The 114016-nt window shown below is 42.1% G+C and carries 128 protein-coding genes, 1 pseudogene and 3 riboswitches (2 of these 132 cut by a window edge); of the genes and pseudogenes, 45 read left to right on the top strand and 84 right to left on the bottom strand.

Annotated features, from left to right (window positions below):
* The 3 genes from QUF73_21365 to QUF73_21355 all read right to left on the bottom strand — a co-directional run.
* A protein-coding gene (locus QUF73_21365; protein ID MDM5228676.1) for a superoxide dismutase family protein crosses the window boundary here: on the bottom strand, positions 1 to 525 show its 5' portion. The gene continues 45 nt to the left of window position 1, outside the view; only the first 525 of its 570 coding nucleotides appear in the window; it begins with the start codon at positions 523 to 525; the stop codon falls past the left edge of the window.
* Between the two features lie 81 nt (positions 526 to 606).
* Complete coding sequence (locus tag QUF73_21360; protein ID MDM5228675.1) at positions 607 to 816, bottom strand: hypothetical protein; 210 nt, start codon at positions 814 to 816, stop codon at positions 607 to 609.
* Positions 817 to 898: 82 nt separating this feature from the next.
* Positions 899 to 1630 carry a peptidylprolyl isomerase gene (locus tag QUF73_21355; protein ID MDM5228674.1) on the bottom strand — a complete coding sequence of 244 codons (732 nt, stop codon included), beginning with the start codon at positions 1628 to 1630 and terminating at the stop codon, positions 899 to 901.
* Positions 1631 to 1751: 121 nt separating this feature from the next.
* On the opposite strand from QUF73_21355, the gene QUF73_21350 reads away from it, so the two are divergent.
* Complete coding sequence (locus tag QUF73_21350; GenBank protein ID MDM5228673.1) at positions 1752 to 2132, top strand: kinase-associated lipoprotein B; 381 nt, start codon at positions 1752 to 1754, stop codon at positions 2130 to 2132.
* A gap of 39 nt (positions 2133 to 2171) precedes the next feature.
* Here the strand turns inward: QUF73_21350 and kapD are convergent, their stop codons facing one another.
* The gene (gene kapD / locus QUF73_21345; GenBank protein MDM5228672.1) at positions 2172 to 2792 is read right to left on the bottom strand and encodes a 3'-5' exonuclease KapD; all 621 of its coding nucleotides are present in this window, start codon (positions 2790 to 2792) and stop codon (positions 2172 to 2174) included.
* Between the two features lie 197 nt (positions 2793 to 2989).
* Between kapD and QUF73_21340 the strand changes: the two genes are divergently transcribed.
* Positions 2990 to 4846, top strand: a complete 1857-nt coding sequence (locus tag QUF73_21340; GenBank protein MDM5228671.1) for a transglycosylase domain-containing protein — start codon at positions 2990 to 2992, stop codon at positions 4844 to 4846.
* Positions 4847 to 4895: 49 nt separating this feature from the next.
* On the opposite strand, the gene QUF73_21335 is transcribed toward QUF73_21340, so the two are convergent.
* Complete coding sequence (locus tag QUF73_21335) at positions 4896 to 5453, bottom strand: DUF5366 family protein (GenBank protein MDM5228670.1); 558 nt, start codon at positions 5451 to 5453, stop codon at positions 4896 to 4898.
* Between the two features lie 165 nt (positions 5454 to 5618).
* Here QUF73_21335 and QUF73_21330 point away from each other — a divergent pair, with 165 nt between their 5' ends.
* On the top strand, positions 5619 to 6161 hold the full coding sequence (locus QUF73_21330; GenBank protein ID MDM5228669.1) for a hypothetical protein: 543 nt from the start codon (positions 5619 to 5621) through the stop codon (positions 6159 to 6161).
* Between the two features lie 164 nt (positions 6162 to 6325).
* Here QUF73_21330 and QUF73_21325 read toward each other — a convergent pair whose 3' ends face one another.
* Positions 6326 to 6547 (bottom strand): hypothetical protein, encoded by a 222-nt coding sequence (locus tag QUF73_21325; protein ID MDM5228668.1) that lies wholly within the window; start codon positions 6545 to 6547, stop codon positions 6326 to 6328.
* 450 nt (positions 6548 to 6997) lie between these two features.
* Here QUF73_21325 and QUF73_21320 point away from each other — a divergent pair, with 450 nt between their 5' ends.
* The 7 genes from QUF73_21320 to mnhG are packed head-to-tail and all read left to right on the top strand — an operon-like array spanning position 6998 to position 12748.
* The gene (locus QUF73_21320) at positions 6998 to 9400 is read left to right on the top strand and encodes a Na+/H+ antiporter subunit A (GenBank protein ID MDM5228667.1); all 2403 of its coding nucleotides are present in this window, start codon (positions 6998 to 7000) and stop codon (positions 9398 to 9400) included.
* Positions 9387 to 9809 carry a Na(+)/H(+) antiporter subunit B gene (locus QUF73_21315; protein ID MDM5228666.1) on the top strand — a complete coding sequence of 141 codons (423 nt, stop codon included), beginning with the start codon at positions 9387 to 9389 and terminating at the stop codon, positions 9807 to 9809. Before QUF73_21320 ends, QUF73_21315 begins: the two co-directional genes overlap by 14 nt.
* Positions 9809 to 10147, top strand: a complete 339-nt coding sequence (locus QUF73_21310; protein ID MDM5228665.1) for a Na(+)/H(+) antiporter subunit C — start codon at positions 9809 to 9811, stop codon at positions 10145 to 10147. The genes QUF73_21315 and QUF73_21310 overlap by 1 nt, the downstream gene beginning before the upstream one ends.
* Complete coding sequence (locus tag QUF73_21305; protein ID MDM5228664.1) at positions 10140 to 11633, top strand: Na+/H+ antiporter subunit D; 1494 nt, start codon at positions 10140 to 10142, stop codon at positions 11631 to 11633. Before QUF73_21310 ends, QUF73_21305 begins: the two co-directional genes overlap by 8 nt.
* 2 nt (positions 11634 to 11635) lie before the next feature.
* A complete protein-coding gene (locus tag QUF73_21300) occupies positions 11636 to 12112 on the top strand; it encodes a Na+/H+ antiporter subunit E (GenBank protein MDM5228663.1) in 477 nt (158 codons plus the stop codon).
* Positions 12112 to 12396, top strand: coding sequence for a Na(+)/H(+) antiporter subunit F1 (locus tag QUF73_21295; GenBank protein MDM5228662.1), 285 nt, complete (start codon positions 12112 to 12114; stop codon positions 12394 to 12396). The genes QUF73_21300 and QUF73_21295 overlap by 1 nt, the downstream gene beginning before the upstream one ends.
* On the top strand, positions 12380 to 12748 hold the full coding sequence (gene mnhG / locus QUF73_21290) for a monovalent cation/H(+) antiporter subunit G (protein ID MDM5228661.1): 369 nt from the start codon (positions 12380 to 12382) through the stop codon (positions 12746 to 12748). Before QUF73_21295 ends, mnhG begins: the two co-directional genes overlap by 17 nt.
* 61 nt (positions 12749 to 12809) lie before the next feature.
* Here the strand turns inward: mnhG and QUF73_21285 are convergent, their stop codons facing one another.
* A complete protein-coding gene (locus tag QUF73_21285; GenBank protein ID MDM5228660.1) occupies positions 12810 to 13193 on the bottom strand; it encodes a hotdog fold thioesterase in 384 nt (127 codons plus the stop codon).
* A 106-nt stretch (positions 13194 to 13299) separates the two neighbouring features.
* On the opposite strand from QUF73_21285, the gene QUF73_21280 reads away from it, so the two are divergent.
* The gene (locus QUF73_21280; protein ID MDM5228659.1) at positions 13300 to 13482 is read left to right on the top strand and encodes an asparagine synthase; all 183 of its coding nucleotides are present in this window, start codon (positions 13300 to 13302) and stop codon (positions 13480 to 13482) included.
* 34 nt (positions 13483 to 13516) lie between these two features.
* Here QUF73_21280 and QUF73_21275 read toward each other — a convergent pair whose 3' ends face one another.
* Complete coding sequence (locus QUF73_21275; protein ID MDM5228658.1) at positions 13517 to 14140, bottom strand: DedA family protein; 624 nt, start codon at positions 14138 to 14140, stop codon at positions 13517 to 13519.
* Positions 14141 to 14412: 272 nt separating this feature from the next.
* Between QUF73_21275 and QUF73_21270 the strand changes: the two genes are divergently transcribed.
* Complete coding sequence (locus tag QUF73_21270) at positions 14413 to 14829, top strand: hypothetical protein (GenBank protein MDM5228657.1); 417 nt, start codon at positions 14413 to 14415, stop codon at positions 14827 to 14829.
* 46 nt (positions 14830 to 14875) lie between these two features.
* On the opposite strand, the gene QUF73_21265 is transcribed toward QUF73_21270, so the two are convergent.
* The 3 genes from QUF73_21265 to QUF73_21255 all read right to left on the bottom strand — a co-directional run bounded on the left by QUF73_21265 (position 14876) and on the right by QUF73_21255 (position 17832).
* Positions 14876 to 15118, bottom strand: coding sequence for a hypothetical protein (locus tag QUF73_21265; GenBank protein ID MDM5228656.1), 243 nt, complete (start codon positions 15116 to 15118; stop codon positions 14876 to 14878).
* Between the two features lie 209 nt (positions 15119 to 15327).
* Positions 15328 to 16458: an alanine dehydrogenase gene (gene ald, locus QUF73_21260; GenBank protein ID MDM5228655.1), complete on the bottom strand. Its 1131-nt coding sequence runs from the start codon at positions 16456 to 16458 to the stop codon at positions 15328 to 15330.
* A 117-nt stretch (positions 16459 to 16575) separates the two neighbouring features.
* On the bottom strand, positions 16576 to 17832 hold the full coding sequence (locus QUF73_21255; GenBank protein ID MDM5228654.1) for a PucR family transcriptional regulator: 1257 nt from the start codon (positions 17830 to 17832) through the stop codon (positions 16576 to 16578).
* A gap of 263 nt (positions 17833 to 18095) precedes the next feature.
* On the opposite strand from QUF73_21255, the gene QUF73_21250 reads away from it, so the two are divergent.
* Positions 18096 to 19514, top strand: coding sequence for a sodium:alanine symporter family protein (locus QUF73_21250; GenBank protein MDM5228653.1), 1419 nt, complete (start codon positions 18096 to 18098; stop codon positions 19512 to 19514).
* A gap of 128 nt (positions 19515 to 19642) precedes the next feature.
* On the opposite strand, the gene QUF73_21245 is transcribed toward QUF73_21250, so the two are convergent.
* Positions 19643 to 19894: a hypothetical protein gene (locus QUF73_21245; protein MDM5228652.1), complete on the bottom strand. Its 252-nt coding sequence runs from the start codon at positions 19892 to 19894 to the stop codon at positions 19643 to 19645.
* Between the two features lie 179 nt (positions 19895 to 20073).
* Between QUF73_21245 and QUF73_21240 the strand changes: the two genes are divergently transcribed.
* From QUF73_21240 to QUF73_21220, 5 genes are all read left to right on the top strand, one after another.
* Positions 20074 to 20847, top strand: coding sequence for an SDR family oxidoreductase (locus tag QUF73_21240; protein MDM5228651.1), 774 nt, complete (start codon positions 20074 to 20076; stop codon positions 20845 to 20847).
* Positions 20848 to 20890: 43 nt separating this feature from the next.
* On the top strand, positions 20891 to 21340 hold the full coding sequence (locus QUF73_21235) for a hypothetical protein (GenBank protein ID MDM5228650.1): 450 nt from the start codon (positions 20891 to 20893) through the stop codon (positions 21338 to 21340).
* On the top strand, positions 21341 to 22369 hold the full coding sequence (locus QUF73_21230) for an alpha/beta fold hydrolase (protein ID MDM5228649.1): 1029 nt from the start codon (positions 21341 to 21343) through the stop codon (positions 22367 to 22369).
* Between the two features lie 331 nt (positions 22370 to 22700).
* Positions 22701 to 23231: a phosphatase PAP2 family protein gene (locus QUF73_21225; GenBank protein MDM5228648.1), complete on the top strand. Its 531-nt coding sequence runs from the start codon at positions 22701 to 22703 to the stop codon at positions 23229 to 23231.
* 100 nt (positions 23232 to 23331) lie between these two features.
* Positions 23332 to 23853, top strand: coding sequence for a MerR family transcriptional regulator (locus QUF73_21220; protein MDM5228647.1), 522 nt, complete (start codon positions 23332 to 23334; stop codon positions 23851 to 23853).
* 41 nt (positions 23854 to 23894) lie between these two features.
* On the opposite strand, the gene QUF73_21215 is transcribed toward QUF73_21220, so the two are convergent.
* The 4 genes from QUF73_21215 to QUF73_21200 all read right to left on the bottom strand — a co-directional run bounded on the left by QUF73_21215 (position 23895) and on the right by QUF73_21200 (position 28141).
* Positions 23895 to 24491 (bottom strand): sulfite oxidase-like oxidoreductase, encoded by a 597-nt coding sequence (locus tag QUF73_21215; GenBank protein ID MDM5228646.1) that lies wholly within the window; start codon positions 24489 to 24491, stop codon positions 23895 to 23897.
* 96 nt (positions 24492 to 24587) lie between these two features.
* On the bottom strand, positions 24588 to 25898 hold the full coding sequence (locus tag QUF73_21210) for a Na+/H+ antiporter family protein (protein MDM5228645.1): 1311 nt from the start codon (positions 25896 to 25898) through the stop codon (positions 24588 to 24590).
* Positions 25899 to 26171: 273 nt separating this feature from the next.
* The gene (locus QUF73_21205) at positions 26172 to 27674 is read right to left on the bottom strand and encodes a leucyl aminopeptidase (protein ID MDM5228644.1); all 1503 of its coding nucleotides are present in this window, start codon (positions 27672 to 27674) and stop codon (positions 26172 to 26174) included.
* An 89-nt stretch (positions 27675 to 27763) separates the two neighbouring features.
* Complete coding sequence (locus QUF73_21200) at positions 27764 to 28141, bottom strand: DUF309 domain-containing protein (protein MDM5228643.1); 378 nt, start codon at positions 28139 to 28141, stop codon at positions 27764 to 27766.
* Between the two features lie 134 nt (positions 28142 to 28275).
* Here QUF73_21200 and QUF73_21195 point away from each other — a divergent pair, with 134 nt between their 5' ends.
* The 3 genes from QUF73_21195 to QUF73_21185 all read left to right on the top strand — a co-directional run bounded on the left by QUF73_21195 (position 28276) and on the right by QUF73_21185 (position 30345).
* Positions 28276 to 28941, top strand: coding sequence for a hypothetical protein (locus QUF73_21195; protein MDM5228642.1), 666 nt, complete (start codon positions 28276 to 28278; stop codon positions 28939 to 28941).
* A 127-nt stretch (positions 28942 to 29068) separates the two neighbouring features.
* Positions 29069 to 29545: a divergent PAP2 family protein gene (locus QUF73_21190; protein MDM5228641.1), complete on the top strand. Its 477-nt coding sequence runs from the start codon at positions 29069 to 29071 to the stop codon at positions 29543 to 29545.
* A 14-nt stretch (positions 29546 to 29559) separates the two neighbouring features.
* Entirely contained in the window at positions 29560 to 30345 is a 786-nt protein-coding gene (locus tag QUF73_21185; protein ID MDM5228640.1) for a cobalamin-binding protein, read from the top strand.
* Positions 30346 to 30395: 50 nt separating this feature from the next.
* Here QUF73_21185 and QUF73_21180 read toward each other — a convergent pair whose 3' ends face one another.
* From QUF73_21180 to QUF73_21160, 5 genes are all read right to left on the bottom strand, one after another.
* Positions 30396 to 31112: a 3D domain-containing protein gene (locus QUF73_21180; protein ID MDM5228639.1), complete on the bottom strand. Its 717-nt coding sequence runs from the start codon at positions 31110 to 31112 to the stop codon at positions 30396 to 30398.
* 190 nt (positions 31113 to 31302) lie between these two features.
* A complete protein-coding gene (locus QUF73_21175) occupies positions 31303 to 31626 on the bottom strand; it encodes a YuiB family protein (GenBank protein ID MDM5228638.1) in 324 nt (107 codons plus the stop codon).
* A 133-nt stretch (positions 31627 to 31759) separates the two neighbouring features.
* Entirely contained in the window at positions 31760 to 31885 is a 126-nt protein-coding gene (locus QUF73_21170; GenBank protein ID MDM5228637.1) for a YuiA family protein, read from the bottom strand.
* A 159-nt stretch (positions 31886 to 32044) separates the two neighbouring features.
* Entirely contained in the window at positions 32045 to 32536 is a 492-nt protein-coding gene (locus QUF73_21165; GenBank protein MDM5228636.1) for an NUDIX domain-containing protein, read from the bottom strand.
* A gap of 88 nt (positions 32537 to 32624) precedes the next feature.
* The gene (locus QUF73_21160) at positions 32625 to 33842 is read right to left on the bottom strand and encodes an NAD(P)/FAD-dependent oxidoreductase (GenBank protein MDM5228635.1); all 1218 of its coding nucleotides are present in this window, start codon (positions 33840 to 33842) and stop codon (positions 32625 to 32627) included.
* Positions 33843 to 34226: 384 nt separating this feature from the next.
* Here QUF73_21160 and QUF73_21155 point away from each other — a divergent pair, with 384 nt between their 5' ends.
* A complete protein-coding gene (locus tag QUF73_21155) occupies positions 34227 to 35225 on the top strand; it encodes an NAD(P)/FAD-dependent oxidoreductase (GenBank protein ID MDM5228634.1) in 999 nt (332 codons plus the stop codon).
* A gap of 88 nt (positions 35226 to 35313) precedes the next feature.
* Here the strand turns inward: QUF73_21155 and QUF73_21150 are convergent, their stop codons facing one another.
* Positions 35314 to 35676, bottom strand: a complete 363-nt coding sequence (locus tag QUF73_21150; GenBank protein ID MDM5228633.1) for an iron-sulfur cluster assembly accessory protein — start codon at positions 35674 to 35676, stop codon at positions 35314 to 35316.
* A 194-nt stretch (positions 35677 to 35870) separates the two neighbouring features.
* Here QUF73_21150 and QUF73_21145 point away from each other — a divergent pair, with 194 nt between their 5' ends.
* The gene (locus QUF73_21145) at positions 35871 to 36566 is read left to right on the top strand and encodes a DUF2225 domain-containing protein (GenBank protein MDM5228632.1); all 696 of its coding nucleotides are present in this window, start codon (positions 35871 to 35873) and stop codon (positions 36564 to 36566) included.
* A gap of 42 nt (positions 36567 to 36608) precedes the next feature.
* Here QUF73_21145 and QUF73_21140 read toward each other — a convergent pair whose 3' ends face one another.
* Complete coding sequence (locus QUF73_21140; GenBank protein ID MDM5228631.1) at positions 36609 to 36848, bottom strand: YuzB family protein; 240 nt, start codon at positions 36846 to 36848, stop codon at positions 36609 to 36611.
* A 282-nt stretch (positions 36849 to 37130) separates the two neighbouring features.
* Here QUF73_21140 and QUF73_21135 point away from each other — a divergent pair, with 282 nt between their 5' ends.
* On the top strand, positions 37131 to 38198 hold the full coding sequence (locus tag QUF73_21135; protein ID MDM5228630.1) for an NAD(P)/FAD-dependent oxidoreductase: 1068 nt from the start codon (positions 37131 to 37133) through the stop codon (positions 38196 to 38198).
* A 39-nt stretch (positions 38199 to 38237) separates the two neighbouring features.
* On the opposite strand, the gene QUF73_21130 is transcribed toward QUF73_21135, so the two are convergent.
* Positions 38238 to 38561: a YuzD family protein gene (locus QUF73_21130; protein MDM5228629.1), complete on the bottom strand. Its 324-nt coding sequence runs from the start codon at positions 38559 to 38561 to the stop codon at positions 38238 to 38240.
* Between the two features lie 188 nt (positions 38562 to 38749).
* Between QUF73_21130 and QUF73_21125 the strand changes: the two are divergent.
* Positions 38750 to 38965, top strand: a pseudogene (locus QUF73_21125) (NifU family protein).
* A 46-nt stretch (positions 38966 to 39011) separates the two neighbouring features.
* Here QUF73_21125 and thrB read toward each other — a convergent pair.
* The 5 genes from thrB to yutH all read right to left on the bottom strand — a co-directional run bounded on the left by thrB (position 39012) and on the right by yutH (position 44550).
* Positions 39012 to 39947, bottom strand: a complete 936-nt coding sequence (gene thrB, locus QUF73_21120) for a homoserine kinase (protein ID MDM5228628.1) — start codon at positions 39945 to 39947, stop codon at positions 39012 to 39014.
* Entirely contained in the window at positions 39944 to 41005 is a 1062-nt protein-coding gene (thrC, locus tag QUF73_21115) for a threonine synthase (GenBank protein MDM5228627.1), read from the bottom strand. The genes thrB and thrC overlap by 4 nt, the downstream gene beginning before the upstream one ends.
* Positions 41002 to 42300: a homoserine dehydrogenase gene (locus tag QUF73_21110; GenBank protein MDM5228626.1), complete on the bottom strand. Its 1299-nt coding sequence runs from the start codon at positions 42298 to 42300 to the stop codon at positions 41002 to 41004. Before QUF73_21110 ends, thrC begins: the two co-directional genes overlap by 4 nt.
* Positions 42301 to 42507: 207 nt before the next feature.
* Positions 42508 to 43470: a D-glycerate dehydrogenase gene (locus QUF73_21105; protein MDM5228625.1), complete on the bottom strand. Its 963-nt coding sequence runs from the start codon at positions 43468 to 43470 to the stop codon at positions 42508 to 42510.
* A gap of 72 nt (positions 43471 to 43542) precedes the next feature.
* Positions 43543 to 44550, bottom strand: a complete 1008-nt coding sequence (gene yutH / locus QUF73_21100; GenBank protein ID MDM5228624.1) for a spore coat protein YutH — start codon at positions 44548 to 44550, stop codon at positions 43543 to 43545.
* Positions 44551 to 44805: 255 nt separating this feature from the next.
* Here yutH and QUF73_21095 point away from each other — a divergent pair, with 255 nt between their 5' ends.
* The gene (locus QUF73_21095; protein MDM5228623.1) at positions 44806 to 45309 is read left to right on the top strand and encodes a phosphatidylglycerophosphatase A; all 504 of its coding nucleotides are present in this window, start codon (positions 44806 to 44808) and stop codon (positions 45307 to 45309) included.
* A 32-nt stretch (positions 45310 to 45341) separates the two neighbouring features.
* Here the strand turns inward: QUF73_21095 and QUF73_21090 are convergent, their stop codons facing one another.
* The 4 genes from QUF73_21090 to QUF73_21075 form a co-directional block, all read right to left on the bottom strand.
* Positions 45342 to 46109 carry a TIGR01457 family HAD-type hydrolase gene (locus QUF73_21090; GenBank protein ID MDM5228622.1) on the bottom strand — a complete coding sequence of 256 codons (768 nt, stop codon included), beginning with the start codon at positions 46107 to 46109 and terminating at the stop codon, positions 45342 to 45344.
* 183 nt (positions 46110 to 46292) lie between these two features.
* Positions 46293 to 46919, bottom strand: coding sequence for a winged helix-turn-helix transcriptional regulator (locus QUF73_21085; GenBank protein MDM5228621.1), 627 nt, complete (start codon positions 46917 to 46919; stop codon positions 46293 to 46295).
* 72 nt (positions 46920 to 46991) lie between these two features.
* Positions 46992 to 47432 carry a DUF86 domain-containing protein gene (locus QUF73_21080; protein MDM5228620.1) on the bottom strand — a complete coding sequence of 147 codons (441 nt, stop codon included), beginning with the start codon at positions 47430 to 47432 and terminating at the stop codon, positions 46992 to 46994.
* Positions 47433 to 47447: 15 nt separating this feature from the next.
* The gene (locus QUF73_21075) at positions 47448 to 48701 is read right to left on the bottom strand and encodes an EAL domain-containing protein (protein MDM5228619.1); all 1254 of its coding nucleotides are present in this window, start codon (positions 48699 to 48701) and stop codon (positions 47448 to 47450) included.
* A 295-nt stretch (positions 48702 to 48996) separates the two neighbouring features.
* On the opposite strand from QUF73_21075, the gene QUF73_21070 reads away from it, so the two are divergent.
* Both QUF73_21070 and QUF73_21065 read left to right on the top strand, forming a co-directional pair.
* A complete protein-coding gene (locus QUF73_21070; GenBank protein MDM5228618.1) occupies positions 48997 to 49263 on the top strand; it encodes a DUF3055 domain-containing protein in 267 nt (88 codons plus the stop codon).
* Between the two features lie 102 nt (positions 49264 to 49365).
* Positions 49366 to 49653, top strand: a complete 288-nt coding sequence (locus QUF73_21065) for a cytosolic protein (protein MDM5228617.1) — start codon at positions 49366 to 49368, stop codon at positions 49651 to 49653.
* Positions 49654 to 49733: 80 nt separating this feature from the next.
* Here QUF73_21065 and QUF73_21060 read toward each other — a convergent pair whose 3' ends face one another.
* On the bottom strand, positions 49734 to 50009 hold the full coding sequence (locus QUF73_21060) for a YutD family protein (protein MDM5228616.1): 276 nt from the start codon (positions 50007 to 50009) through the stop codon (positions 49734 to 49736).
* A 166-nt stretch (positions 50010 to 50175) separates the two neighbouring features.
* Between QUF73_21060 and QUF73_21055 the strand changes: the two genes are divergently transcribed.
* The gene (locus tag QUF73_21055) at positions 50176 to 50862 is read left to right on the top strand and encodes a YhcN/YlaJ family sporulation lipoprotein (protein ID MDM5228615.1); all 687 of its coding nucleotides are present in this window, start codon (positions 50176 to 50178) and stop codon (positions 50860 to 50862) included.
* A 136-nt stretch (positions 50863 to 50998) separates the two neighbouring features.
* On the opposite strand, the gene lipA is transcribed toward QUF73_21055, so the two are convergent.
* Entirely contained in the window at positions 50999 to 51916 is a 918-nt protein-coding gene (gene lipA / locus QUF73_21050) for a lipoyl synthase (GenBank protein MDM5228614.1), read from the bottom strand.
* 258 nt (positions 51917 to 52174) lie between these two features.
* On the opposite strand from lipA, the gene QUF73_21045 reads away from it, so the two are divergent.
* A complete protein-coding gene (locus tag QUF73_21045) occupies positions 52175 to 53125 on the top strand; it encodes a M23 family metallopeptidase (protein MDM5228613.1) in 951 nt (316 codons plus the stop codon).
* 46 nt (positions 53126 to 53171) lie between these two features.
* Here QUF73_21045 and QUF73_21040 read toward each other — a convergent pair whose 3' ends face one another.
* Positions 53172 to 53279 carry a methionine/alanine import family NSS transporter small subunit gene (locus QUF73_21040; protein ID MDM5228612.1) on the bottom strand — a complete coding sequence of 36 codons (108 nt, stop codon included), beginning with the start codon at positions 53277 to 53279 and terminating at the stop codon, positions 53172 to 53174.
* Positions 53279 to 54796, bottom strand: coding sequence for a sodium-dependent transporter (locus QUF73_21035; protein ID MDM5228611.1), 1518 nt, complete (start codon positions 54794 to 54796; stop codon positions 53279 to 53281). Before QUF73_21035 ends, QUF73_21040 begins: the two co-directional genes overlap by 1 nt.
* Positions 54797 to 55257: 461 nt before the next feature.
* On the opposite strand from QUF73_21035, the gene QUF73_21030 reads away from it, so the two are divergent.
* Positions 55258 to 56139 (top strand): YsnF/AvaK domain-containing protein, encoded by an 882-nt coding sequence (locus tag QUF73_21030; protein MDM5228610.1) that lies wholly within the window; start codon positions 55258 to 55260, stop codon positions 56137 to 56139.
* Between the two features lie 86 nt (positions 56140 to 56225).
* On the opposite strand, the gene QUF73_21025 is transcribed toward QUF73_21030, so the two are convergent.
* The 26 genes from QUF73_21025 to QUF73_20900 form a co-directional block, all read right to left on the bottom strand.
* On the bottom strand, positions 56226 to 57803 hold the full coding sequence (locus tag QUF73_21025) for a Na+/H+ antiporter NhaC family protein (protein MDM5228609.1): 1578 nt from the start codon (positions 57801 to 57803) through the stop codon (positions 56226 to 56228).
* Positions 57804 to 57960: 157 nt separating this feature from the next.
* Positions 57961 to 58167, bottom strand: a riboswitch (Lysine riboswitch).
* A 65-nt stretch (positions 58168 to 58232) separates the two neighbouring features.
* On the bottom strand, positions 58233 to 58979 hold the full coding sequence (gene yunB / locus QUF73_21020; GenBank protein MDM5228608.1) for a sporulation protein YunB: 747 nt from the start codon (positions 58977 to 58979) through the stop codon (positions 58233 to 58235).
* A 71-nt stretch (positions 58980 to 59050) separates the two neighbouring features.
* Positions 59051 to 60145 (bottom strand): HD-GYP domain-containing protein, encoded by a 1095-nt coding sequence (locus QUF73_21015; protein MDM5228607.1) that lies wholly within the window; start codon positions 60143 to 60145, stop codon positions 59051 to 59053.
* A 358-nt stretch (positions 60146 to 60503) separates the two neighbouring features.
* Positions 60504 to 60806 (bottom strand): DUF1805 domain-containing protein, encoded by a 303-nt coding sequence (locus tag QUF73_21010; GenBank protein ID MDM5228606.1) that lies wholly within the window; start codon positions 60804 to 60806, stop codon positions 60504 to 60506.
* A 114-nt stretch (positions 60807 to 60920) separates the two neighbouring features.
* A complete protein-coding gene (locus QUF73_21005) occupies positions 60921 to 61766 on the bottom strand; it encodes a DUF72 domain-containing protein (protein ID MDM5228605.1) in 846 nt (281 codons plus the stop codon).
* Between the two features lie 202 nt (positions 61767 to 61968).
* The gene (gene sufB / locus QUF73_21000; protein MDM5228604.1) at positions 61969 to 63366 is read right to left on the bottom strand and encodes a Fe-S cluster assembly protein SufB; all 1398 of its coding nucleotides are present in this window, start codon (positions 63364 to 63366) and stop codon (positions 61969 to 61971) included.
* 107 nt (positions 63367 to 63473) lie between these two features.
* A complete protein-coding gene (locus QUF73_20995; protein MDM5228603.1) occupies positions 63474 to 63923 on the bottom strand; it encodes an SUF system NifU family Fe-S cluster assembly protein in 450 nt (149 codons plus the stop codon).
* Positions 63913 to 65142: a cysteine desulfurase gene (locus QUF73_20990; protein ID MDM5228602.1), complete on the bottom strand. Its 1230-nt coding sequence runs from the start codon at positions 65140 to 65142 to the stop codon at positions 63913 to 63915. The genes QUF73_20995 and QUF73_20990 overlap by 11 nt, the downstream gene beginning before the upstream one ends.
* Positions 65142 to 66452, bottom strand: a complete 1311-nt coding sequence (sufD, locus tag QUF73_20985) for a Fe-S cluster assembly protein SufD (protein MDM5228601.1) — start codon at positions 66450 to 66452, stop codon at positions 65142 to 65144. Before sufD ends, QUF73_20990 begins: the two co-directional genes overlap by 1 nt.
* A 17-nt stretch (positions 66453 to 66469) precedes the next feature.
* Positions 66470 to 67255 (bottom strand): Fe-S cluster assembly ATPase SufC, encoded by a 786-nt coding sequence (gene sufC, locus QUF73_20980; protein MDM5228600.1) that lies wholly within the window; start codon positions 67253 to 67255, stop codon positions 66470 to 66472.
* A 337-nt stretch (positions 67256 to 67592) separates the two neighbouring features.
* On the bottom strand, positions 67593 to 67745 hold the full coding sequence (locus QUF73_20975; protein ID MDM5228599.1) for a hypothetical protein: 153 nt from the start codon (positions 67743 to 67745) through the stop codon (positions 67593 to 67595).
* Positions 67746 to 68036: 291 nt separating this feature from the next.
* Positions 68037 to 68408: a carboxymuconolactone decarboxylase family protein gene (locus QUF73_20970; protein MDM5228598.1), complete on the bottom strand. Its 372-nt coding sequence runs from the start codon at positions 68406 to 68408 to the stop codon at positions 68037 to 68039.
* A 133-nt stretch (positions 68409 to 68541) separates the two neighbouring features.
* Positions 68542 to 69387, bottom strand: a complete 846-nt coding sequence (locus tag QUF73_20965; GenBank protein ID MDM5228597.1) for a MetQ/NlpA family ABC transporter substrate-binding protein — start codon at positions 69385 to 69387, stop codon at positions 68542 to 68544.
* A gap of 12 nt (positions 69388 to 69399) precedes the next feature.
* Positions 69400 to 70068 (bottom strand): methionine ABC transporter permease, encoded by a 669-nt coding sequence (locus QUF73_20960; GenBank protein MDM5228596.1) that lies wholly within the window; start codon positions 70066 to 70068, stop codon positions 69400 to 69402.
* Entirely contained in the window at positions 70061 to 71086 is a 1026-nt protein-coding gene (locus QUF73_20955) for a methionine ABC transporter ATP-binding protein (protein ID MDM5228595.1), read from the bottom strand. Before QUF73_20955 ends, QUF73_20960 begins: the two co-directional genes overlap by 8 nt.
* A 154-nt stretch (positions 71087 to 71240) precedes the next feature.
* A riboswitch (SAM riboswitch) is annotated at positions 71241 to 71344 on the bottom strand.
* Between the two features lie 140 nt (positions 71345 to 71484).
* Positions 71485 to 72801, bottom strand: coding sequence for an O-acetylhomoserine aminocarboxypropyltransferase/cysteine synthase (locus tag QUF73_20950; protein MDM5228594.1), 1317 nt, complete (start codon positions 72799 to 72801; stop codon positions 71485 to 71487).
* Positions 72802 to 72953: 152 nt separating this feature from the next.
* Positions 72954 to 73055, bottom strand: a riboswitch (SAM riboswitch).
* Between the two features lie 51 nt (positions 73056 to 73106).
* A complete protein-coding gene (locus QUF73_20945) occupies positions 73107 to 73445 on the bottom strand; it encodes a hypothetical protein (protein MDM5228593.1) in 339 nt (112 codons plus the stop codon).
* 222 nt (positions 73446 to 73667) lie between these two features.
* Positions 73668 to 74939 carry an MFS transporter gene (locus tag QUF73_20940; protein MDM5228592.1) on the bottom strand — a complete coding sequence of 424 codons (1272 nt, stop codon included), beginning with the start codon at positions 74937 to 74939 and terminating at the stop codon, positions 73668 to 73670.
* Positions 74940 to 75092: 153 nt separating this feature from the next.
* Complete coding sequence (locus tag QUF73_20935; GenBank protein ID MDM5228591.1) at positions 75093 to 75401, bottom strand: thioredoxin family protein; 309 nt, start codon at positions 75399 to 75401, stop codon at positions 75093 to 75095.
* Between the two features lie 16 nt (positions 75402 to 75417).
* Positions 75418 to 75771: a toprim domain-containing protein gene (locus QUF73_20930; protein ID MDM5228590.1), complete on the bottom strand. Its 354-nt coding sequence runs from the start codon at positions 75769 to 75771 to the stop codon at positions 75418 to 75420.
* 295 nt (positions 75772 to 76066) lie between these two features.
* Entirely contained in the window at positions 76067 to 76306 is a 240-nt protein-coding gene (locus QUF73_20925; GenBank protein MDM5228589.1) for a YusG family protein, read from the bottom strand.
* Between the two features lie 166 nt (positions 76307 to 76472).
* A complete protein-coding gene (gcvH, locus tag QUF73_20920) occupies positions 76473 to 76856 on the bottom strand; it encodes a glycine cleavage system protein GcvH (protein MDM5228588.1) in 384 nt (127 codons plus the stop codon).
* 88 nt (positions 76857 to 76944) lie between these two features.
* Positions 76945 to 77304 (bottom strand): arsenate reductase family protein, encoded by a 360-nt coding sequence (locus QUF73_20915; protein ID MDM5228587.1) that lies wholly within the window; start codon positions 77302 to 77304, stop codon positions 76945 to 76947.
* 212 nt (positions 77305 to 77516) lie between these two features.
* On the bottom strand, positions 77517 to 79301 hold the full coding sequence (locus QUF73_20910) for an acyl-CoA dehydrogenase family protein (GenBank protein MDM5228586.1): 1785 nt from the start codon (positions 79299 to 79301) through the stop codon (positions 77517 to 77519).
* A gap of 68 nt (positions 79302 to 79369) precedes the next feature.
* Entirely contained in the window at positions 79370 to 80545 is a 1176-nt protein-coding gene (locus QUF73_20905) for an acetyl-CoA C-acetyltransferase (GenBank protein ID MDM5228585.1), read from the bottom strand.
* Between the two features lie 40 nt (positions 80546 to 80585).
* The gene (locus QUF73_20900; protein ID MDM5228584.1) at positions 80586 to 82967 is read right to left on the bottom strand and encodes a 3-hydroxyacyl-CoA dehydrogenase NAD-binding domain-containing protein; all 2382 of its coding nucleotides are present in this window, start codon (positions 82965 to 82967) and stop codon (positions 80586 to 80588) included.
* A gap of 267 nt (positions 82968 to 83234) precedes the next feature.
* Here QUF73_20900 and QUF73_20895 point away from each other — a divergent pair, with 267 nt between their 5' ends.
* From QUF73_20895 to QUF73_20885, 3 genes are all read left to right on the top strand, one after another.
* Positions 83235 to 83366 carry a YuzL family protein gene (locus QUF73_20895; GenBank protein ID MDM5228583.1) on the top strand — a complete coding sequence of 44 codons (132 nt, stop codon included), beginning with the start codon at positions 83235 to 83237 and terminating at the stop codon, positions 83364 to 83366.
* Positions 83367 to 83524: 158 nt separating this feature from the next.
* Positions 83525 to 83797, top strand: coding sequence for a hypothetical protein (locus QUF73_20890; protein MDM5228582.1), 273 nt, complete (start codon positions 83525 to 83527; stop codon positions 83795 to 83797).
* A 15-nt stretch (positions 83798 to 83812) separates the two neighbouring features.
* Complete coding sequence (locus QUF73_20885; GenBank protein MDM5228581.1) at positions 83813 to 84160, top strand: spore coat protein; 348 nt, start codon at positions 83813 to 83815, stop codon at positions 84158 to 84160.
* Between the two features lie 141 nt (positions 84161 to 84301).
* On the opposite strand, the gene QUF73_20880 is transcribed toward QUF73_20885, so the two are convergent.
* The 5 genes from QUF73_20880 to QUF73_20860 all read right to left on the bottom strand — a co-directional run bounded on the left by QUF73_20880 (position 84302) and on the right by QUF73_20860 (position 88268).
* Positions 84302 to 84547, bottom strand: a complete 246-nt coding sequence (locus QUF73_20880; GenBank protein ID MDM5228580.1) for a YusU family protein — start codon at positions 84545 to 84547, stop codon at positions 84302 to 84304.
* Positions 84544 to 85308 (bottom strand): IucA/IucC family C-terminal-domain containing protein, encoded by a 765-nt coding sequence (locus QUF73_20875; protein ID MDM5228579.1) that lies wholly within the window; start codon positions 85306 to 85308, stop codon positions 84544 to 84546. Before QUF73_20875 ends, QUF73_20880 begins: the two co-directional genes overlap by 4 nt.
* Complete coding sequence (locus QUF73_20870; protein ID MDM5228578.1) at positions 85305 to 86129, bottom strand: ABC transporter ATP-binding protein; 825 nt, start codon at positions 86127 to 86129, stop codon at positions 85305 to 85307. Before QUF73_20870 ends, QUF73_20875 begins: the two co-directional genes overlap by 4 nt.
* 82 nt (positions 86130 to 86211) lie before the next feature.
* The gene (locus tag QUF73_20865) at positions 86212 to 87267 is read right to left on the bottom strand and encodes an iron ABC transporter permease (GenBank protein ID MDM5228577.1); all 1056 of its coding nucleotides are present in this window, start codon (positions 87265 to 87267) and stop codon (positions 86212 to 86214) included.
* Positions 87267 to 88268, bottom strand: a complete 1002-nt coding sequence (locus QUF73_20860) for an iron ABC transporter permease (protein MDM5228576.1) — start codon at positions 88266 to 88268, stop codon at positions 87267 to 87269. Before QUF73_20860 ends, QUF73_20865 begins: the two co-directional genes overlap by 1 nt.
* Before the next feature lie 225 nt (positions 88269 to 88493).
* Between QUF73_20860 and QUF73_20855 the strand changes: the two genes are divergently transcribed.
* From QUF73_20855 to QUF73_20840, 4 genes are all read left to right on the top strand, one after another.
* Entirely contained in the window at positions 88494 to 89462 is a 969-nt protein-coding gene (locus QUF73_20855) for an iron-siderophore ABC transporter substrate-binding protein (GenBank protein ID MDM5228575.1), read from the top strand.
* A gap of 218 nt (positions 89463 to 89680) precedes the next feature.
* The gene (locus tag QUF73_20850) at positions 89681 to 91174 is read left to right on the top strand and encodes a spore germination protein (GenBank protein MDM5228574.1); all 1494 of its coding nucleotides are present in this window, start codon (positions 89681 to 89683) and stop codon (positions 91172 to 91174) included.
* Positions 91175 to 91209: 35 nt separating this feature from the next.
* Positions 91210 to 92310 (top strand): GerAB/ArcD/ProY family transporter, encoded by a 1101-nt coding sequence (locus QUF73_20845; GenBank protein MDM5228573.1) that lies wholly within the window; start codon positions 91210 to 91212, stop codon positions 92308 to 92310.
* Entirely contained in the window at positions 92307 to 93365 is a 1059-nt protein-coding gene (locus tag QUF73_20840) for a Ger(x)C family spore germination protein (protein MDM5228572.1), read from the top strand. The genes QUF73_20845 and QUF73_20840 overlap by 4 nt, the downstream gene beginning before the upstream one ends.
* A gap of 94 nt (positions 93366 to 93459) precedes the next feature.
* Here QUF73_20840 and rodA read toward each other — a convergent pair whose 3' ends face one another.
* The 4 genes from rodA to QUF73_20820 all read right to left on the bottom strand — a co-directional run bounded on the left by rodA (position 93460) and on the right by QUF73_20820 (position 97511).
* A complete protein-coding gene (gene rodA / locus QUF73_20835; protein MDM5228571.1) occupies positions 93460 to 94632 on the bottom strand; it encodes a rod shape-determining protein RodA in 1173 nt (390 codons plus the stop codon).
* Positions 94633 to 95104: 472 nt separating this feature from the next.
* On the bottom strand, positions 95105 to 95887 hold the full coding sequence (locus QUF73_20830) for a DUF4931 domain-containing protein (protein MDM5228570.1): 783 nt from the start codon (positions 95885 to 95887) through the stop codon (positions 95105 to 95107).
* 352 nt (positions 95888 to 96239) lie between these two features.
* The gene (locus QUF73_20825) at positions 96240 to 96608 is read right to left on the bottom strand and encodes a hypothetical protein (GenBank protein MDM5228569.1); all 369 of its coding nucleotides are present in this window, start codon (positions 96606 to 96608) and stop codon (positions 96240 to 96242) included.
* A 138-nt stretch (positions 96609 to 96746) separates the two neighbouring features.
* Complete coding sequence (locus QUF73_20820; GenBank protein MDM5228568.1) at positions 96747 to 97511, bottom strand: FixH family protein; 765 nt, start codon at positions 97509 to 97511, stop codon at positions 96747 to 96749.
* Positions 97512 to 97808: 297 nt separating this feature from the next.
* Between QUF73_20820 and QUF73_20815 the strand changes: the two genes are divergently transcribed.
* The 3 genes from QUF73_20815 to QUF73_20805 all read left to right on the top strand — a co-directional run bounded on the left by QUF73_20815 (position 97809) and on the right by QUF73_20805 (position 99925).
* Positions 97809 to 98942: a stage II sporulation protein P gene (locus QUF73_20815; protein MDM5228567.1), complete on the top strand. Its 1134-nt coding sequence runs from the start codon at positions 97809 to 97811 to the stop codon at positions 98940 to 98942.
* Positions 98929 to 99111: a hypothetical protein gene (locus QUF73_20810; GenBank protein MDM5228566.1), complete on the top strand. Its 183-nt coding sequence runs from the start codon at positions 98929 to 98931 to the stop codon at positions 99109 to 99111. The genes QUF73_20815 and QUF73_20810 overlap by 14 nt, the downstream gene beginning before the upstream one ends.
* 67 nt (positions 99112 to 99178) lie before the next feature.
* Positions 99179 to 99925 (top strand): (S)-benzoin forming benzil reductase, encoded by a 747-nt coding sequence (locus QUF73_20805; protein MDM5228565.1) that lies wholly within the window; start codon positions 99179 to 99181, stop codon positions 99923 to 99925.
* 31 nt (positions 99926 to 99956) lie between these two features.
* Here QUF73_20805 and QUF73_20800 read toward each other — a convergent pair whose 3' ends face one another.
* The 5 genes from QUF73_20800 to QUF73_20780 all read right to left on the bottom strand — a co-directional run bounded on the left by QUF73_20800 (position 99957) and on the right by QUF73_20780 (position 104039).
* The gene (locus QUF73_20800; GenBank protein ID MDM5228564.1) at positions 99957 to 100592 is read right to left on the bottom strand and encodes a histidine kinase; all 636 of its coding nucleotides are present in this window, start codon (positions 100590 to 100592) and stop codon (positions 99957 to 99959) included.
* Positions 100593 to 100839: 247 nt separating this feature from the next.
* A complete protein-coding gene (locus QUF73_20795) occupies positions 100840 to 101574 on the bottom strand; it encodes an amino acid ABC transporter ATP-binding protein (protein ID MDM5228563.1) in 735 nt (244 codons plus the stop codon).
* An 18-nt stretch (positions 101575 to 101592) separates the two neighbouring features.
* Positions 101593 to 102294 carry an amino acid ABC transporter permease gene (locus QUF73_20790; protein MDM5228562.1) on the bottom strand — a complete coding sequence of 234 codons (702 nt, stop codon included), beginning with the start codon at positions 102292 to 102294 and terminating at the stop codon, positions 101593 to 101595.
* The gene (locus tag QUF73_20785) at positions 102281 to 103102 is read right to left on the bottom strand and encodes an amino acid ABC transporter substrate-binding protein (GenBank protein ID MDM5228561.1); all 822 of its coding nucleotides are present in this window, start codon (positions 103100 to 103102) and stop codon (positions 102281 to 102283) included. The genes QUF73_20790 and QUF73_20785 overlap by 14 nt, the downstream gene beginning before the upstream one ends.
* Before the next feature lie 109 nt (positions 103103 to 103211).
* Positions 103212 to 104039 (bottom strand): DUF2935 domain-containing protein, encoded by an 828-nt coding sequence (locus QUF73_20780; GenBank protein ID MDM5228560.1) that lies wholly within the window; start codon positions 104037 to 104039, stop codon positions 103212 to 103214.
* 129 nt (positions 104040 to 104168) lie between these two features.
* Here QUF73_20780 and QUF73_20775 point away from each other — a divergent pair, with 129 nt between their 5' ends.
* On the top strand, positions 104169 to 104300 hold the full coding sequence (locus tag QUF73_20775) for a hypothetical protein (protein ID MDM5228559.1): 132 nt from the start codon (positions 104169 to 104171) through the stop codon (positions 104298 to 104300).
* 191 nt (positions 104301 to 104491) lie between these two features.
* Here the strand turns inward: QUF73_20775 and QUF73_20770 are convergent, their stop codons facing one another.
* The 5 genes from QUF73_20770 to QUF73_20750 form a co-directional block, all read right to left on the bottom strand.
* Positions 104492 to 104704, bottom strand: coding sequence for a hypothetical protein (locus tag QUF73_20770; protein MDM5228558.1), 213 nt, complete (start codon positions 104702 to 104704; stop codon positions 104492 to 104494).
* Between the two features lie 103 nt (positions 104705 to 104807).
* Complete coding sequence (gene def, locus QUF73_20765; protein ID MDM5228557.1) at positions 104808 to 105386, bottom strand: peptide deformylase; 579 nt, start codon at positions 105384 to 105386, stop codon at positions 104808 to 104810.
* Positions 105379 to 105570, bottom strand: coding sequence for a helix-turn-helix transcriptional regulator (locus tag QUF73_20760; GenBank protein MDM5228556.1), 192 nt, complete (start codon positions 105568 to 105570; stop codon positions 105379 to 105381). The genes def and QUF73_20760 overlap by 8 nt, the downstream gene beginning before the upstream one ends.
* A gap of 213 nt (positions 105571 to 105783) precedes the next feature.
* Entirely contained in the window at positions 105784 to 107274 is a 1491-nt protein-coding gene (locus QUF73_20755; protein MDM5228555.1) for a potassium/proton antiporter, read from the bottom strand.
* Between the two features lie 495 nt (positions 107275 to 107769).
* Positions 107770 to 108312 carry a GNAT family N-acetyltransferase gene (locus QUF73_20750; GenBank protein MDM5228554.1) on the bottom strand — a complete coding sequence of 181 codons (543 nt, stop codon included), beginning with the start codon at positions 108310 to 108312 and terminating at the stop codon, positions 107770 to 107772.
* A 270-nt stretch (positions 108313 to 108582) separates the two neighbouring features.
* On the opposite strand from QUF73_20750, the gene QUF73_20745 reads away from it, so the two are divergent.
* Together QUF73_20745 and QUF73_20740 are read left to right on the top strand one after the other, a co-directional pair.
* Positions 108583 to 109437: a DUF4097 family beta strand repeat-containing protein gene (locus tag QUF73_20745; protein MDM5228553.1), complete on the top strand. Its 855-nt coding sequence runs from the start codon at positions 108583 to 108585 to the stop codon at positions 109435 to 109437.
* Between the two features lie 126 nt (positions 109438 to 109563).
* A complete protein-coding gene (locus QUF73_20740) occupies positions 109564 to 110256 on the top strand; it encodes a C39 family peptidase (GenBank protein ID MDM5228552.1) in 693 nt (230 codons plus the stop codon).
* A gap of 160 nt (positions 110257 to 110416) precedes the next feature.
* On the opposite strand, the gene QUF73_20735 is transcribed toward QUF73_20740, so the two are convergent.
* Positions 110417 to 110659: a hypothetical protein gene (locus QUF73_20735; protein MDM5228551.1), complete on the bottom strand. Its 243-nt coding sequence runs from the start codon at positions 110657 to 110659 to the stop codon at positions 110417 to 110419.
* A 140-nt stretch (positions 110660 to 110799) separates the two neighbouring features.
* Between QUF73_20735 and QUF73_20730 the strand changes: the two genes are divergently transcribed.
* Complete coding sequence (locus tag QUF73_20730) at positions 110800 to 111516, top strand: 3-ketoacyl-ACP reductase (protein ID MDM5228550.1); 717 nt, start codon at positions 110800 to 110802, stop codon at positions 111514 to 111516.
* 111 nt (positions 111517 to 111627) lie between these two features.
* On the opposite strand, the gene QUF73_20725 is transcribed toward QUF73_20730, so the two are convergent.
* On the bottom strand, positions 111628 to 114016 hold the 3' portion of the coding sequence (locus tag QUF73_20725) for an MMPL family transporter (protein MDM5228549.1). It continues 740 nt past the right edge of the window; the window shows 2389 of its 3129 coding nt (coding positions 741-3129); its start codon lies off the right edge, out of view; it ends in the stop codon at positions 111628 to 111630.

Below are 114016 nucleotides of genomic sequence, written 5' to 3'. Positions count from 1 at the left end.
TTCTTCTTTATCTTTTGAAATACGGCCGCAGGCAATGCGTTCTCCTGAATCTCCAGCCGGCTGAGTCATGCCATCATCTGGCCCGTCATGGATGACAATGGAGGTCCCTTCCTTTGTCAGCAAAGAATTTTTGTCTTCTTTTAATGTAACCTGGGGCGCCATAAAGTCAATCTTAACCTTGCCGTCATCCTCAACAATCAGGTTGGGGAGATCACCGGCATGTGAGCCTTTCGGGTGAAGCAGCCCATGCTCTTTATTGTCCGGGTTAAAATGGTTTCCGGCTGATTTAAATTCAGGGGGGGCGCATTCAGCCTTTTCATGTATATGGATGGCAAGTTCCCCCGGCGGCAGTCCGCTCAGATCCCCGCTCAATTTTACTCCGCTCGCCTGTTCCTGCACCTTAATTGTGCCTAATGAATCACCTGCAGCATTAAACATTTCAACTTCCGTATTCGTAATGTTCTCTTCCCCGCAGCCGGACAGAAGAAGAAGAAGAACAAAACCAAGCATCAGCGCTTTTCTCATGATTGAATCCTCCATCAAGACATTTTGTCTTTAGTGTTGCCCAATCATATAATCAATAAACAAAAAAAGAAGAACAGCCGCTCAGCTGTTCCCCCCTTGTCTATTTTGCCTATCGATGCGCTCTTCAAGCTCTTTCGCCTTGGCTGCTTCGCGCTTTGATACACGGATAATTAATCTCATAGTAAGAATGGCCGCAACTAAAAAGATGGCAAACGTTACAGCTGCAGGGCCATATTCTGACTTATCTTCCGGAAAATATAGAAACAGCGACAGTACATACCATTGCAACATCCTAATCAATCCTTTCTGCTAAAAGCAGTGTCCACCCGAATTATTATATCAGCAATGGTTACACAGTCCAATGTTTATACTCTTATTTTAATACCTCGATCTTTTCAATGACCACATCTTCCGCAGGCTTGTCCTGTTCGGCTGTTTCAACTGCTGCGATGCTGTCAACTACATCCATTCCCTCAACAACTTGTCCAAAAACGGTGTGCTTATTGTCAAGCCAGGGTGTACCGCCTTTTTCATAAGCTTTGATCATTTCTTCCGGATAACCGGCCTTTTCCATTTGCTCTTTCAAGCTTGGATCAAGTGTTGTGTTCTGGACAATAAAGAATTGGCTTCCGTTAGTATTGGGACCAGAATTCGCCATGGATAATGCTCCGCGGATATTATAAAGCTCATTGGAGAATTCATCCTCAAAAGCTTCACCGTAAATGCTTTCTCCGCCCATGCCGGTTCCCTCAGGGTCACCGCCCTGGATCATAAAGTCCTTAATGACACGGTGGAAAATCAAGCCGTCGTAATAGCCATCTTCACTATGCTTAATGAAATTTTCAACTGCTTTGGGAGCCTGATCCGGGAAAAGTTTAATTTTAATATTCCCTTTTGATGTCTGCATTTCCACCAGTCTTTCATTTCCCTGGACTTCTTCGGTTAATTGCGGAAAGCTGTCCGGTGTTTCGCTTGCCTGGTTATCTGCCTGGCTTTCTTCTGCATCAGAGCCATTTGCCTTGTCCGCTTCTTTTTCAGTGCTTGTCCCGCATGCTGACAGGATCAGCATTAGAAAAAGAATCGGAGTTAAAAAACGCCACTTCATTTTCTCATCCTCCTATGAAAAAACTAATCATTTTTTAGCTTACCTGATTTATTGAAAATTTGCACTTTGTTTTTTCAAGCTTCATAATAGGGCTAAAGAAAAACGAAAAGGAGAGGTTAGGTTGGCAGAAGTAATGATCGGCGACAAAGTAACAGCCATCTATAAAACAGGCAAATATATCGGGGAAGTTACAGATATCCGGCCACAGCATTACCTGGTCAGAGTGCTGGCGGTCTTAAAGCATCCAATGCAGGGCGATTTGCATAATCCAAAAGAGGCGGACGTGATGCTTTTCCATGAGCGCCGTGCGCTTGCATACAGAGAGCAGACCAATGTGCCTAAGCAGATGGTAAAGCCCTTTAAAGATGAAATGCCAGATTATAAGGATTCGCTGCAAATAGCTTTGGATAAAATGAAAACGGAGCTGGAAGGAGATTCTTCTCCCTGGGCAGAACAAAGCATAAGGAATCTTGACTCATTGGAAAAGGATTATTTTAAGTAAAATGAAAACAAGCCAAATCGTTCTGATGGGTTTGGCTTGTCAGGCAAATTTATTAAACAGTTTCGAGAAGTCCACCCGATCGCCAATTGTAGTAGGTTCCGGCTTCTGCAGATACTTCTTATCTTTTTCTACCAATCTGAAAATATTGTAAGTCGTTAAGGCATCATCTAAAGCTCGGTGATGTTTTCCTGTTCCTTCCTTACCATATTCTTGAACGGCTTTCCATAATCCTGTCTGGTTTTGGTCCCCAAAAAAACGCTTATATTCCATCGAAAGATCCACTTCCCTGCCTCTGAACGGAAAATCAACTCCAGCCTGGCTGCAATTATTCCTAAGCACCTTCATATCCATATTTCCCCACGTAACGATCGTGCATGGACGGTTCCTGTTCATATCCATCATTTTTTTCACCAGTTCAAGAAAATCGATGCCCTGGTCTACCTGTTCCTGTGTTATATGCAGAAAGGATTTGCAGCGCTCGGACAATATCGGAAACCGGACAGGAGTTACATATGAAGAGAACTCTTCACAAACTTGATTGCTGATGACTGATACAATTCCCGCTTCGATAATTTCCGGAAAAAACCCTCTGAAAGCACTGCCTTTCTCAGGCATGGTAAACTCAAAATCAATAAATAGGTATTGGTGTTCCTCCCCCATGTTTTCACCTGCTTTCCATTAGAAAATTTACGCACACAATTTCTTATATTATAGCATGAAATATTTCAATTTTCTGAGTAAATTGCATTTAAGCCGGAATTTTTCAGCAGCGTCTGCCTTCTTTTAAAAAAGCTTAACTCCGCAGAAAAAAAGCCGAAAAATAGGATAGAAGTTTAAAATAACGGAGGCGGATTCCTTTGCGTTCTTGGTCTGGATTTATGATCATCATTCTTTTGCTTCCTATTTTTTCTTTACTGGTATTTGCTGTCTCTGCTGAATCGCAAAAGGTCCAGGGATTCCATGAGCTGCTGGATGAAAAGCTTGAAATAAAAGAAGTCAGCCTGCCCCAGACAAGTTATATTAAAGCAGGAAACGGCAAGGTAATCTCTGAAATATATCATCCGGTAAACAGAATCAGCCTATCGTCAGGTGACATTTCCCCATTTCTTAAGGATGTATTTATCACAGCAGAGGACCAGCATTTTTATGATCATGCCGGATTCGATGTTACTGCCATTGGACGTGCCCTGGCCGTCAACATCCGGTCGGATGATATCGAACAGGGGGCCAGCACCATTACCCAGCAGCTGGCTCGAAATATTTTTCTGAATCATGAACAAACCTATAACCGCAAACTCAGTGAACTCCTATATGCATATGAACTGGAGCGGAAATTATCCAAAGAAAAAATTCTGGAATTGTATATTAATGCAATTTATTTCCATAATGGAGCTTACGGAATTGAGGCTGCATCCCAGCTCTATTTTAAAAAAAGCGCCAAAGACCTGACCAAAGCTCAAGAAGCTTTTTTGGCTGCCATCCCAAACAATCCATCCTTATATGATCCAATGAAACACTTTGACCATACAAAAGAAAGACAGGAGCGGCTGATTGATCAATTAAAGGAAGAACAGCTGATTTCCTCTAAGGAAGCAGAGAAGATGAAAAGTGAACGGATCCAGCTTCAGGTCAAACAAAGAATAGATTTATATCCTGATTATGTTTCATATGTAGAAGCGGAGCTGCGGGAATTAATTTCTGTTAAAGAAGGCTATCAGGATAAGCTCCTTAAAGCAGGTGATCATGAAAAAGCATCATTGAGCGCCAAGCTTGATAAGAGAATATCCCAAATAATGGAGCAAGGCATAATCATCGAAACTGCCCTGAACCCTGCCCTTCAGGAAAAGGCTGTAAATTCCCTTAATAAGCGCCTCCCCTACAAGGATGTGGAAGGTGCAGCAGCCGTGATCGATAATGGAACATATGAGATTACAGCGCTTGCAGGTGGAAAGAATTATAAGAAATACGACTTTAATAGAGCTTTTCAGGCATACAGGCAGCCCGGTTCCGCTATTAAGCCGCTGCTAGTTTATGCACCATACATTGAGCACACCAGCGCAGCTATTCATGATCAAGTGGATGCTGGCCCTTTCTGCAAAAATGGGTATTGCCCCCAGAATTATGGCGGTGGCAAATATGGAGAGACAACACTCGAAAAAGCCTTTATTTATTCGTATAATACACCCGCAGTAAGACTGCTGGACGAAATAGGAATTGAAAATGGTTTTCGTGATTTAGATAAGTTTGGTTTTAAACAGGTTTCAGAGAAGGATCATGCCCTTTCAGCAGCTATAGGCGGTTTCACATACGGAATGACACCGCTTGAGCTCACATCAGCATATACTGTGTTTGCAAATGATGGTTTTTACCGGCCGGCAAGAGCGATCCGTAAAATCACTGATCTGAAAGGAAATTTGCTTTATAGCTGGGCGGATTTACAAACGCAAATTTGGAGCGAAAAAACGGTAGAAAAAGTGAGGAATTTAATGGCCAGGAGCGTTCAATCCGGCACAGCCCGGAAAGCACGTCTGCCAGATGGTTATGCCGGCGGTAAAACAGGAACCACTAATGGCTATCATGATTTCTGGTTCGTGGGCTTAACCGGCCAGTACACAGCAGGTGTCTGGGTTGGAAAAGATCGGCCCGGCAGTCTGGCTGCTATCGAATCGGCTTCCCCCCAGCTGCTGGTTTGGAAGGATATAATGTCTGATTAAAATAATATGTTTACCTTAAAAGGAGGCCCTTTACAGCGGTCTCCTTTTACTATATCGGCAGACTGGCCATAATGCTGTTGTATATTTTCAAAGAAAGATAGAGTATACCTGTTAAAAGAGAAGACCAGGCAATAACCTGAAAAAAAATTACACCAGTGATGCCGGCTGCAGTCAATGATGAACTGGCTTTATAAACAAAATAAGTGAAATAAATAAAGGTAGCGGCCGCAAAAAGGAGGCCAATCCCGATATAACTGAACAAACTCAAAAGCGATAAAGCGCCTCCTATAAAATAGATAGCCGAACCTTGCCTTGACTTTGTCAGGCTTTCCCCTTTCAGATCTTTAGAAAAGAACAGTAGTGACAGTCCATTGATCGTATCCGCAACCAATTTCAAAGCTGCAAACACCATAAAAAAAATGACCAGGAGGAGGACCGTCAGTGACAGTTTTATTCCGCCTTCTGAAAAGAACTCTAGCATCCCCTGGTAAATTCCTGATTTTTTCAGGAAATAGACTAATTCCATCTGGGTTTTTAATGCCAGAGAAGTACTAAACAAGATAATTGCCAAGAGCGGAAAATAACTCGTCAGATATGTATTTTTCATTTTTCCCCATCCAAATATGCCTTTCTTTACTCTAGCTATCTATTATCAGTGATTTTCATAATTTTTACAACAGCTTATCCATCTGTATATTTCAGTGTTCCCCGGCATAGACATAAACCATATTCTAGTAAATCCTGTGTTAAATAGAGAAAAAGGGGGAAGGAAATGAAAAAAGGAATATGCTGTTTTCTGTTTGCCGTCTTGCTGTCAGTTCAGTACCTTATGCCTGCAAAAGCTGCTGATGCCGAAAAAGAGTTTGAGGACATACTTGAAGAACAGCTTCGCAGCACGGTTCATTATTACAGCGAAGACTCCTTTTCGGTTATTGATGCATACGGTATGCAGGGGCAAGTAACAAAAGTTGTTGCACCTGATGACCCGCAAACATCACAAAATGAAGAGGAAATTGAAGAATATTCATCTCATATCGGAATTGTTTTTTTGGAATTAGAACAAAAAAGGGATGACTTATTTATATTTAAGAAGAAAGATTTCTTTTACTATGATTTTGATAAAAATGAATTCCTGACAGCATCCAATGTGCTCGGCAATGAATCAATCAGGGATTTTTTTGAATTGTATGCGGACGATATTGAGAAAAATATTACGCCCTTCTCCAAATTTCTCTTTTTATTCTTCCTTTCCTTCATCATTACGGTCCCGCTATTCATCATGATTTTTCATAACCGCGGCCGAAGCAAATTTTAATACAGCAGTAAGAGAGGATGAGCCGTATCTCATCCTCTTCTTGTTGTCTAGCTCCACAAGGAACGCTTCGCCAGCTTTATCACCGCACGACTAAAAGCGCCAGCTTTTTGGAGGAGCGCCTGCCTCCTCGAGGTGTCGGGGCTGGCAATGTGCTTCCGCTTTTCTTATGACGCTGTCTGTATCCTCACATATTCTCTTGGTTCAAATACCTTCATCTTTTGTTTATTTTCAGCTTCCATTTTGTAATTTGCCGGTAATAATTCGACCACTTCTTCTTCGTCTGCCGGAATATAGAATTCCCTTTTGGTTTGGTGGTTCAATATCCAGGCGCCTGCAAACAGCAGGGCAAAGATTGTAATGGCTGCTGAAATTTTATGCTTAATCATGCACAACACCACCTAAGAGTAGTGTGCGTTGATTAATGATTTTTTATACAAAAAAGCTGCTTTTGAAGAAATTTTTTCAAAAAAATTTTTCCTGATTAATTCGTGTTTCTACCTATTTAATAAGAATGGATAAATCCTTTACTGATAAGGGTTTGAAGAATGCACAGACTTTATTTTTAGGTTATAATTTGTTCAGAGGTGCATGAGCGGATAGTAATGATGAATATGGCACGCCTGTCATGCCTGCCCTGGCTGGATAATATGGGAGAAGGCGGAAAAACTTTTATTAAGCGCTTTACATAAAGCAGAAAAAGTTTTATACATGCTGTGGAAGAAAAATACAGTTTTCCAAATATACTGAACTGTTAGATGCCATATAGCCGCTTCATCAAGCTGCATAATAGGATCCTTTGTTGAGTAACACACAATTAATTTAAAGGGGGTAATGTTTTGTCTTTGCTTCACCTGGCAATAATTTCACCATTTTTGCTTGCCATCCTTGTACCTATTGCGTACAAGCTGTTTAGGCAGATACATACGGGTTGGTTCGTACTACCTCTGCCAATCCTTTTATTCAGTTATTTTATCTCTTATTTATCCATCACCTCTGATCAGCAATCCGTCACAAAATCTTTTTCATGGATTCCCACTCTTGGAATCGATTTCACGGCTAAAGTAGACGGTCTTGGTTTGCTTTTTGCTTTGCTGATTACCGGAATAGGGGCATTGGTTGTTCTGTATTCCATCTATTACTTGGATAAAAACAAAGAAAAACTAAACACCTTCTATGTTTACTTGCTTCTATTTATGGGAGCTATGCTTGGAGTTGTCCTTTCAGATAACTTGATTGTGCTTTATACTTTCTGGGAATTTACGAGTTTTTCTTCATTCCTGTTAATCGGGTACTGGTACCACAGAGAGAAATCAAGATATGGTGCACAGAAATCTATGATCATCACGGTTTTCGGCGGTCTTTCTATGCTTGGAGGCATCATACTTCTTTATTTGATGACAGGTACTTTCAGCATTTCTGAAATTATTGCTCAATCAGATGAGATATTTTCACACTCATTATTTGTTCCTGCTTTGCTTTGCATTTTGCTTGGGGCTTTTACCAAGTCCGCACAATTTCCATTTCACATCTGGCTGCCGGATGCCATGGAAGCTCCAACACCCGTCAGTGCATATCTGCATTCGGCAACAATGGTTAAAGCAGGTATTTATTTAGTAGCACGTATGAGTCCGATATTTGCGGAGCACTCGCTCTGGCTCTGGCTCATTGCAGGATTTGGCATTACAACATTATTCTGGGGTTCCTTCTCAGCTGTCAAACAGACTGACCTTAAAGCCATTCTGGCTTTCTCAACAGTCAGCCAGCTGGGGATGATCATGTCCCTTCTCGGCATCGGTGCTGCAGCACTTCACTTCGAAACAGTAGATGACAGTTATTTCACAATTGCCACTACAGCTGCAGTCTTTCATTTGATCAATCATGCCACCTTTAAAGGAAGTCTATTCATGGTAGCTGGAATCGTAGACCATGAAACCGGAACTCGTGATATCCGCAAGCTTGGCGGTTTGATGAACTTTATGCCGATTACCTTTACTTTAGCAATCATCGGCACATTTTCCATGGCCGGGCTCCCGCCTTTTAATGGATTCTTAAGTAAGGAAATGTTCTTCACAGGAATGGTCCGTGTTCTGGAAATGGATATTTTCAATTTGGATACTTGGGGATTCTTGTTCCCTGTTCTTGCCTGGGTGGCAAGTGTATTCACTTTCATTTACAGCATGATTCTTGTATTCAAAACGTTCACAGGAAAGTTCCAGCCTGAACAATTAGAAAAGAAACCGCACGAAGCTCCAATCGGGATGCTAATATCACCAATTATCCTGGCTTCACTCGTAATTATTATCGGTTTCTTCCCTAATATTATTTCAAACACGCTCATCTCTCCTGCGCAGGCCGCCATCATGCCTGTTGAAGGGTATGTGTATGATACTCATATTTACTTCTGGCATGGATTTACGCCTGAGCTATTCATGACTTTGGGTGTTATTACATTGGGAATTCTGCTTTTTGTCACTCTGCCGAAGTGGAGAAGTGTGTATAATTTGTTCCCTGAAAAATTGGCATTAAATCGTTTTTACGATAGCGGCCTCTCAGGGATTCAACAGGGCGCACACGGATTTACCAGGTGGTATATGAATGGTTCAATCAGGAACTATTTGGTTTATATTTTTACATTCTTTATTGTTCTTTTGCTTTCAACGTTATTCACTAAGAATGCATTCAAATTTGATGTGAGTAATGTGTCAGCCATCAGATTCTCAGAAATTGTGCTTGCTCTTGTAATCGCAGTTGGATCTATTACGATTCTGTTTGTGAAATCAAGATTAACATCCATTATTCTATTAGGTGCAGTCGGCTATACAGTGGCACTATTCTTTGTTATTTTCCGTGCGCCGGATCTTGCTTTGACACAGCTTGTCATTGAAACGATTTCAGTTGCTTTATTTCTGCTGTGTTTCTACCATTTGCCAAAGATTAAAGATGAAGAAAGGATGCCGTTTAAAGCAACCAATGCGGTGATCTCCATTGGAGTAGGGCTGGTCGTTACGCTTATTGCTTTTTCGGCTCACAGCAATAAACTATTTGATTCTATTTCTCAGTATTATATAGAGAATACGTATGAAAAAGCAGCAGGAAAGAATATGGTAAACGTTATCCTAGTGGATTTCCGCGGATTTGATACGATGTTTGAAATAGCGGTTCTTGCCATTGCTGCATTAGGAATATTTGGAATGATCAAACTTCGGCTGGGAGGAGGAAAGAAAAATGAAAACAAATGACATTATTCTTCAGACAGCCACTAAGATTGTTTTGTTTATCATTGTTCTTTTCTCCGTATACATTTTCTTTGCGGGGCATTACACGCCAGGCGGGGGCTTCGTTGGGGGATTGCTAACATCGGGAGCCATAATCCTATTGCTGCTGGCTTTTGATATGAAAACAGTTGAGAAAATCCTGCCTGTTAATTTTATGTATATGATTGCAACTGGTCTGCTCTTTGCAATCGGAACCGGAGCCGGCGGCTTGCTATTCAATGTTCCTTTTCTCACACATGCATTTACTGATGTAGACATACCAATCCTGGGACACCTGTCACTTCACACCGCAGCACTTTTCGATCTGGGAGTCTTTCTGGTTGTTGTCGGTGTAACTATGATCATAATTAAAACGATAGGGGAGGATGACTAATGGAAATATTAATGTCAGTTGTTGTTGGCATCTTATTCATGTCAGCCACCTATTTAATGCTTTCAAAAAGCTTGCTGAGGATAATTGTTGGGACAGCAATACTAAGCCATGGGGCCCATTTGCTGATTTTAACTATGGGTGGCCTTAAGAAAGGGGCCGCACCTCTGCTTGGTGAGAGCGGGCCATATACAGATCCCCTTCCGCAAGCATTAATCTTAACTGCAATTGTAATCGCCTTTGGTGTTACTGCCTTTTTCTTAGTGCTGGCTTATCGGGCTTACCAGGAACTGGGTACTGACAATATGGACAAATTGAGAGGAACTGAAGGAAATGATTAACTTTTTAATACTGCCGATACTAATCCCCTTAATTACGGGAGTCCTTCTAATCTTCGCTGCTAAGCATGTTATGCTACAAAGATGGGTTGCAGGCCTTTCTGCTGTGTTAACTGTTATAGTTTCAGTGTCATTAGTGCAAAAAGTTAAAACCGATGGAATTCAAACTTTAAATTTATCTAATTGGGATGCCCCTTTTGGAATTACACTAGTTTCAGACATGGTCTCTGCCCTGCTTGTATTAACCACCAGTGTCATTGTGCTGGCTTGTGTCATTTATTCATTTCGCGGAATTGATGAAAACAGGGAAAAATTTTACTATTACTCTGCTGTGAACTTTTTGATGGTTGGAGTAAATGGAGCGTTTACCACAGGAGATATTTTCAACCTATTCGTTTTTTTCGAAGTAATGCTCATGTCGTCATATGTTTTAATTGTTATTGGCGGCACAAAGATTCAGTTAAGGGAATCAATTAAATATCTGCTCGTAAATGTTATTTCTTCAGCTTTGTTTGTAATTGCTGTAGCGTACTTATATTCAGTGGTCGGGACGCTCAACATGGCTCATATCTCTGCTCGGCTCAGCGAGATTAGTGAAATGGGACAGCCTGGCATCATTACTGTTATTGCTGTTCTATTTCTAATCGTTTTTGGTTTAAAAGGGGCAATTTTCCCTCTATTCTTCTGGCTTCCTGGATCATACTATGCACCGCCAGCTCCTGTTCTTGCACTATTTGGAGCCCTGCTCACAAAAGTTGGTGTCTATTCAATAGCCAGAACGTATACATTGTTCTTTTATGAGGATGGCGGCTTTATCCAGCAGCTTTTAACCATATTGGCGGTAACCACCATTATTATTGGCGTTATTGGAGCAATTGCTTATTGGGATATTAAGAAAATTGTCATTTACAATATTATTGTAGCGGTTGGAGCCATTCTCTTCGGCATATCAGTTATGACGCCTGATTCACTTACAGGATCAATTTTTTACTTGATCCATGATATGAATATTAAAGCATCGCTGTTTTTGCTTGTTGGAATTGTGGCAGCTATCACAGGAACCAGTAATTTAAGGAAGATCAGCGGGTTAATAAAACGCTATCCCGGCTTGGGCTGGACTTTTTTCATTGCAGCTCTTGCTCTATCCGGCATTCCCCCGCTGAGCGGCTTTGTCGGTAAGCTTCTAATTATTAAAGGCGGGTTTGAGTCTGAGCATTACTGGGGAGCCGGAATTGTTTTAATGTCCAGTCTGCTTGTCTTATTCTCCATCATGAAGATTTTTATAAATGGTTTTTGGGGAACACCTCGTGCATATGAAGGTGCAGATAAAATACCTGTTAAAAGCATGATGACTGCTCCTGTGATCCTTGTTGCTATTGCCGTCTTTTACGGAGTCGGCTCTGAATTCGTATATCCGTATATCTCTCAGGCTGCTGAAACGCTTGCAAATCCAAGTATTTATATAGAAGCAGTCTTAAAGGAGTACTGAGTATGGCATTTCAAATATTATTAAATATGTTCCTTGGGTTTATGTGGATGTTTTTAACAACAACTTACGATGGTGTAGCTTTCCTAAAGGGGTATCTTTTCGGCCTGCTCATTATTTTTGTATTCAGGAGGTTCTTTAATTCTCGTTTTTATCTGCAGCGAGTAATCGCAGTGCTCAACTTATTGTATATCTTTATTAGAGAACTGATTCTTGCAAACATAGCTGTGTTAAAAGTTGTTCTTAAACCGAAGCTTGATATGAAGCCTGGCATTTTCGCATTTCCGACAGTTTTAGAGAAAGATTGGGAAATAACGGTTTTAGCTAACCTGATTACGTTAACTCCAGGCACATTAACAATTTCTGTTTCAGATGACAACAAAACATTGTATGTGCATGCAATGGATATGGGCGAAGTACAGGACGAAATTGATTCTATAAAAAACTCATTCGAAAAAGCTATCATGGAGGTGAGCCGATAATGATCCAGACAATTGTAATGATTGCTATTCTGTGTATATCGGTTGCCACACTGGCTTTAATTTACAGAGTAATCAAGGGCCCAACCACTCCTGACAGGGTAGTGGCACTGGATGCAATTGGAATTAACTTAATTGCCATCGTAGCACTTATTTCCATTGCGCTTAATACGAACGCCTTTTTGGAGGTCATCCTTCTGCTTGGGATACTCGCTTTCATCGGGACTGTGGCCTTCTCTAAATATTTGGAGAAGGGGGTTATCATTGAACATGACCGAGATCGCTAATTTCTTTATTATCCTGTTTATTCTGTTAGGTGCATTTTTCAGCCTTGTTGCAGCTTTCGGTGTTATCAGGCTTCCTGATGTTTATACCAGAAACCATGCTGCATCAAAATCTGCAACACTTGGTGTTTTATGCGTCCTTTTGGGAACACTGCTTTTCTTTTACTTTAAGGATGGTTACTTTAATTCAAGAGTAGTTTTGGGAATTATCTTCATCTTCTTGACTTCCCCTATTGCTGGTCATTTAATTGGACGTGCAGCATATAACTCAGGTGTTAAGCTATGGGACCAAAGTGTCCGGGATGACTTGAAAGATGTTTCCAATATAAAAGATCCTGCTGGTAAAGGGCACTAAAAGGAAAACCCACAAGAGTATAAAGACGCTCTCGTGGGTTTTTGTTATTTGGCATGCAGATTTATTTTCTTTTCATTACGGCCATTGTGCATCTGGATGTGCAAATCAGCTTGTCATTTTCATCTGTTATTTTGATATCCCATACCATTGTAGTTCTGCCCTGATGCAGAACTGTTGCGACAGCCGTCACAATTCCATCCTTTTTAGCACGTATATGGTTGGCATTGATTTCAAGCCCTGCAACAGATTCCGTTTCTTTGTCGCAAAGTTCAAATGCTCCTATGCTTGCAACAGTTTCCGCAAGGGCGACAGATGCTCCTCCGTGCAGCAGTCCAAACGGCTGGCGGGTGCGTTCATCAACAGGCATAGTAGCAACTACACGGCCTTTTTCAAGTGATACGATTTCCATTCCGAGTGTTTCGATTAAAGTACCCTTCAACTCCATTCCCCTATCCCCTTTCTATATGTAAAATGTTGTCATACTATACTTCATTATATAAGATCAAACTATGTATGTCCTGTAGGACAATCACAAAAAAGAGGTGACCGTCATGAATCGCGTTCGCGAAGGATTAATTCCAACTGTTCTCGGCACCGCTGTTACTGCGGCTGGATATGCAATGAAACAAAACCGCAGAACCAATAACATGTTATCAGATACCATCGTTGGTTTCGGGCTTGCCCATATTGTACTTGGAGCCATCGACCTGGTAGAGCACCGCAATCAGTATTAAGTAAAAAAGGCAGCTTCCAGGCTGCCTTTTTATTTTAAAGTCCCAACCCCTGATCATGCAGCTTTTCTTGCTCCTTCCCGCGCTTTCTTCTGGTGAAGCGAAAAATGAGGACGAGCAATGCAAAGCCTGCCAGGCCAAGCAGTAATTCTTTTTCATGTTTGATGATGGCATCAATATGATCTCCAAATACATAGCCGATCGAAAAAGTCACAGACAGCCATATCAGTGCACCGCTGTACGCAAACAAAGCGAATTTTTTAAATGGTAATTTACTGAAGCCGTATAAAAAAGGGAGGAAATTTCTGATACCCGGAACAAAATAACTGAAGGTGAGGGAAAAGGCATGATACTTTTCCATTAGTTTTAAAGAACCATCAATCGTTTTAGACATCCTTTTACTTTTATGGAAGTATTTAAGCAAAGGCCTGCCGATCAAACGCCCGATTGTATAACAGGTTGACAATGCAGTCAAGATGCCAAGATAAATGACGATGAAAGCAAGCACAGGGTGAAGTGTTTTTAAAGAGGAAGAAAGTCCAACAGTCATCACGATCAATTCATTTGGCACAGGAAAAATAAAGACCCCTACCCAAAGCCATAGAAACAGCCCCAAATATCCGTTATTCTCAATGATTTCCAAAATCAGTTCGAGTTCCATCCGGGGCCTCCCATCTATGCAAGCATTGCTCACTTCTATATATTCATTACACTAATATATTCTTCATGCGGTTCTTTTACCCCTTTTCTAATTATATCAATCCTTATAAAAATTGCCTTTCTAATGCACCTTATGCAAACCCTTTTTATCTATGCAGGGTGCAAGCCATATTTTTGCGCGAAAGTATTCCATTTGTTTTCTCATAGGAATAGCCTTCGTTTCATATATTGGGAATGCGTGCATTAATTATTAATCGAAAGGGGCAGAACCGGATGTACCCCTATTATTATTTTCGCTACCCAAAGCCTGGATACAGCCCTCAGCTTCAAAACTGCTGGAATTATCCGCAAGCCTGCCAGTCTTATTATCATCCTATCCATCTCTACAGAACCTTCCCAGCTGTCGATCCTCAAATGTTCATGAGCTCCGCTAAAAAAATGGAAGTCCTCATGAGGGACGCCAGCACATTGCTTGTAAATATGGCAGAGTCAAAAAAGTTCTCTTATGAACTGATGTCAGCCGCTCAGCAGTCAAAAAAGGATGCAGTAGAAAAAATGATAAAATCAACAGGAATTTCCCGAATTCCTGCGGTGTCCTATACACCTGACGGGCTCAGCCTCCATTTCGAATCTGATAAAGAGGATCCCCAGAAATGCTGTGATCTTACACTAAAGCTGAGATGGATGTAAGTAAACATTAATAAAAAAGCTCTCAATCAAGAGAGCTTTTACCTGTTTAGCGATAATAAGGGTTTCCATATGGTCCATAGCCAGGGTATCCGCCACCGCCATAAGGAGCATATAGTGCAGCTGGCGGGCCATAGAATGGCGGCGGGGGGCCGTAAAATGGACGGGGAGCAAATAATGCTGCTCCTAGCCCGCCTCCCAGGAAACCGCCGAGCAGTCCGCCGACAAAAGGAGCTCCTAAAAAGAAGAACCTTTCGTCCCCGTTTCTATATGGGCCTCTATAATAATACATGCAGGGTAACCTCCTTAATTTTCAATGCCTTCTCTATTTAATATGCAGATGTCCGCATATTGAGTGGGCTACTAGAAAAGCGGAAGGCGCCTTGCCCACCCCCGACACCTCGTGGGGTAGGCGCTGAAGCTGGACAGCACCAGAAAAGCAAAAACGCCTATGCACATAACAAATCCCCTTAGCCTCTGGCCAAGGGGATTTATGGTCTATTAGTTAGCAGCTTTTACTTTAGCAAATGCATCTTCGACAGAAACATACTCATAGCCAAGATCTTTCGCAACCGCCGGGTATGTGATGCTGCCGTTTACAACGTTTACGCCAAGCTTAAGTGCTGCATTGTCTTCAATAGCTTTAACAACGCCTTTGTTTGCAATCTGCAGCGCGTAGTTGATTGTAACGTTTGTAAGAGCAATTGTAGATGTTCTTGGAACGGCACCAGGCATGTTCGCAACAGCATAGTGAACAACGCCATGCTTATCGTAAGTTGGGTTGTCATGAGTTGTAATGTGATCAACTGTTTCGAAAATACCGCCCTGGTCAATCGCCACGTCAACAACTACTGAACCAGGTTTCATTGTTTTAATCATTTCTTCCGTTACAAGCTTAGGCGCTTTAGCTCCTGGGATGAGAACCGCACCAATTACCAGGTCAGCATCTTTAACAGCCTGTGCAATGTTGAAAGGATTAGACATTAAAGTTTGGATGCTGTTTCCGAAGATATCGTCAAGCTGGCGCAGACGTTCTGGGCTTAAGTCGATGATCGTAACTTGTGCGCCAAGTCCGATTGCCATTTTCGCAGCGTTGATTCCAACTACCCCGCCGCCAATGATGGTAACTTTTCCGCGTGATACACCTGGAACACCTGCCAGAAGAATACCCATTCCGCCATTTGTCTTTTGCAGGAATTGAGCTCCAATTTGTGCAGACATGCGTCCTGCAACCTCACTCATTGGAGTAAGAAGAGGCAATGTGCGGTTTACTTCTACTGTTTCATATGCGATAGCTGTAACACCTTTTTCAGTTAATGCTTTTGCAAGCTCAGGCTCTGCTGCAAGATGAAGATATGTGAAAAGAACCAAACCTTCACGGAAATAGCCATATTCAGAAGCTAGAGGCTCTTTAACCTTCATAACCATTTCAGCAGCCCATGCTTCTGCAGCTGTATCTACGATAACAGCTCCTACTTCTGTATAATCCTCGTTGGTGAAACCGCTTCCATTTCCTGCGTCGATTTCTACAAGTACTTTATGTCCGGCTTTTACTAATGCATCAACGCTTGCTGGTGTCGCAGCAACACGATTTTCGTTATTTTTAATCTCTTTAGGTACTCCAATAATCATGGAAAAATCCCCTTTCAATCTATCAAATATGATATTTACTATTGTCAGTATAATAATTTTAGTAAAGCGCTGTCATTGTTAAATCAGTAAAATTAAAGAGCCTCCATTTGTGAAAATCTACAAATGGGGGCTCTTCTTTTCGATTCTCCGGATTTTAAGTTCAAGATATAAAGAAAGTTTTGTATTCGTATTCTTCAGATCAACTTCCCCGATATCGGTTATCCTCTTTAATCGATAATTCAATGTATTCATATGAATATGCAGCTTTTTAGCTGTTTCATTCACATTGCTGTCATGATCAATGAAGGCTTCCAGAGTAGTGAGCAGATTGGTCCGATGCTCTATATCATATTTGTTAAGCTTTTCGATAGCCGGATGCTCATATGGTTCCAGCCTTTTCTTTTCAAGTATGGCATCAAGATAACGGAAAATGCCAAGCTGCTGATAGCTATAGACATGATGGATCTCTTCGGGAAATTGTTCTTTAAGGCGCAGGACCTGCAGTGCCTCCTGATAGCTTTTTTCAACTTTCTCATAGTGCTGATAAGTTGTTCCTGTTGCCCCGTTAATATGATCAATGCTAAATCGAGTCTTCATTTGATCGATGAAAAAATGGATGAATTCTATAAAAGCATTTTCGGAAAGAGCAGGTTCCGGCGGCGCAGCCAGAATAATAAATTCATTCCCCATCGCTGCATGAAAGGTAATATGAACCTTTTGGCTCGTCGAGATCAGATAAATGATATTTTGTTCTATTTTAGAGGTAACTTCATCTTTAAACCTAAAGACAAGTACTGCAAACGGCGATGGCGGTTTAATGCTTAAATCCTCGAACCTTTCTGCGATTTCATCATGGCTAAGGAAATGGCCGGTTAACAGTTCCCAGAAAAAATCCCGGTAACCCTCAGCTCTTTTTTTCTTTTGGGCGTTTAATCTTAGCATCTCCGTCCTTGCAGACTGTGCAGCAAGCTTTAGCAGGTTCAGCTTGCTTTCTGTTAAGAGGGCTTCTTCTTCGACTGCCCATATGTAGCCTAATACTTCATTATGATTACGTATGGAAATGGCTACCCGATTTCCCAGCCCGATTTCCTTTATTTCAGGGATTCTAAGAGGTTCTCCGCTTTGCATCAGCTGCGGAATCACACGTTCCTTCCATAAACGATTGATCACCTTTTCAGGAACCTTTCTGCTGATAATCGTTGCGATTCTCGCGGTATCTGTCTGGTCATCATGTGTACTGTAGGCCAGCAGGCGATGGTTAACATCTTCTATTGTAACAGGGCATTCCAGGACATCGCGGATCTTATCTACCAATTCTTCTAGATCACTAAATGCCCTCTTAAACGGATCTTTTTCCATTTTATCATCACCCAATCGTAAAACTCCTTTAAACGCCAATTCACTTTTTCTATCCTATTATATTATACCTCAATCCAACCCTGCGCTCTACCAAAGTCATCAAGCCATTCGACATAATTCGCACGGTATCTCCTTTTTTATAAAATTGCTAATAGTTTTACTTCTATTATTTGACTTGAAGTTATATTCAGATAATTTTACAATAGGACATGTTCACAAAAAAATCATATAATAATAGTTTGTTCACAGCAATTGAAAGCGTTAACATATGGGAGGCGATGGAATTTATGCTTGAGACGCTTAATAAAATTAACGGGGTGCTCTGGGGCACACCAAGTTTGATTTTGCTTTTTGGTACTGGTGTTCTTTTAACATTCATGCTGAAAGGCCTTCAATTCAGAAGGCTTATATATGCGTTTAAATTAGGGTTTACCAAAGAAGGACAGGCTGCATCTAATGATGAGGGCGATGTCAGTAACTTTAAAGCGCTTATGACAGCTCTCGCAGCAACAATTGGCAATGGTAATATCGCCGGTGTTGCCACTGCGATTACACTTGGCGGACCAGGGGCCATCTTCTGGATGTGGATTGTTGGTCTGCTGGGAATGGCAACCAAATATGCTGAAGCCTTGCTGGCAATGAAATACCGAGTGAAAAACGCAAATGGCGAGTACTCCAGCGGACCGATGTATTATGTAGAACGCGGTCTTGGCAAGAAATTCAAATGGCTTGCAGTTGCATTTGCAATCTTCGGAGCATTTGCAGCACTTGGAATCGGCAACAGTGTTCAATCGAATACCATTGCAGCTGTTATGGACACTTCATTTGGGATTAATAATTGGATTACAGGCGTTATTCTTGCTGTACTGGCTGCTCTAATCATCTTTGGCGGCATTCAGCGTATTAGTACTGTTGCTGGATTCTTTGTACCAGTCATGGCGGTTCTTTATATTGGCGGGTCACTAATTATTCTTGCAGTTAACTACGATCAGATCATCCCTGGATTCCAGACAATCTTCTACTATGCCTTCAATCCGGTTGCAGCAACTGGCGGATTTGTCGGTGTTGTAGTATCTGAAGCGATCAAGAATGGTGTTTCACGGGGTATTTTCTCTAATGAAGCCGGTCTTGGTACAGCAGCGCTTATCGCAGGCAACGCAAAGACAGACCACCCTGTAAAACAGGCTCTTGTTGCGATGACTGGTACATTTATTGTTACAATCGTTGTTTGTACGATGACTGGACTGGTGCTTATCATGACTGGTTTCTGGGACACAACAGGCGGATTGATCTCTGGTGTGGCGCATGACGGCAGCCTTGACGGCGGGGCATTAACAAGTGCAGCCTTTGCCCATGTTCTTGGAACAGCGGGTGAATATATCGTTGCATTCTCTGTTATCTTCTTCGGTTTCTCAACAATCGTCGGCTGGTATGTATACGGTGAAAAATGCTTTGAGTACCTGGTTGGCACAAAAGGAATTATGGGATACCGTGCCATTTACATCTTTGCGACTGGCATTGGTGCGGTTGCCAACTTAACTACCGTTTGGGCTTTCGCAGATATGGCAAATGCATTAATGATGATTCCTAACTTAATTGCATTAGTTCTTTTAAGCAAAGTGGTTGTTAAAGATACTAATGAATTTTTTGAAAACCACTATAAGGCAGCCAATAAGCAGCTTAAGAAAGCTGGCTGATAAGAAAAGCGGAAGGCGCCTGGAGCTAGACAATTATCGAAGCTCAAAGTTTTATACTTTCTTATTTTGTATATGTAAAACAAACACAGGTCCTGGATCTGTGTTTGTTTTTGCTTTAAGCTGTGTTCCTAAGATCTCTGCCGCTGGAATAACGGACATTCATTTTTCTCGTGAATATAGGCAAATATTCGATAGTGATAAAGAAAATCGTCAGTTAATATTCTTTCTCCTTCAAAAGAATAAGCATCTAAAAAAGCTTCTATTCTGTCTTCATCCTCTTCATCCCATACCCCTCTCATCCAGACTTTATAGGCAAGTCTGCTGTTTAATCCGTGATATCCGCTTTCTTCAAAAAGCTCCTCTATTCGCTCCCTTTCCACCTTTCTTCATCCCTCCTCGTATGTTTTCCATCCTTATCTGTTTTTATCTTCCTTATACATTTTGGGACAAGGCAAATATACAATTTTAGCACCACATGGGGATAACTTGTCTATACTATATCGAAGTCTATTTTAAGTCAGCGGGATTGATTTTTAATAACACTAAGGGAGGGATAACGATGGAATTGAACGAGTTATTTCATTTAGGCAATAAAACAGCAATTGTAACAGGAGGAGGACGCGGACTCGGCGAGCAAATGGCAAATGCACTTGGGGAAGCAGGAGCAAATGTTGTCGTCTGCTCACGCAGCATTGAAGCATGTGAGCATGTCAGAAAAAATCTTGAAGCAAAGGGAGTTAAATCTCTGGCAATTGAATGTGACATAACCAGTGAAGAAGACATTCAAATGGTCATCAGCAAGACCTTAGAGACATTTGGGAGCATCGATATTCTCATTAATAATAGCGGAACATCCTGGGTTGCGCCTTTCCTTGAACTGCCTGCTGATAAATGGGACAAAGTCATGAATGTGAATTTAAAGGGGCTGTTTTTATTTTCACAGGCTGCGGCAAAAGTGATGGCGAAGCAGGGCAGCGGCAAAATCATCAATATTTCTTCAGTAAATGGAATGAGAGGTGCTCCTTCCGCATTTCTTGATGCAGTTGCCTACAGTACAAGTAAAGGAGCCGTTATCGCACTTACAAAGGATTTAGCTGTAAAATTGGCACCCTCCGGCATTCAAGTGAACGCTATTGCTCCAGGCTTCTTTCCTACCAGAATAACAAAGATCCTGGAAAAATCGAGTTCAGTTATTCTCAGAAAGATTCCTGCCGGAAGATTTGGAAGTGAACATGACTTAAAAGGAGCAGCTGTCTTTTTATCATCCAAAGCGTCTGATTATGTGACAGGACAGGTTTTAGTCGTAGATGGAGGAATGACAGTTTCCCTCTAAGTCCATTGATTTCCTGGTTGACTTCATAGAAAGGAGAATGTTTATGTCTATTAACCATACCGAAGCCCTATTACAGGCAATAAAAAAGTTAGGGACAAAAGTGGAAAGAGAACTGAATAATTCCATTCAGAACTCAATTAACAAAGAAGAAATATTTAAAAATCTAATCACCCGTTCCGAGGTGACTGCAGCAAGCATGAAAAAACTCCAGGAAGCCATTGAGACACTATCCATCCCTCTTAATTTCCCTACCAAGACTGACGTGGCAAACGCAGCAAAATTAACTGTGCAGGCTGAAGAAAAAATGGACCTGATTGACGAAAAAGTCATGGCTTTGGCTCAATCAGTGGAGGAAATAAAAAAGGCACTTGGCAGCACTGCCGCGAATTCTCAAGCAGACCCAGATAATATTCTTCAAGTCTTATCTGATTTAAAGCAGTCGCTGGATCAGGAATTGGAATCTTCCAGCAGCAGTGAAGGCGCGGGAAAATAAATGGAACAAAATACCACTTCCAAAAAACTGCATGGTTTCTTTAAAACCATTCTCCTGCCTGATCCGGAGACCAATTCAACTCCAAGGACTGCAGTTTGGAAAAGAAATAAAGCTACACTCTGGCACTATGCCCCTTCCAGTAAAAAATACAAAATTCCGGTTTTCCTTGTATATTCGCTCGTCAATCAGCCCTTTATTTTAGATCTTGGTCCTCAGAACAGTTTAATTGAGGCTATGGCCAACAGTGGATACGATGTCTACTTGCTGGATTTCGGAATTCCGGGCTATGAGGACAAAGAGATTACCATGGACGATTATATTACTAAATACATCCAGAAAGGGGTAAAACGAGCTTTATATCACGCCAAAGCAGAAGAAATAACCGTCATGGGCTTTTGCCTGGGCGGCACTTTTGCTGCGATTTATGCGGCCATTGCGGATGAGCCGGTCAAAAACTTAGTATTGTCTGTCGCACCGGTTGACTTTAGCATCGTCCCTGTCTTTGATAAATGGGCAGAAGAATTGCGGAATGGAGAAGGCAGTCTGGACTCCATTTTTGAAGCATGGGGACTTATACCCGCCTTTGCCATCAAATCAGGAATGCGGCTATTTACTTCACCCATTTATTACTCCCATTATTTGTCGCTTCTGGCCAGGGCTGACGATGAAGCATACGCCTCCCGGTGGAAACGTTTCAGCCACTGGACCGATGGCCATATTCCATTTGCCGGGGCAGCACTAAAGCAAATCAATCATGACCTTTTGGAAGAGAATAAGCTTGTGAATGGCACATTAACCGTCCGTGAAAGGAAGGCGGTGCTAAGCAATATCAAAGCCAATTTACTCGCTGTCGCTTCGGATAATGACCGCCTTGTACCAAAAGAACAGATTTTTCCTGTCATGAGCCTGACTTCAAGTACTGACAAAACTTTCCACCTTCTTCAGGGAGGTCATGCCAATCTTACTTCAAAAGGAAAAGTTCCTGACTATTTGAACAAATGGCTGTCATCGCGCTCAGGACAAATATAATATTCAATTTCCTCTGCCTCTGCAGGGGATTCACTTTTAAAGGAGGTATCTTAATGATTTTCTGGAATTATCCAAATTATATTATAAGCGACCACACTATCAGTGCCTATATGGGTTTCGCTTCATTTGTGTTTAAAGACTTATTCTATGTATAGCTTTTAAAACCATGCAATTGCTGCATGGTTTTATTTTTTTAATGTCTATACTCAAATTGTGTTTTTAAGTGCAGAGTTGCAAATAATAAGAAAATGAACAAAAGGCAGAAGCCCCTCCAAAAAGAGAGCCTGACAGCAGGAATCTGCCCAATGACAAGAGCAGAAGGAGACTAATAATGGACATGAAGATTTTCAAGGCAATCAACCGATTGTCCGGACGTATTGCTTTCATGGACTTTTTAATGATTCTTATATCAAATAGGGCAAGGTATTTATTTTTATTCGTACTGGCATGCATGTGGCTGGCAAAAGGCCCCTCCAAAACAGCCGCGAAAAAGGCTGCTGCAGCTTCCCTGATCGCTATCCTTGTAAATAAGATCATTAAAATTTGTTATTTTAAGCCCCGCCCCTTCATAAAAAACAAGGTTGGCATATTGATCCCAGCCAAAAGAGATTCTAGTTTTCCAAGCAAACATACAGTGGTGTCGTTTGCTGCCTCTATCGTCATTTTTTACGCCAATCGATTTATAGGCCGTATTTTGCTGTGGGTTTCAGCCCTTACAGGCTTCGCGCGTGTCTGGGCTGGCCACCATTACCCTTCTGATGTAATAGGCGGTGCCCTAATTGGCGGAACAATAGGCTGGATGACAGAAAAATGTTTATATATGAATTCAAAATCCGGAAATCAGGATGATAAAAAAATGTAAAATCCGCACTATCTTTGCCGAAAGAAAACTTGTTTTGTCAGCCGGGAAGGACTTCCCGTTATCCGGATAGAATCCATTGTGAAAACGGGAGGGGATCAGAATGAATACAAGTGCTGCTGCTAAATTGTTAGGAGTTTCGCCAAGCACTATTCAGCGATGGGTTAAACAACTGGGACTCCGGGCGGAACGGAATGAACTAGGCCATTACTTATTTACGGAAGAAGACATTAACCTGCTTAAGCAGGTGCAGGATCAGCTTAACCAGGGGATTATATTGCAGGACGTTACGGTAAATGGCAAAAAGGCCAGAAAAGGTACGGTCCAGGGAGAAACAGCTGAACCAGCCATGGAGAAAATTTATTTGAAGATCAGTGAGCTTGAGCAGCGGCTGAACGGAAAGGCGGATGATGTTGTCTCCTATCAGCTGCTGCAGCACCGCAGCGAAATAGAAGAGCTGCAGAAAGAGAATGCACGCCTGCTTAAACGGATTGAGGTTCTTGAAGCCAGGACAGCTGTAAAAAGCCGAAGCATCCCCGCTGACACCCTTTTGGTTTTTGATCAGGAGAAGCCCAGGAAGAAATTAAAAAAGAAAAATATTTTTACTATGCTATTTGGATTTTAATAGGCATAAAAGCGTTACGGCATGTAACGCTTTTATGTTTATTAATCATCCCAGCTGAATCGCTGCTCACGAAAGGGGTCACCATAGTTATGATAGCCGTTTTTCTCCCAAAAACCAGGCTTGTCAATTTCAGAAAACTCGATGCCTCTAATCCACTTTGCGCTTTTCCAGAAATAAAGATGCGGAATCACGGCTCTTAGAGGAAACCCATGCTCAGGAGTCAGGAGCTCACCGTTATGAGTATGGGCAAGAAGGCTAGTGCCTTTTAGAAAATCTTTAATGGGAAGGTTGGTGGTCCATCCTTCTTCCGCATGGAGGATTACAAATTGCGCGGTTTCTTTTACACCTGCCCGCCTGGCAATCTCAGCGGCGGAGACTCCCTCCCAAATATTATCAAGCTTTGACCAGCCCGTAACACAGTGGATATCATTTTTATACTGTGTCTGAGGAAGGTTCATTACCTCCTCATGCGAAAGGGATAATTCCTTTTCTACTTCCCCAAATATCTGCAGGTTCCATTCTTGAATATCCTTATAGTGCGGGACATTTCCATAATGCAGTACAGGAAAAGCCGTCGTCATATTTTGATTTGGCGGTACCCGGCTTGAGGCCGGTTTTCTTATTTTCCCAAAATACACTGAAGCCACCTCAGTTCTTTTTCCTTTATCGTACCCTACTTTACGGACTGATAAAAGCAATGAGAAAGCAGCCCCCTTAATGGAAGCTGCTTAAATTTATAAGATAATTGCCGCCAGCCATCCAAACAGGATGAGCGGAATATTGTAGTGAAGGAATGTTGGCACACAAGTATCCCAGATGTGATTGTGCTGTCCATCTGCATTCAAGCCTGCTGTTGGCCCCAATGTGCTGTCTGATGCAGGCGAACCGGCATCTCCAAGAGCAGCGGCTGTCCCTACTAGAGCAATAGTTGCCATCGGGCTGAAGCCAACCTCTAGTGCAAGCGGCACAAATATGGTTGCAATAATCGGGATGGTTGAGAATGAAGATCCAATCCCCATCGTAACAAGTAAGCCGACAAGAAGCATAAGCAATGCTGCAAGTGATTTATTATTGCCGATGATTCCTGCCGCTTGTTCAACAAGGCTTTCAACATCGCCTGTTTCTTTTAATACATCTGCAAACCCAAATGCAGCCAGCATAACAAATCCAATAAACGCCATCATCTTCATACCCTCTGTTAAAAGCTGATCTGCCTCGTTCCATTTAATTGAACCGCTGATATAAATAACCAAAATACCTGTCAGCGCCCCAAAGATCATCGAATCCAGCTGCAGCTGTACAATGAGAGCTGCTGCAATCGCAATGAGAGAAAAAATAATGCCCTTTTTGGAATAATTGCCTTTCTCCGTCTCCATTAATTCTGATGGACGATAATCCCTTTTTTTTCGGTAAACAAATAATGCAACTAAAAGACCAGCTATCATACCGGCTACAGGAATAAGCATTGCCTTCGGGATGTCAGCCATGTCCACTGCCAATCCGCTGTTCTCCATATTTTCTGCGAGTATTCCGTGGAATATTTGGCCAAATCCTGCAGGCAGCAAAATATACGGAGCTGTCAAACCAAATGTCAACACAGATGCTATCAGACGGCGGTCCATTTGCAGCTCATTCATAACCTTCAATAAAGGCGGAATTAAAATCGGAATAAACGCGATATGAATCGGAATCAGATTTTGAGAAAAAATAGACATTAATAAAATGGAAAATATGATGAGTGCCTTTGATAATGTTTTCCCTCTCGATTCCCCGTCTTTCCCGACCTTTTCCAGAACCCAATCCACCAATAGATTCGGAAGTCCTGTTGCGGAAATGGCTAGGGCAAATCCGCCCAATAACGCATAACTTAATGCAACCTCAGCACTGCCGCCAAGCCCATTTGAAAAAACTTCTATTGTTTTATCTATGCTTAATCCGCCTGCCAGCCCGCCTGCCAATGCGCCCGCCACAAGGGCTAAGACCACATTGACACGCAGAAGGCTGAGAACAAGCATGATCAAAACTGCAAGTATAACTGCATTCATGATGCAACCCTCTTTCTGTACTTATGTTTCATTATACTTTATTATGCTAAATTGGTAGAGAACTAAAACACAAGTATTAAACTATCATACTTCTACTTTTCATGTCAATGATTTCGGGCAGATTCAGAAATGGGAGTTTGCGCCAGACGCTGTGTTGGCCGGTATTTCGGGTTAACCTGCCGGTAAAGTTCATTTCTTACAGTTCCATTGCGAATTTAAGCTAAAAAACTGCATAAAAAAACTCCGGATCTCTCCAGAGTTCTGAATTCATCTTTATTTTGCTTCAAATCTTTCAACCAGCAGTGCCAATGTACGCACCATAACGCCTGTCGCGCCGTCTGGTCCAAGATCATGGCTTTTTGCTGTTGTGGCTGTACCTGCAATATCAAGATGCACCCATGGTGTGTCTTCGGCAAATTCACCGACAAATCCTCCGCCCATAATGGCATGGCCGGCACGTCCAGGCGAATTGTTCAGATCTGCAACCTTGCTGCTTCTGATTCTTTCTTTATCTTTTTCAAAAAGAGGCAGACGCCAGATTGGTTCGCCAGCTTCATAGGATGCTTCCAGCACCTGCTCAAACCACTCTTCATTATTGGTTAATGCACCTGTTGTTTCTTCCCCCAGTGCAACAATGACACCGCCAGTCAGAGTTGCAACATCCACCAGGTAATCTGCTCCATGATGCTTCGCATATGTTACCGCGTCAGCAAGAACCAGACGCCCTTCTGCATCAGTGTTAAGGACTTCAATGGTTTTCCCGCTCATGGATGTGATGACATCATCCGGCTTAAACGCTGTTCCGCTCACCATGTTATCTGTGGAAGGAATAACAGCGACAACATTTTGTTCAGGCTTCAGTTCGCCGATGACTTCCATTGCGCCAAGCACAGCCGCTGCACCGCCCATATCTGTTTTCATCCCGACAATGCCATCCTTCGGTTTAAGGGAATAGCCCCCTGTATCAAAGGTAATTCCTTTGCCCACCAGGCCGATGACATCCTTCCATTCTTCCTTGCCCTGATATTTTATGACAATCATTTTAGGAGGCTCTGCTGATCCCTGATTAACTGCCAAAAGAGCACCCATGCCAAGTTTAAGCATGTCCTCTTTTTCAAGGATTTCCACTTCAAATCCGTATCTCCAAGCCAATTCAGAAGAGTAATTTGCCAGATCAGTGGCCGTCAGCATATTGCCTGGCAGATTGACTAATGTACGGGCTGAGTTCGTTCCTTTTCCGTGGGCATATCCTACTGTAAGGGAGGCCTTTACATCTTCCTCATCTGCGGCTTCGCAGTAAACGGCTATACTTTCAATATCTTTTTCCGGTTCATTCGATTTCTGTTTGTAATCTTCAAACTTATAGGTGGAAAGGGCAAATGCCTCGCTGGCTGCATGGGCTGCATCAAGCGCATCTACATTTCCACCAATAAATGTATCAAGATGGACACCTGCATTTTGTAGCTTGGACGACTTCACTTCCTTAAATGCCCGGCCCAATGCTTCACGCAATTCTTCAAAGCTGAATTCTTTTTCTTTTCCAAGACCAACTGTTATTAATCGTTTGGCCCCGATTTTTCCAAAAGTATGTATTTTTGCAATAGCTTTTTTCTTGGCAGAAATATCCCCGCTTTTCACCAGCTCTGTCAGTTGGCCATCAAATTGTTCATCTGCACGGGCCAGTACACCTTCAAACCTGGCTGGTTTATCGAAGACACCAACGATCAGGCATTCCTGTTCGGCTGAGAAGTCAATTTCTTTCTTTACTGAAAACATTCTCGCACCCCCATAATATATTTTCATCTTATTATATCGAAAATATTGAATTATTTCGACTATCTAATTTTATGATGTTTTTACTTTTGCTAATCTTCCAAATATAGCACCAGCTGCGGCAGTTTAGGAAGAGTTTCTATCATTTCAAATGGGAGCCGATCGATATCTTTCGGAAAAATAGAGAGGCATTCTTCAATAAACTCATACACATGCTCAAGATTAATCCCCCAGTGTTTAGGCCGGTAAGACTGCAAGTATTCCTGTGCCGCCTGCATCATCAGCCTTGCTCCTTTGACATTGCCGTATTCATAATGATAGATGCTGACACTCATTTGCAGCAGGCCTTTCAAAAATAGATTGCCTTTGTCAGTCATCCACATTTCCTCAAGAAGATCATGGCATGTATAATAGTCACCTTCATTGAAACTAATAAAGAATTCGTAGTATTCAAGAGGATAATCTTCCATGAAATCACCCCATGTTCAGGACTTCCTATCACTTTCATTTTAACAAAAAGGATAGAGATTATCCTATATGTATAATCCTTAAGTATATTCTTTAATTATTGGGTAAAGAAAATAAAGACTGAAAGGAGAATGTTATGGATCCTCTATTGTTTGCCGCCTTTGCAGCAGGATATATCCTGCTGTTCTTCTGGGCGCTAAGCACTGTTAAGGACAGCGGCCTCATTAGTGCTGTCTTCCTGCTTCCTGTACTTCTAGGGTTAATTTACGATAACGGAATTCTGGCTGCTGGCCGTTTTATCGGGGAGGGCAATACTTTAAAGCATCTGAATTATGCCCGGTTTTGGATTCACGCCTTTTTCACGCCATTGCTTGTCCTATACTCCTGGAATACTTTAAAACAAGCAGATCTGGAATGGGCCAAAACAGGCACATTTAAATGGATTGCCTATTTGCTTACTGCAGGATTAATTATTCTGGAACTTACTGCTGAGGTATTTGGTCTTAAACTGGAAGCAAAGTGGGAATATGGTGTTCTTAGCTATTCAGATACAGAGGCACCAGGCGGCCCTCCCATTATGGTGCTGATCGTATCTGCTGTGCTGCTGGCGGCATCTGCTGTTATTTGGCGCAAACAGGGCTGGTTTTGGTTTTTTGCCGGAGCTGTATTGATGATTATCGGAAGCGCCATTGATATTCCAATTGAAAGTGCAGCTGCCCTGAATGCCTTTGAGTGGCTTCTTTTGTTTTCCCTGACTGCAACGTCGTATTTTCAAAAAAAGCATCGTTTAACAAAAACTTAAAATAGATCAGCTTGCAGGAAGGAACAATCTGTTGGAGAATATTAGTTAGTATAGCTTTCGGCAGTTCCCGAACCTGCATATTTGAAGCTGCAAGGGGAGTATCATACAACTTAGGAGGTGGTCTCATATGGAATTATTGACAAATTTTCCTTTATGGTCTGCTTTGGCAGCCATCTTCTTTGCCCAATTTGTAAAAGTGCCCATTCAATTTATTGCCACCCGAAAAGTGGATTGGTCCCTTTTGACAAGTACTGGCGGAATGCCAAGCTCACACTCAGCAGCAGTAACTGCCCTTTCAACGGGAGTGGCACTAGAGACTGGAATAGACTCGGCTGTATTCGCTGTCTCAGCCGTATTTGCCATTATCACGATGTTTGATGCTACAGGAGTGCGACGTCAGGCTGGGGAACAGGCAATTGTTTTAAACCAGCTTGTTGCCGACTTCAATAAATTTGTTGAAGAAGCAAAGACATGGCAGAAGAAAGAAGGCCAAGAAAAACAGAAAGAATTGAAGGAGCTGCTTGGCCATAAGCCGATAGAAGTTCTATTTGGCGGCCTGACTGGAATCCTATTGACTTTAGCACTTCATTATTTATTTTCCTGAGGGTGTGATTTAATGTGAAAATCCTTTCCTTATGCCCAAGCAACACGGAATTAGTGGAATACTTGGGATTTACTGATATGCTCGCGGGGGTGGACGATTATTCGGATTGGCCGGACAAAATATCCAGGCTGCCCCGGCTGGGCCCTGACTTGTCTATTAATATGGACAAAGTAGAAGAATTGAAGCCTGATCTTGTGCTGGCATCCCTTAGTGTACCCGGCATGGAAAAGAATGTAGCGGAGCTTGAAAAAAGGCAGATTCCCCACATTGTTTTAAATCCTCAAAGCCTGGCAGATATTGAACAGGACCTGATTCTTGCTGCAGAAAAAATCGGTAAGCCTGAAAGAGGTGTTTTGGCTGCTAAAGAGTTTGCGGAAAAAATAGAGGCACTTAAGCTCATCTCAAGCAGGATTGAAAAAAAACCAAGCCTCTATTGGGAATGGTGGCCAAAGCCCGTATTTACACCCGGCAAAGTCAATTGGCTGACAGAAATCAGTGAGATTGCCGGCGGAATGAATTTATTCAGGGATGTTGAGCTTGCAAGTGTCCAGACTGATTGGGATGATGTCCTGAATCGGCAGCCGGATTATATCTGTCTCGCCTGGGTCGGTGTCAGAAGAGAAAAGGTAAATCCGGAAATTGTCCTGAAACGTCCAGGCTGGAGTGAAATGGAAGCAGTTAAGCAGAACAGAATCCTGGTTCTGGAAGAAGAACTTTTTTGCAGGCCTTCACCACGGCTAATTGAAGGAGCCATAAAACTAGCTAAAAAGATCCACCCGCAGGCATTTTCTATGTTATAAAAATAAAAAGGCAAATCCGATTATTTTCGCGGATTTGCCTGCATTCCGAATTATTTTTTCTCAGATTTAATATATTGCTGTCTAAAAACCTGCATGGATTCATTTTCATTCAGTAATTTTAATTCTTCTTCCGTCAGGGTTCCATCGCCCATTTCAACGATGTAAACATCGAGCGTTTTCTTTCCCCAGTTATTATAAACATCATCCACTGTTTCATAATAAAGGTCCAATTTATTCCCTTTAATAGCGCCGCCTTTATCTGCTACAACACCATATCCATAATCAGGGATAAACAAAATCGTTCCAATCGGAAAAACATTCAAATCTGCTGCGACTGTAGAGTATAAATCTCTTTTTACTTTAACGCCTGAGTATGTAATGCCAAAGGACGGATGATCCGGATTTTTGCCTGTCGACTCGTAAAATGCCGTATATCCAGTAGCTATTACTTGTTGCTTCTGATACTGCGACCAGTCAATCGATTCTTCCAGTGTCGGCGGCTGTTCACTTGCCACAGCTTCACTCGCAGAAATCTTAGGCTCCAGACTCACTGCCTGCTTTAAAAACTTAAATGCTACGCCAACCGATTTTAATGTATGGTCAAACTTTGAATTTCCATCCTCGTCAGCTTGTTCACCATCACTTTGATGCAGCTGAATAATTGATCGTGCTTCCACTCCGGAAATCGAATGGAGAGTTGTCAATAACGCGCCTATAAATAAGGCTGACATTACCGAACGTTTCATCCATATTTTAAATTTGCTCATCTATTACACTCCTCCCAAAGTTATTCATTTCCCATCTTCGAGAGAAATATTCATAACTTATGGGAGCGGAAGCCTCCAAGCATCCGTTTTCAGACAGGCTAAAACCAGTAATACCATAGGCTTGGGCGATTTGATTACACTAATCAAAAAAATAAAAAATCCCTGCCGCAGCCGAGATTATATAACCAATTTAAAACATCCGATATCCTTTTTTACGAAGCAGCCTAATCGTAATTCCGGCAACGATGGCGCCTGCCATTCCGCTGCTTAATATGAGGATGTCAGCCAGAGCGAGGCTGGACAATTCAACGCCAAGGCTGGAAAAGGATTCCCCCGGTTTTTGAAAATACTCAATAAAACGAACTTTATCGATGATAAAGATGGCGATAATAGGATAAATAATGGCCATGATCCAAGACATTCTTAACAGCATATTTAATATAAAACCTATTCCAAAAAACAGCACAAAAAATAGAAGCATCGAAATAGGCAAAACGAAAATCGTCATTTGCATGAACTTGTTTCCTCCCTTAGCACATCAATATTTAGTGTACTTTAATGTGGATTGGGGAGTCAACAAGAAAAGCGGGAGCGCCAGCACACCCGCTAATGAAAAGAAAAACTTCGCATTCCGCGAAGTTTTTGGTTTATTCCTTTTTCTTTCCTGTACCACCGCAGCAGCTGCAGGTTTCAGATCCACCTAACAATAATTGAAAATACCCTTTCCCTGAACAATACATACACTCTTTATTTTCATGATTCTTAGCTGTCATTTCATTCATCTCCTTTGAATTTCGTAACTGAATTTTCTGATAATATATCAAGGATATGATTAAATGAAAAGCTCCATATTTCATGAAAAACTATCGTTGGAAACGCATACAAGCATTGTTTGCTTCTAATTCCTCGTTCTATCTCTAAATTTCAGAAAATTATAAAAATAGTTTATATGCTGTGTATCCGAAAGTATCTCCGGGATTAATGCCATTAATCAAAGGCTTTATAGAGGAATCAGAAGAATCTAATATGTATTTTAAAAGAACTGATCCATCCGGGTCATTAGCGAGCTCTTTCGGATCACGATATTGCACGTCAAAAAGTTCACTTTCCTGAACTTTTAATGATTGTCCAGGCTCTGCTTCAAGCAAAAACAAAACCATATTATCGCTGACTTCTCCTTTGATGACACCTGTTCGCAATCCAAGCAAGCCTTTCACTGAACATTTGATTCCAGTCTCTTCTTCTACTTCACGCACTGCAGCTTCATCAGCAGTTTCGCCTGGTTCCACAAACCCTGCAGGCAGAGACCATTTGCCTTTAAGGCCTCCGTATTTCTTTTTAACGACAAGCCAGTTGCCTTCTGGGGAAATAACAAGCCCAGAAACCGCAAGCCAGACCTTTCCCCTTTTATGTTCGACTCCCATCCGAAAACCCCCTTTTACATAAATTCTACCACGAAAAAAAAGGGACAGACTATAGAGTCCATCCCCTTATATAAATGATAGCTATTTATTAAAGAACGTTGAATTTACCTTTTTTCAATACAAGTGATGGTCCGCCAACCATGTAAAGAGCACGGTTATCGATCATCTTCTTCATGAATGAAGCTTTAGTACCAACCATTTTCTTGCCGAATGCAACACCGATCGCATCGTGTTCACCAAGAGAACATACAGTACCTTTAATATCTGGAGTAAATGTTTCAAGTTCAGTTTTATTGCGGATTAAAGCAGTAATGTTTCTTGCACATACTTCACCCTGCTGCATAGCAATTTGTGCAGTAGGAGGGTATGGACGGTTAATTTCTTCATTGATGATTAATGAGCAGTCTCCGATGATAAACAGATTATCATGGCCAGGAGCACGCAAATCAGGCTGAACTTTTACACGGCCGCGCATTGCTTCGATGCCAGAATTTTCAATAATAGAATTTCCGCGTACACCTGCAGCCCAGACAACAGTTGCAGCTTTGATTTCTTCTACTTCATCTTCGCCCTTGCCAACGATGATGCCTTCAGGCGTAGCTTCCTTAATAGCTGTTCCAATCATGAATTGTACGCCTTTTTTCTCCAGGTGAGATACAGCGTAATTAACAAGCTCAGGATCGAAGCCAGGAAGAACCATTGGCGCTGCTTCCACGCAAATGATTTTCACTTTGTGGTAGTCTACATCGTACTCTTTGCAAAGCTCAGGAACACGGTTTGCCAATTCTCCAAGGAATTCAATGCCCGTGAAGCCTGCACCGCCGACAACTATTGTAAGGCGCTCGTCTTTTTTCTGGGCGTCTGTATTGTAAGTAGCAAATTGATATTCAATATGCTCACGGATATGACGCGCAGCATTTACATTGACAATAGAAAATGCATGTTCCTTAAGTCCTTTAATACCGAATGTTTCCGGCTCGGCTCCAAGAGAAACAACTAGATAATCATAGTCAATTTCGCCATTTTCCAAAATGACTTTCTTTTCTTCTGTTTTAATTTCAAGAGCAGTTCCCTGAACGAATTCAACTTTGTTGCGGTCAATAACATCTTTTATATCATAGCGTACACGATCGTGATGAAGTGTTCCGGCTGATGCCTCATGCAGCCATGTTGTTTCATAATGGTAGTCATTCTTGTTCACTAAAACGATTTCCGCTTCGTTAGTTCCTACAGATTTCTGCAAACGGGTTGCAACCATCAAACCGCCGTAGCCTGCACCGAGGATAACAATCTTTGGCTTTCTCAAGTGTATCACTTCCACCTTTTTTAAGTATTTTCTAATGTTTTCTTATCTTCCACTGCTTTATATTTTTTATAGCAAAAAACATAAAAAAACTTTGTGATGTTATTCACGAATTAGTTCAAAAAAACTCAACAAAATTGTCATAAAATATTAACATTATTCCTCCATTACATCTTATTCTACTTCATATAGTTTTTCAAGCCTAAAAAAATAGACGAAAAACTTAAAAATCTCAGGATAACTTAAAAGAATATACGTGTTTTAAATGCAGGGTTTTCATTTGAAATCTTCCAATTATTCATAATATTTACCTCGATTGATGAGGTTTTAAACGATTTATGTTAGAATAAAGAGTGGAATTTCAATACATACGTGGGGGGATATTGCATGAAAGAAGATCAAAAAGTGTATGACATAACCATTATTGGCGGGGGGCCAACTGGTTTATTCACTGCTTTCTACGGTGGCATGAGACAAGCATCAGTTAAGATTATTGAAAGCTTGCCTCAGCTTGGGGGACAGTTATCTGCTCTTTATCCTGAAAAATACATATATGATGTTGCCGGCTTCCCGAAAGTCCGCGCCCAGGAATTAATTGATAACCTTAAAGAACAAATGGCTAAATTCGAGCCCACTGTATCACTTGAACAATCTGTTGAAAAATTAGAGAAACAAGCTGATGGAACATTTAAGCTTACAACCAATAAAGAGGTACATTACTCAAAAACCATCATTATCACTGCCGGCAATGGCGCGTTCCAGCCTCGCCGTCTTGAACTTGACAGCGCAGCTCAATACGAAGGCAAGAACCTTCATTACTTCATTGATGATTTAAATCAATTCGCCGGCAAGAAAGCAGTTGTTTTCGGAGGCGGGGATTCTGCAGTAGACTGGGCATTAATGCTTGAGCCTATCGCTGAACAAGTAACGATTGTTCACCGCCGCGATAAATTCCGTGCGCATGAGCACAGTGTAGAGAATCTGCAGAGCTCTAAAGTCGAAATCAAAACGCCTTATGTGCCTGCTGAGCTTATCGGTGACAGCGAAGGAATCAAACAAGTCGTCCTGGAAGGTGTTACTTCAAAGGAAAAAGAGGTATTTGATGTTGATGCTGTAATCGTAAACTACGGTTTCGTTTCCTCCCTCGGTCCTATTAAGGAATGGGGTCTTGAAATTGAAAAGAACTCCATTGTTGTTAACTCAAGAATGGAAACAAATATCGAAGGCATCTATGCTGCCGGTGATATCTGCACATACGATGGAAAAGTGAAGCTTATTGCCTGCGGTTTCGGTGAAGCGCCAACTGCAGTGAATCACGCAAAATCCTACATCGATCCCAAAGCGAAAGTCCAGCCAATGCACAGTTCATCCATGTTTGGCAAATAAGATATGAAAAGGACGGCCCTTCGGGGACCGTCCTTTTTTGAGGCAGCTATTCGAAATTAGTTAAGTAACTGTCTAGAAGCAATAGTATTTAGCACTCTTCCGGAGTACCTGTATTTGAAGCGGTACGGAAAGAGGATCCACAGCCGCAGGATGCAATGGCATTGGGATTGTCGATTGTGAATCCGCCGCCCATCATAGATTGTTTGTAATCAATTTTTGTGCCTTTTAAGATAGGGGCATCTTCCTTGCTGACAAGAACCTGGATACCATAGTGATCTGACTGGATATCATCTTCCTCGACTTCATGGGCAAACCCCATTCCATAGGAAAGTCCGCTGCACCCGCCTCCTTTAACGGCTACACGTAAGAATGCATCTTCTTCCTCATTTTGTTTCATCATTTCTTTTATATGCAAAGCTGCTGCTTCTGTTATATCCACAACTTGTTCCATGTTATTCCCTCCTGTCCATGTAAGGATACTTCTATATTCATAGTATATACAGTAAAGTGTATGTGCTCAACTTAAGAGACTTTTTCTTATTATTGTTTTTTCTGAACACTGCATAATAAATAGTTCTTTACACCCTTAAACTAGGCGGAATATGGTACAATAGTCATGATAATTATCTTCGGAGGTGGCATTCTATGCAGCAATTAAAGCCTACTTATGATAAAAAATGCGAATGCAGAGTCTGCAAAAAGAGTTTCACCACAAAAAAACTCCGCTCCCGATTTGTAAAAGCATCTAATTATGACAGTGATTTTTGCCCAAATTATTCTGGTGAAAGCATGAATCCTCTTTTATATTATATTAATACTTGCCCGCATTGCGGCTACTCAGAATCAGAGGACTTTTCCCCTTATTTTCCGCCCGGAGCCCTGGACATGATCAATTCTAAAGTTGCGGATGCCTGGATACCGCAGGATTATTGCCAGGACCGCACCATCACTGCTGCAATCAACACCTATAAGCTTGCTATTTATTGCGGAACTTTAAAAAGGGAGAAGCATATTATTATGGCTGGTTTATATATCAGACTGGCCTGGCTCTGCCGAAGTATAAAGAATGATAATCAAGAACAGCGATTTTTAAAGCTTGCTCTAAAAGAATATTCGGAGTCTTATATGTCAGATGATTTTAAAGGATCATCCATTTCTGAAACGAGGATTTTCTATCTGATCGGAGAGCTATCCAGAAGGACATATCAGTCCGAACAGGCTGTTAAATACTTTTCGAAAGTAATTGAACTGCAAAGCCGCTCCACTGAACCTAAATTAATTGAAATGGCAAGAGAACGATGGTATGAAATGAGATATGAACAAAAAGCTGCTGCTAAATAAGGAAAAAAGAAAAGGAGCGAATTATATCGCTCCTTTTCAATATTAAAACATCGGATTTTCATCCAGATATTGATATATATTTTCAACCAGTTCATCTGGTGTTTCTCCAGTAACCACTTCTCCGTTCACAAGCGCAAAAAGAGTGCTTGCACATTTGCCGCAATACCCGAGACAGCCATATTCGATGACATCCAGGTCATAATCCTTTTCCAGCTTTTCTAGCGCTTTTTGAGAGCCGCTGGCCAAATTGCTGATGCAAAATTCGATGATTGGCTTAATCACATCTTTCACCTCTCTACCCTGTTAATGCTACCTTTTTTACTTGAATTCTGCAAGAAATGGATTCCGTTCTCTCCTTTAAAAGTGCACATATTTACCACTTCATGTCGTTTATTGTCAAGTTTCCTGCTGATATGTGTTGTGATTTTGACACAATTTCGTTATACTTTTTATGGGTTTGAGGTTATTAATATCATTTATTTATTTATTTTTTTAAGATAACTAATTAACGTTTATTTGATTTCGGATAAAGTAAACAGTACGGACATAAAGGGGAAATATACTATGAAAAATCTTGTGATACTTGGCGGTGGTTATGGCGGTATGAGGGCGCTTGCACGACTTTTGCCTAATCAGCTTCCTGATGATGTCTCCATTACACTAATAGATCGTGTGCCTTATCATTGTTTAAAAACTGAATATTACGCTCTTGCTGCAGGTACCATCTCTGATCAGCATGTGCGTGTATCCTTCCCTGAACATCAAAGATTGACCATAAAATACGGTGAAGTGACAAAAATCAGCATCGAGGAAAACAAGGTATATCTTCAGGGTGAAGAGCCTGTTTTATATGATGATATAATAATAGGGCTTGGATGCGAAGATAAGTACCACAATGTTCCAGGAGCCGACATTCACACATATAGCATTCAAACAATTGAAAAATCCCGCAGAACGTATGAAGCTTTAAATAATTTATCACCAGGCTCTGTTGTTGGAATTGTCGGTGCAGGACTAAGCGGAGTGGAACTGGCTTCTGAATTAAATGAAAGCCGTCCAGATTTGAAAGTCAAACTGTTCGATAGAGGGAAGCATATATTGTCTGCATTCTCTGAAAGATTAAGCACATATGTAGAAAATTGGTTTTTAGAACATAATGTAGAAATTATTAACCAATCAAATATTACTAAAGTAGAAGAAAAAACCCTTTATAATCATGACGAAGCCATCCACTGTGATGCCATCGTATGGACTGCCGGCATCCAGCCGAACAAAGTGGTTCGTGAAATGAACGCGGAAAAGGATCAGCAAGGACGCGTAGTTTTAACCAAGCATCACAATATCCCTGGAAATGAACATGTCTATGTGGTAGGGGATTGTGCAAGCCTTCCACATGCACCAAGTGCCCAGCTAGCTGAAGGGCAGGCTGAGCAAATCGTTCAAATCCTATTGAAACGCTGGAAAGGTGAGGAACTCCCTGAAACATTGCCAGTAATCAAGCTAAAAGGTGTTCTTGGATCACTGGGCAAAAAGCATGGATTTGGTCTAGTCGCAGAACGCCCTATCACAGGACGCGTTGCCCGCTTGCTAAAATCAGGGATTTTATGGATGTATAAATATCATAATGGTTAAGAAATAAAAATGAGCATCCCTTTCGATGCTCATTTTTTATTAAACTGCCTGGTATCCGTACCTTTCCATTTCCGCATAGATCGTTTTTAATTTCGGATTGCCTTCACCGACAATTTCATCCTCAATCAGGACAACCGGGTAAAACATATCCTCCTCTATCACTCGCAAGGCGAACTCCTTTTTGTCCTCTTCTTCGGGCGGATTATGAATGTCAACATATACGATTTTAAAAGGCTGATTGGCGAATTTGCGGGATACAGCCGCCTCCAGCCATTCGTATGTCTCCTTGGATGATGGCAGATTCACACAGCTTGGACAAAGCTGCTCCGCACCATACACAGTGATTTCAATTTCTTTTTTCAATCTTCTCTCCCCCTATGCAAAACTTGTTCTTACCTTCATTTTACAACATTAACAAAGAGCAAACCTAATAAAATATTCTCCTAATGAGTGGAAATTACGCTCTTTGAATAGATTTTTAAGACTGATTTGATTATAATAAATGTATGGAAAGGAGTCGATTTCACATGGCAGAACAAACGACTATGACTGAACAAGTTCAGGAAGTATTAGATAAATTGCGCCCATTCCTTCTTCGCGATGGCGGGGACTGTGAATTGGTGGATGTAGAAGATGGCATCGTTAAATTGCGCCTTCTTGGTGCATGCGGCAGCTGCCCAAGTTCAACGATTACGTTAAAAGCCGGTATTGAGCGCGCTCTTTTAGAAGAAGTACCTGGTGTAGTCGAAGTAGAACAAGTATTTTAATTTTACCTTACAAAAAGCGATGTCGTCATGACATCGCTTTTTTTATTTATACTATATGGCCGACTTTCAGCTCAGCTGGGCTTTTTTTTAAAACAGTGCTGCCTTCCTGATCAATTTTAAGGCAAAGGATTTCCATTTCCGGGAGAACCCGCTGAAGCCCTTCAGCCACAGCTGGAGCACATTCTGGCTCAGCAAGGCAGAGAACCGCCGGTCCAGCACCGCTTAACGCAACTCCAAATACTCCGAGTCCAGGTGCTGCTTTTTCTATGACTTCCAAATGCGGAACCATTTTCTTTCGGTAAGGATGGTGGAATAAGTCTTCACTCATCATCTTGCCTGCAAGGGAATAATTCCCGCTAAGCAGAGCTGCTACCATGACATTGCCGACTGCCCCAGCCTGTACGGCTTCTTTAAAAGACCATTCTTCAGGCAGGACGCCTCTGGATTCCTTTGTAAGGAGCTCTTCTTTTGGCACCACTGCTATAACATCAAATTTTATATTTTTAATGCTTTGAACAGATACCTCTTCCTCTGACATGCAGCCAATGACAAGGCCTCCGAGAAGGGAAGCTCCAGCATTATCAGGATGCCCCTCCATTCGTGATGACAGTTCAAGCTTTTCATACTGACTCAAGCGAAGATCACAAAGCGCGTCAGCCAGTTCAATTCCTGCTACAATGGCAGCAGCGCTTGATCCAAGTCCCCTTGTGAGGGGGATATCACTTGAAATGCGGGCTTTGCATCCTGGAAGCTCTCTTCCGTACTTCTTTGCGGTATCCATTGCAACTTGAAAAATAAAATTCGTTTCATCTGAAGGGTAAATGCTTAGCGGCTCTGATAAAGGAACCATTTCAAACGTATCTGCCCTCTCGGCTTCAAGCGTCAAATATAAATTTAAGGCGAGGCCGATTGAGTCGAAGCCAGGTCCGAGATTTGCCGTGCTGCCCGGTACTTTGATGACAACCATTTCACCTTCGCTCATATGTGAACGGCTCCCTTGATATGATCTGCTACTGCTTTTTCATCGTTAGGCAGCGAAACTGGTTTAACAGGGCTGCAATCAATGGCTGTATTAGGATCCTTCAGTCCGTTCCCAGTCAGGATGGCCACAACCTTTGTTTTAAGCGGAATCTCTCCATTGCGCAGCTGTTTATATATCCCCGCAAGCGAAGCACATGAAGCTGGCTCAGCAAAAATCCCTTCAGATGAAGCAAGTTTACGATACATGCATAGAATCTCTTCGTCGCTGACTTCATCAATTTTTCCATTTGATTCAGACAGTGCTGCATTGGCTAAGTGCCAGCTCGCAGGATTTCCGATTCGGATGGCTGTGGCAATCGTTTCGGGATTTTCAAACACACGGTTATGAACGATGGCCGCAGCACCTTCAGCCTGTACTCCATGCATTTTCGGAAGTCCTGTACCCCTTGCTTCATTGTATTCTTTAAACCCTTTCCAATAGGCAGAAATATTGCCTGCATTACCCACAGGCAGAGCAAGGATGTCCGGAGCGCCTCCAAGCTGGTCGCAGATTTCAAAGGCCGCTGTCTTCTGGCCCTCAAGACGATACGGATTAACCGAGTTTACGAGAGTAATAGGTTCTGTTTCGCTTATTTTCCGCACCATTGCCAGTGCCTGGTCAAAATTACCTTCAATAGATACGACTTCTGCTCCATACATAACAGCCTGTGCCAGCTTCCCCATGGCGATTTTTCCTTCTGGGATGACAACCACACATCTCATGCCGGCTCTGGCTGCATATGCAGCCGCAGCTGCAGAGGTATTGCCGGTGGAGGCACAGATGATGGCGTCACTTCCTTCTTCTTTTGCCTTTGCAACAGCCATAACCATGCCTCTGTCTTTAAATGAACCTGTTGGATTTGCGCCTTCCGTTTTCACATAGAGGTCAATGCCCCAGTCCCTCGAGAGTTTATCCAGCCTGATCAGGGGAGTGTTGCCTTCATTTAAAGTAAGCATTGGTGTATTTTCATTAACAGGCAAATAATCTTTATATGTTTTTATAAGGCCTTCCCATCTCATACTCTGGCGCTCCCTTCCACACGATACGAACTTTTGATTATTTGGACTGCCGGCAAATCTCTTAAACTTACTAAAATATCCTCATAATCCTTTAAAGATGCCTGGTGGGTAACCAGCACAATCTCAGCAAGCCCTTTTTCTTTTAAAGGAAGCTGCAGGATTTTTTCGAAGCTGACATGATGCTCAGAAAAAATGGATGTGATGTTGGCAAAAGTCCCTACCTCATCTTTTACATGCAATCTTAAGAAATACTTCGAATATATTTCATCTGCACCTTTTAATTTCTTATCATATTGCGGGGCTACCGCACTTTTTCCATTTACGCCAAGACGCATATTTTTCATGACGCCAACGAGATCCGATACCACAGCTGTAGCTGTTGGCAGACTCCCCGCCCCAGGTCCGTAGAACATCGTTTCCCCTACCGCTTCACCGTAGACATATACAGCATTGTATTCATCCTGAACCAATGCAAGCGGGTGAGACTCGGTCAGCAAAGTCGGCTGGACACTTACTTCCACCCTCTCCCCCTCCCGATGGGCAATCCCGATCAGCTTCATCGTGTAGCCAAGCTGCTTGCCGTACTGCAGGTCCTCTTCTGTAATCTCTGTAATGCCTTTAACCTTTACGTCATCAAGGTCAATATTCATGGAAAAACCAAGTGTTGACAGGATCGCCATTTTCCTTGCTGCATCAAGGCCCTCCACATCTGCAGTCGGATCGCTTTCCGCATATCCCAGCTGCTGGGCTTCTTTCAGAACTTCCTCATATGCGCTCCCATTCTTGCTCATCTTTGTCAAAATAAAGTTCGTTGTCCCATTCACAATTCCCATCATTTTTGTAATTCTGTCTGAAGCCAAGCCATCTACCAGCCCTCTTAAAATTGGAATGCCGCCGGCAACACTTGCCTCATAAAAGAGATCACACCCGTTTTGCGCTGCAGCTGCAAGCAATTCAGGTCCATAAACAGCCATTAGATCCTTATTTGCCGTCACCACATGCTTGCCATTATCCAACGCTTTCTTTAAATGATTTCTTGTTTCTTCTATGCCGCCCATTACTTCAATTACTACATCAATATCAGCATCATTTAAAATGTCTTCAGGATTTAGCGTCAGCAAATTCCTGTCCACTTTAACTGCTCTTTCTTTATCTGCATCTTTAACAAGAACTCTCTTTACAACAACCGGACAGCCGACTTGGTGCATGAGCTTATCCTGATGTTTCTCAATGATTTGCACGACACCCGATCCAACTGTTCCTAACCCTAATAAACCGATTGAGATTGATTCCACGCTAGCTCCCCCTTTAGTGTTCACTATGTAAGTACATTTGTATTTGTATAGTAGACATTATAGGGGTCAAGCGGCGTTTTTACAATAGGCAATTTTCCGAAAATAATATGTGGAAGCGCTTAACATACTGTTTTATTGCGCTTTTATTTTTTGAATTTTTTTTATCTATCAATAAAGGCACCCTGCTTTAGGGTGCCTTCATCACTTCTATTTGACTGGTGTCTTTGGTTTCTTTTCTGAAAGGACAAGATCAATGTTTTCCACACACAGCTGCATCATGGCATAGCGCGTTTCTATACTGGCACTTCCGATATGGGGCATAGCCACCACATTTTCCAGCTCCAACAGCGGATGGTCTGCACCAATTGGCTCCTCCGCAAAAACATCCAATCCTGCAGCTGCAATCTCTCCAGCATTCAATGCTTCATATAAATCTTGTTCATTTACAACCGGTCCTCTGGAGGCATTCACAAAAACAGCCTTGTCTTTCATCTTCTGGAATGCATTTCGGTTAAATAAATTTCTTGTTTCTTCTGTCAAAGGCGTGAGGCAGACAACGAAATCTGAGCGTTCGAGCAATTCATCAAAGCTGACATATTGGGCTCCGAGTTCCTGTTCCGCATCCGGCTTCCTCGAGCGGTTGTGATATAAAATCTCCATATCAAATCCAGCTGCACGCTTTGCAACTGTTTTCCCGATATTCCCCATCCCTACAATCCCGATTGTTTTATGATGCACATCCTGACCTGCCAAAAGCAGCGGACTCCAGCTCTTCCAATTGCCTTTCTTCACAAATTCAGCAGCCTCCACCATTCTGCGGGCAGCAGCGAGCACAAGTGCAAACGTCAGGTCGGCAGTTGAATCATTTAATACCTCTGGCGTATTAGTTACCGTGATTCCGAGTCTTTTTGCTGTCTCAACATCCACATTATCATAGCCAACAGCCATATTGGCTATGATCTTCAGCTTCCCTCCTGCTTTCAGAACTTCCTCATTCACCGGCTCAGATAGCATAGTTAAAAGGGCATCTGCTTTTCTCGCCTCTTGTAAGAATACATCGTAAGGAACCGGCACATCTTCCCAATCCCACATTTCAACTGTGTACTTTTCTTTTAAAATGGCAATAACATCTTCAGGCAGCTTCCTGCTGATAAATACGTATGGTTTCATAAAAATATCCCCTCTTTACATTATCAAGCTTATGTTCCTTTCGCCAAGAAAGAGGTATTTCCCTGCCTTTTTTCAGCTCTTAATCCAATTCACCAGAGGTATCCGGAGTTTTTTGATGGGAACCTCGGCAAATTCGAAAAACCCCCCCAGAAAACGCTCATGGTCATCAGATTGCCAGAGATACTTCTGCAGGCGCTCCTGAAGCACTAGTTTCTGCTGTTCAGAATCTGCGCCATAATAATTTTCTACTGTTTCAAAATAATGGAGAGGAAATAATAGACGAGCGTAGTAAAGCCGCCATGAGAAGGAGGATAATGGCCCTACACTTTGATATTCCGATAAAAATTGGCGGAGATCCGGCTGATACGTTTTAATATTATGGAAGTATTTTTCTCTCGTCCATTCCGCCAAATCTCTGGATGAATGGTCAAATACCCAGTCAAATGGATTTTTCATATAATAATTGTCTCCCCAGGTGGCCGATGTTAGTCTTATATGACAAACGGTTCCGCTGTCTGCCATTTCGGGTTCGTCATCAAGCTCTGTATCCACAAGATATTGAATCGAATTTTCAGCCAGCCCCATATAGTATGGAAACGACTCTAAAAACATTCTCTCAAAATCATTTTCAGGTTTTTGGAAAAGCATCTCATTCCACACTTTTTCCATTTGGTCCAGCCGCTGTTCCCAAAGCTGTTTCCATTGCCCGATTCTGCTCGTTTTTTTCACTGGAAATGAAATGCTCCTGCCTCTGTAATGGAACTTTGCCAGCTTTCGCCCAAACTGATTTTGTTTTCTGCTCAGTGTATGCCGATTAACAAGAATGCAAAAGCGGCTATCGTTCCAATCAATTGACTGTTTGCCTTCCTTCGTTTTCAAAAAAGTGCTTATGTTCCTATCCCCGTTATTGGAAAGGTGTTCAGCCATTTGGTCCAGTTCTTCGAGTTCTTCTTCATCTGTATGCCCCGCAGGCACAAGTAAATAGAGCTGTCCCTGCTTTCGGCAAGCATCATATTTTCCGATTCTCATCGTATCCTCTGCTTCTATGCCAAATTGTTCTTTCAAAAGTGTTCTAAACATTATACCACCTCATTTTGAGAGATCCTTATGGGATATATATGATAGAAGACTTTAAAACTTGTTGTTTTCTTGGATAAGACTGTGTACCATGGAAATGATATAGGAAATGAAATTTTTCCGTTTCAGCGGCAGCGGGCATATTTGATAAAAAAAGGGTATATACATAGTGAAAGAATCTAAAAGTGCATAACACAGGACCTTACGCTGGGCCTGGACTTTCCCGCAATTATTTAATAACCAGAAAAGGTGAAGCCAATGAGTGAAGAAAAAAAAGCAGTTAACGTTACAGAGCAGACAGCACGTAAATGGCTCCATGAAAGAGGGGTAGAAATTCAGGATATAGCTGATTTAGTGTTCTTCCTCCAAGAGAAATATCACCCCAATTTACAGATGAAAGATTGCATTTATAATGTTGAGCGTGTTTTATCAAAAAGAGAAGTCCAAAACGCTATTTTAACAGGCATTCAGCTTGATATGCTGGCCGAGGAAAAGAAGCTCTTAGAGCCGCTGCAGTCGATTATCGCTACAGATGAAGGGTTATACGGAGCGGATGAAGTATTGGCCTTATCCATTGTAAACGTATATGGTTCCATCGGATTTACCAATTTTGGATATATCGATAAATTGAAGCCTGGCATTCTGAAGGATCTGAACGATAAGAGTTCAGGAAGATGCCATACCTTTCTCGATGATATTGTAGGAGCTATCGCTGCAGCCGCTTCGAGCAGACTGGCACATAGTGCCGAAAATGTGGAATAGAAAAGGATGGAGAGTTATTCTCCATCCTTTTTCTACTTAAAGTCCCAATCCGCTAATGATTCGAGCACAAACTCAGGCTGTTTGTCATACCCTTTCAATAACTCTTTCGTTGTTACACCCGTATGGACAAGCAAGGTATCCATACCGGCATTCATTCCTGCTAAAATATCCGTATCATAGTTATCCCCAACCATCAGGGTTTCTTCCTTAGCTGTTCCCAGCACCTTTAAAGCCTGCTCCATGATAATCGATTCCGGCTTTCCGATAAATACAGGCTGTGTTTGTGTTGATACAGTGATGACAGAGGTTAGTGACCCATTACCCGGAAGCAGCCCTCTTTCTGTTGGAATGGCAATGTCTCCATTTGTGGAAATGAATGCTGCTCCATTCCGTACAGCCAGACAGGCGATGGATAGCTTTTCATAGTTAATGGAGCGGTCAATCCCCACCACAACGTAGTCCGCATGCTCCTCAGCAAAGCTTAGCCCCTTTTCAGCCAGCGCTTCCCGTATTCCTTCTTCTCCGATCACATATACAGAAGCATCTTTTTGCTGTTCATATATATAGTTGGCAGTGGCCATGCTCGTTGTAAAAACCTGACCCTCTTCGGCAGGGATGCCAAACTTCACAAGCTTATCCGCCACCTGGGCTGGTGTTCTGGACGAATTATTCGTCACAAACAAATATGGCAGATCTAGTTCCCGAAGCTTATTGACAAAATCAGCTGCCTCACTGATCAGCTCTGTTCCGCGATACATGGTGCCATCTAAATCGATTAAGTAACCTTTATATTTTTTCACAGCCATCACTCCCAAATGATCTATGCTTTAATTAGTATCCCTATAAGTTTTGCTTTTCAACTTGGCTATCGCCCATAAAAGCTATCTTAAAGGAACGTGGTGAATTGTGCAATTTTTCACGATTGCAGGGATTTAATAAAGCGGTAATATCCGCAAAAAAACTCCTTGAACAGGAGCCCTCGCTTAATCTTGCTTTATAATATAATGACAGCATCCATCACCCGCAGCCATGCAGGATTTGATATCAACATTATCAGCAGAAAGAAAATCTTTAATAAACTCTTTTTCAGACCTGCAGATTTGTTTAAATTCTTCTGCAGTTTCAATATACGGGCAATTAAATTCTTTGAGATGGACTTGGCCATCCTCTATTCGCACTTCCGGCATAAAGCCGTCAAGCAGGAGGAGGCCCTCAAGTACTTGAAGCTTTTCTGAAAAAGATTTCCCCGCTGTCTGAATCTCATACTGCTGAACGAGGCGATTTTTTCTTCTGGAAAACATCTCTGTAATTAAATGGCCCTGCCCCATGCTTTTTAGTTCTGTTAATAATTCAACACTTAGCTGCTTATATTTTTTCGGAAACAGATCTTCTCCTTTTGCCGTTAGCTGATAAAGCTTTGAAGGGCGCCCTTTTGTTTGCCTCTGGATTGCAGACGTAATAAAGCCATCTTTTTCGAGAGCCTGAATATGCTTTCTAACGGCCATTTCTGAAATTCCCAGCTCTTTGGCCATTTCCAGTATGGAAAGTTTTCCTGCTGTTTTGATTAACCTCAAGATCACTTCTTTTGTTGAGTTTTCTCCAAAATGCATGACATTCACCGCCCTTCTCTTTATTCAAGCCTAATATGCTCCTTAGAGAAAAAGATCGGATTTCTCCGATCTTTATTGAGGTTTAAAAGCAGAAACCGGTCCCAGTTCATTGATTAGATACTCCCTGACCCGGCCAGGAAACTCTTTGATCATGGGCATATGACTGCTTATAGCTGTTTTTAGTCCCTCATGATTAACGTCTGTGTAATTTTGGACGAGCATTTTACGATATGTAATGAATTGTTTAAAGCTTTCGCTCATTTCTTTGCTGATAACCTTTTCGTCATCAAGAATATCCACGATATCATCGTAGCTGCCTGGATCCCTCATGATAAAGCCGTCAATCATCGTATTCCCAGTATCAAGGATAGCTTCGATCATAATTTGGGCAATCCGTTCCAAGGCTGCCTTTTCAATAGGGGATGTCCACTCTTTCACTTCTTCAAAAAGGGAGATTTGCTGTTCCAGATAACTAAGTGTGTCTTCGATCTTTTCCCTGTCTACGAAATACATAATGCTTCCTTCCTCCTATGAAGATTTCAGGCTCTTGGTTAAAGTATCCGGCCGAGCGTAGAAATATCCCTGAGCTAAATCGACATTGTTTCTGGAGAGAACCGATGCCTCCCCTTCACTTTCAATTCCCTCGGCAACCACCAGTGAACCAGCTTCTTTCGCCACTAAAAGAAGACCCTTCAGCATGGATTCTTTTACCCTGTTCGTATCAATGCCTTTAATGACGGAACGGTCGATTTTTATAATATCCGGCATAATCTCACTTATGGAATTTAAACTGGCATAACCTGCACCCGTGTCATCCACAGCCACCCGAAATCCTAATGTTCTTAATACCTTTATATTGTATATAAAGTTTTCAATACCTTCAATGGGATCACGTTCAGTAATTTCAAGTGTGATCTGCTCAGGGGGAATATTTTTATAGCCGGTGAGCATTTTCTTCACATCCCTGACAAACCTTTCATTCCCTATTGTAATCGGGGTGAAGTTAATAAATATATCCTGTGTGCAGCCAGTCTTGGTTATCTGTTCAAGTGTTTTCTCAAGTACGATAAGCTCCAGATCATAAAGGCTGCCCGTCTGCCGCGCAATGGTAAAAAGCTGAAGAGGACTTTCCAGGGAAGTTCCGCTCGGACCTCGTGTGAGCATTTCCCATGCCTTTACCTCGCCTGTAGCCACATTAATAATCGGCTGCGCCAGCATTTTGATATCCTTTTTAGCTACAATCTTATTTATTTTGTACATCATTTCATTAAACTCGGATCTGACCCTTTTTTCGGCCATTGCAAGTGCATGCTGATGGGCTTTGTAAACTGCTTCCTGAACAGACGAATAATACTTCTTTTCAACAAACATATATCCCGCATCAATAATCGGCTTTATATGAGGTGCATCATTATGTATGTATTTTTCAGCTTCCCTGACAATTTTTTTCAGTGTTTGATCAATTTCTGTCACACAATCCCTGCTATGGTCCACTTTCAATATCAAGGCAAGGCCATCGCTATAATGATCATGCACGATAATGATTTGATTATCTTCAAGTTCCTGCTGAATGACAGCCAAAAATATTTTCTTGATATATTTTATAAACTGTCTGAAAGAAAGCTCACCCAGCTGTTCGGACAGGTCTTGCCAATTTTTAAAATTAAAAACAGCTACGGCCACTTCAAAACCTTGTTTCAGCGCCAGATTTACTCCTTCTGCAACCGGGTCACGAACAATGAATTGGGGAGGGAAATACTTTATCTTATTTAAAGGAAGCATAAGTTTGCCCCAATTTCTAATCGGCTTGAATCTTTTTAAGTAATGGTGGACCATTCCTTTCATTCCTCTCAGGTGCCATCTTTATTTTTAAATTGCCTATAAGCCTTTATTACCATGCTACCCTACCAGCTATTGTATCACAATATTTTGAATTGAGTATTTTTTCCTTCAATAGAAAAAAATATAAATTCAGCCAATCAAAGGTGAAAAGAGAAAAAAGAATCATCCCCTTCGAACATAAACTTAACAAGGACATGCTATAATCGGTATATAAAACAACTAAGGAGTGTTATATTTGGCAGAACGCTTTTTCTTATATGATGATCTCGAAGATACAAAAACCAGATTTGTCAGCTTTATGGGAGAAAACCAGCGATTCGATTTGGCTATTGTTCGTTCCGATCGCTATTACGGCAAACAATTGGTCCTTGATATCCAGGGAAGCCGATTTGCCATTATTGGAGAAGATGATTTAAAGGAAGAAGGCTATCTTGAACATGTATTTCAGCTTTCTGAGGAAGATGCAGAGGAGCTTAAGTCATTTCTGATGGAAATCGTTTAATATACGATAATAAACAGATACTAAGGGTGAACCTATTTTGGTGGGTTCTCCTTTTTCTTCTTTAAAGACCCTGCTGCATATAACTTCCTAAGGAGTGATAGCATGGACGATAAAGAAAGACGCACATACACCGATTTCTCAAATGTGGAAACGCAAAGGAATTTCCTTATTCCCGAGGACTTGCCTGAAGGTGCCTATGGCTCTCCCAGAAATGCGGATGAGCCGGTAGAGAACAAAAGCACCCCATGGCGAGAGGGCCAGCGCTATTACAGTGCCTTCAACTATGAGTTTAAGTCCCTTCACCAAAACTTGCCGCGGCAAATGCCAGGGGCGCACCCGCCGCATGATGACCCTGATAAAAACGAAGAACCGCCATATACAGAGACTTAAAAAAGCGCAAGCACACTCAAGGGGCAGGCGCTGGAGCCAGACAGTTTTAAAAAAAAGGGCAGGGTTTCCCTCTGCCCTTTTTAGCTTTTCACTTTTTTCACAACAAAATAGGCACAGCCGAAATTACAGAATTCGTAAAGGTATTCGGTAAGTGTGCTGATTTTGGTATCAAATGAAGCCTTCTGGTTCTGATCATCGAAAAAACCGCGGAGACGAAGCTGTCCATATCCCCAGTCCCCAACAATATAGTCATATCTGGATAAAATATCGCTATATCTCCCCCGAAATGCTTCCTCATTGAAACCATTCCGTTCTTCCTGAATTAATTCATAACAAACATTATTAATGCAAACCATTTTTTCACCTCTTCTTAAGAGCATATGTACCAGTATTATATTGGAAATAACAGGATATGAAAACAAACCAATGAATTGTCCTAATTAAATTATAACTGATTCCCCATCAATTACTAAGAGAAAAAAATTCAGCCGTGGCAATTCTATAGATGAGGAGGTGTCTATAGTGAAAAAATCACTAATTATTCTTGGCATTAGCGGCGTGGCTGCGTTGACTGCCTGTCAAAACAATGCCGCAAAAGAAGATATTTATGAAGAAACCGGTCACACAATAAATGTAAATGACCAGCGTGCCGATTTGTATAATAGAGATATGGGCAACGGCCGAAATGGCCGAAACAATGTCAGCGAAGACTTTGGATATGTCCGCCATCAAAAAAGCCCAATCATGGGAGACAACGTTTCAGCGGACCATTATGCTGCTATTGACCGTGAACAGGTTGCAGATATTATTGGGAAATATTGCACTGAAGTGCCGAATGTGGATGATATCTCCACACTTGTTACAGACGAAGAAGTCCTGATCGTATATAACACTGACACCAAAAATCGCAATCAGACAGCTGATCAGGTTAAAAAGATGGCCATGTCTGTTGTTCCAAGATGGTATCATGTCTATGTAAGTGATGATACATCCTTAAGAAAAAATGTTGAAAACTATGCAACGGTTGATTCTGATGGCCGAAATGCTGAAAATGGCATCAACCAATTAATTAAACAAATGCTTAAATCTCCTCAAGGAGAAAGAATGAGTGAAAGTGAAAATGAAAACGGTGAAATGCAAGGCGAAAGAAATGATGATATGGATAAAGATGACCTTGGAGAAACCGTCAAAAAAGCAGGAAACCGTTAACAAAGAAAAGCGGAAGCGCCTTGCCCGCCCAAGATACCTCGAGGAGGAAGCCTGCTTGCGCTAGACAGTAATCGACGTTTAAAGTTTAATACTGAAAAAAAGAGTCCAGCGATGGCGCTGAACTCTTTTTCATTTTTTATGCTTGCTGGATTTCCTTTTCTCCCATAAGCTGCTTTTGTTTAGCTGCCGCATTTACCTGCTCATCTGCATGGTAGGAAGAGCGGACAAGTGGACCTGCTTCACAATGGCTGAATCCTTTGCTCATTGCAATGTCCTTTAGCTCCTGGAATTCTTCAGGTGAATAGTATTTCAAAACCTTAAGATGTTTTTTGGATGGCTGCAGATACTGCCCTATTGTCATAATGTCAACATCGTGAGCACGCAGGTCATCCATTACCGCAATTATTTCCTCTTTTGTTTCGCCAAGCCCGATCATCAAGCTGGATTTTGTAGGGATATCTGGCTGCATCTCTTTTGCACGCTTTAAAAATTCAAGAGAGCGCTTATATTTTGCACGCGCTCTTACTCTTGGAGTCAGGCGCTCGACTGTTTCGATGTTGTGGTTAAGAATATCTGGTCGGGCATCCATAAGCATTTTCAGGTTATCATACACACCGCCCATGTCTGAAGGCAATACTTCAATCGTAGTAAATGGGCTTTTTCTTCTGATGGCACGGACCGTTTCTGCGAAAACAGCAGCACCGCCGTCCTTTAAGTCATCTCTTGCTACAGCTGTTACCACTGCATGCTTTAAGTTCATTAGCGCTACAGAATCTGCCACGCGTTCCGGCTCCTGAAGATCCAATTCAGTTGGCAGGCCCGTTTTGACTGCACAAAAACGGCAGGCACGCGTACAAACATCCCCAAGAATCATGAAAGTAGCAGTTCTTCTTACTGCCCAGCACTCATGAATGTTGGGGCACTTAGCCTCTTCACAAACAGTATGCAGATTCTTTTCCCTCATCATTTTTTTAAGGCCAGTATAATTTTCATTCGTGTTTAACTTTATTTTCAGCCATTCCGGCTTGCGCAAGTACTCTTCTTTTTTGCCCATTTTCCCACTCCTTAAAAGACTGAAGCTAGACGTATTAAAAAAGCCAGTCATAAGCAAATTTCGACTAAGCTGATTAGGCTTCACCTGATGCCACTTTATCATAATGAATTGAAGAGGACAAGCCGAAGATTCTGGTATTACCATTAATTGATATTTATTAAATTATCCAATCCTCACAAACTAAATAAGCAGACCATACAAGAAGGGAGGATTTCCGTGCGGATTATATTTACCGCTGCAGCGGCCTTATCGTTTTTCCTGATTTCCTTATGCACAGTGAGCGCTCAAGAAAATCCAGCTGACATATATAAACAAAGAATGACCTTATATAAAAAAGTTGAAGCTGTTACGAACATCCCTTGGTATTACCTTGCGGGGATTGATCAGTACGAACGAAATGTCCGGCAGTCCAGAAGGGATATTCCCAAAGCAGAAGGCATTACAGGCATCTATTTCAAACCTGAAGAGTGGGCGGGGATTTTGAATCCAGATCCATCCGATGAGAGTCCTGCATCAATTCAATTTTTCAACGGAATAGGAATGGACGGGGACGGGGACGGAAAAGCCAGCTTGAAAAGTGATGAAGATGTTCTTCATTCCTTGGCCAATTTCCTTCTCTCCTATGGTACAGACCATGATAATTTAAAAATTGGATTGTGGAATTATTATAAGCGGGATAAAGCAGTCGGCATCATTATCGGCAAAGCCCAGATTTATAAGCAGTTTGGCCGTCTTGATCTTGATGATCACGCATTCCCTGTCCCTTTGAGAAGCAATTACAGCTACAGAAATACCTGGGGTGACGCAAGAGGATGGGGCGGAAGAAGGATTCACGAGGGAACCGATATTTTCGCTGATTACGGGGTGCCCGTCCGGGCTACATCCTATGGAATAGTGGAAATGAAAGGCTGGAACAAATATGGAGGATGGAGAATCGGCATCCGTGATATTAATAACAACTACCATTATTTTGCCCACTTAAGCGGGTTTGCAAAGGACCTCAGGGTTGGTCAAATCGTTGAACCTGGCATGTTGATAGGAGGAGTAGGAAGCTCCGGATATGGGCCTCCGGGTACATCAGGCAAATTCCCTCCACATCTTCATTATGGCATATACAAAGACAATGGCTATACTGAGTGGTCCTATGATCCATATCCCCATTTAAGACTATGGGAAAGACAGGATCGCATAAAAGCCAGAAGAAAATAAACAAAATGAAGGACTGCCCTATTTTAACCAGGCAGTCCTTCATTATTTATTTAGCTTTTTTTGCTTTAGACACGGCATTCAGGATACTTGCTGCAAGACCGCCCCAAATAATGAGCATCCCAACCACCATCATTGTAATTGCGCCACCAGACATTATTGAGATACCTCCTTATCATTTGGGATCGTAAGCTTAGTCTGTGTTTCGTTCTTTTTAATTGCCATAAACACAAAGCCTAAGATAATGGCTCCAATTGCTACTCCCCATCCGGAATAGAGAAGGAAGCTAGTAGGATACCCTTCATAATTATCTTTAATATTCGTAATAAGGTTTTGAACCATCATGTATCCAAGCACGATTGGCGTAATCCCAATTAAACATACTTTCCACCATGCTCCAAGTTTAATGTCGGACACAGCATCTGCATGGTTTTGAAGATTTTTCAATTCTTTTAATACCCAGCCAACAATCACAACCTGAACAAGTCCTGCTAGTGCAACTCCAAATTGGTTGATGAAGTAATCTGCCGCATCAAGGAAGTATAAACCGCCCTGTGTCGCAAATAGAATGGAAATAATAGCAGATAATCCGCCGCCAACAATAACAGCTTTATTACGGGAAACATTAAACTTATCCTGTAATCCGGCAACAAACGTCTCAACAATCGAAATTAACGATGTTAAGCCCGCTAATGCTAAACAGATAAAGAAAAATGAGCCGAATAAGCCATTAAAAGCAGGGAATTCATTAATGATCTGCGGAAATACCACAAATGCCAATCCTACTCCCGAGGAAACAACTTCATTAATGCCAACGCCCTGCTGTGCAGCCATGAATCCCAATGCAGCAAAAACCCCAATACCAGCAAGAAGTTCAAAACCGGAGTTTGCAAAACCAGTAATAAAAGCACTGTTTGTTAAATCTGTTTTCTTTGGAAGGTAGCTTGAATACGTCACCATGATGGCAAACCCAATGGATAAGCTAAAGAAGATCTGTCCATAGGCCGCCACCCAAACTTTAGGTTCTGCTATCATCTCCCAGTTTGGCTTAAAGAATGCATCCAAACCTGCAATGGCTCCATCCAGTGTCAATGCGCGAACAACAATAATTAAGAATAAAACTACAAGGACAGGAATAAAGATTTTGTTCGCGATTTCGATACCTTTTTTAATCCCCTTGAACAGGATTCCAAGTGTTACTGCCCAAACGATCACTAACGGAATAAATACACCCGGCACAACCCCGCCTACTTCTCCAGGTGTTTCGGCAAGCTTTAAATATTCTCCAAAGAGGAAGCCGTTTGGATCATCACCCCATTTGAGATTAAATGAGAAGCCTGCGAAAGACATTGCCCATGCGATAATAACCGCATAGTATGTTGAAATCACAAATGAGATGGCTACCTGCCACCAGCCTAACCATTCGTACTTTTTACTTAATCTAGCATAAGACAATGGAGCTGAACCGCGATACTTATGGCCAATTGTAAATTCCATAATCAGAAGCGGTATACCTGCTGTCAGCAGGGCAAACAAATAAGGGAAAAAGAATGCTCCCCCTCCATTTTCATAAGCAACTGCCGGGAAACGCCAGATGTTTCCTAGACCAATTGCAGAACCCACCGCTGCCATTATAAAACCAGCTCTGGATCCCCACTGCGGACGATTATCCATAGTACTTTCTACCCCCTGTAAATATTCCCGATTAAAATGAACAATGGGAACTTTTTATATTTTCAGATAATTAAATCTAACTAAGCCTAGTATAGCTAGTTTTTGATAGTCTGTCAAAACATTATTTTTGGAATAATAATATTTTTCTAAACAATTTGTTTTAGCACACTGACATAGTAAAGCAGCTAAGAAAATTAATATACTCCTATTTTAATTTCCATTTGAATTCCACTTAGCTAAGAGTTATTTCAACAAAGCTGATAAAGTATTCTTTGTCCTCACCCCCTTAGTAAAATTTATTCCCAAAAGCTAAAAACTTTCGTTATTTATTCAGAAAATTACAAATAAAATTATAAAGTTCCATAATTATCCTAGTTTGGTCTTCCAGGTTCCGGGAATATAACCATTGTGCTTAACCATTACCAAATATAGCATAAAGCAATATAGAGGAGGTTTTACAAATGGATGCCAATATTATCGGAGTTTATAATTCACAAAGGGAAGTAGTAAATGCCATTCAAGAACTGCAAAATGACGGATACCCTGTTCAGGATCTATCCATCATTGGACAGACAGAACACCTGGATACATCTCTTGAAGATAAAACCGGTGTTCAAACAGAAACCTTCGAGACTAAGGATAGAGACAGCAGTGAGAGCGCAGGATTCTTAAATAGTCTGGCATCATGGTTTGATGATGATCGCATGACCAGCGACTCTGCAGGGGAAAAATTCAGGGAACTGGGCATGTCTGATGAAGAAGCCCGCAAGTATGAAACTTATATAAATGAAGGAAAAATCATATTATACAGTGATAGAATGGTTACTTCAACAGGCTTTACCAATGGCGGTACAGCTGAATCCAGAGCGGACAGCACTTACACCGCCGGATATGATCAGCTGAGAAATCCAGCTGAAGAAGATGAGCAATCATTAAAGCTCCGTGAGGAACAGATGGATGTGTCAAAAGAACGTGTTCAAGCAGGAGAAGTCGAGCTCCATAAAGACGTTGTGGAAGAGCAAAAAACAGTCAATGTACCGGTAGAGCATGAAGAGGTTTATGTTGAGAGGAGAAAAGTGGATGACTCAGAAGACGCAGGCGCCTCACCTATAAGGGATGATGAAACAATCAGGATTCCTATTACAGAAGAACGAGTGGAAGTCTCCAAAAAGCCTGTTGTCACTGAGGAGATTGTTGTCGGCAAGCGAGAAGTTCAAGAAACGCAGCAGGTAAAAGAAAATCTCAAAAAAGAAGAAGTGCATCTGGAAGGCGGCCGGGAATACGTAACTGATGATGAAGATATAGATCGTACTCTTAATAGAAGAAATAATGACAACCTATGATCAAAATGGGTCCCTTCCGGGGGACCTCTTTAATCGAACACAAAAAAGGCTTTCTCTCAAAGAGAAAGCCTTTTTCTTTTGAATGATTAACTTGCCCTTTTTTCCTGCCAGGCTTCTTTTTTGCCCTGGCCAAGGAAAGCAAAAGCCGCAACTAGTACAGCCACTGCAAGTAATGCGATAACAGTGCTGCCAGTAAAGCCCATGATCAAATAACCAGCAGCTGCGATACCCGCTGAAATCAAAGCATATGGAAGCTGAGTCATTACATGGTCCATATGATTACAGCCTGCCCCTGTTGAGGAAAGAATCGTTGTATCGGAAATCGGTGAACAATGATCACCGAATACCGCACCGGCAAGGACTGCCGACATCGCCGGCAATAATAGACTAATATCTGTTGCAGCAGCAATATCTCCTGCAATCGGAAGCAGAATCCCAAATGATCCCCATGAAGTTCCAGTGCTGAATGCCATGATACCTGCAATGACAAATAGAAGGAATGGAAGCCATGAAGTGCTTAAATTAGTGCTTTCCACAATACCTGCTAAATACTTTCCAGTTTCCAGACGGCCAATTAAATCGACAATCGCCCAGGCAAACAATAAGATATAAACAGCTGGAAGCATGGATTTAATGCCTTCCCATATACCTGCGCCAAAAACATTTGCGTTAACACCCTTTAAAACAAATGCCTGGCGGAGGAATAACCCTATTGAGACGAATAAACCAATTAGTCCTCCTAGGATAAGCGACTTTGATACATCTGTGTTTTCAAAGATTTGCAGGATTGTCGCATTACCTTCAACGGCTTGTGAACCCGTCCAAAGCATGGCACCTACAGTGCCAATGACAAGGGCTATAATCGGCCATACAAGATCGCCGACCGAGCCTTTTGAACTTGTTGGAAGATCATCTTTCAGCTCACCTGGTGCCGGCTTCTCGGGATCCATCACTAATCCTTCTTCAGCAGCACGTTTTTCATGAACCTTCATCGGCCCAATTTCAAGTCCTCTTAATGCAACAATAAACACAATAGCGAGGGTAGCCCATACATAAAGATTCATTGGAATCATTTGAATAAATGCCGAGAAAGCTGAATACTCGGTAACATTATGGGCAGCAAGGATAGTTCCAATCAGCGCAATAATGTATGCTCCCCAGCTTGATACTGGTGAAACCACACAAACAGGTGCTGAAGTCGAATCAATCAAATAGGCAAGTTTCGCACGGGATACACGCTGGCGGTCTGTAATCGGACGTGAAATCTGGCCGACTGCCAGAGCATTGAAATAGTCGTCAATGAATATGATAATACCTAAAACAGCTCCGACAATCTGTGCGCCTGCACGGGTCTTGACCCGCTTCATCGCCCATTCTCCAAATGCGCGGCTTCCGCCTGAAATAGATATAAATGCAGTAATAACTCCTAATACAAGCAAGAATAAAATAATATATACATTCCAGGTGTTCAGCTCTCCGTCTGAAACAAAGATTCCTTTTACAGCATCCCAAATGATGCTGAATGTTTCTGTGATGTTAAATTCAGCCAGCAATAGTGCGGCTGTTACGATCCCCACTCCCAATGACAGCAATACGCGCCTGGTCAGGATAACCATGGCGATTGCTACCAAAGGCGGCAGCAGGGAGAAAATCGTGTTTGCCATTACTTGTCCTCCTCTTGTTTTTTTGGATCACTCCACAAAGGCGTGTCCGTCTTTCAATCGGGGGAACAACAAGGATGATGACAGAGTCAAAATAAAAAAAGAGTAACGATAGAGAAAAATCTATCATTACTCTTTTGAAGTAATTAGTTTCTCCATCACGATCTGTAGCTCCCCATTATGAAGGCTTTGACAAAGTATATTCATACTTTCCCCTCATAATGACAGTGTTACTCCTATTCGAAGTAACCCCAGCAAGATTAGTTCTGACTCACTAATCATGCTTCGGCAACATTCCCTTTCGGCTGCGGTCTTTGTTGTCATCCTCACACAGCGTACTCTTGAATTTTGCGCCTCTACCCCATCGGATATGATAAGGTTTTTATGAAATTATATTGACATTTTATCAAAATACTAATCTATTTGCAAGTGTTATTGGCCGGCAGGTACTTCTATTGAAGGTGAGGTGCCGCCTCCGCCATTGTAAAATTGCGGGACCTTTCCCGGGTAAATGCCATAAGCTGCAAGTACATCCTCCTGTACAGTGATAATTTTGGTGGCAAAAGGAATAATGATTTGAACCTGCACATCCAGACGGACCAGTACCTTTACTTCAACATTATTAATGCCGTGATCCTTTGTTTCAGTAATAAAATTGGAGGTAACAGAGCCCACTGCATTAAATTTTACCGGTATACGGGGACCCAGGTTTCCGAGAAGCGCATTTTTGGTTGCCTGGCCAAGAGGAACGTAGTAAACTATTCCATTTGTATGCTGCATTTGTTCCGTATTGATTTCCACGTCTGTAAAGGACTCCAATGCATCCAAATCGCCCTTTTCTGCTTTCTTAATATTATCCTGAACCAATTCGGTTACTTCGGCTTTGACTCTGTTCAGCTTTTCCACGTTTATGCTGACAACACCGCTCTCGCTTGCTTCAAACATATCTTCCAAATCCATCACATTGGTAATTTTTTTATTAATCGCATTGTTTATCACCAATGATGCGATTTTCCTTGTCTGTGAATCGGCATAGCTCATGAGTGTGGGCTTAAGCCCTTCATTGATAATCCATAGGCCGGCAGCTGTTGAGATGACGAAAAATATAAAGGTCAATAGAAACACATAGCGAAATGGCAAAGGACCTTTCCGGGGCAGCCGGCCGCGAAATTTTCCCAAAACAAATCCCCCCTTTACAAGCTATATGTATGCTGTAAAGGAGGGAACTAGGCTCAAAAATCCAAAATAGTTTATTGTTGTACAAAAGTCGTATCGCAGCCTATAATGACAGAATTCAATTCAATCCTCAAATCTGCTTCATACGGCTCCACATTCCTGCCTTTTTCTTCAAGTATGCGGATGACAGGCCTATCACTCAGACCCGTGTTCTGCCGGCAGACAACGCCTTTCCTGCCATCATTCAGCTCGACTGTAACACCCACAGGATATACCGCGACCGCTTGACGAAAAACTTCGATTATCCTCTTATCAAATAACTTTTCTGCCCCTGCATACAAAATCTCCAGGCCTTCATGCGGGAGCATAGCCTGTCTGTAAATGCGATTAGATGTTACTGCATCAAACACATCGGCAATCGCAATAATCTTGCCGAAATCATGTATGTCGTCTCCCTCAAGGCCGCGCGGGTAGCCTGAACCATTCAAACGCTCATGATGCTGAAAGGCACAATGTGCAACAAGGAGCGGAATCGTCTCTACTTTTCTTAATATATTAAATCCATCTTCAGGATGCTTCTTTATTGATTCAAATTCTTCCGCTGTCAATTTACCCGGTTTCAAAAGAATATCTGATGGCACCTTCATTTTTCCTACATCATGGAGAATAGCACCCAGCCCCAGGATTTCAAGTTCCTTTGGCAGGAGCTGAAGCTTCATTCCGATTGCCAGAGAATAAAGGGTTACATTCAGGGAGTGTGTGAAAATATAGTGGTCATATGTATATACATCTGATAGGATCGTAAGCAGCTCTCTATTTCCCCTTATTTCACCGATTAGCTGACGAATTAGCCCTGATAGCCGTTTAGAGGCTTTCTCAATCGCTAAAGAGCCTGATAAATCCTTATTTGCTTCTACTTCCTTCAAAACCGATTCTATAGTTTCGATGGCCTTCTTGCGCATTTTGGCAGTCAGAGGGTCCTTATATTGGATATCCTCAGTGCGCCAATCCCTGATATACACATAAGTAATACCCATTTCCTGCAATTTATATATCAATTTATCAGCCAGCTCCACACCTTCATGCAAAAGGACCTGACCCTTGTCATTATATATAGCCTTGGCCAAAACGCTGCCAGTCTCAATTGTATTGGTTGCTGCTAATCTCATATGTATCTCCCATATCCTTTTTTCAGTGCTACTTTTTATTTCGGGTATAATTTGGTTTTATTTACATTATACGACAAAATTATGACATTGGCCGAAGTTCTGAAATTTTTTATAAAAATTGATTCTTATGCCGTTTTTTTAAGGTTAACATTAGGATACTGGTCTTCATTCCGGGGTGCTTTTTTCCTTAATTATGTATTTTATGTGCGGATAACTATCTTTTATATGCGGATAAAAAAATTTATATGCGGATAGCCGTTTTTTATATGCGGATAGAAAAATTTATGTGCGGATAAACCGTTTTAATTTCCAGATAAGAAAGTTTATGTAAAAAAGACAGCCCTATCAAGGCATGCCTTTAGATCATTTTAAGTAGAGCTTCTCTTCCTATCGTCCCTTTAACAATGCCCAGTTCCTCTGCCTCATATGTGACAGATTCAAGGGGGGCATTTAACAGCTGCTCTATGGTTTTTACGCCGACCGCCCTGCCGGCGATTACTTTGCGGTCCTTAAGCTTCTCATTCAGCAAAGCTACATCAAGGGCGCCGCACATGATATACCCTTTATCATTCGTTACAACCAGCAAATTGGTCTTCGGCAATTGCACCGATACACTCAAAAAAGTATGGCCATCTATATCAATCGGTTTTAAATCAATCATACTTGCCGCCACTCCTTTCCCTTTCCCTTACACAATATGTGCGGACAAGGAAAAGGGTGAAAGTGCCAGGCACCTATACCAGTTAGCTGAAGTGGTATAGGTGCCTGGCACCGCTTAAAATAAATCAAGCTGTCTGGGAGCGAGCTGCTGGTACTCAATATCAAGCAGGCCGATCATTTGTTTAGCGTTGTCTGCCGCATCACCGCCAGAGTTATTATTGAAGACGACGAATACATTTTTACAATTTTTCTCAAGTTGTTTTAGATGTTCTGCCCATTCAGCCAGTTCTTTTTCGTTATAGCGGTAAAGATAGCGGACCTCGCGCCAGTTGTCTCCATTCTTCTTCTGCCAGCCATGAAAATTTCGGCCATGAAAACGAACAAGCACCTTATCAGGACTGGTTGTTTCCAGGACAGTTGGAACTGAACCCTCACCGGCTTGCGGTTCGTCACAGATGCTGTGAATCCAGCCTTCTTCTCTCATAAACCTTAATGTGCTTTCCTTAAACTCCGGCCGAAACCATGATTGATGCCTGAACTCAAGGGCACATGGGATTTCCCCCATCTGCTCTTTGCACCAGCGAAGATAGTCGACATTGGCTTTTTTGCAGTCAAACCATGGCGGGAATTGAAACAGCACCATAGCCAGTTTGCTGGATTGGATATAAGGCTCCAATGAGTCTTTGAAAGCTTCAAACATTTCTTCTTTGCTTTCAAAGGGGATTTCGCCTCTCTGATGGCTGGTCATGCCCTGGTAGGCTTTTACTATGAATTGAAAAGATTCAGGCGTGTCCTTTACCCATTTTGAAGAGTTGCGTTTTGGCTGCACCGCATAAAAAGCAGAGTCCACCTCCACAGTCGGAAAATGGCCGGCGTACTCCTTTAATTTATCTCTCGGCGATATATTGCCTGAATAAAGGCTATCATGGTCGCCCCAGCCTGTTACGCCTATGATAATCATTGAAACACCTCCATTTTTTTTGCCATAAGTATTTATGAATACTAATTCCAAAACCGCATTGGCCTTTCGCAAAGGGTTATATCTTCACTTTAGCAATTAAATCATTCATTTTCCAAAATATTATCAGTTTTTGCCCAGCAGCCTCTTACCATTTAAAAACCCGCTTACCATGGCTGGTAAACGGGTTATCATAAAATATCTATTAACCGATGGAACCTTCCATCTCGAATTTGATCAGGCGGTTCATCTCTACTGCGTATTCCATTGGAAGTTCTTTCGTAAATGGCTCGATGAAGCCCATTACGATCATTTCTGTTGCTTCTTCCTCTGAAATTCCACGGCTCATTAGATAGAATAGCTGTTCTTCTGATACTTTTGAAACCTTCGCTTCATGCTCAAGAGAGATGTTGTCGTTCAGGATTTCATTGTAAGGAATTGTATCGGAAGTTGACTGGTTATCCATGATTAACGTATCGCATTCGATGTTGGCACGTGCACCTTCAGCTTTGCGGCCGAAGTGAACGATTCCGCGGTATGTTACTTTACCGCCCTGCTTGGAAATCGACTTCGATACAATCGTCGAAGAAGTGTTTGGTGCAAGGTGAATCATTTTCGCACCTGCATCCTGGTGCTGTCCTTTACCAGCTAATGCAATGGACAGAGTCATGCCGCGTGCGCCTTCTCCTTTAAGAATAACTGCCGGATATTTCATTGTCAGTTTTGAACCAATGTTTCCGTCAATCCATTCCATTGTTGCGTTTGATTCACAAACCGCACGCTTCGTAACCAGGTTAAATACGTTGTTTGCCCAGTTCTGAATGGTTGTATAACGGCAGTATGCGTCTTTTTTGATGATGATTTCAACAACCGCACTGTGAAGTGAGTTTGTTGTGTAAACTGGTGCAGTACAGCCCTCTACATAGTGTACATGTGCGCCTTCATCAACAATGATTAATGTACGCTCAAACTGCCCCATATTCTCAGAGTTAATGCGGAAATATGCCTGCAATGGCGTATCAACCTTAATCCCTTTAGGAACATAAATGAACGATCCGCCAGACCAAACCGCTGAGTTTAATGCAGCGAACTTGTTGTCTGTTGGAGGGATAACCTTCGCCCAGTGCTCACGGAAAATATCTTCATTTTCGCGAAGAGCGGAATCGGTATCTTTGAACACAATTCCTTTCGCTTCAAGGTCTTCCTGCATGTTATGATAAACAACCTCTGATTCATACTGTGCAGAAACACCAGCAAGATACTTCTGCTCTGCTTCAGGAATACCCAATTTATCAAATGTCTGTTTAATTTCTTCAGGAACTTCATCCCAAGAGCGTTCAGTTTTTTCAGAAGGCTTTACATAATACGTAATTTCATCAAAGTTTAATGACGCTAAATCTCCGCCCCATTGCGGCATAGGCATGTTATAGAAATGCTCCAATGATTTTAAACGGAAGTCAAGCATCCATTGTGGCTCTTCCTTCAATTTTGAAATCTCTTCAACAATTTCTTTTGTCAAACCGCGTTTTGATCGGAAAATGGAAACGTCTTTATCGGCAAAACCATACTTGTAATCGCCGATCTCAGGCATTTTTTTTGCCATCGTCGTATTCCTCCATTCATATGAGAAAGGGTCTTCACACCCCATCATTTCATTATATTTTAGCACACAAGGCAGATGAAAATATCTTAATCAAACGTTTGATTGATTTATTCCTGTTCTTCTTTCTCCGTGCTAACGCCTTTTTCCATTGCTTTCCATGCCAATGTAGCACATTTGATTCTGGCAGGGAATTGAGAAACTCCCTGGAGAGCTTCAATATCGCCAAGATCCAGATCGTCTTCATCATATTCTTTTCCCAGCATCATGTCTGAGAAAACTTTGGAAAGCTTTAATGCTTCTTCAATATTTTTGCCCTTGATGGCTTGAGTCATCATGGAAGCCGAGGACATGGAAATGGAACATCCTTCGCCTTCAAACTTCGCATCTGCCACTTTGCCATCTTCAAGCTTCAGCGTCAGTTGAATCCGGTCTCCGCAAGTAGGGTTATTCATATTGATCGTCAGGCTGTCATCTTCAAGTACCCCTTTGTTACGAGGGTTTTTATAATGATCCATTATAACCTGGCGGTAAAGGGTATCTAAATTTTTAGAAGACATCGCTGAAATACTCCTTTGTTTTGACAAGCCCTGAAACAAGCTTATCAATATCTTCTTCCGTATTGTACAGATAGAAGCTTGCACGTGCAGTTGCCGATACCTTGAGCCATTTCATCAGCGGCTGTGCACAATGGTGGCCGGCACGGACTGCAATTCCTTCTGCATCCAATACAGTAGCCACATCATGTGGATGAACATCGTCTATATTAAAAGTAACAAGACCAGCGCGTTTCGACGCTTCTTTCGGCCCATATATGGTCATTCCGTCTATAGCAGACATTTTTTCCATAGCATAAGCGGCCAGCTTGTGCTCGTAAGCCTCAATTGCGTCCAGGCCAATCTGTTCAAGAAAATCAATTGCAGCACCTAATCCAATGGCACCTGCAATAATTGGCGTGCCGCCTTCGAATTTCCACGGAAGTTCCTTCCAAGTTGATTCATACAGGCCGACAAAATCGATCATTTCTCCGCCAAACTCAACCGGCTCCATTTTTTCAAGGTGCTTTTTCTTTCCGTACAGAACACCAATGCCGGTAGGACCGCACATCTTATGGCCGGAAAAAGCAAGAAAATCACAATCCAGGTCCTGAACATCAATCTTCATATGGGGAGCACTTTGTGCACCATCCACAACCATGATTGCACCATTCTCATGGGCAATTTTTGCAATTTCCTTAATCGGGTTCATAACACCAAGTACATTTGATACCTGCATGATGGATACGATTTTCGTATCACCTGTTACGGTTTCCCTGACATCCTCAAGAGAAATAGTTCCGTCTTCCTGCAGAGGGAGGTATTTTAAAGTGGCACCCGTTTGTTTTGCCACCTGCTGCCAGGGAATGATATTGCTGTGATGCTCCATGTAGGAAATAACAATTTCATCGCCTTCAGACAGGTTAACGCGCCCGTAGCTTGCTGCAACTGTATTGATGGAAGTTGTTGTTCCTCTTGTAAAAATAACTTCCTCAGTCGATTTTGCATTAATGAATTTACGTACCTTTTCCCTGGCACCCTCATAGCCATCCGTTGCTCTAGTGCCTAGTGTATGGACACCTCTATGAACATTCGAATTATATTCCCGATAGTATTTATCAAGCGCTTCAATTACCGGAACAGGTTTTTGGGAAGTAGCGGCACTGTCCAGATAAACAAGGGGCTTTCCATTGACTTCCTGGTTCAGGATGGGAAACATTTGCCGAATCTCACGGGCATTCATTATTTTACTTTCCTTTCAATAACGGCAGTCAGCTGCTTTTTAACCCCTTCGATAGGTAGAGCATTTACAACAGGCGCTAAGAAGCCGTGAATAACAAGACGCTCAGCCTCTTTTTGCGAAATGCCGCGGCTCATTAAATAGTAAAGCTGCAATGGATCTACACGGCCAACTGAAGCAGCGTGTCCTGCAGTTACATCATCTTCATCGATTAGCAGAATTGGGTTGGCATCCCCGCGCGCTTTTTCGCTTAGCATCAGTACGCGTGATTCCTGCTCGGCATTTGACTTAGAGGCTCCATGCTCAATTTTGCCGATTCCATTAAAGATGGATGAAGCAGAGTCTTTCATTACCCCATGCTTTAAAATGTAGCCTTCGGAGTTCTTTCCGAAGTGAACTACTTTCGTTGTAAAGTTTTGAGTCTGTTCTCCGCGTCCTACCACAACTGTTTTGGTATCACCGAAAGAACCGTCTCCAATAAGATTTGTTGTATTCTCTGAAACTGTATTGCCGTCATTCATTAGGCCAAGAGCCCATTCAATGCGGGCTGATCTGCCTGCAACACCACGGCGGTTCACATAAGCAGTTGTTCCTTTAGCAAGTGTGTCAACAGCACCATACTGAACTCTTGCATTTGCATTGGCAATTACTTCTGTCACTATATTGAAAATGCCGTTTGCTTCCTCAACTGTAGAAACATAGTTTTCTACATACGTCACAGAGCTGTTATCGTCAGCTGCAACCAATACGTGGTTGAATAAGTTGGCTTCTTTATCATCATGAATATATACAGCCTGAATAGGCGCTGAAATTTCCACGTTTTTCGGAATGTACAAGAACGCTCCGCCGTTTAAAAGAGCCGCGTGCAAAGCAGTTAAACGGTGTTCATCCGTTTTGACGCCGTCCTTCATAAAATACTTCTGAAGCAGATCGCCATGTTCTCTTGCCGCCGTAAAGATGTCTGTGAAAATAACACCTTTTTCCTGCAATTCTTTAGAAACAGCCAAATGAGTTGGTCTATTATTACGCTGAATGTATAGGTTCTGATCGCTGGCTTCTGTGTCAATCAGATTTCTGACATCCTCTGGAAGGTCGTTTAATGAAGAAAAATCTTCGCTTCCGACGATATGCTTTTCAAACTGTGTAAAGTTCCATTTATCTATTTTTGTTTTATCAGGCTTTGGCATTGGCAGGTTTTCCGCGTTTGCAAGCGCATTTAGACGGAGTTCTGTCAGCCATGCCGGCTCGCCCATATCTTTTGAAAAGGAACTAACATATTCCTTATCAAATGGTAATTTTATATCCGTTGTCATAGTGATCCCCCTAACGCTTACGCTTCTTGCCCAACTGTTTCGTCTTCAATGCCCAATTCTTTCTTAATCCAGTCATATCCTTCTGCTTCTAAGCGCTGTGCAAGCTCTGGACCGCCAGATTTTACAACGCGTCCCTGCATCATCACGTGAACATGGTCAGGAGTGATGTAGTTTAGAAGACGCTGGTAGTGTGTGATGATTAAGCAGCCAAACTCTTCGCCGCGCATTTCATTGATTCCTTTAGAAACAACTTTCAATGCATCGATATCCAAACCGGAGTCAATTTCATCAAGGATCGCCATTTTAGGTTCAAGCATCATTAATTGAAGAATTTCATTGCGCTTCTTTTCACCGCCAGAAAAGCCTTCATTTAGATAACGCTGAGCCATATCAAGATCCATTTCAAGGAATTCCATCTTGCTGTCCATTTTGCGGATGAATTTCATAAGAGAAATTTCATTGCCTTCCTCAAGGCGGCTGTTAATTGCAGAACGTAAAAAATCGGCATTTGTTACGCCGCTGATTTCACTTGGATATTGCATTGCAAGGAATAGGCCTGCGCGTGCGCGTTCGTCAACTTCCATTTCAAGAACATCTTCACCATCTAATGTGATGCTTCCCTGTGTTACTTCATATTTAGGATGGCCCATGATTGCAGAAGATAGAGTAGATTTACCCGTACCGTTCGGTCCCATAATGGCGTGGATTTCTCCGCCTTTGATTTCAAGGTTTACACCTTTTAATATTTCTTTTCCCTCAATAGCAACATGAAGGTCTTTAATTGTAAGTACTGATCCTGCCATAATATATACCTCCGTCAATAAAAGAAGATTTGTAAATTCGGCCTGCAGCCGCAAATCTCTATTCTCATTTTATTCTCATTACAATCTTATAACAAATCAAATTTCATAGCAACTCTTTAAGACCATTAACAAACTTTTCAAACAAAAATGTTTAGAAAGCCTTTAAATATAGATTTTATCATATTAATTTAATGGTATCAAAGTGTAAAATAACCGGGAACCAAGCATGTCCTATCTATTTTTTCCCGGGACTGTAATTTCATGTATTGGAAAAAAGAAAACCAGTGCATAATTGGCACTGGTTTCTATTTTCTTCATTATTATATATACCTTTAACCTAGGAATGAATTTTTCTTTCAAGATCTGCAACTAAGCGCTGGCTTTGAAGATAATCTTCTTCGCGTCTTTTTTCAACTTCCATTCGAATATCATGTTTCCGGCTGTACACTTCATATCCAACTCCATGGGCAGCTTGCATAGCTTTTTCCATTTCACTCGTGTAGTTCAGCTGTAACTGACTGATAATGAATCAATCCTTTCGATTTTTATGCTTTCGCATTTAGTTTTACATCTAAAATCTTAACACTCACCATATACCCCGCACAAAGCGGAAAAAACCTGATTTTTTTAGCAATATAAGGAATGAGAACTGCTGAAGCGCTTTCATATTCCCTATCCTTAAAATACTGGCTGAATCCTCTTGATTAATGGTTGTTTTAATAATTTTCCGAAAAATCATCATGATAAAATAAAACTCCTGCTATCGAGCAGGAGCTGATTATCAGTGACTTTGCTGATTCAATTCTGTCATGGCCTCCTGGACGAGCGTAACCGCCTGGCTCATTGCGGCACCCCCGCCAAAAGCTGCTGTAACTCCTACTGCTTCAAGAATTTCTTCTTCTGATGCACCTTGATCGATGCATCCTTTCGTATGATAAATAATACAGTATTCATCCTGAGAATATAAACTGATTCCAAGTGCAATCAGCTGCTTCTCCTTTTGGGATAAAACCCCTTCCTTAAAACAGGCTTCTGTAAAAGCATTATAATGCTGAGCTAAATCAGGCATTTTTTCAGTGAAAACACCTAATCCAACTTTATAGTCATGAAGGGCTGCTTCTATCGAGTTTGAAGGTTCATGATAATGTTCCATACGGCTCCACTCCATTTCGAAATAGTATCAAGGTTAGTATGTTGATTATTTTTCAAACTATGCGGTTGCAGAGCCAGGATATATAATGGAAAATAAAAAACAGGCGATTTTGGACGCCTGCCTTTTTTCACTATTACTCAGATACCGGTACAACGGCACCTTCATATTTTTCAAGAATGAAATCCTGAATTTCTTTAGAACGAAGCACTTCTACAAGAGCTTTAATTCCTTCTTTTTCTTCATCGCCTGTGCGGACTGCAATTACATTTACGTATGGTGAATCTTTGTCTTCAATGGCAATTGAATCTTCAAGAGGATTCAAGCCGGCATCAATTGCATAATTGGAGTTGATCAGGACTGCATCCCCTTCTCCATTATTGTATATTTGAGGAAGAAGTGATGCTTCATATTCAGTATCAAACTTTAACTTTTTAGGATTTTCTTTAATATCTTCCAGAGTTGCTTCCGTTTTTTCTACATCTTCATTTAAAGTAATAAGTCCCTCTGCTTCAAGCATGGAGAGAATACGGCCATGGTCTGCTACTGAGTTGCTCATAATGATTGATGCACCCTCAGGAAGTTCATCAAGGCTCTTATACTTTTGGGAATATACTCCGATTGGCTCAATATGAATTCCGCCTGCATTTGTAAAATCATATCCATGTTCAGCTTTCTGTGACTCAAGGTAAGGAATGTGCTGGAAATAGTTTGCATCCAGCTCCTTAGACTCAAGAGCCTGGTTTGGCAATACATAATCCTGGAATGGCACAACATCAAGTTCAAAGCCTTTTTCTTCAAGTAATGGCTTTGCCTCTTCAAGAATTTCAGCGTGAGGTACGTTGGAAGCCCCTACTGTAATTTTCGTGCTTTCTTTACTTTCTCCGCCTTCACCGGCATTGCCGTCTTTTTCCGAAGTTCCGCAAGCTGCAAGAACAAGAGCTACTGCAAGTGCAAGAGCAAGTGATAACCATTTTTTCATGTGAATCTCTCCTTAACGTTTGTCTAATTTTGTTGTTATGATATCTCCAATAAACTGGATGATAAATACGATGATTAGAATAATGACAGTCGCCATAAGCGTCACATCACTGCGGCTCCTCTGGAATCCTTCCAGGTAAGCAAGGTTTCCAAGTCCGCCAGCACCGATAACACCGGCCATGGCTGTGTAGCCAACCAGCGCGATGGCCGTAACGGTAATTCCTGAAACAAGGGCGGGCATTGATTCCGGAAGCAGAACCTTCCAGATAATCGTGCTTGTTTTTGCGCCCATCGACTTGGCCGCTTCAATTACACCTTTATCTATTTCCCTCAAGCCGATTTCAACCATACGTGCATAAAACGGGGCAGCACCAATAATTAATGCAGGCAGTGCTGCATCTTCCCCGATCATTGTTCCAAGAAGAAACTTGGTAAATGGAATCAATAACACGATCAGAATAATAAATGGAATTGAGCGGAATATATTGACGAAAGCTGAAATGATTTTATTAATTGCTGCGTTTTCCCAAATGTTACCCTTGGAAGTCAGGAAGAGCAGCAGTCCCAGAATTGCACCTAAAATAAAAGTTGCAAGAACAGAAATAGCTGTCATATATAGGGTTTCCATTGTAGCTTCCCACATGGAATCCCACTTCACATTTGGAAACCATTCGTTAAGCATTGGAAATCACCTCCACGCCCACCTGCTGAGAATGAATAAATTCAATGGCCTTTGCAACTTCCTCTGCTTCTCCATCAACATGGATAAATAAAGTACCGTAAGAACCATTCTGCGTCTGGGAAATCTTTCCTTGAAGGATATTAACGGTTACCTGGAAATTACGGATCAGGTTTGTAATCAATGGCTGTTCAACTGATTCGCCGACAAACCCTAATTGCACTACTTTTCCTTTTGGATACAAATCGACCAGGTGATCAATCGTTTCCTTAGTTTCTTCTGGCTCTGTCACCTGCTGTACAAACCGCTTTGTAATCGCAGCTTTGGGATTCCTAAACACATCCAATACTGGTCCGATTTCAACAATTCGGCCACCTTCCATAACGGCAACCCGATGGCAGATTTTACGGATAACGTGCATTTCATGAGTAATTAGGACAATGGTTAAGCCCAGACGCTCATTGATGTCAACAAGCAGCTCCAAAATGGAATCTGTAGTCTGCGGATCAAGTGCAGATGTCGCCTCATCACAAAGCAGTACTTTCGGATTGTTGGCAAGGGCTCTAGCAATTCCAACTCTTTGCTTTTGACCGCCGCTAAGCTGGGAAGGATAGGCATCTTCTCTTCCTTCAAGACCAACGAGTTTAATGAGTTCGTTTACCCTTTTCAGCCTTTCCTGCCGTGAAACACCAGCGATTTCAAGCGGAAATGCGATATTCTCCCTTACTGTTCTCGACCATAATAGGTTGAAATGCTGGAAAATCATGCTTATTTCCTGACGCGCTTTTCTTAGCTTGCTTCCCTTTATCTTTGAAACTTCATTTCCTGCAACTGTTACACTGCCATGTGTAGGAAGCTCTAACCCATTCAGCATGCGGATCAAGGTACTTTTACCTGCACCGCTATATCCGATAACTCCGAAAATTTCTCCCTCTTTCACCTCCAGGTTTACACCATCAACTGCTTTTACCTGGCCTTTTTTTGAAGAAAAAACCTTCTGTACATCTTTTATAGAAATCAACGTGAAATGTCACCTCTTTAATCGAAAGATACAGATTATAATTAATAGACTGCTCATATTCCCCTATTTTTTACTCCTTATAAGCTTTCATGCACTAAAAGCAAAAATGCCTTTCTGCACATGAGCAGAAAGGCATTAAAAAATTAAGTCCTTTCTCTCATCTGTCAAAGCTATGCTTTGAGTGAATTGGCACCATTTCAACTAATTGACGGTTGCCGGGCTTCATAGGGCACTTCCCTCCACCTCTCTTGATAAGAGCGTAACGTTCTATATTCAATTAATACTTTAAATAAATTCAGCAGTTTTTTAATTACGTTTGCTATCGTATCATAGCCATTAAAAAGGTGTCAACGATGAAATTTTAAACTTTCGGAAAAAAGTGAATGGTAAATTTTCCTTTATGCTTTTGCAGCAAGCGATGTGATGCCTGCAGCTGCTTCAATCGCCTGTTCAAGATCCTCAATCAAATCTTCCGCATTCTCGATTCCGATAGAAATCCGAATTAGATCTTCCGCCACTCCGGCAGCTTTTAAACCTTCTTCATCCAGCTGCTGGTGAGTGGTGCTTGCAGGGTGGATAATCAGGCTCTTTGCATCCCCTACATTAGCCACGTGTGCCCATAGCTGCAGGTTATTGATTAGCTTGGCTCCAGCCTCTCTTCCGCCGGATATTCCAAACACAGCCACAGCGCCTGCTCCTTTAGGCAAATATTTATCTGCCAATTCTTTGTCCGGATGGCTTTCATGACCTGGATAAAGCACCCAATTAACGGCTGGATGCGCCTCAAGATATTCTACTACTTTTTTTGTATTGGCAATGTGCTCCTTCATTCTCACATGCAAAGTCTCAAGCCCCAATGTAAACTGAAATGCGCTTTGCGCACTCATTGCAGGCCCTAAGTCTCTTAACAGCTGAACGCGTGCTTTTATAATATAAGCCGCCTCGCCAATTGCTTCGCTATAGACAATATCATGGTAGCTCGGATCCGGCTCTGTAAAGCCCGGGAACTTAGGGGAATTCCAGTCAAATTTTCCGCCGTCTACAATAATTCCTCCCATTGTTGTTCCATTGCCGAGCAGCCATTTAGTCGCAGAGTGTATAACAATGTCAGCACCATGTTCGATAGGCCTGCAAAGATAAGGTGTAGCAAAGGTGTTATCGACAATAAGCGGCACACCGTTCTCGTGAGCAATTGCTGCGACCTTTTCAATATCCAGGATTTTTAAGCTTGGGTTTCCAATCGTTTCCGCAAAGATGGCCTTTGTTTTATCTGAAATCGCGTTACGGAAATTTTCCGGATCTTTTGGATCGACCAGTTTCACTTTAATTCCATACTTGGGAAGTGTGACTGCAAACAAATTATAAGTACCGCCATATAAATTGGACGCAGCAACAATTTCATCGCCTGCTTCAGCTATGTTTAATATGGCAAGCGTAATGGCTGACTGTCCGCTTGCAAGAGCCAATGCACCAACTCCTCCTTCTAGCAAGGCCACTCTTTCCTCAAATACACTTACAGTCGGGTTATGTATCCTGCTATAAATATATCCTGGCTCTTTAAGAGCAAAGAGATCTGCAGCGTGATCTGTATTCTTGAACTGGTAAGCATTATTCTGGTAAATCGGTAACGCCCTTGCACCAGTTAGAGGGTCAGGCTTCAGTCCCCCATGCACTCCAATTGTTTCAAAACGGTAATTTTTTTGTTTGTCAGTCATTGCTTTCTCTCCTCTATAAAAATTTTAGTTTTTCTTATCGAAGAACTAAGAAAAGCGCAAGGCGCCTGGAGCTAGACAGTTATCATATTTCAAAGATAAAAATTCTGATATTATAAAAAACCCTCTTCATAAGAAGAGGGCTGTATCGTCTCTTCTTATCTATCAGAGCATCCCGCTCTGCTGGATTTAGCACCGTGTAATTAACCGGTTGCCGGGCTTCGCAGGGCCAGTCCCTCCGCCTCTCTTGATAAGAATATTCAGTTAATTTGTATTAAAATGATATTATCATACTATTAAAAAAATGGTCAAGTATTGTGATATGAAATTTTCCCTAAACAGAAAAAAGACTCGAGGAGCAATTTTTTTCTGAAGGTGGTTTCCATCATTATTTTATTTTGGGAAAGTGCATCTCTTAACTTTAACTCCCCTGAAATCAGTGACAGCACAGCTTCATCAGAGCCCAAGATCTCCACATCAAACTGGCTGGTGTGACTTGCCTTCCGGATTTCCCCATTCGAAACCATCAGAGGAATGCTTATATTTCCCGCCTTAATAAGCAAAGAGAAATTTGATTTTCTTAAAAAATATCCGAGATGCCCTTTAGCCTTTAATTCCCGGATAAATACATCAGGTAAATCCTTCACAGCCTCACCTCTTTAATGGGTCTATCATCTTTAATATTCAGTAAGGAAGATCTTCAATCCTTTATTTTTCATTCGACAAAAACAGAAAGGCAGAAGCGCCTTGCCCACCCGGCTCCTGGAGCTGGACAGTTCTCGAAGTTCAAAGTTATTAATTCTGAACGAACAGAAAGACAATGCCTGGTTATTAGGCATTGTCTTTCATTTCCCGAGAAATATGTCAGATTATACTATTTTTACAGAAGGCGATGCAGCTTTTGTCTTATTATAGCCTCTGAAAACAAAGAAAAAATAGAGAGAGCCGATCAAATATAAAGAAGCAGTAATCGTGAATACGAGTGCATATCCCCAATAATCTCCATATTTCATGACGATTCCTGTTGAAACAGGCCCCATTACAGCCCATCCCAGATTGAAAACCATCTGATTGACGGAGTTTGCCAGTCCTTTCATCGAATCATTTACCTTAGACATCATTAGAGACATTTGTATAGGATTTCCAGCATTCATTAATGCCTGCCGGAACAAAAAGCCGATCGCAGCCAGCCAAAGATTCTCTGTATAAGCAGTTAAAAGCAGAAAAGGAAGTGACAAGAGCTGCAGGATTACAACTGCTTTGACTTCCCCCACCTTCCTTACCACAACCGGGCCGATAATCATAGCAAAAGCGGTGGCAGCCTGCCCTAATGAAATAATAATGCCAATGGCTGAATTGGAAGCTTCAAAACGGTCTGCGAAGTATAAATTCAGATAAGGGATAACCAGTCCTGCTCCAATTCCTATTAGCAGCTGCGCAAAAGCAAACATGGCGATAATTTTGACGCCTTCATTTTTAGCGGTAAGGTTTTTGAGCGAAAAATCTTTTAAGCCTCTTACACCGTTTTTATCTTTGGGAGCTTCTGCAAAACGCAAGATAGGGAAAAGGCCTGCTATGAAGAAAACACTTGCAATCAAAAGGGTAATGCGGATGCTGGTGAGCTGATCCACAAATAAAGAAAATACATCCGTTAAGATGCCTCCGCTTAAGTTTCCGATTACATTTGCACCCGTCATAATGGCAAAATGGATGCTGAATAAATGAACCCTTTGGTCAGCCTTTGAATTCTCAGCCAGCCATGGTATGCCGGATACTTGCAGAAATGCTGTTGTCAGCCCTGTAAAAAAAGCAAATAAAATCAGGGGTTCCTGCATTTCAACCATACTTCTGAAAAGCATAACGACACCCGTAGCAACAGCCCCAAACAGCATCGCTCTTTTTCTGCCAATTCGGTCGCTGGCGATCCCTGCCGGCACAAGAATCAGTGCTGTGGCGAGAGCAGTCATGGATATGATTTGCCCATTAACACTTTCGGTGTAGCCGAGCTCTCTTATGTAGAAATTATAGATTACCATGAATATCCCAAAACCTATTTGTGTAAGGATATTCGCCATAAAGGCCAATTTTATATTGTGGTTATAGCCTTTAAATTGGCCAGCCCACTCCCTGTAAAATGCCATCCGGATCCCTTCCTGCATTGTGTAATTATTTCGATTCCCTAAGTATCATACTCTTTCGGAGGGGCTTTGTAAATATATTTCGAATAATGAAAAGGCGGATTTCAATGTTTTTTAAACATACAAAAAACCAGGCAGTTTTGCTCCTGGTTTTTCTCAATTGATGCTTCTGATTCTATCCAGCAAATAGGGAACTGACCGGAATGCATATAATTTTTCTTGTAAATTTCCTTCTTTAAAGATGAGGAGACAAGGTACGCTTTCCACTCCCCATTGTTCAGCCAATTGCGGCATATAATTTAAGTCCGCTTTCCCAATCTTTTGATCAGGCAGCAATTGTTCTGCAACTGTCAGCATCTTCCCAGCCATCTGACAGGTTCCGCACATAGGCGTGTACAAATAGATAAGGGCCGTTTCTTGCCCGTTAACCGCTTCCTCAATCTCCAGCTGCGACCATTCCTGCATTTTATCATCCTTACTTTTATCTGTCTAAATACTGTGTATAAACGTCAATATTAGCTCCCAGCAGCACTGTTGCCAAATGATGTTCCGGTGCTGTCGCTACTTCTCTGTACATTCTATCGATGTATAGATGCTCTGCCTCTGGAAATTCCCTTTTAAACTGTTTTCTCAGCTTTTCACCTGCTGAATCTGCATCCACCAATATATATACATCCTTATCAAACAGCGTGTCAATTAATTCATCCAGTTTGGTAATGCTTATTGTTCCATTTGTGCAGATAATCTCAACAGGTTCTCTTATAATGTTTTTAACCTTCGTTTTATCTGACTTTCCCTCGACAATAATAACTTTTTCCGGAATTCCCTCGTTCATCGTCATCACCTGAAAGGAGTTATTTTGAAACTGTTGCGTTAATGTTAAAACCCGTATTGCATTGGTTTTTATCTTAATATATTCATTATTCTCGGTTATGGTGTGAATCTCCTGCCCATATTTGAGGTTAGGACTGTGCTGATTTTACATATTAATTCCACAGCTTAGTAAAGGAAATGTTTTTGAAGAAAAATAATCATTTTATCTTCTTAAACGGCCTATTTCATTGTATGCCCGGTTATATTGCTTTAGCCTATTAAATAAACAGCGGAATCCATTCCGCTGTTTACAGTAGTCAGCACCAGCCGCCTTCGTCACAGTCTGTGTAGCGCTCTTGCGCTTTATCTGGAACGGAGACATTCTGATATATTTTTTGGTGGTCGGTTTCAAAATGATGGACCAAGTTAAAGGAAGAGCCTTCAGGAAGGATGATTTGGCCAATTTTTTCGTTTTCAAGATAAAGATCAATCCCATTATTTTTAAGCTTGCCGACAACCCGATCTGTAATATCGATTTTCTGCTGATTCAATGTCATGGGTAACCAATCCTTTCATGCATTTGGGTACCTATAGTTTTGCCCTTTCCCTTTAAAAGAAAAATAGCAATTAAAGCCAGAAACTAAAAGCAGAAGCACTTGGATCCGACTCGATTCATCCCTAAACAGCATAAAAGCCGGTTCGTATAGAACCGGCTTTTATTCATTAGTCTTCGTTTGTCATTTCTTCATATTGCTCAGCAGTCATCAAGCCTTCTACTTCGCTTAAATCTGAAGGCTCCACCACAACCATCCATGCTTTTTCATATGGTGATTCGTTCACGAATTCAGGGTTGTCGTTAAGGTCCTCATTTACTTCAACCACTTTACCGCTTAAAGGCGCATAGAGTTCAGAAACTGTTTTTACAGATTCTACGCTTCCGAATGGCTCGTTTGCACTTAGCTCATCGCCAACTTCAGGAAGCTCGACGAATACGATGTCACCAAGTTCTGATTGCGCGAAATGCGTAATCCCAATGCGTACTTTCCCATCTTCTGTTTTTACCCACTCATGCTCTTCTGAATAACGTAATTCTTTTGGTGTGCTCATTATGTATCCCTCCATATTAATATTTCAATTTATGATCAGTAAATCGATCTCATGGTTAAATATGACTTGAAAAGCTAAAATCCAGCGCTTAGGAAAGCCATGTCTTTTCATATTCCTCTTCTTTAAAGCCCACTGTTGCCTTTTCTCCATCTGTCAGCAGCGGACGCTTAATCAGCATGCCGTCTGTTGCCAAAATATCGAGCAGTTCTTCTTTCGAAGAGGTCTTCACCTTGTCCTTCAGCCCGAGCTCCCGGTATTTTTGGCCACTCGTATTAAAGAACTTCTTTAGTTCCAGTCCGCTCTTATTATATAGCGTTTCAAGTTCGCTTCGAGAAGGCGGATTGTCTGTTATATGTATTTCTTCATAGGACAGATTATGTTCATCAAGCCATTTCTTGGCCTTTCGGCATGTCCCGCATTTAGGATACCAATAAAAAGTCAACGCCATTTTTTCACCACCCATTTAACAAATTCAGGCTTATCCAAAATTGCTGCCTTTTAATTGAATAGTAACATAAATGGATGACAAAGCATAACATTGATCACCAATTTTATATTCGACAAATTTCTTTATAATCCTTCTGGCAAAAAAAAAGTTTTTTAAGGGTTATTTTGGAAAAAAGTAAAGCTCCCTTCTTGATGAAGGGAGCCTAAAAGCAATTAAACTGTAAAGCGTTCTGCGTCGATCAGTTTTTCTGATGCATCACGCTTCTTTGCTATGACGTTGATTGGGGTGTGACGGGTGAATTTGCGAAGTGCTGACACCATCATGCGCAGGGCATCGCCATTTTCTACTGCCACAAGTGTTTCTTTTGCATCCTGCTCGATTTTGTTAAATGCTTCCTGGCAAAAGATTTGGGTGTACAGAAGTTTTTGCTTGCTCTTTTCAAGTCCTGCTTTTTCAATTGCCTTTTCAGTACGGAGAACAACCGACTCCATTGCATAAGCATTTGATATAATATCCGCAATGTTTACGAGTACTTCCTGTTCTTTTTCAAGAGCTTTCCCGTACTTCTGTGCTGCTAAACCAGCTGCAAGCAAGCCGATTTTCTTAGCGTTTTTCACCAGATATTTTTCCTGTGCAAGCGGCTCGTCACCAGGCTCTTCAGGCATCATCATCATGAGCTCTTCCTGCAGCGCCTGGGCTTTCTGGAATAGCGGAAGCTCTCCTTTTAGTGCTTTGCGCAGGTACGTGCCTGGCACCAGCAGACGATTGATTTCGTTTGTTCCTTCGAAAATACGGTTAATGCGTGAATCACGGTAAGCTCTTTCAATCTCATATTCAGCCATGAATCCGTAGCCTCCATGGATCTGAACACCTTCATCTACTACGTAGTCGAGGACTTCCGTATTAAAGAATTTATTCATGGAGCACTCAATAGCATATTCAGCGATTGACTTCGCCACTTCTTTTCCATCTTTCACTTCTTCGTCCGAAAGCTTGCTCATACGGTCCTCGAATAAGCCTACAGTCCGGTATACTGCACTTTCAGCGGCATAAATCTTAGAAGCCATCGTTCCCAGCTTTTCTTTTGTCAAATTAAACTGAGAGATTGGTGTCTTAAATTGCTGGCGCTGATTGGCATATTGAACGGCAAGTTCGAATGCGCGCTTCGCTCCGCCAACTGCTCCTACACCTAACTTATAGCGGCCAATATTTAAGATATTAAATGCAATCACATGTCCCTTGCCAAATTCACCAAGAAGATTTTCCTTTGGCACCTGGGCATCTTCAAGAATTAACGTACGGGTAGAAGAGCTCTTAATTCCCATTTTCTTTTCTTCTGCCCCTACAGATACACCTGGGAACTCTCTTTCAACGATGAATGCAGAGAAGTGTTCACCGTCAATTTTTGCGTATACTACGAATACATCTGCAAAGCCTGCATTTGTTATCCATTGCTTTTCTCCGTTTAATACATAGTGCGTACCCTCAGCATTCAGCTTGGCAGTCGTTTTTGCTCCAAGAGCATCAGAACCAGAGCTTGGCTCCGTCAATGCATAAGCAGCAAGCTTTTCGCCAGTAGCCAGTGCAGGAAGGTATTTTTGCTTTTGCTCTTCATTTCCGAAAAGAACAATCGGAAGGGAACCGATTCCAACATGTGCACCATGCGATATGGAAAAGCCGCCTGCACGCGCCATTTTCTCTGCAATAAGTGCAGAACTTACTTTATCTAAAGCAAGTCCGCCGTATTCCTCTGGAACATCTGCGCCTAATAAGCCAAGGTCTCCAGCTTGCTTCAATAACTTTACGGAACGGTCAAATTCGTGGTTTTCCAGATGCTCAATTTGCGGAACAACTTCATTTACAACATAATCTTCAGTTGTCTTAGCAATCATAACCTGCTCATCTGTATAGTCTTCAGGCGTAAAAACCCGGTCATAGGAAACATCTTCGATTAAAAAGCTTCCGCCTTTGATAAGGTTTTCAGTTTTATTTGACATTTTCTTATTTCCTCCAGTCTGTTTTTGTGGAGAAAAGCCTTTGGCTTCTCTCCAAATTTCGGCTCATATTATAAAAGTTCAAATACTCCGGCTGCGCCCATTCCGCCTCCGATGCACATTGTTACAACCCCGAATTGCTGATTACGGCGCTTCATTTCATGGATTAGAGATAGGGTGAGCTTGGCACCGGAGCAGCCCAGCGGGTGTCCAAGTGCAATCGCCCCTCCATTAACATTTACTTTCTCTTCATCTAAGCCCAGATCACGGATAATTTGAATGGATTGGGACGCAAAAGCTTCATTCAATTCAAATAAACCGATATCGGATAGCTCCAGCCCTGCAAGCTTTAACGCTTTAGGAATGGCCACAACTGGACCAACACCCATGATTTCAGGAGGAACACCGCCTACTGCAAAGCTTCTGAATTTAACCATTGGCTTCAGTCCAGAAGACTCCGCCTTTTCCCGGTCCATTACCATTACGGCTGCAGCTCCATCACTTGTCTGCGATGAATTTCCAGCTGTGACACTGCCGGTTATCGAGAATGCCGGACGCAGTTTTCCGAGTGTTTCGACAGTGGAATCTGCACGGACACCTTCATCCTGGCTGAACTGGATTGTTTTTTCTGTAAGCTTATTGTCTTTTCCAACGGATCTAAACGTTACGTCTACTGGCACAATTTCATCTTCAAATTTACCTTCACGGATTGCCTGCGCAGCCCTCTGATGACTTCTGACCGCAAATGCATCCTGGTCTTCTCGTGTAATGCCATACTTCTTTGCAACTTCTTCAGCTGTATGTCCCATACCCATATAGTATTGGGGAGCTGTTTCGGCCAGTTTGGCATTCGGACGGACTACATGCCCCATCATCGGCACAAGGCTCATAGATTCCGCTCCGCCCGCAAGGATTGTATCTGCATGGCCAATCATGATTTTTTCAGCTGCATAAGCAATTGCCTGCAAGCCTGAAGAACAATAACGATTGATAGTTATCCCCGGCACTTCATGTGAAAGTCCGGCAAGGGCTCCGATATTCCTTGCCATGTTCAGCCCCTGTTCTGCTTCAGGCATGGAACAGCCGATAATTAAATCATCGATGTTTCCTTCATAATTTCCTGCACGCTTAAGGGTTTCCTTTACTACAAGTGCTCCTAAGTCATCCGGCCTGACGTTTGCAAGCGTACCTTTTTTGGCTTTTCCGACCGGTGTCCTGGCACCTGCAACTATTACCGCTTCTCTCATTATTTTCCCTCTCTTTCTCTTAATGTCTCAATCTATCACTTTAATTGCGCAACGGTTTTCCCTTTAAAAGCATGTGCTGCATCCGCTGCTGTGACTTCGGTTCAGCTACAAGGCTTAGGAATGCTTCTCTCTCCAAGTCAAGCAAATATTGCTCATCCACTTCTGTACCGTATGGCACTTTTCCGCCTGCGATTACATAAGCAAGCTTTTTCGCGATACTTAGATCATGCTCTGAGATATACCCTGAGTAGAGCATTGCCTGCGCTCCAAGAAGAAGTGTTGCATATCCAGTTTCGCCGACAACCGGCACCTTCTTCCGGACAGGAGGCTTATAGCCTTTTTTGTGCAGAGCAAGAACTGCCTGCTTTGCATCATAAAGGAGATGGTCCCCATTCATACTGATGCCATCTGCCAGGTTCAGGAAGTTATTATCCCTAGCTTCCTCGCCTGATGTTGAAACCTTTGCCATTGCAATCGATTCAAACACTTTATTGGCAACCTTTTGAAGGTCAAATTCCACACCATTTGGCATATTTTCAAGATGCTTAATGTAGAGCTCCTTGTTTCCGCTTCCTCCTGGGATCAGGCCTACCCCCACTTCAACAAGTCCCATATATGTTTCGCTCGATGCCTGAATATGTGCTGCCGGCAGACAAACCTCAGCCCCGCCGCCAAGCGTCATGCCAAATGGAGCAGCAACAACCGGTTTCGCACTGTACTTAATTTTCATCATGGCATTCTGGAACTGACGGACTACCATATCCAGTTCATATATATTGTCATCCTGCGCTTCCATGAGGATCATTCCGAGGTTGGCGCCTACACAGAAATTTTTGCCCTGATTCCCGATAACAAGTCCTTTGTAGTTCTTCTCCACTTCATCCACTGCAAAGTTGATCATTTGGATAATATCCAGTCCAATGGCATTGCTTTGTGAATGGAATTCAAGCAGTGCAACATCATCGCCTAAATCAATTAAGCTTGCACCGGTATTCTTTTTAATAACACCTTTTTGTTTCTTAAGATGTTTCAAATTGATTGCTTTAGGGTTTTCCTCGATTAATTTGTACTCGCCATTGTGATAGAAATATTGCTTGCCTTCCTCTTCTTTATAGAAAGAACCAAAGCCTTTTTCCTGCATATCTTTTACCCATGCCGGCACTTCCTCACCTGCATCTTCCATCTTCTGAACAGATTTCTCTACACCAATGGCATCCCAGGTTTCAAATGGCCCCAATTCCCAGCCAAAGCCCCATTTCATCGCTTTGTCTATTGCTGTTACATCATCAGCTATTTCGCCGAGTAATTGAGCCGAGTAAAGAAGAGCCGGACTCAGGATGTTCCATAATAATTGGCCTGCACGGTCGTCTGAATATACAAGCGCTTTCAATTTTCCAGGAATGCCTTTTTCCTGCTTGCTCAATTCCGTCGAAGCTGTCTTAAGCTTTTTGCGTGGATCGTATACGAGAGATTCAGGATTCAGCTCAAGAATCTCTTTTCCCTTTTTCAGGAAAAACCCTTGCCCTGACTTGCTTCCAAGCCAGCCTTTTTCCTGCATCACTTTCATAAAGCCCGGAACTTCAAATACTTCCTTTTCTTTCCCGTCCACCTGGTCATAAACATTGTTTGCCACGTGTATAAATGTATCAAGCCCTACTACATCAAGTGTTCTGAATGTAGCACTTTTCGGCCGGCCAATCAGCGGACCAGTTATGGAATCTACTTCACCGATACTGTACCCGCCCTTTAGCATCTCCTGCACTGTAACCAGCAGGCCATAAGTGCCGATCCGGTTGGCGATAAAGTTTGGTGTATCTTTAGCTTCAACTACTCCTTTTCCCAGTACATCTTCTCCAAATTGCTTCATAAATGACAGCACTTCAGAAGAAGTGTTTTTAGTAGGTATGACCTCAAGAAGCTTTAAGTAGCGAGGAGGATTAAAGAAATGTGTTCCAAGAAAGTGTTTTTGGAAATCTTCCGAGCGCCCTTCTGACATTGCTTCTACAGATATTCCAGACGTATTGGAGCTGACGATGCTTCCAGGCTTGCGGGATTGGTCCACTTTTTCAAAAACCTGCTTCTTTATGGCGAGGTTCTCCACAACAACTTCAATAATCCAATCGACATCCTTTAGACGCTCCATGTCATCTTCAAAGTTTCCTGCCTCAACTAACGCGATATTCTTTTTGGAAGTAAATGGAGCCGGTTTTTGCTTTAATAATTTTTGGCGGTTTCCTTCACTGATTCGATTGCGGACTGCTTTATCTTCAAGAGTAAGGCCCTTTGCCTTTTCAGCATCCGTTAATTCGCGAGGCGCGATATCCAGTAATAATGTCGGGATTCCGATATTGGCCAGATGGGCTGCGATCCCTGAACCCATGACTCCGGAGCCTAAAACTGCCGCCTTCTTTATTTGTTGAATCAACTTTATTTCCCCCTTTAACTTTTTGAATGAATACTCATTCATTTTATTCTCAAAAAAAATATGCTTCTCTTCTGAATGAGTTCTGTTAGTTATTACTATAAAATATTTGCAAAATTTACGCAATGATTTTAGGCGGAAATTTAGAAATGTTTTGAAACTTTTTTATGCCTCTGCTGTAATTTATATATTTTATGCGAAATGTAAATAAGTGTTTTGGACACTCTAAAAAGGAAACATTTTTTGTTCGCTACGGAGGTGAAAGAAATGGGAAAAATGAAAAAAGATCCTTCCAAAGCAGGAGTCAGCGCTGCAAGTGTCCAGGGAGATGCGGGTCCTGCCGTTGAAAGGCAAGGGCCTAAAAAAAGGAATAGCCAAAATAATCAATATAAGCGGTAATCCGCTTTTTAAAGGCTGGCTGCCGTCAGCCTTTTATAGTTTCCATTATGTATACAGATGATTCATTTTCTGCAGAATAGCAAACGTTTTTCAGAGGAAAGATATCCTCGAAAAGAATTTCAGCTATTATAACGCTAAAAGAATTGGAGGGACAATTAATGCAACAGCAAAATATGAATATGCAGAACCAGCAGGGCATTATGCAGCAGCCTCCTGCTGTTATTTCCACTAAGGATGCCCTTTACTTAACAGATATGCTTACCTGGAACCTTCTCGCCTGTAAAAAAGCGCATTTCTACGCTCAGCAATGCCAGGACCAGGAGCTAAAAACACACTTCGAGCAATGCGGCCAAATGCATCAGCGGCACTATGAACAGCTGCTTGTTCATTTAAACCAGCAAAATCAGCAGAACTTTATGGGAATGCAATAGGAAGGAGCCTTGAAAATGAACCAGAACCAGAATCCAAATACGATTCAAAATCCTGAGACTCAGGTAAATAAAACTCCGCAAATGAATGAGCGGGATTTTACAAATGATGTTTTATCTACAGAAAAATATATGACAGATGCCTATTCTGTTGCCCTAAATGAGGCAAGCCATCAGAGTTTGTATCAGGATATTCTTGCGGCTTTTAACGAAACACAAAACCAGCAGAGAGAATTTTATAACCTTATGTTCAAAAAAGGCTGGTATAAGGTTGAAGCGGCTGACCAGCAGAAGCTTCAGCAATCTTATCAGCAGTTCCAGGGCTATACAAATCAATTGCCATATGGCAATGGTCAGATGCAATAAGAAAAGCGGAAGCGCCTTGCCCACCCCCGGCACCTCGAGAGGTAGGCTGCTTGCGCTAGACAATGATCGAAGTTGCACACTTCAATAAAATAAAAACCGCTGTCTTTATCTGCAGCGGTTTTTTAGATCCTATATCATCACCTATTTTTTGCTTCTCATCTCTTCATTCATTGTTTTAATTTCAGCGATCAGGGCCTTCATTTCCTCTTTTGCATCAGGATATGTATCATTCCAGTGCTTGGCTAAAGGCGGCATGGATTTCGCAATAAAAGAGTACAGCGCCCAAGCTTCAACCTTTTCTTTTAACTCCGGGGAGGTCTCGCCGATCAGGAGTTCAGTATATTTTTCAAGCAGGCCATCCAGCTGTTCCTTCAACTTCTCATTCATTGACGATTCCTCCTTTTTATATTACAGGCCTGAGGACATGTTCCGCACCGTTTGCCGCTGTTCGTAAGATAGGAGAAGCAGCATGTTTTTCGAGGGCGTACAAGCTTACCGGTACTTTCAATGAGGACTTTTTCGCTGTCATATTTCTTTAAGGGGTTAATGTTATAGCCGCCGAATAAATTGCCTGGAGCCTCGTCCATAATAAACTTAAAGTCTTCAGCAGCCCTTGCTGAATATACTTCCGCAGGTAAGACCTTTTCATAAAGCCAAAACAGATAAATCGCTATATTTTCCCAAAGGATTTGTTTAGAAATCTTTGATTCACTTGCTACTCCATTCAAAATGGGAAAGATATGGTCACTAAAAAGAGAGCGCACAGCATCCTCTCTCCACTCTCCTCTGTCCGTTTCACAGCCTTGTCCATGAAGGATTTTAAAAGTGAAGCCCGGTATCCAAAGCCCATTTTTTTCCTGGCTGACAATCGTTATATTTTCATGTGATATATCCAATTTTAAATTCCAGGACGTCATACTATACAAATAAATCACAGGCAGAAAAGCATATCGCTTAACTAAAATAGAAGCAGCTGTTTTGTTATCATGTGCTCCAATGTGATTTTTCACTCTAGACAAGTATGCCCCAATTCGCTTGGAATCCAGCAAATCTTTTACTTCAATTGTTAAAGGAGAGCCTTCTCCTGCATCCTGGGCAAGTCTGAACTGCCCAAGAACTTCTGCCTGTTCTCCTGTTAATTTAATCATCCTTGAAGCACTTGCCCTTTCAAAATACATCTCCCTTTTCCGTAAGGGATGCAGAGCGGTGTGCCGAATAATGGATCAATGGTAACTTCACATTCCATGCCAAACACGTTTTTGACCAATCCGCAATTGATGACATGCTCGGGCTTACCCTGTGCAAAGACTTTCTGATCTTTAATGGCAACAATATTATGGGCATAGCGGCAGGCTAAATTCAGGTCATGAAGCACCATGACAATTGTTCGCTTTTCTTTTTCATTTAATTCAAACAATAAATCAAGAATTTCAATTTGATGAGTCATATCTAAATAGGTGGTTGGCTCATCAAGCAGAATGGTATCTGTATCCTGCGCCAAAGTCATGGCAATCCAGGCCCGCTGGCGCTGTCCGCCGGATAATGAATCCACTGTCCGGTCTTTCAATTCTTCCATACCTGTAGCCTTTAATGCATTTCTGACCTTTAATTCATCTTCAGTTGACCATTGCTTCAGCCATGTTTGATAAGGGTACCGCCCCTGTTTGACAAGCTGAAGCACTGTAAGTCCTTCTGGCGCGGAAGGGGATTGGGGCAGAATCGCCATCTTTCTGGCAACATCTTTGGTTGAAAGTCTGGCTATAGCCTCACCCTCCAATAAAACGGCACCTGATTTCGGCTTTAGCAGCCGGGCAATGGACCTTAGCAATGTCGATTTTCCGCAGCCATTTCCACCAATAAATACTGTGATTTCTCCCTTAGGAATTTCCAGGTCCAATTCATTAATAATAATGGTGTCCCCATATGACAAGGTTAAGTCTTTTGTTGCGATCGCTTGCCCTGCTGTCATTTCTGCCCTCTCCTTTTCCTTAATATCTGCATCTATAGGCTATCCAGTTACCAGTATGATACGAGTTTCAAGCTTTTCCAGCTTATGCGTTTCTTGTCTTGAAAAGCAGGTAAATAAAGTAAGGTGCGCCAATGCTGGCTGTAAACACACCCGCCGGGATTTCAAGCGGTGAGAACAAAGTCCTGCCTATCAGGTCGGCTGCCATCACAAGAATTCCTCCAATCAGTGCGGAAGCCGGAAGCAAAGCGCCAAAAGCAGAGCCAACCAGCCTCCGGGCCATATGAGGAGCCATTAATCCAACAAAGCCTATCCCGCCGCCAAATGCAACAGCCCCGCCAATTAATGCCGTGCTGACCATCAGCAAAAGAAACCTGTATTTCTGTACTGTGCTCCCTACACCCTTTGCAATATCATCGCCAAGTTCCTGGATATTGACATTTCGTGCTAAACCAAAGGCAAGTATCAGAAACACGATCGTCCACGGGACCAAAATTGCGACATTATCCCAATTTGAACCGTAAACAGTCCCGGTTATCCAAATATTCGCCTGGCTTGCCTGGTAAATCGGACCAAAGACCATCATTAAGGTGGTGAGTGCCTTCATTAGGCTTGCAAGTCCGATCCCAATTAAAACAAGCCGTACCGGCGAGACTCCATCCTTGTAGGCGAGAAAATAAACAAGGAAGGCCAAAATAGCAGCACCCGCAAAAGCTGCAAGAGGCATCCAATTAATACTTACAGTTAATGCATTATTTTTATCACTAAAAAAGGCAAGAAAAGCTACAACTGCTACAGATGCCCCTCCTGTAATCCCGATTATATCAGGAGATGCAAGCGGATTTCTGATGATTCCCTGCAGGATGCCTCCCGCTGCAGCAAGAGCCATTCCTACCATTAAGGCAACGATAATTCTTGGAAGCCTGAATGACTGAATGACCAGCCTATCCATATCCGAACCCCCGCCAAAGAATACCTGCACTACCTTCAGAGGGCTGATTTTCATTTCACCCGTGCCGGTGCTGATGACAAAAACTGCGGCGGCAGCTGCTGCCAATAATAAAAAAGTGATAAGTGCTTTGCGGTTTACTAAAAAAGAAATTCTATCGCCAAACAGGCGCAAGTTATAATATTTTTTCATTACTGATTGAACCCCCTTCTGGCAATATACACAAAGAAAGGAGTTCCAATTACAGCTGTCATGACGCCAACAGGAACTTCCTGCGGCATGATGATATACCTTGATGCTATGTCCGCTACAAGAAGGAGCATCCCCCCGAATAGACCTGCATAAGGAATCACCCAGCGATGGTCAATGCCGACAACTGCCCGGGTTAAATGGGGAATGACAATGCCTAGAAAGCCAATAGGACCAGCAACAGCTACCGCTCCTCCTGACAGAAGCACAATAACAATGCCCGCACTCAATTTCAGCAATCCTGTTTTCAAGCCCAGTCCCTTCGCTACATCCTCGCCCATTGATAAGACGTTCAATTTCCCCGCAATGATCAGGGAAAAGATCCAGCCGGCTAATAAATATGGGAATACAGCTGCGAGGGTCTCCAGCTTCCTTCCCGATACGGATCCTGCCAGCCAAAATAGCACCTGTTCCAGGGCAGTCTCATTAATAACGAGAAAGCCTTGTGTCATCGAAGCAAACATGGCACTCATCGCTGCACCGGCAAGGGTTAATTTCATGGGTGTCAGCCCTTCCCTGCCGATAGAGCCAATTATATATACGAATATAAATGAAACAGCAGCCCCCAAAAATGAAACCCATGTAAAGACCTGCAAGTTACTAATTGAAAAAAGCGTTACTGTAATAACGACTGCAAATCCAGCACCTGCGTTTATTCCGAAAATTTCAGGAGCAGCAAGGGGATTCTTTGTCAATGTCTGGAGCAGGACACCCGCAATCGCAAGGCTTGCCCCTACTGCCGCCGCAATCAATGCTCTCGGCAGACGGACTGATTGAATAATTATGTGTTCATTCGTTCCATCGAATTTTGTAAATGCATCAATTGCCATCTTCCAAGTTGTGTCGGTATATCCGTAAACAATACTGAAAGACATTAATATTAATAATAGTAGGATAGCTGCAAATAGCCCAGCCCATCTCAGAGAATTTGTTTTTAATAACATAGCGAGACCCTTCTTGCGTCTATTTAGTATGGTTTAGTTACATTTTCAGTCTATTGTACAGAGGATTAGCTGTCAATGAGTTTGAAAATCATTTTCATTGATCATTTGAAAAATTAAATGAAAATGATTTTCAATTACCTATTGACAATTTAAAATGTACACAGTACTATAAAAATGTCAAATGAAAATGATTATCATTAACAACGCAAAATGGAGGAGTACATAATGAAATTCAAGTCTTTACTTGCCATTCTTTCAGTTTTCACTATTCTGTTCCTGGCTGCCTGCGGGAATAACAGCGAACAGGATGAGAAAGCTGATAAGGAAAAAGAAGGAAACAAAACAGAAGATACAGGCTATACAGTTGAGCATGCAATGGGCACAACTAAGCTTGATAAAGCGCCTGAAAAAGTTGTCATTCTGACAAACGAAGGTACAGAAGCATTGCTTTCCATGGGTGTTACTCCAGTCGGTGCCGTTCAGTCCTGGACTGGCGATCCATGGTATGAACATATCGCTGATGATATGAAAGATGTTCAGGTTGTGGGAACTGAAAGTGAAGTCAATGTAGAAGCAATCGCAGCGCTGCAGCCGGACCTTATCATCGGCAACAAGATGCGCCAGGAAAAAATCTATGATCAATTAAATGATATTGCCCCTACTGTTTTTGCTGAAACATTGCGCGGAGACTGGAAGGAAAACTTTGAGCTTTACGCAAAAGCACTTAATAAAGAAGAAGAAGGCAAAAAAGTCATTGCTGATTATGACAGCCGCATCCAGGAAATCAAAACTGGCCTTGGAGACAAAATAAACCAGGAAGTATCCATTGTCCGCTTTATGGCTGGAGATGTCCGCATCTACCATAAAGATACCTTCTCTGGTGTAATTCTTGACCAAATCGGTTTTGCACGCCCTGAAAGCCAGGATGTTGATGATTTTGCAGAGAAAAATGCTACAAAAGAACGAATTCCTGCCATGGATGGAGATATCCTATTCTACTTCACATATGAAACCGGCGATGGTGAAGCAAGCCAACTTGAGAAAGAATGGATTGAAGATCCATTATTCAAAAACTTAAAGGTAGCCCAGGAGGGCAATGTCCACAAGGTTAATGACACAATCTGGAACACTGCCGGCGGTGTTATTGCGGCAAACCTGCTTCTGGATGATATTGAAAAATATTTTGCCAAATAAACTCAACTCGTGATTGCGCTCCCATAATACCCCCTCTTTTATAGGAGCTCAAATATATTAAAAGGAACCTGACCAACCAGGTTCCTTTTTTATTTGTCTATATTACGTTTCCCCGCTATTACTGCCATACATCCAAATCTTTTTTATTGCCTTCCATTCATAAGTTTTCCAAAACCGGCAACAATAAGCGTAATGCCGAAAATGATGGTGATTTTCCTATGAGAAAATGGTTGAAAAACAAACGGATTAAAGAGGACATCCAGCATAAGGATTGGGAAAAATCCTTGATTAAATCCAAAGACTTCAAAAAAATCTTTTATTATAACCAAAAAACAAATGTGCGCTTTGGACTTACTTTCATGGCTACTTTAATTGATGAAAATATTATTCAGGATGGTATTCTCCCTTATCTGCTGGAAGAAGAATTCCGTGAAATAGAGGATATTAAACAGCTTGTCCCTGTGGCGGATGTGCAGATTTGTGATGACCCTTCTCTAATCGAACAAAAGCTATTAAATGGCTATGTCATGCTGACGATTGAGACAGAACTTAAACATTTCGGCTTTATAGCTGCGCAAAAAGAAATCGTCAGGGGGCTAAGCCAGCCTGAGGTTGAATTTTCGGTTATCGGTCCTAAAGAAGCCTTTGTTGAGTCAATGGGTCAAAATTTAAATTTAATCCGGAAACGTCTGCCGGTAAAAGAACTGATTATTGAAGAATTCACACTGGGAAGTCTGTCAAAAACTTCCGTCGCCATGCTTTATATGGAAGATATCACAAATGAGGATAATATAAATACTGTCAGGCAGAGACTTACAAACGTGGAATTTGATGCCATTACAGACAGTTCCTATATTGTACAGCTGATTAGTGATAACTCCAATTCCCCTTTCCCTCAGCTGCTTGATACAGAGCGGCCTGACAGGGTCGCGGGAATTTTGGCAGAGGGAAAAATAGCCATTGTGGTTGACGGCTCACCCCATGTGTTAATTACACCAACCACGCTTGTTGAATTTTTCAGTTCTTTTGAAGATTATTTTTTAAATTGGATTTTATCTTCCTTTTTCCGGCTCATCCGTTTATTCGCGGTTGCGTTTTCCATTCTGGTTACACCTATTTATGTAGCAACCCTTTCATATCATTATGAGCTTATTCCAAAAGATTTGCTGAGTACATTAATTACATCAAGACGGGAGATTCCACTTCCTCCCATTCTGGAGGCTTTGTTTCTGGAGCTGACCATTGAACTGCTGCGTGAGGCTGGAGCCCGCCTTCCGACCAAAGTCGGCCAGACAATCGGTATCGTGGGAGGGATCGTAATTGGGACTGCATCTGTAGAAGCAGGCTTGACGAGTAACGTCCTGCTCATTATTGTAGCTCTCGCCGCTCTCGCTTCCTTTACAACACCTGTATACAGAATGGGCAATACTATTCGTTTGCTTCGCTTTCCTTTCCTGTTTTTTGCAGAACTATGGGGCCTGCTCGGGATTGTGTTTTGCTTCTGTTTACTGCTGACTCATTTAATACGGCTGACTTCACTTGGAAGGCCATTCCTTGAGCCTCTCTACCCGCCTCGGGTTATGGATATGAAAGATGCCCTTATCAGGCTTCCATTTGAAAAACAATCCAAAAGGCCGATATTTTTACGGACTAAAAATCCAATTCGCTTCAGTAAGAAAAAGGCCCAAGAGAAAAAAGATATCGACGAGTAATGCCAAATGTATCAACTTAAATGGAGGTGAACCAGATGAAGGAACAGCCAATACCAGAGAGATTACAAATATCTCCCTTTTTAGTATTTTATATGGTCATGTCCATACAAATCGGAATCGGCGTATTAGGGTATCAGAGGATTATTGCAATGGATGCAGGATATGATGCCTGGATATCCATTTTATTTGCCGGCGGATGCATTCACGTAATTATTTGGATGATCTATAAAATCTGTGACACTGCCGGCGGTGATATTGTAACTGCCCATAAATACGTCGCAGGAAACTTTATTGGCAAAGCACTCAGCGCAATTTTTATTGGCTATTTTATCCTGTTTTCCTTAACCGTTATTAGGACATTTATTGAAGTCATACAGGTTTGGATGTTCCCTGAATTAAGCACTTTCTGGTTCTCCTTCGGTTTTACGATTCTTTGTGTCTATATTATTTTTGGAGGATTTAGAACTGTAGTCGGTACTGCCTTCTTTGGGCTTGTTCTGCCGGCTTACCTCCTCCTTACATTCGGCTGGGCGATTAAATTCTCCAATTTTTACAATCTGCTGCCCATCTGGGATCATTCCATTAAAGAACTGCTTACAGCATCTTATCATATGTCCCTTACTTTTATTGGGTTTGAAATCATCATTTTTTTCTATCCATTTATTAAAGAACCAAAAAAGTCGCAGAAATGGGCTCATCTGGCCGTATTAACAACTACTCTTATTTACACTATTTTAGCCATCATTACTTTTGCCTATTTCTCCGAAGACCAGCTGTCCAGACAAATATGGGCCAGCTTAACGATGTGGAAAATAGTTGAAATGCCCTTTGTTGAACGTTTTGAATATATCGGGATCGCCAACTGGAACTTAGTTATTCTTCCTAATGTGTGCATATCCATTTGGATTGCCTCCCGGCTCATAAAAAGGGTCTTTAATATCCGCCAGAAAGTTGGCGTGTTTTTTGTCGTTGCTGCAGTGCTTTCTGTTATATCTTTTTTGGATACAAGGATTAAAATAAATACGCTTAACAACTATGTTGGAAAAATGGGATTTGCTTTTACCTTTATTTACATTCCTTTGCTTTTCGCTGCAGTCATGATCGCCAAGAAGCTGAAAAAGGGGAAGAAGAAATGAAAAAGCTTATACTGTTATGTCTTGTCTTGCTGCTTTCCGGCTGTGTTGAGAAAGAGATTATTGATGATATTAATATTGAAGTAGGCGTTGGCTATGATTTAGCAGAGGATCCAAAAGATCGTTACAGGGGAACTGTACTATTCCAGGAGTTCCAGCCTGATAAAAGCGTAATTAACCGGACATTTTCCGGCAGTGGAAAGCTGCGCCAGGATCTCCTGCTGGAGGTTACTAAACAATCATCAGAGCCAGTAGTCACAGGCGGATTGAAGGTTGCTGTTTTCGGTCCTGAGATTTCCAGGGCAGGAATCTACGATCTTATAGATTCTTTTCAAAGAGACGCAAGTATTGGAGCGCGAGTATTTGTTGCTACTTCAGAGGGAAATGCAGAAGACCTGATGAAAGGAGAGTATGGAACAAGAGGAAATTCAACCTATATCTACAATCTTATACACCATAATATTGAACATCGGGATATTCCGAAAACCAACCTGCACATCTTAGCCAATGATTATTATCAGAAAGGCAAGGACCCTTCCCTGCCTCGAATTAAGAAAGTCTCTAATAATGAAGTCGAGATCGTTGGAATCAGTCTTTTCAAAGATGATAAGGAAGTTGATATCCTTCCTGTGAAAGATATGTTCTTTTTCAAACTGCTGGTAGATAAATACAGTGAAGGGAACTTCGATGTTGAGTTAAAAAAGGGAAAAATAGCTGCTGTAAAGAGTATAAGCTCCAGGCATGATATTAAGATATCTGATAATCACGCTTCCATAAACATTAAAATTGAAGGCATTATTCGTGAGTATACTGGAGATGAGTTAGCGTCAGAAGTCGTGGGGGCCGTTCAAAAGAATTTGGAGAAAAAGATTGAAAAGGAATGCCTCAGGCTATTAAAACAGTTTCAGGAACTCGGAATTGATCCGATTGGACTGGGCCAAATGAAAAAATCCATGCAGCGTGATTTTGATTATAAAAAGTGGGAAGATGAATACAAAAGGCTGGGATTTGATGTGAAGTGCAATGTGAAAATTGAAGAAACTGGTGTTATTGAATAAGAGCGGGCTCTGGATAGCCCGCTCTTCCCATTTAAAGTAAGTAAGTATTCCTATGAATTGAGAAAACTGCCTAGCCCCAGCGCATGAACTTTTCCTAATCACTGGTCGAGAACATATATTTTTTATAATGGTAGCGGATCGAGAAAATCAGCCCCATGGCCAGCATATTCCCCATCAGCGAGCTTCCTCCATAGCTGATGAAAGGAAGCGGTATGCCAGTGATTGGCAAAAGGCCGATGGTCATCCCGATATTTTGAAAGACATGGAATGTAACCATGCTGATGACACCTACACAAATATAGGTGTAGAAATTGTTTTTGGTTTCCATGCCAATCTTGGTAATATGGTAAATCAGCAGAAAGAAAAGGCTGACGACAATGCTTGCGCCTACAAAACCAAATTCTTCCCCTACGATACTGAAAATAAAGTCGGTATGGCTTTCAGGCAGATAGACTTCCCTCGTTCCATATCCTTTCCCGCTTGTTTCCCCTGATCCAATGGCAAGGAGGGAGCGTGTCAGCTGAAATCCGGTTGAACTTTGATAGTTATAAGGATCAATCCAGGAATAAATGCGCGCAAACTGATATTCCTTTACTCCTAAATACTTCTCAAGAATATCCGGATGCCATAAAACAAAATACAAAATAGTGCCTGCAAGAGCCGCACCTGTTCCAAATATTGGCGCCAGAAGCTTCCAACTGATTCCTGAAATGAATATCATGCCAAGCATGATTGCCAGAAATACCAGGCTTGTCCCTAAATCAGGCTGCTGCATAACCAGCAGCAGGGGCACCATTGTTAAACCAACCAGTTTAATGAGCAGCCATAAATCAGTCTGCATGGTTTTGTATACATTTTTTTGATGATGTTCGTCAATTGTTTTCGCCAATACCAGAATAATAAACACTTTAACAAGCTCAGCAGGCTGCAGGGAACCCATACCCGGAACCTTGTACCATGCCTTCGCCCCATTAATGACAGGGGCAATGCTTGATGGCGCCACAATCAGGAATCCAAGCAGCACAATGCCCAGGCCGTACACATACCAGGAAATCTTCTTCAGCTGATCGGAATCCAGTGTGATTACCGCAGCGATGATTCCTGTTCCAACGACATACCAGACAACCTGCTTCAAAAGGAAGTTTTCTGTATATTGTCCTGTTGTCTGTGCGCTGTAAATGGAAATGGCGCTTACCAGGAATAAAAGCATCAATATTAATACTAAGCCCCAATCCAGCTTAGGAGGTGTATATCGATTTGAGGTCATGATCATTCTCCTTTAAAGAAAAGCGGAAGCGCCTTGCCCACGTAGGTACGCAGACTAAGAACGCCACGTCCTGTGGCAACGTCTGCATGACCCGCATCCTGCGGGCCTCAAGCACAAGACGAGCTTTCCGGAAAGGCGTCCTTTGCCTTTTTGGGGGGCTCGTCTTGTGACCTCGAGGGGGTAGGCGCTGGAGCTAGACAGTTATCTAACTTCAGAATTTATACATTCTTATCAATAAACAAAACCATTTGCCTTTATCTTTTAAGGCATAACGGAGCACATCGCAAGGAATAAAAATATGTACCTCACATTATTCCTCGCTACAATATTTCATTATATTTTTTATAGAGATAAATCACAACTTCTAAAAGCGAATGGTTATTATTTCAAATTTTTACGATTACTGAGAATGGTTATTTCCGTCTATATCCAGCATCCGTCGAAGGTACCCATCAATCGGGTACACCAGGTATTAAGGCCTGACTTTAAATTCCCCGCTGAAATATCTCACTTTTATATCATCTCTCATCCATTCAAGATTATTAGGAACCTGAGGGATGCTGTAGCCAATAAAAATTGGCGTGGTAACATAGCGAGGAACAATTTTTGCGTAAATATCCCTGCCCAGCCTGTAGAAAAACAAATTATAACTATTGCTTGGAAAAGGAAAGGCATTCAGAATATAATGAGTAGCTGTCTGGATGCATTTTGCAAAGTACGGAATATCATCCTGATCGGCAAGCTTAACGTTGAATTCATAGAAACCGATTCTCGGAGAAGTCGACAAAGTGAACACCGTATTGCTTTCCTCATGAATAAGGAGACCTTCAAAGTCCTCTGCATGAATTTTTTCCTTGTAATCAATATTTCTCAATCCGACAATTTGCATATGCGGATGGGCAATACTCCCCCCGGATAATGGGCCGTGGTTTTTGAAAAATAAAACAGATTCATATTCTCCGCTCTCTTCCATCTGAAGCCAATGTTTCAACCCAAATGAAATCAGCCTGACCAGATGCTCCTCTGAATAAATGGACAGCTCTCCGTCACATTGATCCGTTTCAATCAGCACGGTCTGATAGGAACTTTCAAGAACAGGAAACTTATTTTTCAGCAGAATGATTGAATCCTCAACTGCGATGATATCCGTCAGCTCCTCCCTTGCACAAAAAGGGCAGCTTATATCCTTATTCCGAATGCTATTAGGCTTTTGGACCCCAATCCCCGTATTAAAATGCAAATGTGTATCTGACATCTCTTTGACACCTGCTTTTCTGTAATCTCTCCTTTTATATTATCATGAAAATGGCAGCGGAGTAGCTGAGGCAGTTTCTTGGGCGATTTTGTCCTAAGCTGGCCCTGATTCGGACAGCCCTGGGCATTTTCCTGCCTTTCCTGTCCGAATTTGCCCCGGGTTCGGACAACTCCAGGCCTTTTTCTGGCCTTTCTGTCCGAATTTGCCTCGGATTCGGACAGACTCCGGCCTTTTTCTCGCTTTCCTGTCCGAACTTGCCTTTGATTCGGACAGACTCCGGCCTTTTTCTCGCTTTCCTGTCCGAACTTGCCTCGGGTTCGGACAACTCCAGGCCTTTTTCTGCCTTTCCTGTTCAAACTTGCCCCGGGTTCGGACAGACTCTGGCCTTTTTCTGCCTTTCCTGTCCGAACTTGCCCCGGGTTTGGACAGCCCCAGGCCTTTTTCTGGCTTTCCTGTCCGAATTTGCCTCGGATTCGGACAGCCCCTGGGCATTTTCCTGCCTTTCCTGTCCGAATTTGCCTTTGATTCGGACATACTCCGGCCTTTTTCTCGCTTTCCTGTCCGAACTTGCCCCGGGTTCGGACAACTCCAGGCCTTTTTCTGCCTTTCCTGTCCGAACTTGCCCCGGGTTCGGACAGACTCCGGCCTTTTTCTCGCTTTCCTGTCCGAACTTGCCCCGGGTTCGGACAACTCCAGGCCTTTTTCTGCCTTTCCTGTCCAAACTTGCCCCGGGTTCGGACAACTTCAGGCCTTTTTCTGCCTTTCCTGTCCGAACTTACCTCCAAGTTCATCTGTATAATTAAATAACCCCTGCCTGACCCAACAAAAAATCAGCAGGGCGAACCCCACTGATAATGCTTTATTGCACTGTTAATTCAGTTTCTGTGTGCTCGTGAATATCGTCGCCTTTTTCAACATGGGTCGTGATGGCGTATGTGCCCGCAACGGTAAACTGATGGTCGGCAGTGTATTTGCCCGGTTCGGTTTCAGACATGTTCACCCATTGAGGGGTTGCGCCATTAAGTGAGATTTCAAGCTTTACTTTAGCCTCCGCCAGCGGTTCCCCTTCATGATTAACCATGGCAGATAAAGCCGTTTGCTCATTTGCATGGATTTGGTCAGGTGCCTGCATCTCAATGGATACCTCTCCGCCATGGCTGTGAGAGTGGCCTTCTTCATGTCCCTCATTTTCTTGTTCATGCCCCGTTCCTGAGTCCTCCGCTTTTGCCTCGCCAACTTGTACGGAAACCATTGGCATTGTATGCTGGCTTCTTGCCGTTACATGGGACTGAACATAGTAGAGGCCTTCTTCTGCAAATATATGATCAGCGGTATATTTCCCCTCTGAGTCGTGCTTTGCCTCTGCCATTTCACCGTTTTCTTTTTGTCCTTCCTGCCATATTTCAAATTTCACCTCATCCGCATCGGTTACGGCCTCATCACCTTGTCTGACAGTGACCGCAAGGGTTGCCTCCTCTCCAGGATTAATGGTTTCAGGCACCTGGATGACTGCTTCAATGATTTGCGGCACTTCGTCATTTTTTGCGGGCTTTTCTTCTTCTGATTGGCTGCATCCGCCAAGAACAAGCAAGCTCGCCATTATGCTGAATAATATCTTTTTCAATTTAGTGTCCCTCTCTTTATCTATATTGTCTTTTGATATTAACAATATAAAAGCCATTTGTGATAAAACAATGAAATCTTTTTAAAAAATAAAAGACCCTTTCAGGCCTTTTGAGATTTAGTACAAAGGATTGCTTTTTATTATGTGTTTTATACCAGATGGACACAAGATCATTCAGGACCGCTTTTTTGTCCCCTTCTTTCGCGATCTCTTCTGCAGCCTCTTTTCATATTAAGGGCATCCCCCATCTTCTAAATCAGCTTATCCGTCATATATTTAGAGAGTGGAGGGATTTATATGAATTCTAAATTAAGAGTCCATTCTATTTTCTTTTATATAAATAGCTGGCTTTTCAGTATTTGTGCAGCAGTGGCGCTCGCTGGGATTGTTGCGCTTTATCCTGCTTCCTTCTCTTCATCACATATGAATGTGCTGCTTAAGGACATTAAAGCCGACCAGCTCTTCATTCACTTTTTGAAAGCCGAAAACCATTATTTTCACAAGGATGTTCCTGCTGAAAGCTACTCCCTATCCGGAACCCTATTTAAGCTGGCAACCAACACACAGCCGAAGGATATCAGAACTTTCCTTGGCCGGGAGCTGCCTGGTTTTTCAATCTTTGATACCGGTATTGCCGTTGCCGGAGAGGGTACCGACTTTACCAACCTGCCAGTGGAATCTGCCCCTCCCCTTGAAGTCCTTTTAAAAGAAAAAGAACTTGCTATGAATGACGGTCAAAATGAAGAAAATACGGCTCCTCCAGTTATCCCGGACAAAAAAGGGGTCCTCATTTACCATTCCCACAGCTGGGAATCGTTCGCTCCGCTATTGAAAGATGTAAAAGATACAGATGAGGCCGTTAGTCCAAATGAGCAGGTGAATGTTATTGCTGTCGGGAAAAAGCTTAGTGAAGAGCTGGCGAGAAAAGGCATTGGTGCTGAGCATGATAAAACCAATATTGCCTCAGAACTGAAAAAGAAGGGCTGGAACTGGGAAAATTCCTATGCCATGTCCAGAGAGACTGTACAATCCGCCATGACAGAGAATAAAGATGTTAAATTCCTAATTGATATCCATAGGGATTCGCTGCCCCGAGGGAAAACAACCGCAGTAATTGGCGAGGAACCATACGCGCGACTGTTTTTTGTCGTCGGCAAAGAGCACAAAAACTATGAACAGAACTTAAAAGTGGCTACGGAGCTCCATAAAGCACTGGAAGCAAAATATAAGGGAATAAGCAGGGGAGTATTTGTTAAAGGAAAAAGTGAAGGCAACGGCATTTACAACCAGGATCTTTCCGAGCGGGCCCTTTTGCTGGAATTCGGAGGTGTGGAAAACAATCTGGATGAACTGAATAACTCCATAAAAGCATTTGCTGATGTGTTTAGTGATTATTACTGGAAGGCAGAGCCAGTCAATGCAGAAAATTAATGCCTGCCATTATTGCCTCCTGTTTACTTTTTTCAGCACATGTATTCTTTACCTTCTGTTTGGCATAAGCACCATTACGGTTGCCTGCCTGTTTTCAGGGATTGTCCTCTCAATCATCAATTTAATAGAAGATGAAATGAAGGCATTCAGACAGGACCACAATGGCTGATAAAGGAAAAAATGATTATTTTCTGTTTTAATAGAAGATAATGAAACAGGAAATAGGAGTGATCAAAGTGAAATTAGCTATCATAACAGGTGCATCCAAAGGTTTAGGAGCTTCCATTGCCAAGAGAATGATAACAGAAGGAACAGGCATCATATCCTTATCAAGGACTGAAAACCCCGAGCTGGCAAAGTTTGCTGCAGAGAATCAAGTGTTCTTTGCCCAATATTTCTGCAATCTGTCCTCACCGGATGAGCTTGAATCTGCTTTCAGAGAACTGACAGCACTATTGCAGGAAAAACAGCCGGAAACCCTATTTGTATTTAACAACGCAGGGGTCATTGATCCAATCGGTACAGCCGGGAATCTTGATCATGCGGCATTAATTCAAAATGCTCACGTTAATCTGATTGCTCCTATTATGATTTCCAACGTCCTGCTGCGTGAAGTTTCAAGTGAAATGACCATTGTTAACATTACTTCAGGTGCTGCTGAAAGGCCCATACAGGGGTGGAGTGCTTACTGCAGCACAAAAGCCGGTATAAATATGTTTACGGAAACAGCTGCATTGGAACTGCAGACAGCAGGCAGCAGCCATAAGATTATTGCCTTTAGTCCCGGTGTTATGGACACCGCTATGCAGGGAACCATACGTTCTTCAGCGAAGGAAGCATTTCATGATCTTGAAAAATTCCAGGCATACAAGGAGAAAGGAATGCTAAGGGATACAGAAACTGTGGCAAATGCACTTGTCGATTTGCTGCTGCAGAAGGAAATTGAGAACGGAAAAGTTTATTATGTAAATGACTTAATCTAAAAAGCAACAAAAGCCGGCTAAATGAGCCGGCTTATTTATCTCCCAATATATTACTATCTACAACGCCATGGTGAATACGGAGCACTTCATGATTATTATCTTTTTGTATTACAAAAAATCCGTTCGAGAAGTCGGAGGATAATTCTTTAAAAAAGATGCCCTGTATTCCATTTTCCTGGTCTTCTCCAATGATTAGATGATAATCGGAGCCTTTCTTGACGATCTGGGCCGGCAGCCCTTTATCCCAGTCGTCAGAGGGATCATGAACCTTTCTTGAAACTTCTACGGCATGTATATCCACCCCTTCAAGAAGCTGGAATAAATCATTGATCAGCGAATGCTGTACCATCCGCTCCAGCTTGGTTTGAACAGCCTGCCCAAGGATAATCTGGGTAATATTATACTCCTGAACCACATCAGCTATCACCATGGCGATTTTTTTGCCCTCAGCATACTTGGAGAGCATCTTCAGCCCGTATTTCTCTGCTAAACTTTCGAACAAGTATTTTGTCTGAATCCCGTTAAAGCTAAGCTCTTCGTGCTTCCCGTTTTCTACGGAGAGAATATAGCCATCCCCCTGAAATGCTTCCTTCAGTTTTTTGCCTCTCTGGGCCAGTCTTTCCGCGTGATTGGGATTGCTAACGCATATTAAAATATTTTCCTTCATTTTTACACCTCTCTCACCGGATTCTATAATCAGTATAGCACGAATACCATGGAATAAACCCCGCGGCAAAAGGGCTCCATAGGAATGTGTTTAAATCAATTGATTATTTTTTTGAAAATATGAATAAGAATTTTTCTGCCCGGGCATACTAATCCTACAAGTGTAAATCCCCCTTTTTTTCCGCTTCCTGTTAAGGAAGCATTTTTTTTTGATAAAAACAGACCTCTACCTGTCTGCAGAGGTCTGTTTATTGAATTAAATTCAGGAACTGGCTGGTGCGCACTTCTTTTGGACCGGAGAATATCTGTTCAGGTTTGCCGCGTTCCACGACAATACCGCCGTCCATGAAAATGACTTCATCCGCTGCTTCCCTGGCAAATCTCATCTCATGAGTAACGACCACCATTGTCATTCCTTCAGCGGCCAGATCCTTCATCACCTTCAGCACTTCTCCAACTAGTTCAGGGTCCAGTGCCGAAGTAGGCTCATCGAAAAGCATAACCTTTGGCTCCATTGCAAGAGCCCGTGCAATCCCTACCCGCTGCTGCTGGCCGCCTGAAAGCTGAAAAGGATAATAGGCAGTTTTATCAGCTAAACCCACTTTTCTTAAAAGCATTTCCCCCTTTTCCTTTGCCGTTTCCTTTGGTTCGCCTTTCACTGTAACCGGCCCCTCCATGACATTTTCGAGTGCAGTCATATGCGGAAATAAGTTATAGTTCTGAAAAACCATTCCCGTAAGGCGCCTGAAGGGAGGTATTTGCCTTTTCGAGACCTGCTGAGAAAAGTCGAGGACTTGATCGCCAATAGCAAGCAGGCCTGAAGTAGGCTGCTCCAGCACATTTAAGCACCGCAGCAAGGTCGTTTTTCCGGAGCCGGATGGCCCAATCACTACAACCACTTGCCCTTTCTTCACTTCCAAATTAATTCCTTTCAGTACTTTCAGCTGATCAAATTGCTTATGCAAATCCTTTATATTAATCATCTATAGCACTGCCTCTTTTCATGAAGAAATATATCTGTCCAGACGGCGTTCAAGCCTCCCCTGCACGATCGAGAGCATAAAGCAAATCACCCAATATATGAAGGCAGCCTGTGTATATAGAAGCAAGAATTCATAATTGGTTGCAGCTATTTCCTGTGCTCTTCGGAACATCTCTGTAACCAGAATCATGGAAGCCAGAGAGGTATCTTTTACAAGACTGATGAATGAATTCGATAGCGGCGGTATCGATACCCTGGATGCCTGCGGAAGGATAATCCTCTTAAGCGTCTGCGAATAAGACATGCCTATGGAATATCCCGCTTCCCATTGTCCTTTTGGAATCGAAAGGATGGCTGCCCGGATAATTTCAGAGGCGTACGCCCCTACATTCAGCGAAAATCCTATGATCGCAGAAGGAAAAGGATCAATAATGACACCAATCGTTGGGAGCCCGTAAAAAATGATGAACAGCTGCACTAGAAGCGGCGTGCCCCTTATTGCTGATACATATATTCTCGCTATCGTCTTCAGTGCCTTATTTCCCGAAATGCGGGCAAGTGCCGTAAATATTGCCAATGCCAGCCCGCATATAAATGAAATCAGTGTTAAAGGGATGGTATAAATAATGGCCCCTTCCAGCAATGGCTGGAATGAATTCTTTCCAATCTCTATAAGTCTTTCGATCCTTTCCGGGTTGGTAAAAATACTACTTAAGTACATCTTCGCCAAACCATTTTTCTGAAATTTTCAAGTAAGTGCCATCCTCCATCATTTCGGCCAAGGCTTTATTGACCTCATCAACCAATGTATCGCTTCCCTTTCTGAACATTAGGCCGCTTTGAGAAGCATCTTCGGATTCATCTGCGATTTTGACTGGAGCATCAGGCTTATGTTTTTTAAAATCCAAAAAAGACAAATTATCGTTGAGTGTAACATCTGCACGCTTTGAATTAATCAGCTCAATCGCCTGGTTAAATCCGTCTACTCCTACAATTTCTGCTCCATATGACTTTGCCAGATCAGCATAATTACTTGTCATGGACTGTGCGGCCTTCATACCCTCTATGTCTTCAAAGCTTGAAACTGAATCATTGGATTCATGTGTAATCAAAACAGCTGCAGAAGAAATATAAGGATCCGAAAAATCGTATTTCTCCTGGCGATCAGGGCGAATCCCCACCTGGTTTGCGATCATATCAAATCGTTTTGAATCCAATCCGGCGAACATGGCATCCCATTGTGTTTCCAGAAATTCCGGCTTTACATCAAGCCTTTTGGCCACTTCCTTTGAGATTTCTACATCAAAACCGGTAAGCTCGCCTTTATCGTCATGGAACGTGAATGGTGGATAAGTGCCTTCCGTTCCTATTAACAGCTTTCCCTCCTCCTGCACTTTTGCCCATAAATCCTGCCCCTGCTCTTCTGACGCAGGCTGATCCTGATTGTCCGGGTTTGCTTTATTCGTTCCGCACCCTGAAATGATTAAAACTAAACAGATTAGAACAGCACTAAAAAAAGTCTTTTTCATGTGTTTGCCTCCTGTTTGAGAAATGATTTTATTTTATCTTTTCCTAAAGTGCTTAGTTTATAGGAGGCCAAAGAAAAAAACCCTCTTTCTAAAAGAAGGCTTTAGGATACTAAGAATAAGATGGTTTTTTCAAGGAACATTTAGAAGCTTCCTCTGCCAGTTCAGGAGCATAGCAGCTGAGCTTTTTAATTAAATAGCAGGCTTCAGGGAAATGATGTTCGAGAAATCTCAGGGTTGTTTTATTGAGAATCCTTTTCCCGGCGTATTTCTGGACTATTCCCTTAATGTATTCATTCATTTCAATCACAGCCAGCCCTACATCCCGGGCCATTTCCTGCTGGCGCGGAAATCCTGGCTGCGTAAACCGGAGATATCCTTTCATATGTCGGTTCTGCACCATAAAACCCTGAAAAATCCGGGTGTATATTTCTGCCTGTTCATCTACAAATACCTCAATTGGATCGATTGAATTTCTCAGAAGAATGATGTGCCCCAGCTGATCCTCCAGCCACAAATCCAGCAAATCGAAAAGGGCTTGCTGTGCCGGTGTGAGTCCTTTTGCATAATAGGACAGCAGACGCAAATATTCCTGATTTTCATTTAATGTGCCGTTAAAATAAGTTGGCGAAAGATTTAGATTGATTAAATTATTGATTCTCAGATTCTGAAGCTTTCCTTCAAATTGAAAATAGCCGTTTGCAATAGGCCATATCTCCATGGCCATGGCAATTGCCTCCTGTGAGTTTTCCTGTATAGACGGAGATAACTGATTAAGCCTATTTCTAAGATTTCGGAAGGCTTGTCTGTATTCATCCGCTCTTTTTACGTACCTGCTTTCTGTTGAAGAAAGATGGTCCCTGACAAAAATCGCATGGTCTTCAAGAATCTCCAGCCAAAAGGCATGCTCCTCCCAAGGCGTCAATCCTATTTCATTCATGTAGATCCCCCCATCATAAATCCTTTTAAATATATATGTTTTTCATCAAGGAAAGATGAAGGCCGGTCCGGATAAAAAAGGAGCGTTTTAGAAAAAATAAGGAAGCATTTTTAAGAAAGGAGAATCATCATGACAAAAAAATTCAATAAAGGCAGCAATAATCAAAATTCACCAAGAGGAAATCAATCAGCCATCAGCGGAGATAACAGCAAGGGCAATAAGAGGAATAAAGATCAAAAGGATAAGACTGATTTGGATTAAGAAAAGCGCAAGGCGCCCGCCTATCGGCGACAAGCATAAGACAAGCCGGCTGAAAGGTTGTTCTTTAACCTTTTGGACGGATTGGCTTATGACCTCGAGCCGATGGCGCCTGGAGCTAGACAGTTATCGAAGTGCAAAGTTATACTTTTAATCTTTTAAAAGAAAACCGGCTTCCTTATCGAAGCCGGTTTCTATTCGTCATCACCTGAAATTTTAATTGCTGGCGTGTTGTTATAAAGATAGGTTGGAGCCATGTTTTGTTTCTCATCACGATTATTCATAGCTTCTTGCAATTTTAGATTAGCATCCTCTGTTTCTGTCTTGCTGTTCATTTGGGAGTGTACAGTCTGATCCTCCAGCTTTTCATTAAGCTTGATATTGGTTTCAGCAGTTTTATCATCCATTTGCCTAATCCTCCTTTTGTTATAGTTTGTTATAAGTGGTTAATAAATATTTACCACATCCTGTTCCCATAAAACAAAAAGCATAAACCCATGGTCTATGCTTCTAAAAGTTCTCCATAACCGAGTTTTCCGGAACTTTGAACGGATCATTTTTATCAATTCGATCATAAAACATTATTCCGTTCAGATGGTCGATTTCATGCTGCATAATGATAGCCGGGATACCCTTAAACCGGAGTGTCACTTCTTTGCCTTCAAGATTATGGGCTTTTACCTTAATGCGCTCATAACGGGGCACATACCCTTTTACGTCACGGTCTACAGACAGGCAACCCTCACCCTCCGGCAGGAAAATAACACCGACAGAGTGGCTGATGATTTTTGGATTAATTATGAAATACTCCTGAGGCTCAGCTTTTTCATTGGTAAAATAGGCGGTAAACATGCGTTTGTTAAGGCCAATTTGGTTGGCAGATAGCCCAATGCCCGGCCGCAAGCCATATTTCTTTGCAATGGCAGGGTCCTGGCTGTTCTTCAAATATTGCATCATCGCAATCAGTGTTACGCGATCTTCTTCAGTTATAGGCAATGCGACTTCTTTTGTTACCTCTCGCAGGATCGAATCCCCTTCCCGCACAATATCTTTCATAGTAATGATCGTATCAGCATTAAATTTACTCATAAATAAACAATTCATCTACCTTTACTTTTAATGTTTTAGAAATTTTAAAAGCGAGCTCCAGTGTGGGATCATATTTATTATTTTCTATGCAATTGATTGTCTGCCTGGCCACACTGCATTCTTGAGCGAGCCTTTTCTGAGTTATTCCCAGCTTTTTTCGTATTTCCTTTATTTTATTTTTCATCCTATCACCTTTTGGGCCGAAGCTGTTTTTATGGTAGCATTTCAGATGGCAGAATGTCCAATGCTTTGGACATTAGTTGATGCGCTTTAAGATCTTTCCGCGAAAAATAGATGATAACCGCGAAATTTTGTTTTTGTCCGTGATTTTACATGCTTTATCCGCGAAATTCAAAAAAACCAGTGCAGATTTCCTCCACACTGGTTCCTTATTTGACTACGCTTCTGCTTCTACCAGAGTTTCAGCTGTTTTTTTCTTTTTCAGCAGCAGCTTGAGCTCTTTTTTATATTTTCTCTTAGTAAGGATGTAAAGAAAATCTCCCTGCTCAATTTGGGTGTTGCCTGTTGGAGTAATTAACTCATCTTTACGTATGATTGCATTGACGAGTGCCCCTTCAGGAAAAGGGATCTCCATCAGATTTTGCCCGATAATGAAGGCATCTTCTTCTATTTCGAATTCAATCATTTCAGCATCTGCTTTTCCAAGGGAAACCAATTCCAGGGAATGCATGGGAGTAGCCTTCTCAGGCCCAGTTAGACCGAGCTTTTCGGCTAACAATGTAATCGTTGATCCCTGGATAAGAGCGCTGGTCAGGACAACGAAAAAGACAACATTGAAAATTTCGTGACTTCCTTCCACACCGGATAACAGCGGGAAAGTGGCCAGCACGATTGGCACAGCTCCTTTTAACCCTGCCCAGGATAAGAAGACCAGTTCTTTCATCGAAAAGCCCATCTTAATGGTGGTTAGAAACACAGCAGCAGGTCTGGCAACAAACATAAGAAGAGCTGAAAGAGCCAGGCCTTTTAGCAAAATGTCAGTTTGGAAAAGTTCATTCGGGAAGACCAGGAGACCCAAAATAACGAACATCGCGATTTGCATCATCCAGGCAAACCCTTCTGTAAACCGGAAAACAGAGTGGCGATAGGCAATGTCTGCGTTCCCTATCATAATACCCGCCACATATACAGCAAGAAGGCCGCTGCCTCCCAGATAAGCAGTTATTCCATATGTCAGCATGGCAAATCCAGTTGCAAAAACAGGATAAAGCCCGCTTGAATCCAAGTTAATTTTATTCAATGACCATATTGCGAATTTGCCAAACAGGAGACCGGCTATTGCTCCCACTCCCATTTGGATAAAGAAGGAACCAATAAGTGAGAAAATGCCGGAGCCAGGAGTCATAATCAACTCAATCATGGCAACTGTCAGGAACACTGCCATGGGGTCGTTGGAGCCAGACTCGGCTTCCAGTGTTGCGGAAATTTTGGGCTTTATATTTTGCCCTTTTAATACAGCAAAAACGGCAGCTGCATCAGTCGATCCGACAATCGCGCCAAAAAGCACCGCGACAGGCCAATCTACCCCAAGAATAAACTTTGCCGCCACGGCAACAAGCCCGGTGGTAATCACAACACCTAAGGTTGCCAATGATAAGGAAGGTGCAATGACCGTCCGAGCTGTTTTCCAGTTCGTCTGCAGTCCTCCTTCAAACAAAATAATGATAAAGGCCAAAACCCCAATCATCTGCGCAATTCTCGCATTATCAAAATAAATGAATTGCCCCAATCCCATCCCGACCGCGATAAAGAGAACAAGAGCAGGCACGCCAAGCCGTGCAGAAAATTTAGTTGTCATAACACCAATAATAAAAAGAATAGCAGCCAATAGGATAAGTGCATCTGTGTGCCAAATAAATTCAGCCAATACGATCACCTTCTTTATTTAGATTTAATCAAAGGATATAGGTTATAAAAAATGTTCTATTATTATTGAGGAATTCTTTTTATTGAATCAGTAAAGCTGTATGAAAGGAGACAATATCATGCAAAATTGAGTCTCAGCTTGTAAGTGACTTTTTTACAACGGAGAATTTGCCTTGCTTTTGAAACAATTTCTTTGAGAGTGAAGAATGACTTGTGTTCTGTACGAAAAAGGCAGAATTAATTTAGCCAGTGTATTCCCGGAGAGGTGATGACAGCAGTTCATGACGGATCTTTAGCATGGTGAAAAGCTGCTATTAGAAAAGAAGTGACAGTGAGTCGCGAGCTTTGTTTCCAGCATAAGATTATCTTTTGCCGCTTGCACTGTCTTTATCGATTTTTTAATGTAACATAAATACATCATACCATATATTATGTAACATTGCACTTCATATGCATGCTTTTTAAAAAAAATCGGACTTTCCATTAGGCAAATCCGCTAAATTTCTTTAGATAGATGAATCATCTCATCTTCCAGTTTATATTCCTTATATCCGCAGCGTTTATAGAGGTTTACCGCACTATCCCAGGCAATATTCGTTTCGAGGACAACTTTTCCGTAACCGGCTGCTTTGGCGCGATCCTCCAGTTGCCGTACCATCATACTGGCAATGCCCTGACCCCGGAATTCCTTTTTTACAGACATTCGCTGCAGCCTGCATTCCCCTTTGCCTTCATTGGTAATTGCACCCGTACACACCAGTTCATTTTCAATCAAACCTGCCAGAAAAAGGGCACCCTCAGCGTTATACGTCTCTGTAAGGCAATTCAAATCAGGATTTAACGAATGATCAATAAACCCGAAGCGTTCCTGAAATCCATTCAGTATTAATTCTTTTGCAGCAGTCTCGTAATCTTTTGAGATCTGTACCATCTTAATATCCGATTTAATCATTTTCTGCTCAGCATCAGCCAGCTTTTTGTCGCAAACCTCAGGCATACCGGCATTAATTGTTTTTCCATCGACAGTTGTGGTATTCATAGATTCTCCTGTTTTTTCCTTTTATAATAAGATATTAGCAGTGAAAAGAGAATTCTTTTTAGGCAGTTAATATATCCAGAGCCTCTCTCTAGAACTTCTGCTGCTCTGTATATATTAAAGGTTGCACATTCCCGCCGGACAAAAAAGCATTATACTGTATTCCATACGCCTCAAGTCTTAGCTGAATTTAAAGCTGGGGCTCAATGTGCATGATATAGGTTTATCATAAAATATAAATAAGAAATTTATGAAGGAAAGCAGGGATTCTTAGTGAAAAGGATTTTCGCCATTTTTATCATTTTAGTCTGTTCCTATTTGCTCTTTACCGGTGTAAACAGCTGGTTAAGTTCTGGAGGAAGCAGTACCGAAGCTTCTCTCAGCAAGAGGACAGATCATATCAGCATAGATGTATCAAGTTCCGATACAGTCATTATTCCTGAAAAGAGGAATGATGTTAGAGCAGAGCTTGACGGTAAAGGGAAAGTGACCGTAAATAAGGCGGGAAACGAAGTTCGTGTAGAATACAAAAGAAAGTGGCTGGACGGCTTTCAGTTTTTCAATAATAAAAGCAATCTCAAGATTTACATTCCTGAAGATTTCAATAAGTCCATGTCAATTGACATTGGTTCTGGCCGTTTGAATTTTGCCGGTGAATCTGAAAGCAAGCCTTTCAGCCTTGAGAGTCTGGATGTTCATATGAGCTCCGGCAAAGTCAGCCTTGCCAACATTAAGACTGATGAATTTGAGCATGAAGGTTCATCAGGGATGATGAAAGCAGATCATATTATTACCCGTACAGGAGAAATAGATATGAGTTCAGGCAAAGTGAAAATCCGCAACTACCAGGGCAAGCTTGATGCGGGGGTATCGTCTGGACAGCTGGATATAATGGTCGGCAAACTGATTGACTCTATTAAAGTGGAAGCAAGTTCAGGCTTTGTCCGCCTTGATTTGCCTGATGATGCTGACTTCACCTTAAAAGGCAAAGCAAGCAGCGGCCATATCAGCAGCAATTTCGAATTGGATGATGAGAAACGCGATAAAAATGATATTTCCGGCAGGCATGGATCAGGAGAACATGACATCCGTATCTCTGTATCCAGCGGGAAAGCTGAAATTAATTAACTGCTGCATTGAAGTCCGGGAAACCGGGCTTTTTTGATGCTGAATGAGGATTAAGGCTCGACACTACGGGAAATAGTCTTATACCCAATATTTTGACAAGCGAAATTTCACAAAGGAGTGTGAGTCTTGAAGAAAGCTATTTTACTGGCATCCATTCTGCTGTCAGGCTGCTCCTCACCAACCTGGATTACCGGCCAGGAAAGTGAAACCGAATCCGCAGAACAGGAAGACGGCAAAGTGTTAATTAATGCCCCTCATTATTCGCAAAAGCCTGAGCTTGAAAGAGGATGTGAGGTAACAAGTCTTGCCATGCTCCTGAATCATGCAGGCGAAGAGACCGATAAAATGGAATTAGCCGAAAAAATAAATCGTGTTCCTTTCGAAAAAGATGGCTATCGGGGAAATATTCATAAAGGCTTTGTTGGCAATATGCAGACATTGGAAAAACCTGGACTCGGCGTCTACCATGAACCCGTCGCAGAACTGGCCGAAAGCTATTTGCCCGGGAAAATTGAAGACCTGACAGGCAGCGGATTTGACAAAGTGATCGAGCAGCTTGATGACGGCAGACCAGTCTGGGTGATAATCACCAGCACTTACAACGTATTGCCTGAATCAGAATGGGAAACCTGGGAAACAAAAGATGGCCCTGCCAAAATAACCTACCGAATGCATGCTGTATTAGTCACAGGCTATGACGAAGATCATATCTATGCAAATGACCCGCTTAAGAAGAAAAACACCCAATACCAAAGGGACAAGTTCATTGCCGGATGGGAACAGATAGGAAGACAGGCAATCACTTATGTGGATAAATAAAAGAGGAGGATGTTTGGGGATAACTTTTTGTCTCCATCATGATCACCTATGTGGATAACTCTGTTGTCTCCTTAGATTATCCACTTAGTGTGGATGAATCGAACAAAAAACGCCTTTAATTGTGGATACTTCTGAAAAATTTAAAAAATCAATGAATTAGTTATGCACATTTTGAAATAATGGGAAGTTCGAAAATGAATATAATCCTCAATCCGTGGATTAATTGGGAATTACACATTTTCAACTTAAGCCGAAAGCTTCGGCCAGCAGGGTGTACGAATTCAGCTTGCCTTGAAAGTCCAAGGTCTTCTGCCAATTGAGCAAGCTTGGCTGTTTTACGAAAAGTTTCAACTGCAGTATCCCCTTTAGCAACGACAGATTGATCCAATACACTGGGCTTCATTAGAAATCCCCCTTTTATTGAAGATGATCTTATCACAAGAATACAGCTTCCTCAAATGTCTCGGCTGCGCAAGCGATTTATTAGGAAATTTACAGCCTTTCTGGTAGTATATGAATGATTTTTTTAGAGGAGGAAAAACGATGCATACATTAAAAGGCAAAACAGCTCTAATCACAGGAGCAGGCAGAGGGATCGGGCGTGCAGCAGCTATCGCGCTCGCCAAAGAAGGCGTCAATATTGGTTTGCTTGGCCGCACGATTGAAAATCTTGAAAAAATGGCGGACGAACTTAGCCAGTACAATGTGAATGTATCTGCTGCTGCAGCCGATGTTGCCGACCTTGAAGCCGTCACTCATGCAGTCGAGCATATTAAGTCAGACCTTGGCTCTGTGGATATCCTGATTAACAACGCCGGTATTGCCAAGTTTGGGGGATTCCTGGAGCTATCTCCTGATGAGTGGGAAAGCATCATCCAGGTCAACTTGATGGGTGTTTATAATGTTACGAGAGCCGTTCTTCCTGAAATGATTGAACAGAAGTCCGGAGACATTATCAACATTGCATCCACAGCCGGTCAAAAAGGCGCACCTGTCACTAGTGCTTACAGCGCATCCAAATTTGCCGTTTTAGGCTTAACAGAGTCCCTGATGCTTGAGGTTCGAAAGCATAATATACGAGTTAGCGCATTGACTCCAAGCACGGTTGCCACTGACCTTGCGATTGAAACAAACCTGACAGACGGCAACCCGGAAAAGGTTATGCAGCCGGAAGACCTCGCAGAATTCATGGTAGCACAGCTGAAATTGAACCCTCGGGTGTTTGTGAAGACAGCCGGCATGTGGTCGACAAATCCATAAGATTTTGGAGAAGCCCCTATCGCTTAATGATTGGGGCTTTAATTTTCTTTTTGAAATAAACTCTTTTCTCCCATCAAAAAGAGACTGCCTTAAAGACAGTCTCGATTTAAATTAATTTGCACTTCTTTTAAACGGCCACCAGTTTGCCTGGCCAAAGTTCTTGACCATAACCGGAATAAATAGCGGCAGCACCACCAGTGCATAAAGCATTAATCCGACTAGAACGATGGACGCAATCTGCAAAAGCGACAGCATCCCGGAAGGCATCATTGCCGCGAAAGTTCCGCCAAGGATTACGGCAGCTGAGATAATAACAGTGCCCATCTTTTTCATGGATAACAGCATTGCGTCTGCAATGGAAAGGTCACGATATTCATTAAAGCGATCCATTAAGAAAATGCTGTAGTCAACGCCAAGCGCGACCAAAATAACGAATGCAAAGAATGGAACTGCCCAGCTGATGCCCGAATATCCAAGCAGATTTACAAAAATCGCTTCATTCATTGCCATACTTGTATAATAGGTCAAAATCAATGAACCAATTAAATAGATTGGCATTATGATAGACCTGAAAAGGAACACAAGAATGATCGAAATGCCAAGCAGCATCAATACAACAGTACGGGAATAATCCTGATCTGACATTGTGCTCAAATCAGCATTCGTACTTGTAATCCCGCCTACTGCGACAACCGCATTTTCAAGCTTAGTCCCTTTTGTCGCTCTTTCCACAGCTTCTTTGATTTCGTCCACCTGGTTAATGGCTTCGTTGGAATAAGGATTTGCTTCAAGCACTACATCCATTGTCATGACTTTACCGTCCTCTGACAAATAGACATCAAACACCTGCGCAAACTCTTCATCCTCCAGGACTTCAGGCGGCAGATAGAAACCATCCATATTTTCCGAATTTGATAGGCCTGCCAGATAATCCTGTGCCGAACCGAGACCTTCGGACACCTGTTCCAGTCCATCTGCGCTCTGGCCAAGACCATCTGTCAGCTGGCTGATTTGTCCGCCAAGATCACCGAATCCTGTCAGCAGCTGTTCCTGCCCGCCATTGATTCCTGCTAAACCATTTGTCAGCTTCGGAAAATTATCGACGATTTGCCCCTGCCCGTCAGCAAGCTGATTGAGGCCTGCCTGCTGGGCTTCGATTCCGTCGATTAGCTGTTGCAGGCCTGCAGCTAATTCCTTTTGGCCGGATATGGCAGTTCCAAAGTTTCTATTCGCTTCGGACAAACCATTCTGCAGCTTTGTTAAGCCTCCATTAGCAGCATTAATCCCTTCGGAAACCTTTGGAAGCTGCTCCTGCAGGCCTGCTACCTGACCTTTAATAGCTTGATACTGGGGGTCTTGGGCCAATGCTGGGTCATTTGTTTCAACATAGCCAAACAGTGCATCATTCGCCTGTTTGATGCCATCGGATAGCTGATTTAAATTCGTCTGGATTTCTTTATAACCTGCAATTAGTGAAGGAATGAGCTGTTCTGCTGACTGATATCCGACTAGCAGCTTCTGGTATCCGGCAAGAAGCTCTTCGGCACCAGCCTTGGATTTTTCCAAACCATCTTTAATTTGATCTGATCCCACAGACCCCCGGCGAATTCCATCTTCAATTTTTGCAAGGTTCGTCTGAATTTCACCAAGGCCGGATTTGATTTCATTAGTACCAGAAATCAAATCGTTGATTCCTTTTGTGGCATTCTGCAGCTCAGGCTCTGATTTGGACAGTTCGCTGCTTGCTTCATTTAAGCCGTCTGAAATTTTGTTTAATCCGTCCTTACCTTCTCCAAGGCCTTCTTCAAGAGTCTCAGCTTGTTTGGCAACAAAGAAGTCTTCGATTAGCTCTCCAGTTGGTCTTGTGACAGAGCGGACTGTATCCACCAGATCTACATTTTCAACCTCTCGGCTGATTTTTTCAGCCAGACCTACATATTCTGCGGAATCCATTTCCTCATCGTTTTTCAAGACGATTTGCGTTGGCATGGATTCTCCTGGCCCAAAGCTGTCAGCAATAGCATTAAATGCCTTAATGGAATTAACATCTCCGCCGATTTCCTCAAGGGAGTTGTAAGAAAGTTCTCCGTCATATGTCACCAGGAACGGCACACAAACGGCTGCTACTATAAGCAATGCAAGGAATGGACGCGCCAGCGAAAATCGGCCGACCGTACCCCATAACTTGCTTTCTCCATGCTCGGCACTTTTTTTCGAAGGCCAGAAAATTTTCTGTCCCATCACCGCCATAAAGAATGGCACAATCGTAAATAAAGCAATTAATAATATTGCTACACCAATGGCCACAGCTGCTGCTGACTGATAAAGGATAAACTGCGAGAAGCCAATTGCAGCAAAGCCAATCATAACAGCCAAGCCGCTGAAAAATACTGTGCGGCCCGCATTGCGGTATGTTGCCACAATGGCGTCCGCTGTGCTTTCGCTATAGGAAAGTTCTTCTTTGAAACGGCTTAACAGCAGGATACAATAGTCTGTTCCA

The sequence above is a fragment of the Cytobacillus sp. NJ13 genome (genome assembly GCA_030348385.1).
In the GTDB taxonomy this organism is placed as follows: domain Bacteria; phylum Bacillota; class Bacilli; order Bacillales; family Cytobacillaceae; genus Cytobacillus.
This window is presented reverse-complemented; position numbering and strand designations above follow the sequence as displayed.

Coding starts and splice junctions, on each gene's coding strand:
- QUF73_21360 (MDM5228675.1), bottom strand. CDS start 816: ATGTTGCAATGGTATGTACTGTCGCTGTTTCTATATTTTCCGGAAGAT.
- QUF73_21355 (MDM5228674.1), bottom strand. CDS start 1,630: ATGAAGTGGCGTTTTTTAACTCCGATTCTTTTTCTAATGCTGATCCTG.
- kapD (MDM5228672.1), bottom strand. CDS start 2,792: ATGGGGGAGGAACACCAATACCTATTTATTGATTTTGAGTTTACCATG.
- QUF73_21335 (MDM5228670.1), bottom strand. CDS start 5,453: ATGAAAAATACATATCTGACGAGTTATTTTCCGCTCTTGGCAATTATC.
- QUF73_21330 (MDM5228669.1), top strand. CDS start 5,619: ATGAAAAAAGGAATATGCTGTTTTCTGTTTGCCGTCTTGCTGTCAGTT.
- QUF73_21325 (MDM5228668.1), bottom strand. CDS start 6,547: ATGATTAAGCATAAAATTTCAGCAGCCATTACAATCTTTGCCCTGCTG.
- QUF73_21315 (MDM5228666.1), top strand. CDS start 9,387: ATGAAAACAAATGACATTATTCTTCAGACAGCCACTAAGATTGTTTTG.
- QUF73_21310 (MDM5228665.1), top strand. CDS start 9,809: ATGGAAATATTAATGTCAGTTGTTGTTGGCATCTTATTCATGTCAGCC.
- QUF73_21305 (MDM5228664.1), top strand. CDS start 10,140: ATGATTAACTTTTTAATACTGCCGATACTAATCCCCTTAATTACGGGA.
- QUF73_21300 (MDM5228663.1), top strand. CDS start 11,636: ATGGCATTTCAAATATTATTAAATATGTTCCTTGGGTTTATGTGGATG.
- QUF73_21295 (MDM5228662.1), top strand. CDS start 12,112: ATGATCCAGACAATTGTAATGATTGCTATTCTGTGTATATCGGTTGCC.
- mnhG (MDM5228661.1), top strand. CDS start 12,380: ATGACCGAGATCGCTAATTTCTTTATTATCCTGTTTATTCTGTTAGGT.
- QUF73_21285 (MDM5228660.1), bottom strand. CDS start 13,193: ATGGAGTTGAAGGGTACTTTAATCGAAACACTCGGAATGGAAATCGTA.
- QUF73_21280 (MDM5228659.1), top strand. CDS start 13,300: ATGAATCGCGTTCGCGAAGGATTAATTCCAACTGTTCTCGGCACCGCT.
- QUF73_21275 (MDM5228658.1), bottom strand. CDS start 14,140: ATGGAACTCGAACTGATTTTGGAAATCATTGAGAATAACGGATATTTG.
- QUF73_21270 (MDM5228657.1), top strand. CDS start 14,413: ATGTACCCCTATTATTATTTTCGCTACCCAAAGCCTGGATACAGCCCT.
- QUF73_21265 (MDM5228656.1), bottom strand. CDS start 15,118: ATGTATTATTATAGAGGCCCATATAGAAACGGGGACGAAAGGTTCTTC.
- ald (MDM5228655.1), bottom strand. CDS start 16,458: ATGATTATTGGAGTACCTAAAGAGATTAAAAATAACGAAAATCGTGTT.
- QUF73_21250 (MDM5228653.1), top strand. CDS start 18,096: ATGGAATTTATGCTTGAGACGCTTAATAAAATTAACGGGGTGCTCTGG.
- QUF73_21240 (MDM5228651.1), top strand. CDS start 20,074: ATGGAATTGAACGAGTTATTTCATTTAGGCAATAAAACAGCAATTGTA.
- QUF73_21235 (MDM5228650.1), top strand. CDS start 20,891: ATGTCTATTAACCATACCGAAGCCCTATTACAGGCAATAAAAAAGTTA.
- QUF73_21230 (MDM5228649.1), top strand. CDS start 21,341: ATGGAACAAAATACCACTTCCAAAAAACTGCATGGTTTCTTTAAAACC.
- QUF73_21225 (MDM5228648.1), top strand. CDS start 22,701: ATGGACATGAAGATTTTCAAGGCAATCAACCGATTGTCCGGACGTATT.
- QUF73_21220 (MDM5228647.1), top strand. CDS start 23,332: ATGAATACAAGTGCTGCTGCTAAATTGTTAGGAGTTTCGCCAAGCACT.
- QUF73_21210 (MDM5228645.1), bottom strand. CDS start 25,898: ATGAATGCAGTTATACTTGCAGTTTTGATCATGCTTGTTCTCAGCCTT.
- QUF73_21205 (MDM5228644.1), bottom strand. CDS start 27,674: ATGTTTTCAGTAAAGAAAGAAATTGACTTCTCAGCCGAACAGGAATGC.
- QUF73_21200 (MDM5228643.1), bottom strand. CDS start 28,141: ATGGAAGATTATCCTCTTGAATACTACGAATTCTTTATTAGTTTCAAT.
- QUF73_21195 (MDM5228642.1), top strand. CDS start 28,276: ATGGATCCTCTATTGTTTGCCGCCTTTGCAGCAGGATATATCCTGCTG.
- QUF73_21190 (MDM5228641.1), top strand. CDS start 29,069: ATGGAATTATTGACAAATTTTCCTTTATGGTCTGCTTTGGCAGCCATC.
- QUF73_21180 (MDM5228639.1), bottom strand. CDS start 31,112: ATGAGCAAATTTAAAATATGGATGAAACGTTCGGTAATGTCAGCCTTA.
- QUF73_21175 (MDM5228638.1), bottom strand. CDS start 31,626: ATGCAAATGACGATTTTCGTTTTGCCTATTTCGATGCTTCTATTTTTT.
- QUF73_21170 (MDM5228637.1), bottom strand. CDS start 31,885: ATGACAGCTAAGAATCATGAAAATAAAGAGTGTATGTATTGTTCAGGG.
- QUF73_21165 (MDM5228636.1), bottom strand. CDS start 32,536: ATGGGAGTCGAACATAAAAGGGGAAAGGTCTGGCTTGCGGTTTCTGGG.
- QUF73_21155 (MDM5228634.1), top strand. CDS start 34,227: ATGAAAGAAGATCAAAAAGTGTATGACATAACCATTATTGGCGGGGGG.
- QUF73_21150 (MDM5228633.1), bottom strand. CDS start 35,676: ATGGAACAAGTTGTGGATATAACAGAAGCAGCAGCTTTGCATATAAAA.
- QUF73_21145 (MDM5228632.1), top strand. CDS start 35,871: ATGCAGCAATTAAAGCCTACTTATGATAAAAAATGCGAATGCAGAGTC.
- QUF73_21135 (MDM5228630.1), top strand. CDS start 37,131: ATGAAAAATCTTGTGATACTTGGCGGTGGTTATGGCGGTATGAGGGCG.
- thrB (MDM5228628.1), bottom strand. CDS start 39,947: ATGAGCGAAGGTGAAATGGTTGTCATCAAAGTACCGGGCAGCACGGCA.
- thrC (MDM5228627.1), bottom strand. CDS start 41,005: ATGAGATGGGAAGGCCTTATAAAAACATATAAAGATTATTTGCCTGTT.
- QUF73_21105 (MDM5228625.1), bottom strand. CDS start 43,470: ATGAAACCATACGTATTTATCAGCAGGAAGCTGCCTGAAGATGTTATT.
- yutH (MDM5228624.1), bottom strand. CDS start 44,550: ATGTTTAGAACACTTTTGAAAGAACAATTTGGCATAGAAGCAGAGGAT.
- QUF73_21095 (MDM5228623.1), top strand. CDS start 44,806: ATGAGTGAAGAAAAAAAAGCAGTTAACGTTACAGAGCAGACAGCACGT.
- QUF73_21085 (MDM5228621.1), bottom strand. CDS start 46,919: ATGCATTTTGGAGAAAACTCAACAAAAGAAGTGATCTTGAGGTTAATC.
- QUF73_21080 (MDM5228620.1), bottom strand. CDS start 47,432: ATGTATTTCGTAGACAGGGAAAAGATCGAAGACACACTTAGTTATCTG.
- QUF73_21075 (MDM5228619.1), bottom strand. CDS start 48,701: ATGCTTCCTTTAAATAAGATAAAGTATTTCCCTCCCCAATTCATTGTT.
- QUF73_21065 (MDM5228617.1), top strand. CDS start 49,366: ATGGACGATAAAGAAAGACGCACATACACCGATTTCTCAAATGTGGAA.
- QUF73_21060 (MDM5228616.1), bottom strand. CDS start 50,009: ATGGTTTGCATTAATAATGTTTGTTATGAATTAATTCAGGAAGAACGG.
- lipA (MDM5228614.1), bottom strand. CDS start 51,916: ATGGGCAAAAAAGAAGAGTACTTGCGCAAGCCGGAATGGCTGAAAATA.
- QUF73_21040 (MDM5228612.1), bottom strand. CDS start 53,279: ATGTCTGGTGGCGCAATTACAATGATGGTGGTTGGGATGCTCATTATT.
- QUF73_21035 (MDM5228611.1), bottom strand. CDS start 54,796: ATGGATAATCGTCCGCAGTGGGGATCCAGAGCTGGTTTTATAATGGCA.
- QUF73_21030 (MDM5228610.1), top strand. CDS start 55,258: ATGGATGCCAATATTATCGGAGTTTATAATTCACAAAGGGAAGTAGTA.
- QUF73_21025 (MDM5228609.1), bottom strand. CDS start 57,803: ATGGCAAACACGATTTTCTCCCTGCTGCCGCCTTTGGTAGCAATCGCC.
- QUF73_21015 (MDM5228607.1), bottom strand. CDS start 60,145: ATGAGATTAGCAGCAACCAATACAATTGAGACTGGCAGCGTTTTGGCC.
- QUF73_21010 (MDM5228606.1), bottom strand. CDS start 60,806: ATGATTGATTTAAAACCGATTGATATAGATGGCCATACTTTTTTGAGT.
- QUF73_21005 (MDM5228605.1), bottom strand. CDS start 61,766: ATGATTATCATAGGCGTAACAGGCTGGGGCGACCATGATAGCCTTTAT.
- sufB (MDM5228604.1), bottom strand. CDS start 63,366: ATGGCAAAAAAAATGCCTGAGATCGGCGATTACAAGTATGGTTTTGCC.
- QUF73_20995 (MDM5228603.1), bottom strand. CDS start 63,923: ATGTCTTCTAAAAATTTAGATACCCTTTACCGCCAGGTTATAATGGAT.
- QUF73_20990 (MDM5228602.1), bottom strand. CDS start 65,142: ATGAATGCCCGTGAGATTCGGCAAATGTTTCCCATCCTGAACCAGGAA.
- sufD (MDM5228601.1), bottom strand. CDS start 66,452: ATGACAACGGATATAAAATTACCATTTGATAAGGAATATGTTAGTTCC.
- sufC (MDM5228600.1), bottom strand. CDS start 67,255: ATGGCAGGATCAGTACTTACAATTAAAGACCTTCATGTTGCTATTGAG.
- QUF73_20975 (MDM5228599.1), bottom strand. CDS start 67,745: ATGGAAAAAGCTATGCAAGCTGCCCATGGAGTTGGATATGAAGTGTAC.
- QUF73_20970 (MDM5228598.1), bottom strand. CDS start 68,408: ATGGAACATTATCATGAACCTTCAAACTCGATAGAAGCAGCCCTTCAT.
- QUF73_20965 (MDM5228597.1), bottom strand. CDS start 69,387: ATGAAAAAATGGTTATCACTTGCTCTTGCACTTGCAGTAGCTCTTGTT.
- QUF73_20960 (MDM5228596.1), bottom strand. CDS start 70,068: ATGCTTAACGAATGGTTTCCAAATGTGAAGTGGGATTCCATGTGGGAA.
- QUF73_20950 (MDM5228594.1), bottom strand. CDS start 72,801: ATGACTGACAAACAAAAAAATTACCGTTTTGAAACAATTGGAGTGCAT.
- QUF73_20940 (MDM5228592.1), bottom strand. CDS start 74,939: ATGGCATTTTACAGGGAGTGGGCTGGCCAATTTAAAGGCTATAACCAC.
- QUF73_20935 (MDM5228591.1), bottom strand. CDS start 75,401: ATGCAGGAATGGTCGCAGCTGGAGATTGAGGAAGCGGTTAACGGGCAA.
- QUF73_20930 (MDM5228590.1), bottom strand. CDS start 75,771: ATGAACGAGGGAATTCCGGAAAAAGTTATTATTGTCGAGGGAAAGTCA.
- QUF73_20925 (MDM5228589.1), bottom strand. CDS start 76,306: ATGACATTGAATCAGCAGAAAATCGATATTACAGATCGGGTTGTCGGC.
- gcvH (MDM5228588.1), bottom strand. CDS start 76,856: ATGAGCACACCAAAAGAATTACGTTATTCAGAAGAGCATGAGTGGGTA.
- QUF73_20915 (MDM5228587.1), bottom strand. CDS start 77,304: ATGGCGTTGACTTTTTATTGGTATCCTAAATGCGGGACATGCCGAAAG.
- QUF73_20910 (MDM5228586.1), bottom strand. CDS start 79,301: ATGTCAAATAAAACTGAAAACCTTATCAAAGGCGGAAGCTTTTTAATC.
- QUF73_20905 (MDM5228585.1), bottom strand. CDS start 80,545: ATGAGAGAAGCGGTAATAGTTGCAGGTGCCAGGACACCGGTCGGAAAA.
- QUF73_20895 (MDM5228583.1), top strand. CDS start 83,235: ATGGGAAAAATGAAAAAAGATCCTTCCAAAGCAGGAGTCAGCGCTGCA.
- QUF73_20890 (MDM5228582.1), top strand. CDS start 83,525: ATGCAACAGCAAAATATGAATATGCAGAACCAGCAGGGCATTATGCAG.
- QUF73_20885 (MDM5228581.1), top strand. CDS start 83,813: ATGAACCAGAACCAGAATCCAAATACGATTCAAAATCCTGAGACTCAG.
- QUF73_20880 (MDM5228580.1), bottom strand. CDS start 84,547: ATGAATGAGAAGTTGAAGGAACAGCTGGATGGCCTGCTTGAAAAATAT.
- QUF73_20875 (MDM5228579.1), bottom strand. CDS start 85,308: ATGATTAAATTAACAGGAGAACAGGCAGAAGTTCTTGGGCAGTTCAGA.
- QUF73_20870 (MDM5228578.1), bottom strand. CDS start 86,129: ATGACAGCAGGGCAAGCGATCGCAACAAAAGACTTAACCTTGTCATAT.
- QUF73_20865 (MDM5228577.1), bottom strand. CDS start 87,267: ATGAAAAAATATTATAACTTGCGCCTGTTTGGCGATAGAATTTCTTTT.
- QUF73_20860 (MDM5228576.1), bottom strand. CDS start 88,268: ATGTTATTAAAAACAAATTCTCTGAGATGGGCTGGGCTATTTGCAGCT.
- QUF73_20855 (MDM5228575.1), top strand. CDS start 88,494: ATGAAATTCAAGTCTTTACTTGCCATTCTTTCAGTTTTCACTATTCTG.
- QUF73_20850 (MDM5228574.1), top strand. CDS start 89,681: ATGAGAAAATGGTTGAAAAACAAACGGATTAAAGAGGACATCCAGCAT.
- QUF73_20845 (MDM5228573.1), top strand. CDS start 91,210: ATGAAGGAACAGCCAATACCAGAGAGATTACAAATATCTCCCTTTTTA.
- QUF73_20840 (MDM5228572.1), top strand. CDS start 92,307: ATGAAAAAGCTTATACTGTTATGTCTTGTCTTGCTGCTTTCCGGCTGT.
- rodA (MDM5228571.1), bottom strand. CDS start 94,632: ATGACCTCAAATCGATATACACCTCCTAAGCTGGATTGGGGCTTAGTA.
- QUF73_20830 (MDM5228570.1), bottom strand. CDS start 95,887: ATGTCAGATACACATTTGCATTTTAATACGGGGATTGGGGTCCAAAAG.
- QUF73_20815 (MDM5228567.1), top strand. CDS start 97,809: ATGAATTCTAAATTAAGAGTCCATTCTATTTTCTTTTATATAAATAGC.
- QUF73_20810 (MDM5228566.1), top strand. CDS start 98,929: ATGCAGAAAATTAATGCCTGCCATTATTGCCTCCTGTTTACTTTTTTC.
- QUF73_20800 (MDM5228564.1), bottom strand. CDS start 100,592: ATGAAGGAAAATATTTTAATATGCGTTAGCAATCCCAATCACGCGGAA.
- QUF73_20795 (MDM5228563.1), bottom strand. CDS start 101,574: ATGATTAATATAAAGGATTTGCATAAGCAATTTGATCAGCTGAAAGTA.
- QUF73_20790 (MDM5228562.1), bottom strand. CDS start 102,294: ATGTACTTAAGTAGTATTTTTACCAACCCGGAAAGGATCGAAAGACTT.
- QUF73_20785 (MDM5228561.1), bottom strand. CDS start 103,102: ATGAAAAAGACTTTTTTTAGTGCTGTTCTAATCTGTTTAGTTTTAATC.
- QUF73_20780 (MDM5228560.1), bottom strand. CDS start 104,039: ATGAATGAAATAGGATTGACGCCTTGGGAGGAGCATGCCTTTTGGCTG.
- QUF73_20775 (MDM5228559.1), top strand. CDS start 104,169: ATGACAAAAAAATTCAATAAAGGCAGCAATAATCAAAATTCACCAAGA.
- QUF73_20770 (MDM5228558.1), bottom strand. CDS start 104,704: ATGGATGATAAAACTGCTGAAACCAATATCAAGCTTAATGAAAAGCTG.
- def (MDM5228557.1), bottom strand. CDS start 105,386: ATGAGTAAATTTAATGCTGATACGATCATTACTATGAAAGATATTGTG.
- QUF73_20760 (MDM5228556.1), bottom strand. CDS start 105,570: ATGAAAAATAAAATAAAGGAAATACGAAAAAAGCTGGGAATAACTCAG.
- QUF73_20750 (MDM5228554.1), bottom strand. CDS start 108,312: ATGAATACCACAACTGTCGATGGAAAAACAATTAATGCCGGTATGCCT.
- QUF73_20735 (MDM5228551.1), bottom strand. CDS start 110,659: ATGAAGCCCAGTGTATTGGATCAATCTGTCGTTGCTAAAGGGGATACT.
- QUF73_20730 (MDM5228550.1), top strand. CDS start 110,800: ATGCATACATTAAAAGGCAAAACAGCTCTAATCACAGGAGCAGGCAGA.